Annotated in this window: 88 protein-coding genes, 2 tRNA genes, 3 rRNA genes and 9 pseudogenes (2 of these 102 cut by a window edge); 40 read left to right on the top strand and 62 right to left on the bottom strand. The window is 41.4% G+C overall.

The window, feature by feature from the left end; translation table 11 throughout:
• On the top strand, window positions 1-928 hold the 3' portion of the coding sequence (locus tag B0X70_RS00775) for a TauD/TfdA family dioxygenase (RefSeq protein WP_246593398.1). 383 nt of this gene lie to the left of the window's left edge; 928 of the gene's 1311 nt are visible here — the last part of the coding sequence; its start codon lies beyond the left edge, outside the window; the stop codon is at window positions 926-928.
• Between the two features lie 307 nt (window positions 929-1235).
• On the opposite strand, the gene B0X70_RS00770 is transcribed toward B0X70_RS00775, so the two are convergent.
• The 7 genes from B0X70_RS00770 to B0X70_RS00740 form a co-directional block, all read right to left on the bottom strand.
• The gene (locus tag B0X70_RS00770; RefSeq protein WP_217470660.1) at window positions 1236-3281 is read right to left on the bottom strand and encodes an RNA/DNA-binding domain-containing protein; all 2046 of its coding nucleotides are present in this window, start codon (window positions 3279-3281) and stop codon (window positions 1236-1238) included.
• 208 nt (window positions 3282-3489) lie between these two features.
• A complete protein-coding gene (locus B0X70_RS00765; RefSeq protein ID WP_105399259.1) occupies window positions 3490-4119 on the bottom strand; it encodes a bifunctional 4-hydroxy-2-oxoglutarate aldolase/2-dehydro-3-deoxy-phosphogluconate aldolase in 630 nt (209 codons plus the stop codon).
• A gap of 16 nt (window positions 4120-4135) precedes the next feature.
• The gene (locus B0X70_RS00760) at window positions 4136-5080 is read right to left on the bottom strand and encodes a sugar kinase (RefSeq protein ID WP_217470659.1); all 945 of its coding nucleotides are present in this window, start codon (window positions 5078-5080) and stop codon (window positions 4136-4138) included.
• On the bottom strand, window positions 5077-6501 hold the full coding sequence (gene uxaC / locus B0X70_RS00755; protein WP_217470658.1) for a glucuronate isomerase: 1425 nt from the start codon (window positions 6499-6501) through the stop codon (window positions 5077-5079). Before uxaC ends, B0X70_RS00760 begins: the two co-directional genes overlap by 4 nt.
• The gene (locus B0X70_RS00750; RefSeq protein WP_217470657.1) at window positions 6498-7979 is read right to left on the bottom strand and encodes a fructuronate reductase; all 1482 of its coding nucleotides are present in this window, start codon (window positions 7977-7979) and stop codon (window positions 6498-6500) included. Before B0X70_RS00750 ends, uxaC begins: the two co-directional genes overlap by 4 nt.
• A gap of 39 nt (window positions 7980-8018) precedes the next feature.
• A complete protein-coding gene (locus tag B0X70_RS00745) occupies window positions 8019-9320 on the bottom strand; it encodes a TRAP transporter large permease (RefSeq protein WP_217470656.1) in 1302 nt (433 codons plus the stop codon).
• Window positions 9321-9347: 27 nt separating this feature from the next.
• Window positions 9348-9854, bottom strand: a complete 507-nt coding sequence (locus tag B0X70_RS00740; RefSeq protein ID WP_217470655.1) for a TRAP transporter small permease — start codon at window positions 9852-9854, stop codon at window positions 9348-9350.
• A gap of 296 nt (window positions 9855-10150) precedes the next feature.
• Between B0X70_RS00740 and B0X70_RS00735 the strand changes: the two genes are divergently transcribed.
• From B0X70_RS00735 to uxuA, 3 genes are all read left to right on the top strand, one after another.
• The gene (locus B0X70_RS00735; protein WP_105396371.1) at window positions 10151-11131 is read left to right on the top strand and encodes a TRAP transporter substrate-binding protein; all 981 of its coding nucleotides are present in this window, start codon (window positions 10151-10153) and stop codon (window positions 11129-11131) included.
• Window positions 11132-11248: 117 nt separating this feature from the next.
• Window positions 11249-11992 (top strand): FCD domain-containing protein, encoded by a 744-nt coding sequence (locus tag B0X70_RS00730; protein WP_110086000.1) that lies wholly within the window; start codon window positions 11249-11251, stop codon window positions 11990-11992.
• A 36-nt stretch (window positions 11993-12028) separates the two neighbouring features.
• On the top strand, window positions 12029-13216 hold the full coding sequence (gene uxuA, locus B0X70_RS00725) for a mannonate dehydratase (protein WP_040153665.1): 1188 nt from the start codon (window positions 12029-12031) through the stop codon (window positions 13214-13216).
• A gap of 217 nt (window positions 13217-13433) precedes the next feature.
• Here uxuA and B0X70_RS00720 read toward each other — a convergent pair whose 3' ends face one another.
• The 10 genes from B0X70_RS00720 to B0X70_RS00675 form a co-directional block, all read right to left on the bottom strand.
• On the bottom strand, window positions 13434-13607 hold the full coding sequence (locus B0X70_RS00720; RefSeq protein WP_181147874.1) for a hypothetical protein: 174 nt from the start codon (window positions 13605-13607) through the stop codon (window positions 13434-13436).
• Window positions 13604-15103, bottom strand: coding sequence for an anti-phage dCTP deaminase (locus tag B0X70_RS00715; protein WP_217470654.1), 1500 nt, complete (start codon window positions 15101-15103; stop codon window positions 13604-13606). Before B0X70_RS00715 ends, B0X70_RS00720 begins: the two co-directional genes overlap by 4 nt.
• 483 nt (window positions 15104-15586) lie before the next feature.
• Window positions 15587-17176, bottom strand: a complete 1590-nt coding sequence (locus tag B0X70_RS00710; protein WP_217470653.1) for a serine hydrolase domain-containing protein — start codon at window positions 17174-17176, stop codon at window positions 15587-15589.
• Window positions 17177-17323: 147 nt separating this feature from the next.
• Window positions 17324-18949 carry a serine hydrolase domain-containing protein gene (locus B0X70_RS00705; protein WP_217470652.1) on the bottom strand — a complete coding sequence of 542 codons (1626 nt, stop codon included), beginning with the start codon at window positions 18947-18949 and terminating at the stop codon, window positions 17324-17326.
• Between the two features lie 144 nt (window positions 18950-19093).
• Window positions 19094-20689: a serine hydrolase domain-containing protein gene (locus B0X70_RS00700; protein ID WP_217470651.1), complete on the bottom strand. Its 1596-nt coding sequence runs from the start codon at window positions 20687-20689 to the stop codon at window positions 19094-19096.
• Window positions 20690-20995: 306 nt separating this feature from the next.
• On the bottom strand, window positions 20996-22591 hold the full coding sequence (locus B0X70_RS00695) for a serine hydrolase domain-containing protein (RefSeq protein WP_217470650.1): 1596 nt from the start codon (window positions 22589-22591) through the stop codon (window positions 20996-20998).
• A gap of 308 nt (window positions 22592-22899) precedes the next feature.
• Window positions 22900-24492, bottom strand: coding sequence for a serine hydrolase domain-containing protein (locus tag B0X70_RS00690; RefSeq protein WP_181147875.1), 1593 nt, complete (start codon window positions 24490-24492; stop codon window positions 22900-22902).
• A gap of 305 nt (window positions 24493-24797) precedes the next feature.
• Entirely contained in the window at window positions 24798-26387 is a 1590-nt protein-coding gene (locus B0X70_RS00685; protein WP_217470649.1) for a serine hydrolase domain-containing protein, read from the bottom strand.
• A 433-nt stretch (window positions 26388-26820) separates the two neighbouring features.
• On the bottom strand, window positions 26821-28413 hold the full coding sequence (locus B0X70_RS00680; RefSeq protein ID WP_217470648.1) for a serine hydrolase domain-containing protein: 1593 nt from the start codon (window positions 28411-28413) through the stop codon (window positions 26821-26823).
• A 365-nt stretch (window positions 28414-28778) separates the two neighbouring features.
• Entirely contained in the window at window positions 28779-30371 is a 1593-nt protein-coding gene (locus tag B0X70_RS00675) for a serine hydrolase domain-containing protein (RefSeq protein ID WP_217470647.1), read from the bottom strand.
• Between the two features lie 155 nt (window positions 30372-30526).
• Here B0X70_RS00675 and B0X70_RS00670 point away from each other — a divergent pair.
• Window positions 30527-31159 (top strand): annotated as a pseudogene (locus B0X70_RS00670) (transposase).
• A 153-nt stretch (window positions 31160-31312) separates the two neighbouring features.
• Here B0X70_RS00670 and B0X70_RS00665 read toward each other — a convergent pair.
• The 4 genes from B0X70_RS00665 to B0X70_RS00650 form a co-directional block, all read right to left on the bottom strand.
• On the bottom strand, window positions 31313-32905 hold the full coding sequence (locus B0X70_RS00665) for a serine hydrolase domain-containing protein (protein WP_217470646.1): 1593 nt from the start codon (window positions 32903-32905) through the stop codon (window positions 31313-31315).
• 557 nt (window positions 32906-33462) lie between these two features.
• Window positions 33463-34563, bottom strand: coding sequence for an amidinotransferase (locus B0X70_RS00660; RefSeq protein WP_036778981.1), 1101 nt, complete (start codon window positions 34561-34563; stop codon window positions 33463-33465).
• Window positions 34564-35286: 723 nt separating this feature from the next.
• Window positions 35287-35589 (bottom strand): hypothetical protein, encoded by a 303-nt coding sequence (locus tag B0X70_RS00655; protein WP_036812683.1) that lies wholly within the window; start codon window positions 35587-35589, stop codon window positions 35287-35289.
• A 794-nt stretch (window positions 35590-36383) separates the two neighbouring features.
• Window positions 36384-37337, bottom strand: coding sequence for a dienelactone hydrolase family protein (locus B0X70_RS00650; protein WP_036812680.1), 954 nt, complete (start codon window positions 37335-37337; stop codon window positions 36384-36386).
• A gap of 153 nt (window positions 37338-37490) precedes the next feature.
• Between B0X70_RS00650 and B0X70_RS00645 the strand changes: the two genes are divergently transcribed.
• A complete protein-coding gene (locus B0X70_RS00645; protein WP_040149971.1) occupies window positions 37491-38390 on the top strand; it encodes a DNA-3-methyladenine glycosylase family protein in 900 nt (299 codons plus the stop codon).
• A gap of 264 nt (window positions 38391-38654) precedes the next feature.
• Here B0X70_RS00645 and B0X70_RS00640 read toward each other — a convergent pair whose 3' ends face one another.
• From B0X70_RS00640 to B0X70_RS25550, 5 genes and pseudogenes are all read right to left on the bottom strand, one after another.
• Window positions 38655-39080 (bottom strand): hypothetical protein, encoded by a 426-nt coding sequence (locus B0X70_RS00640; RefSeq protein ID WP_040149968.1) that lies wholly within the window; start codon window positions 39078-39080, stop codon window positions 38655-38657.
• Entirely contained in the window at window positions 39077-39451 is a 375-nt protein-coding gene (locus B0X70_RS24920) for a hypothetical protein (protein WP_246593397.1), read from the bottom strand. Before B0X70_RS24920 ends, B0X70_RS00640 begins: the two co-directional genes overlap by 4 nt.
• Before the next feature lie 268 nt (window positions 39452-39719).
• On the bottom strand, window positions 39720-41039 hold the full coding sequence (locus B0X70_RS00635) for a DEAD/DEAH box helicase (protein WP_246593396.1): 1320 nt from the start codon (window positions 41037-41039) through the stop codon (window positions 39720-39722).
• A gap of 284 nt (window positions 41040-41323) precedes the next feature.
• Window positions 41324-41623: pseudogene (locus B0X70_RS00630) on the bottom strand (hydroxyacid dehydrogenase); the annotation flags it as partial.
• A 96-nt stretch (window positions 41624-41719) separates the two neighbouring features.
• A complete protein-coding gene (locus B0X70_RS25550) occupies window positions 41720-41854 on the bottom strand; it encodes a hypothetical protein (RefSeq protein ID WP_256448166.1) in 135 nt (44 codons plus the stop codon).
• Window positions 41855-42070: 216 nt separating this feature from the next.
• Between B0X70_RS25550 and B0X70_RS00625 the strand changes: the two genes are divergently transcribed.
• Both B0X70_RS00625 and B0X70_RS00620 read left to right on the top strand, forming a co-directional pair.
• Window positions 42071-42433, top strand: a complete 363-nt coding sequence (locus B0X70_RS00625; protein ID WP_217470645.1) for a hypothetical protein — start codon at window positions 42071-42073, stop codon at window positions 42431-42433.
• 423 nt (window positions 42434-42856) lie between these two features.
• Entirely contained in the window at window positions 42857-43876 is a 1020-nt protein-coding gene (locus tag B0X70_RS00620) for an IS110 family RNA-guided transposase (protein ID WP_110086014.1), read from the top strand.
• Window positions 43877-44219: 343 nt separating this feature from the next.
• Here B0X70_RS00620 and B0X70_RS00615 read toward each other — a convergent pair.
• Window positions 44220-44314: transfer RNA gene (locus tag B0X70_RS00615), tRNA-Sec, on the bottom strand.
• A 236-nt stretch (window positions 44315-44550) separates the two neighbouring features.
• Here B0X70_RS00615 and prlC point away from each other — a divergent pair.
• Both prlC and rsmJ read left to right on the top strand, forming a co-directional pair.
• Complete coding sequence (gene prlC / locus B0X70_RS00610) at window positions 44551-46593, top strand: oligopeptidase A (protein WP_040149962.1); 2043 nt, start codon at window positions 44551-44553, stop codon at window positions 46591-46593.
• A 6-nt stretch (window positions 46594-46599) separates the two neighbouring features.
• Window positions 46600-47343, top strand: coding sequence for a 16S rRNA (guanine(1516)-N(2))-methyltransferase RsmJ (gene rsmJ, locus B0X70_RS00605; protein WP_040149960.1), 744 nt, complete (start codon window positions 46600-46602; stop codon window positions 47341-47343).
• Between the two features lie 51 nt (window positions 47344-47394).
• Here rsmJ and gdhA read toward each other — a convergent pair whose 3' ends face one another.
• Both gdhA and uspA read right to left on the bottom strand, forming a co-directional pair.
• Window positions 47395-48738: an NADP-specific glutamate dehydrogenase gene (gene gdhA, locus B0X70_RS00600; RefSeq protein WP_036812629.1), complete on the bottom strand. Its 1344-nt coding sequence runs from the start codon at window positions 48736-48738 to the stop codon at window positions 47395-47397.
• Between the two features lie 261 nt (window positions 48739-48999).
• Window positions 49000-49431 (bottom strand): universal stress protein UspA, encoded by a 432-nt coding sequence (gene uspA / locus B0X70_RS00595; protein WP_036779007.1) that lies wholly within the window; start codon window positions 49429-49431, stop codon window positions 49000-49002.
• 460 nt (window positions 49432-49891) lie between these two features.
• On the opposite strand from uspA, the gene uspB reads away from it, so the two are divergent.
• Window positions 49892-50227, top strand: coding sequence for a universal stress protein UspB (gene uspB / locus B0X70_RS00590; RefSeq protein ID WP_036812627.1), 336 nt, complete (start codon window positions 49892-49894; stop codon window positions 50225-50227).
• A gap of 54 nt (window positions 50228-50281) precedes the next feature.
• On the opposite strand, the gene pitA is transcribed toward uspB, so the two are convergent.
• Window positions 50282-51772 (bottom strand): inorganic phosphate transporter PitA, encoded by a 1491-nt coding sequence (gene pitA, locus B0X70_RS00585; protein WP_036812625.1) that lies wholly within the window; start codon window positions 51770-51772, stop codon window positions 50282-50284.
• Window positions 51773-52041: 269 nt separating this feature from the next.
• Between pitA and B0X70_RS00580 the strand changes: the two genes are divergently transcribed.
• Both B0X70_RS00580 and B0X70_RS00575 read left to right on the top strand, forming a co-directional pair.
• Window positions 52042-53250, top strand: coding sequence for a BaiN/RdsA family NAD(P)/FAD-dependent oxidoreductase (locus B0X70_RS00580; RefSeq protein ID WP_217470644.1), 1209 nt, complete (start codon window positions 52042-52044; stop codon window positions 53248-53250).
• Window positions 53251-53322: 72 nt separating this feature from the next.
• Window positions 53323-53510 (top strand): annotated as a pseudogene (locus B0X70_RS00575) (NAD(P)/FAD-dependent oxidoreductase); the annotation flags it as partial.
• Window positions 53511-53721: 211 nt separating this feature from the next.
• On the opposite strand, the gene B0X70_RS00570 reads toward B0X70_RS00575, so the two are convergent.
• The 3 genes from B0X70_RS00570 to B0X70_RS00560 all read right to left on the bottom strand — a co-directional run bounded on the left by B0X70_RS00570 (window position 53722) and on the right by B0X70_RS00560 (window position 56456).
• A complete protein-coding gene (locus B0X70_RS00570; protein ID WP_217470643.1) occupies window positions 53722-54963 on the bottom strand; it encodes an ATP-binding protein in 1242 nt (413 codons plus the stop codon).
• Between the two features lie 525 nt (window positions 54964-55488).
• Window positions 55489-55959: a hypothetical protein gene (locus B0X70_RS00565; RefSeq protein ID WP_217470642.1), complete on the bottom strand. Its 471-nt coding sequence runs from the start codon at window positions 55957-55959 to the stop codon at window positions 55489-55491.
• Complete coding sequence (locus B0X70_RS00560; RefSeq protein WP_040149946.1) at window positions 55959-56456, bottom strand: hypothetical protein; 498 nt, start codon at window positions 56454-56456, stop codon at window positions 55959-55961. The genes B0X70_RS00565 and B0X70_RS00560 overlap by 1 nt, the downstream gene beginning before the upstream one ends.
• A 637-nt stretch (window positions 56457-57093) precedes the next feature.
• Between B0X70_RS00560 and B0X70_RS00555 the strand changes: the two genes are divergently transcribed.
• Both B0X70_RS00555 and B0X70_RS00550 read left to right on the top strand, forming a co-directional pair.
• Window positions 57094-57969 (top strand): alpha/beta fold hydrolase, encoded by an 876-nt coding sequence (locus tag B0X70_RS00555; RefSeq protein ID WP_217470641.1) that lies wholly within the window; start codon window positions 57094-57096, stop codon window positions 57967-57969.
• A 23-nt stretch (window positions 57970-57992) separates the two neighbouring features.
• Complete coding sequence (locus B0X70_RS00550) at window positions 57993-59507, top strand: flavin-containing monooxygenase (RefSeq protein WP_246593395.1); 1515 nt, start codon at window positions 57993-57995, stop codon at window positions 59505-59507.
• Between the two features lie 78 nt (window positions 59508-59585).
• On the opposite strand, the gene cynS is transcribed toward B0X70_RS00550, so the two are convergent.
• Window positions 59586-60056: a cyanase gene (cynS, locus tag B0X70_RS00545; protein ID WP_036812599.1), complete on the bottom strand. Its 471-nt coding sequence runs from the start codon at window positions 60054-60056 to the stop codon at window positions 59586-59588.
• A 27-nt stretch (window positions 60057-60083) separates the two neighbouring features.
• Window positions 60084-60743, bottom strand: a complete 660-nt coding sequence (locus B0X70_RS00540; protein WP_036812597.1) for a carbonic anhydrase — start codon at window positions 60741-60743, stop codon at window positions 60084-60086.
• A 213-nt stretch (window positions 60744-60956) separates the two neighbouring features.
• On the opposite strand from B0X70_RS00540, the gene B0X70_RS00535 reads away from it, so the two are divergent.
• From B0X70_RS00535 to B0X70_RS00525, 3 genes are read left to right on the top strand one after another with little or no spacing between them, the layout of a single operon-like run.
• Window positions 60957-61268: a type II toxin-antitoxin system HigB family toxin gene (locus tag B0X70_RS00535; RefSeq protein WP_217471636.1), complete on the top strand. Its 312-nt coding sequence runs from the start codon at window positions 60957-60959 to the stop codon at window positions 61266-61268.
• Window positions 61265-61684 (top strand): helix-turn-helix domain-containing protein, encoded by a 420-nt coding sequence (locus B0X70_RS00530; protein WP_217470640.1) that lies wholly within the window; start codon window positions 61265-61267, stop codon window positions 61682-61684. The genes B0X70_RS00535 and B0X70_RS00530 overlap by 4 nt, the downstream gene beginning before the upstream one ends.
• The gene (locus B0X70_RS00525; protein ID WP_246593394.1) at window positions 61681-62043 is read left to right on the top strand and encodes a LysR substrate-binding domain-containing protein; all 363 of its coding nucleotides are present in this window, start codon (window positions 61681-61683) and stop codon (window positions 62041-62043) included. Before B0X70_RS00530 ends, B0X70_RS00525 begins: the two co-directional genes overlap by 4 nt.
• A gap of 50 nt (window positions 62044-62093) precedes the next feature.
• Here B0X70_RS00525 and B0X70_RS00520 read toward each other — a convergent pair whose 3' ends face one another.
• The 9 genes and pseudogenes from B0X70_RS00520 to B0X70_RS00480 form a co-directional block, all read right to left on the bottom strand.
• Window positions 62094-63290 carry a DUF3322 domain-containing protein gene (locus B0X70_RS00520; RefSeq protein ID WP_217470639.1) on the bottom strand — a complete coding sequence of 399 codons (1197 nt, stop codon included), beginning with the start codon at window positions 63288-63290 and terminating at the stop codon, window positions 62094-62096.
• Window positions 63287-66685 carry an ATP-binding protein gene (locus tag B0X70_RS00515; RefSeq protein WP_246593393.1) on the bottom strand — a complete coding sequence of 1133 codons (3399 nt, stop codon included), beginning with the start codon at window positions 66683-66685 and terminating at the stop codon, window positions 63287-63289. Before B0X70_RS00515 ends, B0X70_RS00520 begins: the two co-directional genes overlap by 4 nt.
• A gap of 13 nt (window positions 66686-66698) precedes the next feature.
• Window positions 66699-67595 carry a DUF4194 domain-containing protein gene (locus tag B0X70_RS00510; protein WP_217470637.1) on the bottom strand — a complete coding sequence of 299 codons (897 nt, stop codon included), beginning with the start codon at window positions 67593-67595 and terminating at the stop codon, window positions 66699-66701.
• A gap of 45 nt (window positions 67596-67640) precedes the next feature.
• Entirely contained in the window at window positions 67641-69101 is a 1461-nt protein-coding gene (locus B0X70_RS00505; protein WP_046395567.1) for a DUF3375 domain-containing protein, read from the bottom strand.
• A 357-nt stretch (window positions 69102-69458) separates the two neighbouring features.
• Window positions 69459-72731: a pullulanase-type alpha-1,6-glucosidase gene (pulA, locus tag B0X70_RS00500; RefSeq protein ID WP_217470636.1), complete on the bottom strand. Its 3273-nt coding sequence runs from the start codon at window positions 72729-72731 to the stop codon at window positions 69459-69461.
• A 369-nt stretch (window positions 72732-73100) separates the two neighbouring features.
• Window positions 73101-73304: pseudogene (locus tag B0X70_RS25845) on the bottom strand (hypothetical protein); the annotation flags it as partial.
• Between the two features lie 407 nt (window positions 73305-73711).
• On the bottom strand, window positions 73712-74203 hold the full coding sequence (locus tag B0X70_RS00490) for a GlcG/HbpS family heme-binding protein (protein WP_217470634.1): 492 nt from the start codon (window positions 74201-74203) through the stop codon (window positions 73712-73714).
• A gap of 107 nt (window positions 74204-74310) precedes the next feature.
• Complete coding sequence (locus tag B0X70_RS00485; protein WP_217470633.1) at window positions 74311-74937, bottom strand: response regulator transcription factor; 627 nt, start codon at window positions 74935-74937, stop codon at window positions 74311-74313.
• The gene (locus B0X70_RS00480) at window positions 74937-76250 is read right to left on the bottom strand and encodes a sensor histidine kinase (RefSeq protein WP_246593392.1); all 1314 of its coding nucleotides are present in this window, start codon (window positions 76248-76250) and stop codon (window positions 74937-74939) included. The genes B0X70_RS00485 and B0X70_RS00480 overlap by 1 nt, the downstream gene beginning before the upstream one ends.
• Before the next feature lie 764 nt (window positions 76251-77014).
• Here B0X70_RS00480 and B0X70_RS00475 point away from each other — a divergent pair.
• Window positions 77015-77708 (top strand): annotated as a pseudogene (locus B0X70_RS00475) (pirin family protein).
• A gap of 47 nt (window positions 77709-77755) precedes the next feature.
• Here the strand turns inward: B0X70_RS00475 and pckA are convergent.
• The 4 genes from pckA to B0X70_RS00455 form a co-directional block, all read right to left on the bottom strand.
• A complete protein-coding gene (pckA, locus tag B0X70_RS00470; protein ID WP_217470631.1) occupies window positions 77756-79375 on the bottom strand; it encodes a phosphoenolpyruvate carboxykinase (ATP) in 1620 nt (539 codons plus the stop codon).
• Between the two features lie 219 nt (window positions 79376-79594).
• Complete coding sequence (hslO, locus tag B0X70_RS00465; protein WP_214040550.1) at window positions 79595-80467, bottom strand: Hsp33 family molecular chaperone HslO; 873 nt, start codon at window positions 80465-80467, stop codon at window positions 79595-79597.
• 22 nt (window positions 80468-80489) lie between these two features.
• Window positions 80490-80906 carry a ribosome-associated heat shock protein Hsp15 gene (gene hslR, locus B0X70_RS00460; RefSeq protein WP_036779429.1) on the bottom strand — a complete coding sequence of 139 codons (417 nt, stop codon included), beginning with the start codon at window positions 80904-80906 and terminating at the stop codon, window positions 80490-80492.
• 57 nt (window positions 80907-80963) lie between these two features.
• A complete protein-coding gene (locus B0X70_RS00455; protein WP_217470630.1) occupies window positions 80964-83078 on the bottom strand; it encodes an intracellular growth attenuator family protein in 2115 nt (704 codons plus the stop codon).
• Window positions 83079-83556: 478 nt separating this feature from the next.
• Between B0X70_RS00455 and nudE the strand changes: the two genes are divergently transcribed.
• Window positions 83557-84105 carry an ADP compounds hydrolase NudE gene (nudE, locus tag B0X70_RS00450; protein ID WP_046396756.1) on the top strand — a complete coding sequence of 183 codons (549 nt, stop codon included), beginning with the start codon at window positions 83557-83559 and terminating at the stop codon, window positions 84103-84105.
• Window positions 84106-84150: 45 nt separating this feature from the next.
• On the opposite strand, the gene mrcA is transcribed toward nudE, so the two are convergent.
• Window positions 84151-86679 carry a peptidoglycan glycosyltransferase/peptidoglycan DD-transpeptidase MrcA gene (mrcA, locus tag B0X70_RS00445; RefSeq protein ID WP_217470629.1) on the bottom strand — a complete coding sequence of 843 codons (2529 nt, stop codon included), beginning with the start codon at window positions 86677-86679 and terminating at the stop codon, window positions 84151-84153.
• 119 nt (window positions 86680-86798) lie between these two features.
• On the opposite strand from mrcA, the gene pilM reads away from it, so the two are divergent.
• The 11 genes from pilM to trpS all read left to right on the top strand — a co-directional run bounded on the left by pilM (window position 86799) and on the right by trpS (window position 96260).
• Window positions 86799-87629: a pilus assembly protein PilM gene (gene pilM, locus B0X70_RS00440; RefSeq protein ID WP_110086029.1), complete on the top strand. Its 831-nt coding sequence runs from the start codon at window positions 86799-86801 to the stop codon at window positions 87627-87629.
• On the top strand, window positions 87629-88183 hold the full coding sequence (locus B0X70_RS00435; protein ID WP_036812569.1) for a PilN domain-containing protein: 555 nt from the start codon (window positions 87629-87631) through the stop codon (window positions 88181-88183). Before pilM ends, B0X70_RS00435 begins: the two co-directional genes overlap by 1 nt.
• Window positions 88170-88715 (top strand): hypothetical protein, encoded by a 546-nt coding sequence (locus B0X70_RS00430; protein WP_036779441.1) that lies wholly within the window; start codon window positions 88170-88172, stop codon window positions 88713-88715. Before B0X70_RS00435 ends, B0X70_RS00430 begins: the two co-directional genes overlap by 14 nt.
• The gene (pilQ, locus tag B0X70_RS00425; protein ID WP_217470628.1) at window positions 88708-89742 is read left to right on the top strand and encodes a type IV pilus secretin PilQ; all 1035 of its coding nucleotides are present in this window, start codon (window positions 88708-88710) and stop codon (window positions 89740-89742) included. Before B0X70_RS00430 ends, pilQ begins: the two co-directional genes overlap by 8 nt.
• Window positions 89743-90111: 369 nt before the next feature.
• The gene (gene aroK, locus B0X70_RS00420; protein ID WP_036779445.1) at window positions 90112-90633 is read left to right on the top strand and encodes a shikimate kinase AroK; all 522 of its coding nucleotides are present in this window, start codon (window positions 90112-90114) and stop codon (window positions 90631-90633) included.
• A gap of 47 nt (window positions 90634-90680) precedes the next feature.
• The gene (gene aroB / locus B0X70_RS00415; RefSeq protein ID WP_214069284.1) at window positions 90681-91769 is read left to right on the top strand and encodes a 3-dehydroquinate synthase; all 1089 of its coding nucleotides are present in this window, start codon (window positions 90681-90683) and stop codon (window positions 91767-91769) included.
• 182 nt (window positions 91770-91951) lie between these two features.
• Window positions 91952-92887, top strand: coding sequence for an SPOR domain-containing protein (locus tag B0X70_RS00410; protein ID WP_217470627.1), 936 nt, complete (start codon window positions 91952-91954; stop codon window positions 92885-92887).
• 83 nt (window positions 92888-92970) lie between these two features.
• The gene (gene dam, locus B0X70_RS00405) at window positions 92971-93783 is read left to right on the top strand and encodes an adenine-specific DNA-methyltransferase (RefSeq protein WP_036779452.1); all 813 of its coding nucleotides are present in this window, start codon (window positions 92971-92973) and stop codon (window positions 93781-93783) included.
• 60 nt (window positions 93784-93843) lie between these two features.
• Complete coding sequence (gene rpe, locus B0X70_RS00400; protein ID WP_036779454.1) at window positions 93844-94524, top strand: ribulose-phosphate 3-epimerase; 681 nt, start codon at window positions 93844-93846, stop codon at window positions 94522-94524.
• On the top strand, window positions 94514-95218 hold the full coding sequence (locus B0X70_RS00395; protein ID WP_217470626.1) for a phosphoglycolate phosphatase: 705 nt from the start codon (window positions 94514-94516) through the stop codon (window positions 95216-95218). The genes rpe and B0X70_RS00395 overlap by 11 nt, the downstream gene beginning before the upstream one ends.
• A gap of 4 nt (window positions 95219-95222) precedes the next feature.
• On the top strand, window positions 95223-96260 hold the full coding sequence (gene trpS / locus B0X70_RS00390) for a tryptophan--tRNA ligase (RefSeq protein WP_214069282.1): 1038 nt from the start codon (window positions 95223-95225) through the stop codon (window positions 96258-96260).
• Window positions 96261-96523: 263 nt separating this feature from the next.
• On the opposite strand, the gene B0X70_RS00385 is transcribed toward trpS, so the two are convergent.
• A complete protein-coding gene (locus tag B0X70_RS00385) occupies window positions 96524-96715 on the bottom strand; it encodes a hypothetical protein (RefSeq protein WP_217470625.1) in 192 nt (63 codons plus the stop codon).
• Between the two features lie 244 nt (window positions 96716-96959).
• Between B0X70_RS00385 and B0X70_RS00380 the strand changes: the two are divergent.
• From B0X70_RS00380 to B0X70_RS00365, 4 genes and pseudogenes are all read left to right on the top strand, one after another.
• A pseudogene (locus B0X70_RS00380) lies at window positions 96960-97252 on the top strand (BufA1 family periplasmic bufferin-type metallophore).
• 27 nt (window positions 97253-97279) lie between these two features.
• Window positions 97280-98191, top strand: a complete 912-nt coding sequence (bufB, locus tag B0X70_RS00375; protein ID WP_217470624.1) for an MNIO family bufferin maturase — start codon at window positions 97280-97282, stop codon at window positions 98189-98191.
• A complete protein-coding gene (locus tag B0X70_RS00370; protein ID WP_217470623.1) occupies window positions 98172-98921 on the top strand; it encodes an HvfC/BufC N-terminal domain-containing protein in 750 nt (249 codons plus the stop codon). Before bufB ends, B0X70_RS00370 begins: the two co-directional genes overlap by 20 nt.
• 1 nt (window position 98922) lies before the next feature.
• Complete coding sequence (locus B0X70_RS00365) at window positions 98923-99405, top strand: DoxX family protein (RefSeq protein ID WP_110086038.1); 483 nt, start codon at window positions 98923-98925, stop codon at window positions 99403-99405.
• 10 nt (window positions 99406-99415) lie between these two features.
• On the opposite strand, the gene B0X70_RS00360 is transcribed toward B0X70_RS00365, so the two are convergent.
• The 5 genes and pseudogenes from B0X70_RS00360 to sodA all read right to left on the bottom strand — a co-directional run bounded on the left by B0X70_RS00360 (window position 99416) and on the right by sodA (window position 102422).
• Window positions 99416-99616 (bottom strand): anti-sigma factor family protein, encoded by a 201-nt coding sequence (locus tag B0X70_RS00360; protein ID WP_036779475.1) that lies wholly within the window; start codon window positions 99614-99616, stop codon window positions 99416-99418.
• Window positions 99609-100199, bottom strand: a complete 591-nt coding sequence (locus B0X70_RS00355) for an RNA polymerase factor sigma-70 (protein ID WP_036779478.1) — start codon at window positions 100197-100199, stop codon at window positions 99609-99611. Before B0X70_RS00355 ends, B0X70_RS00360 begins: the two co-directional genes overlap by 8 nt.
• A gap of 191 nt (window positions 100200-100390) precedes the next feature.
• A pseudogene (locus B0X70_RS25840) lies at window positions 100391-100575 on the bottom strand (hypothetical protein).
• Between the two features lie 430 nt (window positions 100576-101005).
• On the bottom strand, window positions 101006-101677 hold the full coding sequence (gene yiiM / locus B0X70_RS00350; RefSeq protein ID WP_217470622.1) for a 6-hydroxyaminopurine reductase: 672 nt from the start codon (window positions 101675-101677) through the stop codon (window positions 101006-101008).
• A gap of 118 nt (window positions 101678-101795) precedes the next feature.
• Complete coding sequence (gene sodA, locus B0X70_RS00345; protein WP_036812547.1) at window positions 101796-102422, bottom strand: superoxide dismutase [Mn]; 627 nt, start codon at window positions 102420-102422, stop codon at window positions 101796-101798.
• A gap of 373 nt (window positions 102423-102795) precedes the next feature.
• Here sodA and acs point away from each other — a divergent pair, with 373 nt between their 5' ends.
• The 4 genes from acs to B0X70_RS00325 all read left to right on the top strand — a co-directional run bounded on the left by acs (window position 102796) and on the right by B0X70_RS00325 (window position 108509).
• Window positions 102796-104751 carry an acetate--CoA ligase gene (acs, locus tag B0X70_RS00340; protein ID WP_036812545.1) on the top strand — a complete coding sequence of 652 codons (1956 nt, stop codon included), beginning with the start codon at window positions 102796-102798 and terminating at the stop codon, window positions 104749-104751.
• A gap of 63 nt (window positions 104752-104814) precedes the next feature.
• Window positions 104815-105126 carry a DUF485 domain-containing protein gene (locus B0X70_RS00335; RefSeq protein ID WP_110086039.1) on the top strand — a complete coding sequence of 104 codons (312 nt, stop codon included), beginning with the start codon at window positions 104815-104817 and terminating at the stop codon, window positions 105124-105126.
• Window positions 105123-106772 carry a cation/acetate symporter ActP gene (gene actP / locus B0X70_RS00330; RefSeq protein WP_036779492.1) on the top strand — a complete coding sequence of 550 codons (1650 nt, stop codon included), beginning with the start codon at window positions 105123-105125 and terminating at the stop codon, window positions 106770-106772. Before B0X70_RS00335 ends, actP begins: the two co-directional genes overlap by 4 nt.
• A 153-nt stretch (window positions 106773-106925) precedes the next feature.
• The gene (locus B0X70_RS00325; protein ID WP_036812543.1) at window positions 106926-108509 is read left to right on the top strand and encodes a phosphoethanolamine transferase family protein; all 1584 of its coding nucleotides are present in this window, start codon (window positions 106926-106928) and stop codon (window positions 108507-108509) included.
• Window positions 108510-108676: 167 nt separating this feature from the next.
• On the opposite strand, the pseudogene B0X70_RS26060 reads toward B0X70_RS00325, so the two are convergent.
• The 7 genes and pseudogenes from B0X70_RS26060 to B0X70_RS00300 form a co-directional block, all read right to left on the bottom strand.
• Window positions 108677-108961, bottom strand: a pseudogene (locus B0X70_RS26060) (transposase); the annotation flags it as partial.
• Window positions 108961-109164: pseudogene (locus B0X70_RS26055) on the bottom strand (IS630 family transposase); the annotation flags it as partial. The pseudogenes B0X70_RS26060 and B0X70_RS26055, both read right to left, overlap by 1 nt.
• Before the next feature lie 134 nt (window positions 109165-109298).
• Window positions 109299-109414 (bottom strand): 5S ribosomal RNA (gene rrf, locus B0X70_RS00315).
• Complete coding sequence (locus B0X70_RS25545) at window positions 109401-109523, bottom strand: hypothetical protein (protein WP_256448165.1); 123 nt, start codon at window positions 109521-109523, stop codon at window positions 109401-109403. The genes rrf and B0X70_RS25545 overlap by 14 nt, the downstream gene beginning before the upstream one ends.
• Before the next feature lie 35 nt (window positions 109524-109558).
• Window positions 109559-112466, bottom strand: a 23S ribosomal RNA gene (locus B0X70_RS00310).
• Between the two features lie 185 nt (window positions 112467-112651).
• Window positions 112652-112727 (bottom strand) — tRNA-Glu (locus B0X70_RS00305).
• A gap of 82 nt (window positions 112728-112809) precedes the next feature.
• Window positions 112810-114354, bottom strand: a 16S ribosomal RNA gene (locus tag B0X70_RS00300).
• Together the 16S, 23S and 5S rRNA genes with 1 tRNA gene alongside form the textbook arrangement of a ribosomal RNA operon.
• Before the next feature lie 464 nt (window positions 114355-114818).
• Between B0X70_RS00300 and B0X70_RS00295 the strand changes: the two genes are divergently transcribed.
• Window positions 114819-115343, top strand: the 5' portion of a protein-coding gene (locus B0X70_RS00295) for a FadR/GntR family transcriptional regulator (RefSeq protein ID WP_036814845.1). The gene runs 165 nt beyond the window's last position; 525 of the gene's 690 nt are visible here — the first part of the coding sequence; its start codon is at window positions 114819-114821; its stop codon lies off the right edge, out of view.

Below are 115343 nucleotides of genomic sequence, written 5' to 3'. Positions count from 1 at the left end.
AATATATAATAATCCATTACCAAATCCCTATGAAAATCTAAATTTATTTTTATCAGAAAGTTACAAGAGAATAACGTATTTAAATCAAGATATAATCCAGAAATTATATGAATTTAAACACTACTCTAATCAATATGGAGTGTTACTCTTAAAAGGAATTAATATAGGAAATCACCTACCATCAACACCATTAGACTCATTACATTATCCTGATAAAGGAAACTTCTTTGGAGAAATGTGGCTAGCAATGATTGCTGAATTTCTTGGCTACGCTGTAAGTTATACCCAAGAGAAGCAAGGCAATATTTTCCAGAACCTTGTTCCTCATCCTGAAAAAGAAATATTACTTTCCTCTGCTAGCTCCAAGAAAGAATTAGATTTTCACACAGAAATTGCTTTTCATCCACATATGTGTGATTATGTATTATTGTATTGCTTACGTCAGGATCATGATAAAACAGCCAAAACTTTTACAGCAAGTGCAAGAATGATAATCCCATACTTGTCACTGAATGAATATAAATTACTTTTTAACCCCCTTTTTATTACAGGAATAGATTATTCATATGGCAGTCCCAATGGAAAGAAAGGTAATGGCCTGATTACTCCTGTTTTTCATGGCAATCCGAACGACCCATATATGATATATGATCTAGATTTAATGCAAGGTATCAATTCTGAAGCTGAAACATTATTGGATAAACTAAAGAAATTGGCTAATAAAAATAAAGTCTGGGTTACTTTAGAAAAAGGGGATTTACTCATTATTAATAATAACCGATGTGTTCATGGACGTTCAGAATTTATTCCCCGTTATGATGGCAAAGATCGATGGCTATTGCGAATCTGTGTATTAAACAACATCATTCCCGCAAGTTCTGATATATTAGAACAATCAAGGACTATTAATACAAGGTTTATTGTTTGACAGAAACATTAAAATATGCAAATCAAACGACATGCAAAATCTATTTTATCTGCCACTCGATAATAATTGAGTGGTTAATGGAAGAATTGCATACAACCAAGGATGGATATTTTATAATTATTTCTTATGATATATATCTGATTTAATATTAATAATATAATAATAAAAATCATATAAACATATTTATATAGTAAATTGAATATACCAATCTATTTTTCTACCATAGGAAATATTTCCTTCTTAACCATATAAGAAAACACTCTTATTATATTTTTTTCATCCTTACCAAATCCCTGGTAATAAGGTATCAATCCTGCGATAGAGTCCTGACAGTATATCCTTGATTGGGATGACTTGGTGTTTGCGGAAATGCCATCATCAAGCATTGCTTATCAAGCAATGGTTTTATATGGCGTTGCCTGAGATTCTTTGCTGAACGATTTAATAGAATGCTTAACACATCAATACGGATATAGTGAGACTGGCAAAGTTTCATGATAATTAGTTGCATTTCTTCCGGCTCTAATCGTCGATTTTCATAAGCCGGTTTAGCAATTTCCTCCAATTTCTTTCTTAAATCCAGAGATATGTACTCTAAGCTATCAATAAACGGCAAGCTAAATGATAAAGGGGTAAGACGCCCTAACGTATCTCGATGGGTTTGAGTTCCTGAAACTATATGAGGCAAGCTCGGCTCCTTATGAGGTAAGCTAGATTCCATATGAGGCAAGCTCGGCTCCTTATGAGGTAAGCTAGATTCCATATGAGGCAAGCTCGGCTCCTTATGAGGTAAGTCCATGTTGTTAATATTATTCACTGCCCCAGTAGAGAAAAGCTCTTCTGGATCTGGTAACGACATACCCGGTAACGTGTAAGATTTATTACGTTTTTCACCTGATGAAACTAAAAATCCTTTATGTTCAAGGCGAGGAAAAGCCAAAGTAACTTCTCGGGAATGTAGCGTTGTTAGTTCACAAGCCCGCTGATGATTAATCCATCCTTCTACAGCCACTGTGGCTAAGATCATTCGATCAAGGTTTTCTAGTTGTTCAAATTTAGCCCCAAACTTAAGTTTCAATTGCATTAAGATGTTTTCAGGTATCAAACTAACAGTAGGTAACTCTAGTAAAGTTTGCTCTGGTATCTGGCGTTCGTGTAAATTAGGCCGACGCCAGTCAGCAGAAGACCAGCCACTATATATTTTGGGTAATCCTGACCCCGCCCTCTCCCCTAATCCAATTAGCAAAAACATTTGATGCATGATCCTGTTCCTGCAATCGCTGTCTCCACCTTTAATTGCAGATTCAACCGGCACTCTCATTAATCCTGGATTACGGAAACCAAACATATCCGGTCGCTTTACAACTAATATAGATACCCTTCCTGTAAAATCTGCATGCACTAATGTGTTGACCAATGCTTCACGTAACGCGATATGAACCAGAGTATCATCTTGACGCTGACCATGCTTGACTCCAAAAGGAATTTTAAGGTCAGTTATCAGTTTCCGGTAAACCTTGCGATAAAAATCAAACAAATTCCCAGACCATGTACCATCCGGATAGATACGATCAATCCAACGTAACTCAGTTTTAGCTTCTGGCCGCTCTTGATAATCCACGAAGTAATGTGGAGCTGCTTCCATAATGGCATCCCAGTTACCAAACATCAGAATCCCAGCAAGTGTTAGCCCCTCTTGTCCGGTTACTCGATCTTTACGCCATGCTCGTATTAAACGCAGAAATTCAGAGAGTTCATGTTCCAAATAAGGATGATTTGGTTTTGCGCTAGCAAGTAGCTGTCGGAAAGTCTTTAGGCTATCCATATTAAGGTCGGTTATATCGAAACCCGTTAAAATACGAGCATCACGCTCATCTTCAACCTGTTCTGCCAACCAACGTTTCACAGTTTCAGCATCACAAAGCTGATCACTCTCATTTCTTCTCTGATAAGTGCCTTTTAAGGGATCACCTTTTATAAACACGGGTTTTTGTTTACGCAGTGCAGCGGGAATGCGAACAGCGACAACATCTTTTCCCTGTAATTTTATGGATTGGACACTACTGTCGGTTAGCAAGTTAATACTAACCATAGATGGGTTATTGACAGTATTAAACAAATCAGATTTTATTTTTTCTATATTTTCAATACCAACTGGAGTGAATTTACCCTTTTTTTCTTTCACACCCAGAATAACCCAACCTCCACCGCTGTTTGCCATAGCGCTGTAACTTGGCCAAAAATCACGAGGTAATTCACCTTTACCATCCCTGCCATTGGCCAGTTTAAATTCAACTTCACTAGTCTCTACCAATGTCTGAAGATCAAGTAGCTTCTGCAACATTACACTCATCAAATGATTTCCTTACTGCTCGCTTGCTCTGTTTCTAACAGCTAAAGCTTACCAAATAATTAAATAACAGGTCATTAGAAGTTCAAATATCATCATTTAATTAAAGTTGAAAACTATTAAATACCAAAAAGAATTTTTACTAAATCCTTTCTTCCCTTTGGTATATTGTCGGAATAATATTTTATCCCAATACAAGAACAACTATTCCTTAAGTATTCACTAAATCCACCGCTTCACGCGTCAGACGACCAATTTCCTGCCAATTCCGGTCATCCACCAGCGCTTTACTCACCATCCATGAGCCACCACACGCCACAATACGCGGTACAGCAAGATAATCGCGGATATTGTTTGGTCCGATTCCCCCAGTCGGCATAATTTGCAATTCAGTATAAGGCGCTAATATCGCTTTAATCATTGGCAAACCGCCGGAAGGTTCCGCCGGAAAGAATTTCAACAGTTTTAATCCCAACTCCATCGCGCCTTCAATCGCGCTTGGATTATTCACACCTGGAATAATAGGAATATTCAATTGCTGACAAGCTTTGACTGTATTTGGATTAAAACCGGGAGAAACCATAAAATCAGCGCCCGCCTGCTTTGCAGCAACTACCTGTTCACGATTCAGAACAGTACCCGCGCCAATCAGCATATCCGGCAGAGTCTCTTTCAGTAGACGAATCGCTTCCGCCGCGGCCGCAGAACGGAAAGTAATTTCCGCTACCGGCAAGCCATTATCAGCTAATGCCTTACCTAACGGTATAATGTCTTCCGCACGCTCAACAGTAATTACAGGTACAATTTTCAATTGGCGTAACTGCTCAATCATCTGTTTCATCGATTTTCCCCCGCTGTTAAAAGAAACTGTCAGTCACTGCTTGAGTTGCACTAATTGGAATAATCGCCCCTTTATGCTGAATAACGGTACCAGCCAGACGATGCCCCATGATTGCCGCTTGTTGTATCGGGCAATCTGTCAGAAATCCTGCCAGAAACCCGGCATTAAAGGCGTCTCCCGCCGCTGTGGTATCGACCACGTTAACAACCGGTGCCGTTGGGATCAGCTCAATCGGAGTATCCTGTACCAAATGCTGATAATAACAACCGACAGCCCCCGCTTTAATCACGGCTTCTTTAACGCCTGCTTGTTTCAGGCGAGTCATGGTTGCTGTAACCGATTTATCGCCCCACAGCTTGCATTCATCGTCATCGGTCACCAGTGCCAGTGAGGTAAAGGAGAGTAATTTCTGATAACAAACTTGGGTTTGTGCCACACTTTCCCACAATGCCGGACGATAATTACTGTCGAAAACAATGGTTTTTCCTTGCGCAGCCAGTTCAGCCAACAAGTTCAGTAACTTTTCTCGATCATCGGCAGGCAAGATAGCCAGGCTGATACCACTGAGATAAATGACATCCATCTGCTGCAACGCTTGAATAACCGAAGAGAAATCAGGATGGCGCACCATATAACGGGCAGCGGAATCATTACGCCAGTACAGAAAGGTGCGTTCTCCCTGTTCATCAAGTTGAATCAAATACAATCCCGGCTGATGAGCCGGATCACGCAAAACCAGATGGGTATGAATACCTTCGTCTTGCCAACGTGTGATCATTCCTTCACTAAGCGAATCCATCCCTAACGCAGTCACAAAATGAACAGCAATCTTCTGTCGGCTTGCACGGGCTAAATAAACCGCACTATTCAGGACATCACCACCAAAAGCCTGATGCATGGTAGCGAAAGGGGCGCCGTTGAGTTCAATCATACATTCACCAAGGAATGCAATCTGCTTCATGGATTTTCCCCCGGCAAGGCAAAATAACGGCGGGCGTTATTAAAGCAAATATCCTCAACCATCTGCCCTAACATTGCTTTGTTGTTAGGAATTTCGCCCTTTTCTGCCCACTGACCTAACAAATTACACAGAATGCGACGAAAATATTCATGCCGTGTGTATGAAAGAAAGCTGCGAGAATCGGTCAACATCCCAACAAATTGACTTAGCAGCCCAAGTTGGGAAAGTTGTTCAAGCTGACGCAACATGCCATCTTTCTGATCATTGAACCACCAGCCCGAACCAAACTGAACTTTACCGGCGATACCGCCACCTTGAAAGTTACCGGCCATCGTAGCAATCACTTCGTTATCTCGTGGGTTCAGACAGTAAAGAATCGTTTTCGGCAACTCATCCGTCACATCCATGCTATCCAGCAGGCGAGATAACGGCCAAGCGATATTGTTATCCCCAATGGAATCAAAGCCGCTATCCGCGCCAATTAAGCGGAACATCCGGCTATTATTGTTGCGAATCGCGCCGATATGCATTTGCATCACCCAACCACGGGCGGCATATTGTCGGCCAAGCCATACCAGAATCGCCGTGGTGTACTGCGCAATTTCAAGATCAGAGAGAGTGCCCCCAGTCAACCGTTTTTGCAGGATGCTATCTAATACCGCCTCATTAGGAATCGGAGCATAGCGCAGATTTTCTATACCGTGATCAGCCGCCCGGCAGCCATGAGCAGCAAAATGCTCAAGGCGACGCTCCAACGCGTTCAGCACATCAGCAAAAGCCGTGATCGATACATCAGTTACAGCCTCAAGCTGTTTGATATAGTCAACGAAACCCACCAACTCAATTTTAAATACCCGATCAGGGCGCCAACTTGGTAATACTTCGATATCGAAACTCTCATCTGTCGCGATTTGGCGGTGATATTGCAGAGAATCTACCGGATCATCCGTGGTTCCTACCATACGTACATTCATTTGCTGCATAATGCCACGAGCTGAAAACGCCGACGTTGCCAGCTTTTCGTTGCATTGATGCCAGATTTCATCAGCGGTTTGCGGCTCGAACAATTTCCCGGTAATACCAAATGGACGACGTAATTCTAGATGTGTCCAGTGATAAAGCGGATTGCCTAAGGTCAACGGTACTGTTTTTGCCCATGCCTGATATTTTTCATAATCACGGGCTTGCTTACCTGTGATCAACGATTCATCAATACCCGCACAGCGCATAGCCCGCCATTTATAGTGATCACCCTCTAACCAAATCTGACCAAGGTTATCAAACTGGCGATTTTCAGCAATTTCACGCGGATTAAGATGACAATGATAATCATAAATCGGCATATCGGCGGCATGTTCATGATATAGCTGACGGGCAGTTTCATTGTTCAGCAGAAAATCATCACCCATAAAATTTTTCATATCTTTTTCCTGTCAGCTAAATCGAGTGCCTCCACAGCATGACGAGCGCCGCAATCCAATAATAGTTGGTAAGCTTCGGTGACGGCCCGGACAAAATGCGCATCAGCTAACAATGGATTACCAAAAATCGCCAACAATGCAGGCACCACATCAACAGACAACCCATATTGCTGGTAAATAGATTTAAATTGGTCAACCAACGGATCGCGCACATCAATCAATTTACCTTGTTCATCTTTACCGCTGATATAACGCATCCAGCCAGCGATACCCAATGCCAAGTGACGGTAATCACTGCTATTTGCCAGATGATAAGCCACAGAATCAAACATGCGTTGTGGCAGTTTCTGGCTACCATCCATTGCTATCTGCCAGGTTTGGTGCTTAAGGTTAGGGTTACTAAAACGCTCAATTAGCCAGTGAGCATATTGAAAAAGATCGGTTCCTGTCGGCATTGTCAGAGTTGGCGCCTGCTCTTTCAGCATCAGATCCAAAGCGGCTTGCCGGTAATCGGGGTTCGCCATTGCGTCCGCAATATGCGTATATCCTGCCAAATAGCCCAGATAAGCTAGAAATGAATGGCTACCGTTTAGCATGCGTAATTTCATGGTCTCAAAAGGCTCCACATCCTTAACGAATTGGGCGCCTGCCACATCCCAGTTTGGACGGCCACTGGCAAAGTTATCTTCAATCACCCACTGACGAAAAGGTTCACAGGTGACTGCGCAGGGATCATATACCCCCAACTGTTCAGCTATCTCTTCCAACGATTCTGGCGTAGCCGCAGGAACTATCCGGTCAACCATTGTGCATGGAAAAGTCACGTTCAGTTCAATCCATTGCGCTAGCTTTTCATCACGCAAACGGGCAAAACTCACCACCGCTTCACGGGCAACTTTGCCATTTTCTCTGACATTATCGCAGGACATCACCGTCAATGGCGGCAAGTTACGTTCATAACGTAGACGGAGCGCCTCGACAATATAACCAATAGCGGATGTTGGTTCGGTTGAGTTAGCCAAATCCTGTTGAATTAATACATTATTCACATCCAACTTGCCGCTGGCTGCATCGATGCAATACCCTTTTTCGGTAATCGTCAGAGAAATAATCGCCACTTGTGGCTGCGCTATGGCTTCCAGAATACCTTTATGACCCACAAACTCAGGATGCAAAGCATCAATCATAGAGCCAATAATTTTTAGCTCCGTTTTCTCCGCCCCTTTTTCCGCAATAGTACACAGGCAATTCTGCTCTTTAAGTTGCTGAATCAACCGATGACCGGAGAACAAACTAACTTCACAAATTCCCCAATCACTGCCCGTTTTTTCCAACATATGGTGAGTAAAAACCGCCTGATGTGCCCGGTGAAAAGCGCCACATCCCAGATGAACAATACGAGTAACCAATTTTTGGCGATCATAAGAAGGGAGAGGAACAACAGAATCAATTTTGCAATTAGCAATATTACGGAGCATAAAATAGTTCCTTTCTATTGACGCAGATTACTTAAATGCTTAGTAATTCAGTAACATCTGAGGCAGCCACAAGCTCAGTTGCGGTATAAAGGTCACCAACATCAACGCGATAACCAAAGCACAATACATGGGGACTAAAGGTTTCAATACCTTATTAATGCTGACATCACCGATAGAACAACCCACAAACAGCGCACTCCCTACCGGCGGCGTACAGATACCAATAGCCAGGTTGAAGGTCATAATGATACCGAAATGTACCGGATCAACCCCCATATTCTGCGCTACCGGCAGGAAAATCGGCGTAAAAATAAGAATCGCCGGAGTCATATCCATAAAAGTTCCGACCAGCAACAGAATGATATTAATGACCAGCAGAATAACCAGTGGATTCTCAGAAACCGCCATTAGCGCATCAGCGATCAAATAGGGCAGATCCGCATTCGCCATTGCCCAAGACATTCCCATCGATGCACCAATCAGCAACAAAACAATGGAGGTAGTCACCGCAGAATCGAGAATGATTTTTGGTAGTTTGGTGATACTGACTTCACGGTAAATCAATACTGCCAATACAAAGCTGTACAACACGGCAATCGCCGAGGCTTCTGTGGCGGTAAAAATACCGGCAATGATCCCTCCCATAATGACCACAACCAGCATCAGGGAAGGCAATGCGCGAACCAATGTAGTGAAAAACTCGTTCCATGTCGGCTTGGGTGATACCGGATAACCTCGGCGTTTGGCAATAATTGCCGCCACAATCATCAAAGATACGCCCATTAAAATGCCGGGAATATAGCCCGCCAAAAACAGTGCGGCAATTGATGTGCCGCCAGAAACCAGTGAGTAAACAATCAGAGTGTTACTTGGCGGGATCAACAAACCCGCAGGGCAGGAAGCAATGTTTACCGCAGCGGAGTATTCCGGCTCGTAACCCTCTTTTTTCTGCATTGGCGCCATCGTTCCACCGACCGCCGCAGCCGATGCCACCGCTGAGCCTGAAATCGCGCCGAAAAACATATTCGCCATAATATTGACGTGCACCAGAGAGCCGGGCAAACGGCCGCCCATAACTTTCGCCAAATCAATCAGGCGGGCAGCGATTCCCCCCTGATTCATAATATTTCCCGCCAGAATAAAGAATGGAATAGCCAGTAAAGAGAAATTATCAACACCTACTGCCATACGTTGAGCAACCACGGTAATCGCCGCCTCCATTGGCAACGTCATCATAATTGCCAGTAATGATGACAGACCAATCGCAAAGGATACCGGTACGCCCAGTGCCAACAACACAGCAAAACTACCGAACAACGCTAAAACCACTTGCCAATCCATAAGCTCATCCTCTTCCGCCTGGTGACTTTATTGATTTTCAGAAACAACCGTGTCTTTACCTGAAAAATTCTGAATAAGCTCAACAATATCTACCAGCACATAGCAAATCATCAGAACACCGCTAATTGGCAGACATAAATAGACATATCCCATCGGTAGCCCTAGCGCGGGCGTGATTTGTCCGGTTTTAAGGGTTGAGATCACCAATATCGATCCACCATATACCAGCACGATCGAAGCAAACAGCGCGATCGCGGCCTGGATCACCAAACTCACACTATTTTTGCCTATCCCCTTAAGTTTCATCGTTAACAGGTCGATAGCTAAATGGCGATGCTGACCTGTGGTATACGCCGCGCCAATCATGGCAACCCACATAAACAGATAACGAGCGAGCTCATCCGTTACCGTACTCGGCGTACCAAACACATAGCGGGAAACCACCTGCCATGTGACACAAAACACCAAAAAAACGGAAAGGCTGACGGTAAAAAATGCCAAACCTTTATTGAGGCAATACACAAGGTTTTTCACGGGGCTTTGTCCTTATTGGCCTCAATGTATGCCCTATTTGATTGACCAAATGGACAAACTGTCTGACCAAAATCAGTAAAGGAAGCTTTACGTTGCTTTGATTATAAGATCCAGGTCAAAAAAACATCCAGTGAGCGGGATCACAAACTGACTGGTTCACCCATTGTGCCGATTATTTTGTGATATTGGTCAACCAAATTGCTTTTACTTTTTGACGAAATCCGAAGTGATGCTTATGGTTTGACCGTCAGTTCAGTTGTGCCCGTAACCTATTTACAACAATTGGAGAACGAATAATGAGCAATGCTAAGCGTATTTTATCTACTGTAATCGGAGCGATATTTGCCTTAGGCGCGTCACAAGTTATGGCAGTAACAACATTAAAACTCAGCCATAACCACAACCGCGACCATGCAGTACACAAGGCAATGACTCAGTTTGCTGATGAAGTTCGCCAAAAAACGAATGGTGATGTTCGTATTCGGATCTATCCAGACGCACAATTGGGTAATCAACGGGAATCGATGGAACTGATGCAAAATGGCGCACTGGATTTAGTCAAATCCAATGCCGCAGAACTGGAAGCTTTCTCGCCCGCTTATTCTGCTTTTAACTTACCTTATCTGTTCCGCGATAAAGCCCATTACGAAAAAGTTAAAAACGGCGAAATTGGCAAAGAGATTCTGACATCCAGCAAAAATCGCGGCTTTATTGGCATAACCTACTATGAAGCCGGAGCACGTAGCTTCTACGCCAAAAAACCTATCCGCACGCCGGAGGATCTAAAAGGCATGAAAATTCGGGTTCAGCCTAGCCCAACTGCCATTTCAATGGTGAAAAACTTAGGCGGCAACCCAACACCATTAGCTTACGGCGAGCTGTATACTGCTCTACAACAGGGTGTCGTAGATGCCGCAGAAAATAATATTCCCTCTTTTAGCCTGAGCCGTCACAGTGAAGTTGCCAGATACTTCTCACTGGATAAACATACTATGGTGCCAGATGTCCTGGCTATTTCGACTAAATCGCTAAATAACCTGTCATCAGAACAACAAAAAATCCTCATAAATGCGGCAACCCACTCTTCGGAATATATGACGAAATTATGGGAAAAATCAGAAGAGAAAGAGCGCCAGAATGCAGAGAAAATTGGGGTCCAGTTCGTCGATGTGGATCAAAAATCGTTTGAAGAAGCGGTCAAACCGATGTACGACGACATTAAAAAAAGCGACCCAATGCTTTACCGTATGGTAGAGCGCATCCGCGCCGTCAGATAATCATCAGTGAAGGCCAAATGGCCTTCACCTCTAAGCGGCATTTTTGGTTGACCAATTCCCGTTTTTGACTATTATCTACACAATACTACCGATAATCATTACAACAATAGTGACATAATGAAGCATTTATTTGAGCCAAAACGTCCTTACCAAGAAGTCGGCATCGCATTAAGAGAGACGATTGCCAACCAGAAATATCGTATTGGGGATCGCCTACCGCCGGAGCGAGAACTTGCTGAATTATTAGGGGTTTCCAGAACGGTTGTGCGTGAAGCATTAATTATGCTCGAACTCGAAAACCTTATTGAAGTCCGCAAAGGTTCCGGGATCTATATTATTAACCGTTCTCACCTGCCAACTTCTTCTTCATGCTCAGTTAACGCAGCGGGACCTTTTGAACTATTACAAGCTCGCCAATTACTGGAAAGTAATATTGCCGAATTTGCCGCCATGCAAGTGACACCAAATAACATTGCTAATATGCGTCGAGCATTGCAAAAAGAATCCGAAGATTTGGCCTCCGGTGAAGATGAATCCGGTGACAGAGAGTTCCATCTGGCGATTGCGGAAGCCACCCATAACAGTATGTTAGTTGAACTGCTTAAGCAATCTTGGGCATGGCGGGAAAATAATCCTATGTGGCAGAAACTGCACACGCGAATTACCGATAAAGATTATCGTAAAGAGTGGCTGCATGACCATCAGATCATTTTATCCGCCATGATCAAGAAAGATCCGGCGGCAGCCAAACAAGCAATGTGGCAACATTTAGAGAATGTGAAATTACGTTTACTGGAATTGTCTGATGTTGACGATCCCTATTTCGACGGTTATCTCTTTAATTCATATCCCTGTAAATAAGTTTTTATTCTAGCGTTTGTATAAAGGTAGATAACAATGGAACAAACCTGGCGTTGGTTCGGCCCAAATGATCCTGTTTCTTTAGATGATATCCGTCAGGCTGGTGCAACCGGCATCGTTACCGCATTACACCATATGCCTAACGGATACGTTTGGAACAAAGACGAAATCTTGGCCCGTAAAGCCCTTATCGAAAATAAGGGGCTTATCTGGTCAGTTGTTGAAAGCGTGCCTGTCCATGAAGAGATTAAAACTCAGACCGGTCACTATCAACAATGGATTAATAACTACAAAACTTCACTGAAAAATTTAGCAGAATGTGGCATCGATACCGTTTGCTATAACTTTATGCCTGTATTGGATTGGACACGCACCGATCTGGAATACTCACTCCCTGATGGTTCCAAAGCCTTACGTTTTGATCAAATTGCCTTTGCCGCATTTGAAATCTATATTCTCAAGCGTCCAAATGCAGAAGCTGATTACACCGTCGAAGAACAAGCTCAGGCAAAAGTCTATTACGACAACATGTCTGCTGCTGATATTAGGAAACTCACCACTAATATTATTGCCGGTCTGCCGGGGGCCGAAGAGGGATATACGTTAGCAGAATTTCAGGCGCAATTAGATCGCTACAAAGATATTACCCGCGATAAGCTGCGTGAACATTTGGCTTATTTTCTACACCAGATTGTTCCTGTTTGTGAGGAATATAATTTACGTCTGGCAATTCACCCGGATGATCCGCCCCGCCCTATTCTGGGCTTACCACGTATCATTTCCACCATTGAAGATATTGAATGGCTGACCACCATTGAACCAAGCCCAGTTAACGGCATTACCATGTGCACCGGCTCCTACGGTGTTCGTGGTGATAATGATTTGGTTGAAATGATTAAATGTTATGGCAACCGAATCTATTTTACTCACCTGCGCTCCACCCAACGGGAAGAGAACAGCAAAACTTTCCATGAAGCCTCTCATTTAGCAGGTGATGTGGATATGTATAACGTAGTGATGGAAATCCTGCGTGAAGAATATCGCCGTAAACAAGCTGGAGATAACCGTTTGATACCTATGCGTCCTGATCACGGCCATCAAATAATTGATGACCTAAGAAAACAGACTAATCCCGGTTATTCCTGCATTGGCCGATTAAAAGGTTTGGCAGAAATTCGTGGTCTGGAATTAGGTTTAAGACGAGCGTTTTTTGAAAATAAATAATGAATTTAAGTTATTCACTATATTTACTAGTAACCCTAAAAAGGGTTACTTTATTTAGATGAAGCCACGTTAAAGCAATTGACTACAACTTTATATACAAGCTCAATTTAAGCTAAAATTTTAATTTATTATTTTAGTTGATTTATTAATATATAAATTGGAGGTGAAAACATAAAATTTTTATCGGGCTTTTTATTTTCCAATAAATAAGAATAGGTTATGCCAACTTATTTTCAGCCTCACCTGTCGTATAATCCTTAGGATTTAAACTACGAGATACCTGTAGTAGGTTACGGGGAGTTCTCAACCCTACCTTCTTCCAATCTGGCCATTGATCAACTACCTTACTCATTTCTGCTAAATAAGCCAAAAACTCTTCTTTCTCAGTCATTTTTTTAACCCCTTTATTAATCTATTTACGTTAGTTACCGATCTTGTCTCTCTTTCTATATAAGATAATGGTAGCATCTGCATCCTAAGTCTGCCATCTTTTCTATGCCATTTAACAGCTTTACCATTTTTATCTTTTCTTCTTACTTTATATCCTATCCCTAGATTTGTTGAGAACAAATTAAAGAAACAGCGAGGCCCAACCCCCACGAATGGCTCAAAAATCACTTTATTATCAGAAATCTCTTCTTCAGGTCTTGAAATAGAATCAGGATGAAAATCAAAAGCTTTGCTTTTAGGATAAGGTTCAATATAGACAACTCGTTTTATACCACTGGCAACGATATGTTTTGCACAATTATGGCAAGGGAATGTAGTACAATACAATATCCCATTATGAGTACTAATATTACTTCTTGCACATGCTAAGATTGCCTCCATTTCAGCATGCACAACTCTTCCATATTCGGTAATATCTTTTATTTTACTTTTTAGGAGATATTCCTTAAATACTTCCTTTTGTTCATCTACAATATCTTTAAGTACATCCTCAATAATTAACCTTTTCTGTTTCGCGTTTGAATCCTCACCTATCTTATAATCTCTACCATTTTCAGCATCTTCAATTACATCCCCTACATAATCAGGCCAATATAATCCTCCGCCGAATCGTGGTACATCATTAGCTCCAGTTGAAATTATATTCTTATCTTTCGTTAATACAGCACCAACCTGACGGGAAAGATCCCCTGATCGTAAAGAAGCAGAAAAAGCCATAAACATAGCGTATTCATCAAAGGTTGGTGTGACATATGGATTACCAAAAATAAGATCTAGTATTCTCCATATATTATTATCGGTCCTATTCTTATTTCCATCATAATTTATAAAGAAATCTGATAACTCATAAGTATCTCTGGTATGCTGTCCCCACTTATTCCCCTCATTGGAATCACGATCGATCAACTTTTTAGCCTTTACTTCATCAATACATTTATCAACAATAAGATTTCTTAATCTTTGTGATTCACCAGTATATACACCTATCAGAAAAAAACCATTTGCATAAATATCCCTTAATGCATTGACCTCATCCGGGTGTTTAAGAGAACTTATAATATATGCTTTCCTGACCGATGGTGTTGGTAAAGTGTTTTTCTTGCTTCTTCCTTTACTTATCTTTGCTGCCGCAGCTAATGCCAATATAGAATTATCCTTGCTAGTCTCTCGTAAATAATTACCTTCTGACATTAAACAACTTATCCTCTCATAATTATCCTTTGTTGAGGGAATATCTCTTAATACTGAAATGATTTCAGAAGATACTCTTATCTTCTGTACATCATACCTGAACGCATTAAGCTTCTGTGTTATAGAATCTTTAATTATTTCCAAATCTGTTCCTACAGCACCAACTAACCCAATAACGACCTCAGAATCAAAATCACAAGGCATCTGATTCTTTTCAGATAGATATGTTTTATTTATATTAATCATGTTAAATATTTCTTCCTATTATCGTTTTACTCTACTTAAAATAGCCGTTAATTACATTTATAAAAAATGGATAATAACATTCAAACAAATATAATTTCGTAGCTAAATATAGATTTTTTATTTGCTATGCCCTGTACATTACGATTTAAACTATTCTTCTAAAAACAAGTTAGGAAATATTAATTAACGCTACATAATTTACCCTTTTTCGTAAATTTACTTCTCTTATATTATAATAAAGACTAAATTGTATTTCTAATTAGAGGGAAGATGTATCCCTGACGTATCAAGGACGATGAGAATATAAACCAAAAACAATCGATGAAGCAATTAAAATATCAAAATCATGACGAACAGGCAGAACATAATAGAAATAGTTCTGCCTGAAAATAAATAGGTTAGATAGAAAATCTCTTTATGTTCTCAATCGAATCTCTTCATCCTATAAAAAACATTATTATTTTATAGTTACAGTTTTATCAATTAAACCAGAACAAACTCTATCTTCCAACAACGTGAATCATTGACATAAAGACGAGGTTTATTTGTGTCATGATTTAATTCGAAATCAATAATAAGTTGAGTACTGGTAGATAAATAACTATTCTCATAAGCCCATCGTAATACCTCTTTTTTTCCAGGCAAGACAACCGCATCAATATAAAGATCATGGCCGGATGCTTCAATATTGACAATTGATTCCGTTTCGTTATTATAATAGCGACCTGATAATCGATGAATATCAATATCACCTTTACCAGTCATCTTCTTCAAATAGAAAACATTGTCATTTTCATCAATCTGTTCCAGTGCGATAACACTGTTATTTTCAATGATCGGTCTGAACCGGATTTCTCCACCCTTCTCTTGGAATGTTCCATCGGCGTTAAAGATAATCGGATTACCTTTCTCGAATAAATTACCTAATAAATAGCAATCTTCCTTGGTAATAATATAGGGATAGGGATCAGCCCCCTTGAACATACCGGTAATATCAATATTACTGGTTCGGCAATGCTCTGGTTCAGTCATATCAGTGTTAAATAATACATTAAGACATTGATTAGTAAACTCAACACTATTAATACCTGTTGCAGCCGTAATCACAATACCTAATTTAGCATCAGGTAAAACACAAACATCAGCTTTAAAACCACCATAGGCGCCATCGTGCCGTATTATCTTTTGCCCTTCACGTTGGCTGATCATCAAACCGTAAGCATAATTGTTGCGATTGCCATTAGCTAAATTTGGCATACGAGATAAATGAGGCAACATATCCCGAACAATTGATGGTGAATAAAATGCTTTCATCCAGCGGCATAAATCACTCACTGTAGAACGCAGCCCCGCACTCCCTATAGTTGAATCGTTGTGATCATATCTTATCCATTGATTTGAATCTTCGTTATAGACATAACCTATCGCCCGATCAGAGATAATCTCAGTAACATCATCATAGAAAGAGGTATTATTCATCTTTAATGGAATAAAGATATTCTCTTTCGCATATTCTCTTAACGATTTACCCGAAACCACTTTAATGATTTCTGCCAACAAATTATAGCCCGTATTGCTATAGCTAAAATATTCCCCGGGCGTAAAATTAAGCTTTTGTTGCCGTTGAATCAGTTTTCTCAATAAATCTATACTGCGGTGGTCAAAATCTGAATTTTTACCGGCAAAGCCATAAGGAACATATTTATCCCGTAACCCACTGGTATGATGAATAAGATGCTCAATGGTAATATCAGAGAAATATGCCAGGAAATAATCCACATATTTCCCCACTTTATCCTTGACGTTGAGTTTTCCTTCTTTTTCCAACAAGGCTATACAAAAAGCCGTGAATTGTTTCGAAACACTCGCCATATAGAATTTCGTATTTGGAGTTATGGCAACAGCATGTTCAATGCTGGCTTGCCCGATATAGCGCTTATAAATGGTTTCATCTCCGTGGGTAACAGCAACTGCGAGAGCGCCACCTTTTTTCTTATTTTCAATATCAATTAAATTGTCTATTTTATTAAGAAGAGACTTAATATTATCTCTAGATATCGTCAATTTCATCATTAATTTCCTTATTTAAGGTTATATAAAAAGAACATATATACAATCTGATAATACGGTGTAACAGGGCAGAACACGAATATAAAAATTCTATCTAAGATAATTACAATCTAATATAATTCAATCCATCCTGCCAGAGAAAGACTACTCTCAATTCGTGTTCATAACCCTATCAATTAAATTAAACCGGACGAATTCTATCTTCCAACAATACCCATCATTGACATAAATACGAGGTTCATTCGTATCCGAATTCAATTCAAAATCAATAATAAGTTCAGTGCCAGGCAAGAAATAGCTATTTTCGTAAACCCACCTTAAAGCCTCTTTTTTTCCAGGTAAAATAACCGCATCAATATAAAGATCATCACCGGATGCTTCAATATTGATAATCGATTCTGTTTCGTGATTATAATATCGTCCTGACAATCGATGAATATCGATATCACCTTTATCAATCATCTTTTTCAAACAAAAAATATTGCCATTTTCATTAATCTGTTCCAATGCAATAATGCTATCATTTTCAATGATAGGTTTGAACCGGATTTGCCCACCTTCCTCTTGGAAGGTTCCATCAGCATTAAAAATAATCGGATTTCCTTTTTCGAATAAATTGCCTAATAAATAGCACTCTTCTTTGGTAATAATATAAGGAAAAGGATCTACTCCTTTGAAAATACCGGTAATATCAATATCACTGGTCCGGCAAGGCTGTTTGTCTGGTTCAGTCATACCGGCATTAAACAATGTATCAAGACCCTGCATGATAAACTTATAAGCATAAGCATTTGTTGCGGAGGTAATAGCGATACCTAATTTGGCATCAGGCAAAATACAAATTTCTGATTTGAAACCACCATAAGAACCACCGTGTCGTATTATCTTTTGCCCTTCACGTTGGCTAATAATCAAACCGTAGGCATAATTGTTACGATCACCATTGGTTAAATCTAGTGTACGGGATAATTTAGGCAATAGCTCCTGAACAATCGATGGCGAATAAAACGCTCTCATCCAACGACATAAATCATTTACCGTAGAATAAAGCCCTGAACCACCGACTACCGCATCGTTGAGATCATTTCTTCTCCACTGGTGCAACGCCTCATTATAAACATAGCCCATCGCTCGATCAGAGATAATCTCGGTTATGTCATCATAGAAAAAGGTATCTTTCATCTTTAATGGGGCGAAAACATTTTCTTGCGCATATTCTCTCAATGATTTACCTGAAACCACGCGAACTATTTCCGCCAGTAAATTATAACCCGTGTTGTTATAGAGATAATATTCCCCCGGCGTAAAATTGAGTGCACGTTGCCGTTGAGCCAGTTTTCTCACCAAATCAATATGACGGTGATCAAAGTCCGAGTTTTTACCTGCCAGATTATAAAGCCCAAATTGATCCCGTAACCCACTGGTATGATGAATAAGATGCTCAATAGTAATATCAGAGAAATGTTTCGGGAAATAATCCACATATTTTTCAACTTTATCCTTGACGTTAATCTTTCCTTCTTTCTCCAACAAGGCTATACAAAAAGCGGTGAATTGTTTCGAAACACTCGCCATATAGAATTTCGTATTTGGAGTTATGGCAACAGCATGTTCAATGCTGGCTTGCCCGATATAGCGCTTATAAATGGTTTCATCTCCGTGGGTAACAGCAACTGCGAGGGCACCGCCATTTTTCTTATTTTCAATATTAACCAATTCGTCTATTTTCTTGAGAAGAAACTTAATTTTATTTTTAGATATAGTAGATTCCATCATTAATTCCCTTATTTAAGGTTATATAAAAATAACATATATACAGTGTGATAAGGCAGAATAATAATATGGAAATTCTGCCTAATATAATTCAATCAATTCTACCAGAAAAACACTATTCTCAACTCGTGTTCACAACACTATCAATTAAACTGGGACGAATTCTATATTCCAGCAACGACCATTACTGAGATAAAGATAAGGTTCATTCGTGTCAGAGTTTAATTCAAAATCAATAATAATCTCTGTGCTAGGAGAAAAATAACTGTTCCCATAAACCCGATGTAAGACCTCTTTTCTTTCAGGAGAAATAATGGCATCGATATAAAGCTCATCTTCAGAAGCTGTAACAGTGAGCACAGATTCTGTTTCGTGGTTATAATAATATCCTAATAGTAGCTGAATATCGGCACCACCATCATCAATCATCTTATTTAGATAAAAAACATTGCCATTTTCATTAATCTGCTCCAATGCAATAATACTGTCATTTTCAATGATAGGTCTGAACCGAATTTTCCCATCCACCTCTTGGAATGTTCCATCAGAATTAAAGATAATCGGGTTGCCTTTCTCGAATAAATTACCTAATAAATAGCAATCTTCTTTGGTAATAATATAAGGATAAGGTTGTATTCCTTTGAATATACCCGTAATATCAATATCACCAATCCGACAAGGCTGTTTTTCTAGTTTAGTACCATTGGGATTAAACAATACGTCAAAACATTGTCGAACAAGCTTAGAGACATTAGTATTCATTGCAGAAGTAACAGCAATACCTAATTCAGCATCAGGCAAAATACAAACTTCTGATCTGAAGCCACCATAACCACCATCATGTCGTATTATCTTTTGCCCTTCACGTTGGCTGATCGCAAAACCGTAAGCATAATTGTTACGATTGCCATTAGTTAAATCTGGCGTACGAGATAATTGAGGCAATAGATCCTGAACAATCGATGGCGAATAAAACGCTCTCATCCAGCGACACAAATCATTCACTGTAGAATATAGCCCCGAACCTCCTACCGCCGCATCATTGAGATCTTCTCTTATCCATCGGTTCGAGTCCTCGTTATAGGAGTACCCCATTGCCCGGTCAAAAATAATCTCGGTAACATCATCATAGAAAAAGGTATCTTTCATCTTTAATGGGACGAAAACATTTTCTTCTGCATATTCTCTCAGCGACTGGCCTGAAACTACTCTGACTATTTCCGCCATTAAATTATAACCCGTGTTGCTATAGAGATAATATTCTCCAGGCGTAAAATTAAGCGCTTGTTGTCGTTGCGTCAGTTTTCTCACCAAATCAATATGACGGTGGTCAAAGGCTGAATTTTTACCTGCCAGGCTATAAAGTAAAAATTGATCACGTAATCCACTGGTATGGTGAATAAGATGTTCAATGGTAATATCAGAGAATTCTGCGGGGAAATAATCCAAATATTGTCCAACTTTATCCTTAACGCAAAGCTTTCCTTCTTTCTCCAACAAAGCAATGCAAAAAGCCGTGAATTGTTTTGAAACGCTCGCCAAATAGAATTTAGTATTAGGTTTCACAGCAACAGCATGTCCAATGTTAGCCTTTCCGATATGGCGCTGATAAATTGTTTTATTACCGTGAGTAACAGCAACAGCGAGTGCGCCTCCCTTTTTTTTATTTTCAATATTAACCAGTTCGTCTATTTTTTTGATAAAAGAGTTGATATTATTTGTAGATATCGTTGATTCCATCATGAATTTCCTTATTTAAGGTTATAAGACAGGAAATATATATTCAACCTAATAGCAATACATATATGGGCAGTACTATAAGACGTAAACAGGAAACATCCAAGTGATAATGACTATCATTTAATATATGAATGGCAATATAAAGTAACTACGGAAGCTGATGTTTTCAAAAAACAGACAGAACATAAATATAATAGTTCTGCCTGGAACAAAATGCATCTAATGGAAAATATCTTTAGGCCCTCAACAGCATTAATTACACCCTGTTATAACAATACCATTCTTCATTCTGATTTATCACTTTAAAAATTAAACTGCGACAAATTCTACCCTCCAGCAACCCCAGTCATTGATATAAAGGTGAAGCTTATTCATATCAGAATCCAATTCAAAATCGATAACAAATTCAGTACTCGGGGAGAAATAACTATTACCGCAAACCCGCCGTAAAACCTCTTTGTTTTCAGGGTAAGTAACCCCATCAATATAAATTTCATCTCCAGAAGCAGAAATAGTCACCATTGCTTCTATTTCATGACTATAATAATTCCCTGACAATCTCTTAATATCGATAATATCGTCATCATTCATCTTGTTAAAATAAAAAACATTGCCATTTTCATCAATCTGTTCCAATGAGATAACACTATTATTTTCAATGATAGGTCTGAATAGGGTTTTACTTCCCTGCTGTTGGAATGAACCATCAGAGTTAAAAGTAATCGGCTCGCCTTTTCCAAATAAACTACCCAATAAATAGCAATCCTCCTTGGTGATAATATAAGGATAAGGCGTTGCCCCTCGGAAAATTCCTGTGATATCGATATCACAGGTTAAACAATATGATTTTTCCGGTTCAATTATATTCGTGTTAAACAACACATCAAGACACTGTTCAATCCATTGAATGACATTAATATTTGTTGCAGAGGTAATAGCGATACCTAATTTAGCGTCAGGCAAAATACAAACATCAGATTTGAAACCAGCATAGGAACCATCATGCTGTATTATTTTTTTCCCTTCTCGTTGGCTGATAATCAAGCCGTAAGCATAATTATTGTGATTGCCATTAGTTAAATCTGGTGTACGAGATAATTGAGGCAACAGCTCCTGAACAATCGATGGTGAATAAAATGCTCTGATCCAACGACACAAATCATTCACCGTAGAATAAAGCCCTGTGCCACCTACTACGGAACCATTGAGATCATATCTTGCCCACCGGTTCGGTTCCTTATTATAAGTGTAACCCATCGCCCGATCAAAAATAATCTCTGTGACATCATCATAGAAAGCAGTATCTTTCATCTTTAACGGAGCGAAAATATTTTCTTCTGTATATTCTCTCAATGATTTACCTGAAACCACACTGACTATTTCAGCCAGCAAATAATAGCCAGTATTGCTATAAGCATAATATTCGCCAGGTGTAAAATTAAGTGCTCGTTGCCGCTGAGTCAGCTTTCTTATCAAATCAATATTATGGTAATCAAAACGCGAGTTTTTACCTGCCAGACGATAAAGTAAAGATTCATCACGTAATCCACTGGTATGATGAATAAGATGTTCAATAGTAATATCAGAGAATTCTACCGGGAAATAATCCAGATATTGCCCGACTTTATCCTTGACGCTGAGCTTTCCTTCTTTCTCTAATAAGGCTATGCAAAAAGCGGTGAATTGTTTTGAAACACTCGCTAAATAGAATTTAGTATTAGGTTTTGCAGCCACAGCATGTTCAATATTAGCCTTTCCGATATGGCGCTGATAAATCGTTTTATTACCGTGGGTCACAGCAATAGCAAGAGCGCCACCCTTTTTCTTATTTTCAATATCAACCAATTCATCTATTTTCTTGAGGAGCAACTTAACTTTATCTGTAGGTATAGTAGATTCCATCATGAACTTCCTTATTTTAAAATTATAAAACAGAACATATATACGATCTGATAGCAATATCATATACAAGTAATTACTGTAAGACGTAAATAGCAAATCATCCAAGTGATAATCATCATCATTTAATATATGAATGGCAATATAAAGTAACTACAGAAGCTGATATTTTCAAAAAACAGACAGAACATAAATATAATAGTTCTGCCTGGAATAAAATGCATCTAATGGAAAATATCTTTAGACCTTCAATAGCATTAATTACACCCTGTTATAACAATGCCATTCTTCATTCTGATTTATCACTTTGAAAATTAAACTGCAACGAATTCTATCCTCCAACAACGTGAAGTACTGGTATAGAGATGAGGTTTATTGGTATCAGGATCTAATTTAAAATCAATAATCAGTTCAGTACTGGGCGAGAAATAACTATTCCCATAAATTCGCCGTAAGACTTCCTTTTTACCAATATAAACAACTCCATCAATATAAATCCCATCGCCAGAAACGGAAACAGTCATCGTTGCTTCTGTTTCATGATTATAATAACGCCCTGACAATCGCTGAATATCGACACCACCCTCATCAATCATTTTTTTAAAATAAAAAACATTGCCATTTTCATCAATTTGTTCTAATGCAATAACACTATCATTTTCAATAATTGGCCTGAACCGGATTTTACCACCTTTCTCTTGGAATGTACCGTCAGAGTTAAAGGTAATCGGGTTGCCTTTTTCGAATAAATTACCCAACAAATAAGTCTCTTCCTTGGTAATAATATAAGGATAAGGCTCTGCCCCTCGGAAAATACCGGTAATATCGATATCACTAGTTAGGCAATACGGTTCTTCTGGCTTAATATCGATGTTAAACAAGATATCAATATGCTGCTCCACCCATGCAGAAACATCAACACCTGTTGCAGCGGTAATCGCGATACCTAATTTAGTATCCGGTAAAATACAAACATGAGATTTGAAACCAGTATAGGAACCACCGTGTTGTATTATCTTTTGCCCTTCTCGTTGGCTGATAATAAAACCGTAAGCATAATTATTACGATTACCATTAGTCAAATCTGGTGTACGGGATAATTGAGGCAGCAGATCCTGAACAATCGATGGTGAATAAAATGCTCTCATCCAACGACACAAATCATTTACCGTAGAATGAAGCCCTGAACCACCGACTACCACATCGTTGAGATCATCTCTTACCCACCGGTGCAACTCCTCGTTATAAGCGTAACCCATCGCTCGATCAGGAATAATCTCAGTTATGTCATCATAGAAAAAAGTATCTTTCATCTTTAATGGGGCAAAAACATTTTCTTCCGCATATTCTCTTAACGATTTACCTGAAACCACTCTAACTATTTCTGCCAGCAAATTATAGCCCGTATTACTATAGAGATAGTATTCGCCAGGCGTATAATTAAGCGCTTTTTGCCGTTGAGTGAGTTTTCTCACCAAATCAATATGACGGTGGTCAAAGTCTGAATTTTTACCTGCCAACTCATAAAGCCCAAATTCATCCCGTAACCCGCTGGTATGGTGAATAAGATGTTCAATGGTAATGTCAGAGAATTCGGCAGGGAAATAATCCAAATATTGTCCAACTTTATCCTTGACGCAAAGCTTCCCTGCTTTTTCCAACAATGCAATACAAAAAGCGGCGAATTGTTTTGAAACACTAGCTAAATAGAATTTAGTATTAGGTTTTACTGCAACAGCATGTTCAATGCTAACTTGTCCGATATGACGCTGATAAATGGTTTTATTGCCGAGGGTAACAGCAACGGCGAGGGCTCCACCCTTTTTTTTATTCTCAATATTAACCAGTTCGTCTATTTTCTTGAGAAACAACTTAATCTTATCTGTAGATATAGTAACTTCCATCATTAACTTCCTTATTTAAGGTTATAAAACAGAACATATATATTCAATCTAATAGCAATACATATGTGGGCAGTACTGTAAAACGTAAATAGGAAACATCCAAGTGATAATGATTATCATTTAATATATGGTGGGCAATATAAAGTGACTACCGGAGATGATGTTTAAAAAAACAGACAGAACATAAATATAATAGTTCTGCCTGGAGTAAAATGCATCTAATAGAAAATATCTTTAGTCCCTCAATAGCATTAATTCCATTCTGCTATAACCATGTCGTTCTTCATTCTAATTTATCACTTTATAAATTAAACTGTGATAAATTCTATCTTCCAACAACGTGAATTGCTGACATAGAGATGAGGTTTATTGGTATTAGGATCTAATTCAAAATCAATAATCAGTTCAGTGCTGGGAGAAAAATAACTATTCCCGTAAATCCGACGTAAGACTTCCTTTTTACCAGGATAGACAACTCCATCAATATAAATCCCATTGCCAGAAGCGGAAACAATCATCGTTGCTTCTGTTTCACCGTTATAATAACGTCCTGATAATTGCTGAATATCGACACCACCTTCATCAACCCTCTTTTCAAGATAAAAAACATTGCCATTTTCATTAATCTGTTCCAATGCAATAACACGGTCATTTTTAATGATAGGTCTGAATCGGATTTTACCCCCTTCCTCTTGGAATGTACCGTCAGAGTTAAAAGTAATCGGATTGCCTTTTTCGAATACATTACCCAATAAATAGCAATCCTCCTTGGTAATAATATAAGGATAAGGTTCTTCCCCTCGGAAAATACCGGTGATATCGATATCACTGGTTAAGCAATGCGGTTTTTCCAGTTCAATATGGGTGTTAAACAATATATCAATATTCTGCTCCACCCATGCAGAAACATTAACACCTGTTGCAGCGGTAATTGCGATACCTAATTTAGCATCCGGTAAAATATAAATGTGAGACCTGAAGCCAGCATAAGCACCACCATGTTGTATTATCTTTTGTCCTTCGCGTTGACTGATAATCAGACCGTAAGCATAATTATTGCGATTACCATTGGTTAAATCTGGTGTACGGGATAATTGAGGCAACAGATCCTGAACAATCGATGGTGAATAAAATGCTCTAATCCAACGACACAAGTCATTCACGGTGGAGTGAACCCCGCCGCCACCCACAGCAGAATTGTTGATATCATCTCTTACCCACTGGTGCAGCTTCTCGTTATAAACACAACCCATAGCTCGATCAGAAATAATCTCGGTTATGTCATCATAGAAAAAGGTATCTTTCATCTTTAATGGGACGAAAATATTTTCTTCCGCATATTTCCTCAACGATTTACCTGAAATTACTCTGACTATTTCCGCCAGTAAACTATAGCCCGTGTTGCTATAGAGATAATACTCCCCAGACATGAAATTAAGTGCCTGTTGCCGTTGGACCAGTTTTCTCACCAAATTAATATGGCGGTGATCAAAGTCTGAATTTTTACCTGCCAGGTGATAAAGTAAAAATTCATCCCGTAACCCACTGGTATGGTGAATAAGATGTTCAATGGTAATGTCAGAGAATTCTGCGGGGAAATAATCCAAATATTGTCCGACTTTATCCTTGACGCTGAGCTTTCCTTCTTTCTCCAATAAAGCTATGCAAAAAGCGGTGAATTGTTTTGAAACACTTGCTAAATAGAATTTAGTATTAGGTTTTATCGCTACAGCATGTTCAATGCTAGCTTGCCCGATATGACGCTGATAAATGGTTTTATTACCGTGGGTAACAGCAATGGCAAGAGCGCCACCTCTTTTTTTATTTTCAACATTAACTAATTCGTCTATTTTCTTGAGAAACAACTTAATCTTATCTATAGATATAGTGAACTCCATTATTAATTTCCTCATTTCATTTAAGGGTATAAAACAGAACATATATATTCAATCTAATAGCAATACATATGCGGGCAGTACTGTAAAATGTAAACAGGAAACATCCAAGCGATAATGATTATCATTTAATATATGAAGGACAATATAAAGTAACTACCGAAGCTGATATTTACAGAAAACAGACAGAACATAAATATAATAGTTCTGTCTGGAACAAAGTGCATCTAATAGAAAATATCTTTAATCTCTCAACAGTATTAATGCTATCCTGCTAGTGAAACTCTATTCTAAATTTATACCCGTCATCTTTCAAGTTGCCTCTTTGTTGGCTGCACTCACTCACCCCGGTAACATAGTTATCTATGCTCCCGGGGATTCGTTCCCTTGACGTCGCGATCCATCTTGAAATCCATAGGGTATATTAACTAGCCAATTAAACTGCAACAAATTCCAGATTCAAACAACGTGAATTACCAATATAAATACGATATTTATTTGTTTCAGGATCAAATTCAAAATCAATAACAGATTCAGTACTGGATGAGAAATAACTATTGCCATAAATATGTCGCAAAGCCTCTTTTTTTACAGGATGGATAATCCCATCAATATAAAGATCATCCCCAGATGATATAATATTAATTATTGCCTCTGTTTCGTGACTATAATAGCGCCCTGATAATAACTTAATATCGACACTACTTTCATTGTTCATCTTTTTCAAATAAAAAACATTACTATTTTCATCAATATGCTCCAGTGCGATAACACTGTCATTTTCGATGACGGGTCTGAACTGAATTTTACTTCCTTGCTCCTGGAACGTACCGTCAGAGTTAAAAATAATCGGGTTACCTTTTTCGAATAAATCACCTAAAAAATAAACATCTTCTTTGGTAATAATATAAGGATAAGGCTCTATCCCTCGGAAAATACCGGTGATATCAATATCACTGGTTAGGCAATATGGTTTTTCCGGTTCAATATGGGTGTTAAACAAGATATCCATATACTTATCCGTCCATTGATCAACATCAGCATCAGTTGCAGAAGTCATCGCCATACCTAATTTAGCATCCGGTAAAATACAAATATTCGCTCGGAAGCCAGCAAAGGTACCATTATGTTGTATTATCCTTTGCCCTTCACGTTGTTCGATAATCAAACCGTAAGCATAATTGTTACGATTGCCATTGGTTAAATCTGGTGTACGGGATAATTGAGGCAGTAGATCCTGAACAATCGATGGCGAATAAAACGCTCTAGCCCAACGACATAAATCATTCACAGTGGAGTGAACCGCTGCACTACCCATCACAGAATTGTTGATATCGCTTCTTATCCACTGTTGCGAATTCTCATTATAAGTGTAACCCATCGCCCGATTAGAGATAATCTCGGTTATATCATCACAGATAATGGTATCTTTCATCTTTAATGGAACGAAAATATTTTCTTCTGCATATTCTCTTAACGACTTACCTGAAACCACATTGATAATTTCCCCCAATAAATAATAGCCCGTATTGCTATAAATATAATATTCCCCAGCAGGGGCGTTAAATGTCTGTTGTCGTTGGACCAGTTTTTCCATCAAATCAGCATTGCAGTAGTCAAAACTTGAGTTTTTACCTACCAAACTATAAAGTAAAAATACATCCCGTAATCCGCTGGTGTGATGAATAAGATGCTCAATAGTAATATCAGCGAAATGTTCGGGTAAATAATCCAAATACTGTCTGATTTTATCCTTAACGTTGAGTTTTCCTTCTTTCTCCAGCAAAGCTATGCAAAAAGCCGTGAATTGTTTTGAAGTACTCGCCAAATAGAATTTAGTATTAGGCTGTATAGCAACAGCATGTTCAATGCTAGCTTGCCCGATATGACGCTGATAAATTATCTTATCATCGTGGATAATAGCGACTGCGAGAGCTCCACCTTTTTTTTCATTTTCAATATTAACCAGCTCATCTATTTTATTGATAAACAACTGAATATTATCTTTAGATATCATCGATTCCATCATTAATTTCCCTATTTAAGGTTACAAAACAGAACATATATATACAACTTGATATCAGTACATATATGGGCAGTACTGTAAGACGTAAACAAGAAATATCCAAGTAATAATGACTATCATTTAATGTGTGAATAACAATATAAAGTAACTGCGGACGAAAATTAAAATTATCTAAATTTTATAAACATTATTTTCTTTCAGAAATCATTTTGGATCTAATATTTACAAAAACAGGCAGAACATAAATATAACCGTTCTGCCTAGAATGAAGTGTATCTAATAGAAAATATCTCCAGACTCTCACAATAGCATCAATCCTATCTTGCTAGCGAAATACTGTTCTAAATTTGTATTTACTAACCTGTCCATTAAACTGCAATGAATTCCAAATTCAAGCAACGCGAATTACTGACATAGAGGCAATATTTATTTTCATCAGGATAAAACTTAAAATCAACAATAAGCTTAGTTTCTGTGGACAAATAACTATTCCCATAAATATGCCGCAAAGCCTCTTCTTTTATAGGATGGATAATCCCATCAATATAAATATCTTTACCAGATGTTATAACATTAATTATCGCCTCTGTTTCGTGACTATAATAGCGCCCTGACAATAGCTTAATATCGATACTACCTTCATCGTTCACTCTTTTAAAATAAAAGATATTACCATTTTCATCAATCTGTTTCAGTGCGATAACATTGTCATTTTCAATGATAGGCCTGAACCGAGCTTTACCTCCTTGCTCTTGGAATGTACCATCAGCGTTAAAGATAATCGGATTGCCTTTCTCAAATACATTACCTAATAAATAGCAGTCTTCCTTGGTAATAATATAAGGATAAGACTCTATTCCCCGGAAAATACCGGTGATATCAATATCACTGGTTAGGTAATGCGGCTTTTCTGGCTCAACATAGGAGTTAAGCAATATATTAATATACCGATCTATCCATTTAGCAACATCAACACCTATTGCAGCGGTAATCACGATACCTAATTTAGCATCCGGTAAAATACAAATACTCGCTCTGAAGCCAGCATAAGTACCACCGTGTTGTATTATCGTTTGCCCTGCACGTCGGTTAATAATCAAACCATAAGCATAATTGTTACGATTACCATTAGTTAAATCTGGTGTACGGGATAATTGAGGCAACAGATCTTGAACAATCGATGGTGAATAAAATGCTCTCATCCAACGACACAAATCATTCACGGTGGAGTGAACCCCTGCACTACCCACCACGGAATTGTTGATATCGCTTCTTATCCACCGTTTTGAATCCTTATTATAAGCGTAACCCATCGCCCTGTCAGAGATAATCTCGGTTACATCATCGCAGATAAAGGTATTTTTCATCTTTAATGGGGCGAAAACATTTTCTTCTACATATTTTTTCAACGACTGGCCTGAAACCACGCTGACGATTTCCCCCAGCAAATAATAGCCCGTGTTGCTATAAAGATAATATTCCCCAGACGGGACGTTAAGTGCCTGTTGTCGTTGAATCAGCTTTCTCTCTAAGTCAGCATGGCAGTAGTCAAAATCTGAGTTTTTACCTGCCAGACCATAAAGTAAAAATATATCCCGTAACCCGCTGGTGTGGTGAATAAGGTGTTCAATAGTAATATCAGAGAAATGCGCGGGTAAATAATCCAAATATTGTCTGACTTTATCCTTGACGTTAATCTTTCCTTCTTTCTCCAGCAAAGCTATACAGAAAGCCGTGAATTGTTTTGAAACACTCGCTAAATAGAATTTAGTTTTAGGTTTTACAACCACAGCATGTTCAATGCTAGCTTTTCCGATATGACGCTGATAAATGATTTTATTGCCGTGGATAACCGCAACGGCGAGAGCACCCCCCTTTTTTTTATTCTCAATATTAACTAATTCGTCTATTTTCTTGATAAAGAGTTTAATATTATCTGCGGATATTGTCAGTTTCATCATCAATCTCCTAATAAATAAACTTTCAAAATAGTAGATCGTTGGAAGGGAACTCAGTCTGATTTTTGCGATCTGATTAATTGCGAAAAATCTCAAACCTCAACACGGACTGAGTGATGCCTATCATAGTACCCATACCTTAAAATGAATGCCAGAAAATGAGAAAACTTATCCATAAAACCCGTGATAAGAACTATTCCCGTCGATTGACGACATTATTGATGCTCAATGAGGGATTGACGGTAACTTATATCGCCAAAACTCTTCATGCCGCACGTTCTTCCATCAATCGTTGGGTTGAGTGGTTTACATTATATGGACTCGAAGGGCTCAAAAGTTTACCGGCTAGCCGACCTGCTGTCTGGGATCTCCCCTCTCTCTGCTTTGCTCAGATGGGTATTGTCTGGCGCAGAGCGGCACAACAATAAAACAACCCGATCCTGAATATGATGAGAAAATGGCAAAGATCACGGAAACCAAAGCGAATATTTCAGAAAAACATCCCGTTCTCTATAAAGATGAGGTAGATATTGATTCAAACCCGAAAATCGGCGCGGACTAATAGGACTGGCCGGCACGACACCCCAAAATTACCCTGCTGTTTTCACCCGTCTATTCACCGTGGCTAAATAAAATAGAACGGTTATGGCAATCGCTCCATGAGACAATAACGCGAAATCATTGTTGTCAATTTTATGTGGCAGTTGCTTAATTATGTTAATGCCTTTTTGGCATCGTTTTCATCACAGCCAAAGCCAGGAAGACAAAAAATGAGTGTAGCACTATTATAAGACCTTATTTATAAAAAACAGACAGAACATAAATATAATAGTTCTGTCTGGAACAAAGTGCATCTAATAGAAAATATCTTTAGGCCCTCAATAACATTAGTTCTATCCTGCTAATGAAATGCTGTTCTAAATTTATATTTACTAATCTGACAATTAAACTGCAACGAATTCTACATTCAAGCAACGCGCATTACCGACATAGAGACGAGGTTTATTGGTATCAGGATCAAATTTAAAATCAACAACAAACTCAGCACTGGGTGAGAAATAACTATTCCCATAAATATGTCGCAAAGCCTCTTTTTTTACAGGATGGATAATCCCATCAATATAAATGTCATCACCAGACGATATAATATTAATTATCGCCTCTGTTTCATGGCTATAATAGCGCCCTGACAATAGTTTAATATCGACGCTACTTTCATTGTTCATCTTCTTCAAATAAAAAATGTTACCAACTTCATCAATATGTTCCAGTGCGATAACACTGTCATTTTCAACGACGGGCCTGAACTGGATTCTACTTCCTTGTTCTTGGAATGTACCGTCAGAGTTAAAAATAATCGGGTTACCTTTTGTAAATAAATTACCTAATAAATAAACATCTTCTTTGGTAATAATATAAGGATAAGGCTCTAACCCTCGGAAAATACCGGTGATATCAATATCACTGGTTAGGCAATGTGGTTTTTCTGGCTCAACATCAGTATTAAGCAATATATCAATATACTGATCCGTCCATTTACCAACATCAACATCGCGTGCATCAGTCATCGCGATACCTAATTTAGCGTTTGGTAAAATACAAATACTAGCTCTGAAACCAGCATAGGTGCCACTATGTTGTATTATCGTTTGCCCTGCACGTTGGTCGATAATCAAACCGTAACCATAATTGTTACGATTGCCATTAGTTAAATCTGGTGTACGGGATAATTGAGGCAGTAGCTCCTGAACAATCGATGGCGAATAAAACGCTTTAGCCCAACGACATAAATCATTCACTGTGGAGTGAACCGCTGCACTACCCATCACAGAATTGTTAATATCACTTCTTATCCACTGTTGCGAATTTTCATTATAAGTGTAACCCATCGCCCGATTAGAGATAATCTCGGTTATATCATCACAGATAATAGTATCTTTCATCTCTAATGGAGCGAAAACATTTTCTTCTGCATATTCTTTTAACGACTTTCCTGAAACTACGCTGACGATTTCCCCTAGTAAATAATAGCCCGTGTTGCTATAAATATTATATTCCCCAATGGGGGCGTTAAGTGTCTGTTGTCGTTGGATCAGTTTTTTCACTAAATCTGCATGGCAGTAGTCAAAACTTGAGTTTTTACCTGCCAGACTATAAAGTAAAAATACATCCCGTAATCCGCTGCTGTGATGAATAAGATGCTCAATGGTAATATCAGAGAAATGTGCGGGTAAATAATCCAAATATTGTCTGACTTTATCCTTGACGCAAAGCTTTCCTTCTTTTTCTAGCAAGGCGATGCAAAAAGCCGTGAATTGTTTTGAAGCACTCGCTAAATAGAATTTAGTATTAGTCTGTATAGCAACAGCATGTTCAATGCTAGCTTGCCCGATATGACGCTGATAAATTATCTTATCATCGTGGATAATAGCGACTGCGAGAGCCCCACCTTTTTTTTCATTTTCAACATTAACCAATTCATCTATTTTATTGATAAACAACTGAATATTATCTTTAGATATCGTTGATTTCATCATGAATTTCCTTATATAAAATTATAAAACAAGACATATATATGCAGTCTGATAGCAATATATATGGGCAGTACTGTAAGACGTAAATAACCAACATCCAAGTAATAACTATTATCATTTAATATATAAAGAGAAACAGAAAGTGACTACGGTCACTCATCAGAATAGATGAATTCATGCTGGCAGCGATTCACTACCAGCAATTATTTCAGAACTCATACTTAAATCCAGAATTAAATAACCTGTTACTATTCATAATTATAGAAAGGATAGGAAGGAGGGGGGAGAAATACAAGCAAAACGCATGCACACACTGCGATTAATCTTAACTGTGTGCATGCGGGTATTTATCTCTAACATTTACATCAGTCGTATATAAATGTAGAGGCATATTTAGCTATGGCCAAATATTGGGGAAACTTTCAATATCACAATCACTTTTACAATAGTGAAATCATTCCAATACACAACCAGTGTAACAGTGGCTATCATATGCAAGATACTTAATGCAAACATTACTGCATCCCAAAGGGAATATCTTCAGATAGCCATCTTTACTCCTAGTCAAGATAAGATTGTAAAGTTCCGCGCCGTCTTACATCCACGGTTGCACAATGGAAAGAACCACCGAAGGTATTAAAATTCCTGAAATTACATGGAATAGGCGTAAAGCCCCAACGTTTCATGGCAGCAATCATTGGCTCATCCTGTTTTTCAACAATCACTCGCTGCTCATCCAACATCAGAATATTCATGTTGATCCATTTACTGGTGGTATATAGAGGATGATCATCAGGAATAACTGGGTCAGGTGCATGTAATACGTCCCAGTTCCTAAACAATTCAGGAATTTTTAACACCTTTTTGGGGTTAATCAACAGTTTTCCTGGCGCCATAGGAACAAAGGTAGCATCAATGTGCATAGGGCTATCATCGTTAAATTCAAAAACATGAATACGATATTCATCACCTATATGACGACGAAGCCATTCAATACCAAATTCATTTGTGACATGGCTCTTTTGAGCAATGATATCTCGCCCACATCGGATAAAATCCGCAGCATCAAAAGTCGGTTCAAATTCAGTTATCGCAAGGGGAACACGCTCCTCGCTATTAGGCTGATGCCATTCGAAATTATATTGTTCCTCGATCAGCTGTGGTTTTGGCCCGGCGCTCCATTTCGCACCTTTCTTAAAGTAATCTTTAAGTAAAGTCTTATATGCCGCCGTCTCAAAATAACGGGAACGCCATGCTAGCGGGCATTCAATAATATCATTTCCAATAACTAACAGCACATCGCGAGGCATTGCACAATAAAACCCTGTACTACTCCAGCCTGGCGCGCCAAATACCTGAGATTGGTCTTGCGGATCTGGACGACGTACTGTCACACCTTCACCTTCAAGAATATGGACAAATTCTTCTAACTCTCTAGATGCTGCATCAATTTGTTCTTGCGGAAATGCCCGACCTGCATACCGATAAAAATTAGTAATTTGATTCGGTGGCAATATCGGCTCTATCGCCATATGCCAGCCGGGAAATCTGGCGCCATCAACTACACCGACAATAACCTCCTCAAGTGGGTCCCATTCATTAAAAGAACAAACTGGGGAAGTATTCTTACTATTACAATCTGTTACATTTGAATCAAGCATGTCGTCTCCTGATATTTTAATATTATGTCGCTTTAAAACTATAACAATTGTATTAATCGCGACCCTATTTCCATCAATATAAACCTCTTAGAAAAAATTCAATTTCAATATATCATCATACATAATATTGTGAATTTACATATCTTCTCGCTTAAAAAATCCAACAACAAATCATAATATTGGCTATTTAAAACAGTAAAAAACTGTTAAAAAATTTATTTTTCCGTTATAAAACGTTCAACCAAGGTAATAATATAAAAAACAACTTTATAGTTTCACTGTAATTTTATAACTCTAAAATAAGAATATAAATTTGTCTGCGAGCAATAATATATGGACATTTAAATTTGTAAAGGAATTAAATTTAAGGATTGTAAAATAGAGTTAATGTGATTGTTTGCTATATAATTATTACCGTTAAAACATTACCTAAAATAAACCACATTTATTTATAAGATATAGACTCTTTAATTTCAAAATAATTTATTTAAATAGTAACAGGAAGAACGTAAATATTTACGTTCTTCCTAATTTTAGGTGCATTTGGTAGAAAACACATTTATGTTTTTAATAAAACCAGTCCCATGCTATAAAGAAACACTACATTTAATTTCAATTAGCAATCATGCTGTATTTGGCAACTGATTATATCACTCAAACTAAATCCGGTTATTCTACAGAATATTTTTTCAAACACTCATTTAGAAATTTAACAAATAATTCTTAAATTTCAACACCTACTATATATTTTATATTAGTAAGTTTACTTTTTGCGACCTTCACTTTCACATCTAATTTTTCATGAAGAACACGTAAAAGAGAAAGATAGAGCAGCACAATCTTCTCTTTATCTTTATCATCAACTAGTAATAGATGAAAATCATCAACTACGCCTAAAATATTCAGACTAACAATAACTGAGCTGGGTGACAGAATATCAATATTGACTTTCTCTACTTTACCCACTCTAAGCTCATCATCGACAATCAGCTCTTCATTTAACAAAATATCTTTCTTAATTATCATAACATAAACTCCAAATTTTAATCTAACCAATTGATAAATAACTTATATCACTCAAGAATATGTACAATAAGCCATTCATCTTGCCTATATGAAATTGTAACCATTTTCACTAGAAAATAAGGTGTTTATCAGGAATTTATCCAGCATTTAGATAACATATACAGCATTTTTGATGCCATATTGACGCTTTATCTAATACATATAACTATAGATGCCATTAATGTATTGTCAATAAAATAAAAAAATAAATTTAATTAATTTAAAATCAATATTTTATTACCCAGTAAAAAATAGAAAAGATATTACATCCTGTAATGAACAGGATATTTCAGTAATTTTTCCAATCTAATATAATGACAGCGATAAATGATAATGGGAAATAAACAGCTACTTCCCTTCTATACTACAAAAGGTAAAACCGAGAAAATTACCCAAGAAACGAAGAATAATTCATAACGTTTTAGTACTATATTTTTTGGAAATAACAAGCGGTATATTAATCAAGTGATGATTTATAGTAAACATTATAATTTCACCCCATCTTTCCATTATAATAACAAGAATATAAAATAAATCTCAGGAAATTATATTATTATTAAATTTATTATAAACCATTAATCACCAATTCTTTATTTACATATATTTTTATTGCCAAATGAGATATGAAATTAACAACAGTTACTATGCGAAAATAATCCTAGAAAAAACGTGGTGTCAATTTTGACTATACCACGTTTTATTTCCAAATTTAATATCACTTCCCAATATATAAAAACCAACGAATTAATACCATTTTAGATAACAGACTTTTCTCCATAATCCCTAGATAACCAATTCTTTATATCTTCAACAATAGGAGTAATCTGCAAAACACCTTCACTATTCCTGAATCCATGATTTAAACCTGGGTATTGATAAAAGGTAATATTATCTTTCTTTAATTGTTCTTTCATTTTTATCGCTGAACTAGAGCTGACTGAATTATCATTTAGCGTTTGAATAATCAAGATAGGACTCTTAGTCTGATTTAACACTTTATATTGATCAATACCAAGAGAAACCCTCCACCAATTAGCACCGTGATTACTCATTTCTATATGACTCATATTCTTCCCGGTAGCTATTTCTTGCTGAAAATCCCTAAACCCTTTAATTGCCTCATTGAGATATTCTGGTGACACCTCACTCCTTATACTATGAATAACATCATCAGCGAAATGCCGACCTCCACCATTCAGTGACACAGTTCTATCAATATAATTGACTTGTGACGTAATTAAATTGGCAACCACTGCCCCTTCACTTCCACCCAAGACAATGATCTTCTTATATTTATTCTGATGTTTTAGATAACCAATGATCTGAATATAATCCTTAACTCGCTGCTCTGGTGTATCCGAACTCATATAAGCCTTAGGACAATCTGAGCGTTCAACAGCATTAGACCAAGGGAGTGATGCATTAATGCCATATTTTTCCACAGTCAGAACATCACTATCGGGATAAATATCACTAAACGTGTCATTCACAAACTTATTATTGGCGATACTATTACAATCAGAACCCTGTATCAGCACTAATAGATTATTACCTCCTCTTTGCTTAAGATAGTAAGTTATTTCACTACCATCATGACGGAAAAACTGTTTATGCGTATTTGTATTTGAGTAAGCGAAATCTATACAACATGAAAAAAGCAGAACAGATGTCAGAATTTTCTGTCGTAAATTAAAACGATATGCTTTCATTAACCTCTCCTTTAACTAACATATACAAAGACCACAGATTGACGATATTATCCCTGTCAGAAAAATTTTAAAAATTTGAAAACAGATTTCAGAGTTTTTTATCCAGAATGCTAACTATGATCACTAAAATACCCATACCTTGGGAGAGAAGAAATGAAAACCACTTTATCCACCAAAATCGCATTACCCGATAATTATCATATCCACGATTTTTTCGCTTTTCATCAAAGGGATAAACAAAATATCGCCGAAATTGTGGAACAGAATAAAGTTCGAAAAGGGACGATGTGGGATGACAAACCTGCGGAATTAACCATAGCTATTAATGCAAAAACCGCACATATACAACTTAAAGTTGATGGTGATACAACAGGCCCTGATGAGCGCTTATCTGCTTTAGCATCTCATATGCTAGGGCTTCTACAGCCGGTTCATCTATTTGAATGTTTATATAAAGGACACCCGATTATCGGTTCACTTATTGCCAGACAATCAGGTCTAAGAATTTATCAATCGGCCACACCGTTTGAAGCATTAAGTTGGGCGGTTATCGGTCAGCAGATCAGCGTCAGTGCAGCCATCTCTATTCGCAGGAGATTTATTCAGGCAATGGGAGTTCAGCATTCCTCCGGGCTATGGTGCTTTCCAACCGCCAGACAAATACTCAACCATTCAGAAGATGAATTACGCCAATGCGGATTTTCTGTCAGTAAAGCCAAAGCATTACTCCGCTTAAGCCAATTAATTGAATCTGGTGAATTAACATTGGCAATCTCTAATGATGAGCAAGATATTCAGCAATTAACAGATAATCTACTCGCTATAAAAGGCATTGGTATGTGGACAATTAATTATTCCCTGTTACGGGGATTTAACTACTTAAATGGTTCATTACATGGCGATGTCGCAGTAAGACGTAATATGCAAAGACTGTTTAATCAAAATGAAAAAGTTTCCGCAGAACAGGCAGAAAAATGGTTGGCAGACTTCACTCCCTGGAAAGCCCTATTAGCCGCACATTTATGGCGACAAGAATCAAGTGCAGGGTATTGATGTTATTGTTAATTCTCGTTTATTTTGCTGGTATGGTGTATCGCTGCTATCAAATGATTAACCATGAAAACAATTTTTTTCATGAATATAAATTCCATGATAAGACTTAAAAAATTTCCAATAAATCAAATTGTTATGAATATATCCTCATTTCCTCTTCTTTAGATGATTTATTAAAATGAATGAATTTCTAATACCCTAAAATATACACGGACAGTCCTATCGATAAAAAAGGAGGTGTTCCCTCCTTAATCAGTGCACACCTTAGCAAACAAGTTTTAGCTTAGGGTAAACAATACTCTGAAACTCTGCCGGAATTTTTTCTTTAATATCTGATAATATTTTTTTGTCTGCCCCGATAGCTTCTAAAAGCTCATTAATAATAGATTCTAATTTCTCCGTTCTATCCCACTGGACTTTATAAGCTCCCGAATTTATCTTTTGTTCTATTCTCTGTAACTGTTTATTTTCTTTATATATATATTTCATTCTAATAATATTCACCTCGTTATCTACATTTTCTTTATAGGTGATAATCATATGAATATCATTAGATTTCTTAATTGTTTCAATGCTATCGTATTCACTCTCAAAAATAGCAGTTATGAGCTCATCAGGCTGAACACCTTTCACTAAGCAAAAGGCTACCATTCTTTCTATAATCTCGTTTACTTTTAATGAGTCGATCATCGTATCATCCTCTTAACTTCTTCAAGTATTCCCGCTAATGCCTCTATTGATTTTAGCAATGTTTTATTATCCCGATCCTTAACCACCCCATATATCCTGGATAATTTGCTATTAATAAAACGAACGACAATACCATCATTAACATCTGTTGTCTTTAGATTAGAAATATAGCGATTAAAAACATGATAAAGCTCAGAGCCTTTTTCATCAATACCGTTTTCAATCAAAAGATTAGCAACCTCATCCTGTATTCTCGTACTCAAGATTTGTCGCATCATTTTTCTTGCTTGCGCAGGCCGCTTCTCTATCAACTCAGGGTCTATTAATTTAGCAGCTTTACGAATTTCTTTCTCTACGAGAAAATCTTTCAAATTTTCACGCACATCTAATGGTAGATCTACTCCCGATTGAATAATTTTATTTATATTTTCGGATACTGACGCATTTATCTCCGCTCTCTTTCTTTCAAATAATTCATTAAAATCTATATCATCAAGATATGAATCTTTATTACTAATAAAAGCTCCCTCACTATTTACACTAAATAAGATTTCAAAATAGTGCTACATCTTATACCACTCATAATTCTATGTATAACAATGGGTTGAAGAAGGCTATGTGTAGCATAATTACGAAACGTTATTTAGCTAATGAATTTTCTCTCTCAATATATTCTCTATCACTAAATGTATATTCCCGGATACTTCCTCTTTTAGCTCTATCAACTTCCTTTTGAAATACATTCCACATTGTGTTGAGTCCAATTTCTTCATGAAATATTACCAATCCATTATTATCAATTTCAAAAGCTGTTATTTCATCATCAGGTATTGCACGCAATATTCTACCAATCACTTGTGCAAATGCATTAATACTTCTATATGGCCTAAATATAGCCAGAATACTTAAGTATTTATGATCATAACCTTCCATCAGCATGTTAACTGAAATTACGACATCACATTGATGATTTTCAATGTTTCTAAAAGATCTACGTAATTCATCTAAGGACATTTCACTATGAACAATAATAGAATTTAATCCCTTTTCTTTATACCAATGATATAAATCTTCTGCGTGAGAAATACTACAACCTACAGCTAATATTTTATGGGGAACTTTACTAGATAATTTTTTTAACTCATTTAATTTTAATATGCTATACTCAATAACATCTTTTGAGCATTCCTCCGACAGAGCGATACTTTTCTCTATCCACTCTTTATCTTTAAATGCCAATACCTCTTCCTTTGATAATTTGACCTCCTCATTTTCTTTTATAGAAAAATACAATTCATGTGCATTAACTGTCTCTTTTCTTAACCACTTCACATAATTATTTTTCATAACCTCTGAAAGAGGAGTTTCATGTATTTTTTCTCCAGGAATTTCTTGATTATCACCTCGATATGGTGTTCCTGTAACATGAAGTATCTTAGCCTCGTGGAAATATCCCAAAACTTCACGCCAACTTTGGGCAGGAGCATGGTGAGCCTCATCAATAATAATAAAATCAAAAAAATCCTGTGGAACTCTACTTATTAGACTTGTCTCACGCTTACTTGATACTCGATGTATATTAGAGTAAACAATATGACTAGCAAATAAATGCTCATCACTGATATCTTGAAGATATTCATTCACCACAGGAATATCTTTACTATTAAATATAACATCACAATTCACCCAGAAATTGTCCTCTAACACCTCTTGAGTTTTTCGTATACTATCTTTAGTAACAAGCCCAGGAGTTATAATAAGAACTCTTTTATTTGATACTCCATATGGCGCAATAGAAATTAAACCACTTTTACCTGTACCTGTCGGTAGTACTACTAATGCTTCTTTATTATTTGGTTGATTAAAATATTCTCTAATTTTGATGTATGCCTCAATCTGAGGCGTTCTTAATTTCTTATTTCCCTCTATATTAACTGCTGTATCAAAAAAATAAGACATACATATTCCTCTTACTCTAACAATTATATAATCACTATTAAACCTATATTCATGCAAAATAGTCTATGTAGTATGGACAAAATCTTGACTAATAGCACGAAATTTATAATGTGGCCGCTCAATAAATTAATTTTAATTTTTTATAATTACTTCATTTACGCTATCTATTTCAATGAAAAAGCAATAAATTATTCACAGTATATAATCCTATGAATAATTTATTTATCTAATAAGATGAAGCTGTAATTATAATGGTATTATATCTTTATATTTCCCCTCTCTAAAACCAAAAAGACCTCTGAGAGGTTGTAATGCAGTATATTACGATTAACTTGTCGATTACCCTCTTGTCGAACTTGTAAGAAAGACTTACAAGTTGAATTTTGTACAAGTTCACCCTCATCATAGATAACCTTAACATGCTGTGTGATCGCCTGAGGCGTCACCTGATAAAGATTGGCTATCTCCGCTTGTGATAACCACAGCGTATCGGATTCAAAACGGCATTCGACATGTGCCTGACCATCGTCACTTCGGAACAAAATAAATTCGCCCTGTGGTGCTTCAGGAAGATTATCACTCATCAATTGCCTCCGCTCTATTGACCGTTATCTCAAGTAGGTGAAAAACCAATGGTACTAATATACCTGGAAGAATAAATGTTAAAATACTCAAACCAATTAGTTGCCTGCTACCGACATCTTCGCCAGTTCCGGATTCATGGGATCAAAAATTGCCAGCGGCAATTCAACCTTCCGCCCATTCTGATCTTTTACTGCTTTGACTAACTTAAATTCAGCAATATCAGCACACATAATTTCTTAATGATGAAATGGTCGCTCGGGTTGCCTCAATGCCCAAACAGAGCAAGTCACGACTTGACAGAAGCTGTTGCCGCATAGGTGCCCCGCACTTTTTTATGCTCGCCAGTAACATTATTGTTGAAAGTTAAATTCACTCAAATTATATTTAGTGAAGGTTATTAATATTGTTCCATATAGTCATGTGGTCATATAGTAAATGGAGCATTTATGAAAAAAACATCCTTATTTTTAACAAGTTCATTATTAGCTATTTCTTTCCTTTCAATCACACCAATAGCCTCAGCAGAAACCACCTCCCTAAAAAATCAATTCAATTTAGAAAATCAAAATTCAACAAATTTAGATTTTGATTTGAAATTATATAGTTCAAATGGAGGACCTGGTGGTAACGGCGGTAATGGCGGAAGTGGAGCAGGATCTCATGGTGGTAATGGCGGCAATGGCGGCAACGGTGGAAGTGGGCCAAATAGTGGCGATGGAGGAAAAGGTGGCTCAGGAGGGAAAGGAGGCTCAGGAGGGAAAGGAGGCCCTAATGGTGGTCAAAATGGCAAAAATGGAAGGGATGGCTAGAGTTCCTGACACTATTTACCATTTTGTGCTGCGACACAAAGCTGTTCCTATAATTTTTTCAGTCAATAGGTCGTAATAAGAGCGAAGAAACCTGCTGCCTCACCAACAGTTCCCAGCCCGACTGTGCATTAAGAGTGATTTTAATGTACAAAACGCCGGGAAAATAGATAAGCATCAAAACGTATAGCCGGTGCGCCTCCAGAACCCCGGAACAACTACAGGCATTAAAAAGCTTCGGCGTTCGGCTGATTGCAAAAAGTGAAACCAAAATGTCTTAGGAGAATGTAATGAACGCATCCCAACCACTTAGCCTTTGGCATTGTGCTGGAATTGAGAGATGAGATGTGGATCCTCACAGATTTCCGGCCTTATAGTGCCTAAAAGCGGGAGACTATTGCTCCCTGATGACTGGAGGATCCACCCATGAAATTTACTCCTTTTGGCGTCGATATTGCAAAACATTTGATGCAAATTCATTTTGTCGATGAATACACCGGTGAACTTATTGATAAGCAACTGAGGAGGCCGGATTTTTTAACGTTCTTCAGTAACCGCGAACCTTGTCTGATTGGCATGGAAGCCTGTGGCGGTGCGCATTATTGGGCTCGGGAGCTGAGGAAGCTGGGGCATGACGTGCGTTTGCTTCAGGCTAAATTTGTTAAAGCGTTCCGGATGGGAAATAAAAATGATGTTCAGGATGCCCGGGCCATTTGGCTGGCGGTTCAGCAACCCGGTAAATCGATCGCGATTAAAAATGAAGAGCAACAGGCCATTCTGTCATTACACCGAATGCGCCACCAATTAGTCAAATTCAGAACCGCACAAATCAATGCGCTGCATGGTTTGCTACTGGAATTTGGTGAAACCATGCATAAAGGCAGGGCTTCTCTGGATAAGGCCATGCCTGAGGTACTTGAGCGACTCAGAAAAAAACTGGCCCCGTTCCTGCTTGCTCTGCTTGAAGCGCAATATCATCGTTTGACCGAAATCGACGAACAAATTGAACAAATGGAAAACCAACTAACGGCGTGGGCAAAGCAGAATGCCGATTGTCAGCGGATTATGAAAATTCCCGGTGTCGGTGTCCTGATTGCGACCGCCGCCATCGCGACGATGGGCGATCCCAGCGCATTTCGGTCGGGCAGGGAATTTTCGGCCTATCTGGGCCTGGTACCGAAACAAACGGGAACAGGAGGCCGGGTCAAATTACTGGGCATCAGTAAACGGGGAGATACCTACCTGAGAACCCTGTTTATTCACGGTGCAAGAGTGGCCACCTTACTGACGAAAACCCCGCTGCCGTGGGTGACGGAGCTGAAAAAACGCCGTCCGGTCTGTGTGGCGATTGTGGGGATGGCCAATAAGCTGGCTCGCACCGTTTGGGCATTGGTCGCCCATCAGCAGGAATACCAAAAAGATTACGTTAGTGTCAGACCTTACTGAAGTGTTTCACTGATCAACTTTCACTTTTAACGACAAGGATGAATGCAGAAAGATTGCTAAAGCAATGATAATGATGACAAAGGCAGGTAAGACCGTGACTTGCTAAACCTGATTTATGCTCTGAGCTTAAAGCTCGTTAGGAGAGTGAGGAGCCAGTCAGCGGATTACATCGAGGCCCGCAGCTCTGGCTGCAATAAGGCCGGATATAGAGCTGCAACCTACCGTCGATGCCAGAGTAATTTTTGTCTTGCAAACGGGATGCGTTCATATAGAGCATAAAATTTATGGTCACTCTCGTTTTTACCATACTAATTTTGATGACTTTTTCTGGGGCTGGTGCGGATGGCGGAAGATCACAGGAGTCGAACCTGCCAGAGACCGCTGGCGGCCCCATCTGGATTTGAAGTCCAGCCGCCCCACCGGGGACGATGATCTTCCATATAAATACAAAGAATTATGAAAAGGAGCTAATCATAACGCATATTATCTGGCTTCTAAATCCGTTTGCTGAAATCATTCTCAATTTCCTAAAAAGCATTAAATTTTGTTGTTCATAAACTCAACATTCGCGTTGAGTTTGTCGAATTTTACCTACATCTTATTAGCCGATACCCATTACGATACAAGGTTGCTCCTCTCAGCAATGTATCCAACACATAAAAAGGACGCTTTATATGACTAATCCGTTACTCGTTCCATCAGGTTTACCAAAATTTTCTTCTATTAAACCAGAACATGTTGTTCCCGCTGTAAAAGAAGTCATTGCCAATTATCGCCAAACTATCGAAAAAATATTGGCCGAGAATACCGTTTTTACCTGGGATAATCTGTGTCAGCCATTGGCCGAAGCAAGTGATAAGCAATCCCGTGCATGGTCACCAGTCAATCATCTGAATTCGGTTAAAAACAGCCCAGAATTACGCGCCGTCTATGAAGAAAGTTTGCCATTACTGTCCGAATTCAGTACCTGGTTAGGTCAACACAAGGGACTATATCAAGCCTATACGTCATTACGTGAAAGCGCTGAGTTTGAGAAGCTCTCTGTGCCTCAACGCAAAGTTGTCGAAAATGCACTGCGTGATTTTAAACTATCAGGTATTGGTCTGCCTGAAGAGAAGCAGAAACGCTATGGCGAGATTAGTGCTCGTTTGTCAGATTTAAGTTCGCAATTCAACAATAATGTGCTTGATGCAACTATGGGCTGGACCAAATTAATTACTGACGTGAAAGATCTGGCTGGTCTGCCTGAAAGCGCGCTTGCCGCCGCTAAAGCACAAGCAGAAGCCAAAGGACAAAAAGGCTGGCTACTGACTTTAGAAGCACCAAGTTATCAGCCGGTTATCACCTATGCAGATAACCGTGAACTGCGTCGAGAAATTTACCACGCCTACAATACCCGCGCATCCGATCAGGGGCCAAATGCAGGTAAATGGGATAACAGCGAAGTGATCGCCGAAATCCTCGCGCTACGTCACGAACAAGCTCTGTTGCTTGGTTTCAAAAATTATGCAGAACAATCCCTTGCAACCAAGATGGCAAAAACCCCGAAGGAAGTATTGGATTTTCTGAATGATTTGACAAAACGCGCTCATCCACAGGGCGAAGAGGAAGTAGATGAATTAAAAGGTTTTGCTAAATGGCATCATTGCGCCCACAAGCTGGAAGCTTGGGATATGACTTATTATGGCGAAAAACAAAAACAGTACGAGTTCTCTATCAATGATGAGCAATTACGTCCTTATTTCCCTGAACAAAAGGCTGTTGAAGGGTTATTCGAAGTTGTTCGCCGTATCTATGGCATTACGGCTAAAGAGCGCCATGATGTAGAAACCTGGCATCAGGATGTCCGTTTCTTTGATCTGTACGATGACACCAATGAGCTGCGCGGTAGCTTCTATATGGATCTGTACGCACGCGAAAATAAACGTGGCGGCGCTTGGATGGATGAGTGTATCAGCAGCATGCGCCGTTCCAACGGCGAACTGCAAAAGCCTGTCGCTTATCTGAACTGCAACTTCAACAAACCTGTTGGCAATAAACCAGCGCTATTCACTCACAATGAAGTCAATACGCTGTTCCACGAGTTTGGTCACTGTCTACACCTAATGCTGACTAAGATTGAAACTGCCGGTGTCTCCGGTACCAATGGTGTACCGTGGGATGCGGTTGAAATGCCAAGCCAATTCATGGAAAACTGGTGCTGGGAGCCAGAAGCACTGGCATTCATCTCTGGTCACTATGAGACTAAAGAACCTCTGCCGCAATCCATGTTGGATAATCTGTTAGCAGCCAAAAACTATCAGGCTGCCATGAGGATCTTACGTCAACTTGAGTTTGGTCAGTTCGATTTCCGTCTGCATGTTAACTACGATCCAAAGAAAGGCGCTCAAACCATGAAGACCTTAAAAGAAGTGAAGAAATTGGTCTCCGTAGTGCCTTCACCTGAATGGGGCCGTTTCCCACATTCATTCACCCACATCTTCTCCGGTGGTTATGCCGCTGGCTACTACAGTTATCTGTGGGCTGATGTGTTGGCAGCCGATGCTTACTCTCGTTTCGAGGAAGAAGGCATTTTTAACCGCGAAACCGGGCAATCTTTCCTTGATAACATTTTGTCCCGTGGCGGTTCAGAAGAACCAATGGAGTTGTTCAAACGCTTCCGTGGCCGTGAACCAAAACTGGATGCAATGCTGCGCAAGGCCGGTATTAAAGGGTAATTTAAGGTGGGAATCTGTTTAATCTGTGAACAAGGCGCTGATAACAGCGCCTTATCTCAACTGGCAGAGCGCTGGGGGCTGATGCATGACGAAAGCGCGATTATGGCGTTGGTCTTTACCCCTCAACGTCTTGAACTTCGTAAACGGGATGAGCCAAAGCTAGGCGGCATCTATGTCGATTTTGTATCAGGTACAATGGCACATCGCCGTCGCTTTGGCGGCGGACGCGGCGAAGCCGTTGCTAAGGCCATAGGAATCAAAAAAGATTATCTACCAACAGTCGTAGATGCTACCGCCGGCCTGGGGCGCGATGCCTTTGTGCTGGCATCATTGGGTTGTCATGTAAGAATGCTGGAACGCCATCCAGTGGTCGCGGCATTACTGGATGATGGGCTGCAACGTGGTTATCAGGATGAAGAAATTGGCGGCTGGTTGCAAGAGCGCATGACGCTGCTCCATGCCTCCAGCATTACAGCGCTGGCCGATATTACGCCACAGCCCGATGTCGTTTATCTTGATCCTATGTATCCACATAAGCAGAAAAGCGCACTGGTGAAAAAAGAGATGCGAGTGTTCCAATCTCTGGTTGGCGCTGATGAAGATGCTGATAGTTTGCTAGCCCCTGCACGCGCTTTGGCAAAACGCCGCGTCGTGGTAAAGCGGCCAGATTATGCAGAACCCTTAGCTGGAGTCGCTGCATCAGCAGCTATCACCACGAAAAATCACCGTTTTGATATTTATCCTCGTTGAAAAAAATCAGCCGTTATTGCGGCTGATATCTTTTAGTTTAAAGAATGTAGTTTAAAGAATGCCTTGAGCAAGCATAGCGTCGGCAACTTTCACAAATCCGGCAATGTTCGCCCCCTGAACATAATTGGTCTGTTTGCCCTCGCCACCATACTCAACACAGGCGTGGTGAATATCCAACATGATGTGGTGCAAGCGCGCATCCACTTTTTCAGCCTTCCAGCCTAAACGGGCCGCATTTTGTGCCATTTCCAGACCAGATGTCGCCACGCCACCAGCATTGGCCGCTTTACCGGGTGCGAATAACACACCTGCTTCAATAAAGGCTTCCGTCGCTGAAATAGTTGCTGGCATATTCGCCCCTTCAGCAACCGCTTTGACGCCATTCTTGATAAGGACCTTAGCCGCATCCAAGTCCAGTTCATTCTGAGTGGCGCATGGCAAAGCGATATCAACCGGCACAGACCAAGGTTGTAACCCTTTCAAGAAAGTCAGACCCCGCTCTCTGGCGTATTCTTCCACACGGCCATAGCGTTGGTTTTTTATCTCTTCAAGATGAGCCAGCTTCTCCGGCGTAAACCCTTCCTCATCAACTAAAGTACCGCCGGAATCAGAAGCGGTTACCACTTTCGCTCCCAATGCCATGCATTTTTCAATCGTATATTGCGCCACATTACCTGCACCGGAAACCGATACGCGCATACCGTCAAAACCCATGCCATGACGTTTCAACATGGCATTGACGAAATAGACCAGACCATAACCGGTTGCTTCCGGGCGAATCAAGCTACCGCCAAAAGAGAGACCTTTGCCAGTAAATACACAAGCCGTGTTGTTAGAAAGCTTTTTCATCATCCCTGACATAAAAGCCACTTCACGGCCACCCACACCAATGTCACCTGCGGGAACATCAGTATCCGGCCCCAAATGGCGGTACAATTCTGTCATTAATGCCTGACAAAAACGCATGACTTCGCCCTGACTCTTTCCTTTAGGATCAAAATCTGAACCACCTTTACCACCACCCATTGGTAAAGTTGTTAGTGCATTTTTCAAGGTTTGTTCAAAGCCCAAGAATTTCAGAATAGAGAGGTTTACCGATGGATGAAAACGCATACCGCCTTTGTATGGACCAATGGCGGAGTTGAATTGCACTCGCCATGCCCGGTTTACCTGCACTTTACCCTGATCATCTACCCAGCAAACCCGAAACTGGATAACCCTTTCTGGCTCCACCATACGTTCCAGTAGGCTATGTTCACGGTATTTCGGGTTTTGTTCAAGAAACGGCCAAAGAGAGGTGAATACTTCCCGAACAGCCTGGAGATATTCTGGTTGATATTCATCCCTGCGTTGAATCGATCCAAGAAATGAAGACAAAGATAGTAAACAGCTCATTTAGTTATTCCTTATTTCTACTTCGGTTGTGATGGATTCTCAGTCATTTTCTAATCATTATTTTTGTTGAAAATGTGAGATAAGTTGTGTTTGCCCTTTGAATATATCATTGTTCTATATTCATCTTTCAAGAAGTTTTTTCGCAGAAAGGTAAAAAAAATTTCTTGATTGCACCGAGCATAAGCCAAACACCCCCCCATTTCACCAAAAAAAACGCCTGCATAAGCAGGCGATTTTATCGAATAACTTTTCAATCTATTGTCATTCATCATCACGCAGAGGAACAATCAGCATATCAACATGAACCGTGTTAATTAACTGACGAGCAGAAGACATCAATTTGCTCCAGAAATCCTGATGATGACCACAAACAACCATATCTATGTCATATTTCTTGATTGCATCAACCAGTACTTGCCCCAGATCACCGCTACCGCTCAGGGTCTCCTGAATGTCATAGTCTGAATCTGCGGAGAGCGCTTTCAGCGCACTGCGGGTCTCGTCAGTAATACGTTGCTGCATATCACCGAGATTAACATCAATCAAACCGGTGTAGAGATCGGAATAGTTAACATCAACATGGATCAGGGAAACTTTGGCATTGTCCGGTTTAGCCATAGAAACAGCTTTTCTCACCAAAACCTGACTTTCCGGGGATAAATCAACCGCAACAAGAATATGTTTGTAAGCCATAAGCGAACTCCTTCCATAATGCCGAGTTAGTGAGTTGGCAGGGCAAATTGCCACTATCCTGTGTTTATTACTAATTAGGATGTTCTTCAAGTCCTGTTTCGATCACAGCTCATCGGTTTAGCGACTGGACAAAGAACATCCACCAAACAACATATACCACAATTGCTCTTCCTGCCACTTGATGGATAGCAAAATCCTACTCTGAATTTACGGCCTTTCTTGATACCCAATATATTTACGTGAATAGCTAATCAATCTCTCTGAGGTTTCATGGTTGGATAGAACTAACTAGATGAGTGTTTATGACGTTTTTCTACTAGTTCTGTCCCAACTCATGCAGAACAGGTTTTTTGTACTATCTGGCTATCTTTCCTACAATAAATATAAAGGTGTCGCCACCTGCAATTTTGATTTTTTCTTTTTTGTGACAGCTTTGGCTAACCATTCTAAGGAGGGGATTATGTTCAGTACAATCGCACTGTTTTGGGCGCTGTGTCTTGTCTGCATTATCAATATGATGCGCTACTTCTCTTCACTACGAGCATTGCTGTCCATTCTTCGTCAATCTGACCCCTTGCTTTATCAATCAGTAGACGGTAACGGCTTTTTCACTACTCATGGGCAACTTAATAAGCAAATACGACTAGTGAACTATATCAATTCACAACGTTACCTTGATCATCATGATCCAGAAGTTGTTCTTCGTTGTGAAAGGTTGAGAAGACAATTTATTTTGACCAGCGCACTGAGTGGATTAGTTGTTATTTGCCTGATCTCTATGTTGATTTGGTATTAAATAAAAAGGCGGTATAGTTGACCCATACCGCCCTCAAATTATCCATTAAAACAATTAAATCAGTTTCAAAGCGAACCAGTAAAGCGTACCGGACAACCCGATTGAAACCGGCAGCGTCAGTATCCAAGCCAGCATGATATTCTGGATAGTTTTACCCTGAACCCCACCGCCATCGACCAACATCGTTCCAGCCACCGCAGAAGAAAGCACCTGCGTAGTAGAGACCGGCATGCCGGTATAACTCGCAACACCAATTGAAACAGCAGCAGTCATCTGAGCTGAAACACCTTGCGCGTAGGTCATACCTTTTTTGCCAATCTTCTCACCAATAGTGACTGCAACACGTTTCCAGCCAACCATCGTTCCCAAAGACAGAGCCAGTGCTACCGCAATGATAATCCAGACAGGCGCATACTCAACGGTGTGTAATAAGTCTTTCCGCAATTTATTCAGGAAACGGGCGTCTTCAGCACGAGTTTCCGGCAGTTTAGCCAGAGACTCCGCCGTATCAGCAATACACATCAACATACGGCGCATATTGTTACGCTGTTCAGCATTCAGCTCACTGTAGCTCTGAATGCCCTTCAATAGACTTTCTGTCTGATCAAGAACAACGACAGCACGCGTAATATCACAATGGAATCGCCCTTCCGGTTCATCTTCCGCAACAGCGACCGATGGCGTCAGCTCAATTGCATGGGATAACGCTGAGCCATGCTGCCGATAATATTGTTGCAAGTGAGTAATAGCGTCGTAGGTACGGGCGATGTCATAACCATTGGCATTCATGTTTACAACAAATCCCGCTGGCGCTACACCAATTAGCACCAGCATAATCAAACCGATACCTTTCTGACCATCATTCGCCCCATGAGAGAAGCTTACGCCTACCGCAGACAAAATCAGCGCTGTACGTGTCCAGAAAGGGGGCTTACGCTTACCATCCTTCTTTTCACGTTCAGCGGGAGTCAGATGAATACGTTTACGTTTCTTGGTGCTACTCCAGTAACGACGCAGCAGAAACACGACAGCCCCTGCGATGATCAATCCGATTAAAGGAGAGAGGATCAACGACAGGAAAATCTGTATCATCTTCGGCACATTCAACGCATCAACCACAGAAGAACCGGTTACGATGGCATTGGTTAAACCGATACCAATGATGGAACCAATCAGGGTATGGGAACTGGATGCAGGTAAACCGAAATACCAGGTCCCAAGGTTCCAGACAATCGCAGCCAGCAACATGGAAAACACCATAGCAAGGCCATGAGCAGAACTGACATTGAGAAGAAGATCGGTCGGAAGCAAATGCACAATCGCGTAAGCGACACTTAATCCACCAAGAAGAACACCAAAGAAGTTAAATACCCCAGCCATAACGACGGCGAACTGTGCTCGCATAGCACGGGTATAAATAACTGTTGCTACCGCATTCGCGGTATCATGAAAGCCATTAATGGCTTCATAAAACAGCACAAATAGTAGTGCCAGTACTAACATTAGGCTGGTGTGAAAATCCAGGCCAGTAAAAAGATGTAGCATAAACGTTAAGCCAGTTAGTTGGACATGAACGCGGCGCATTATCAGTGACAAATGCTAGCGGGGGAAGTGAAATATGAACTTTTTTTGATTTCATGACAACTAGGTAACAATAAGAAATAGGAATACTCTTTATATATCATAAAATTACATATCTTCTAAAAAATTGACAATTTTAAGTTATAAGGGACTTTTCCCCCATAAACTTATCAAAAATGCAACATATTAGGGGTAATTCCCCACTAAATTATTTAGTCATAAAGAGAAAAACAGTGGAAAGATTTGATGCGGTTATTATTGGCGCCGGTGCAGCAGGTTTGTTCTGCGCAGCTCAGGCTGGGCAGCTCGGTTTACGGATACTCGTTCTGGACAATGACAAAAAAGCCGGGCGTAAAATTTTGATGTCCGGTGGTGGACGTTGCAACTTCACGAATCTGTACACAGAACCATCAGCTTATCTTTCTGCTAACCCCCATTTTTGCAAGTCTGCTCTGGCTCGTTACACACAATGGGATTTTATCGAACTGGTTCAACGTCATGGCATTGCTTACCATGAAAAAACACTGGGGCAACTTTTCTGTGATGACTCTGCCCAACAGATCGTTGATATGTTGCTGAAAGAGTGTGAAGCCGGTCAGGTTACTATTCGTCTGCGCAGCGAAGTTAGCCAGGTAGAAAAAAATGAGCAGGGTTTCGTTATCATCGTTAACGGAAAGGAAGTAAATGCACGCTCACTTGTCATTGCTTCCGGTGGGTTATCTATGCCTGGCCTTGGAGCAACTCCTTTTGGTTATCGAATTGCAGAACAGTTCGGTTTGAAAGTCTTGCCAACCCGCGCCGCTCTTGTGCCTTTTACTCTGCACAAACCACTACTGGAGCAACTTCATATGCTCTCTGGCGTGTCTGTTCCCGCCATTGTTACCGCCGAAAACGGTACTCTGTTCAAAGAAAATATTCTGTTTACCCACCGAGGACTTTCTGGTCCAGCAATCTTACAAATTTCCAATTACTGGCAACCGGGGGAGTTTGTAAGCATTAACTTACTTCCTGATAGTGATCTGGAAACCTTTCTAGAGCAAGAACGGAACTCTCACCCAAATCAAAGCGTAAAAAATACTTTGGCAAAATTATTACCGAAGCGGCTGACAGAGTGCCTGCAAACGCTCGGTCAGATCCCAGATATTGCTCTTAAACAACTAACTCCAAATCAGCAAAAACAGTTGGCGGCTAACCTCCAATCATGGCGGGTACAACCTAACGGTACGGAAGGCTATCGCACCGCCGAAGTGACAATGGGAGGTGTTGATACTCACCAGCTTTCATCTAAAACGATGGAGGCTAATCAGGTAAAAGGTCTCTACTTTATTGGTGAGGTAGTAGACGTCACCGGCTGGCTTGGTGGCTATAACTTCCAGTGGGCATGGAGTTCCGCCTGGGCATGTGCTCAGGCGTTACGTAAAAATATTAAAAAAATTATATAATTAACTATGTGATTCTAGGTAAGCCCGGTCTTTCCAATAAGACAGTTGGCGGCAAACCTCCAATCATGATGGGTACAGCCCAACGGAACGGAGGGCTATCTCACCGCCAAAGTGACGATGGGAGGTATTGATACTCACCAGCTTTCATCCAAAACGATGGAAACTAACCAGGTAAAAGGACTCTATTTATTGGTGAAGTGGTAGACGTCACCGGCTGGCTTGGTGGCTATAACTTCCTGTGGGCATGGAGTTCCGCTTAGGCATGTACTCAAACATTGTTTAAAATTATTAAAAACATTGTACAATTAATCATATGACGTATAATTTATTAAGGGTAGTTGCTCTGATATTATGAGTTAACAACACCAATAACAGGCAATAAATCTCTGTATTCCCCCTGAGTAAGAAATGTCGGCTTTTTGCGACAGCCTCTGAATGTAGGGAACCACGTCCTTTAGGACGTGGTGGATATCAATGTCCCCAAAGCGCATTCATTGGTACCGCAAATGTGTTCGGTATGTGGCTAATTGGGAGGCAATTATTACCGGTGTACAGTAAGATGCCACCCTGCCAATCCCTATCAGCCAGTGAAGCTAATCTTGCCAACCCCATACCGTCTTTCGGCTGTATGCTGGCCGCTTTTTTAACTTCAATCCCCCAGATTCTTCGACCATCTTCAATAACCAGATCAACCTCAACCTGATCTTTATCACGATAGTGGGAGAAGTACAGTTCATGTTCACTCCAACCCGCTTGGCAAATCAATTGTTGCACCACAAAGCTTTCAAGTACTGCACCAAAATCATTACTAAGGTTATGCCAATCGTCGACTCTCAGATTATTTAAAGCACAAGCCAGACCCGAATCCACCACATGAACTTTAGGGGCTTTTATTAAACGCTTGGCTTGGTTTTTATGCCAGGCCGGTAAGCGCCTCACTAAGAACAAGCGCTCTAGAATGGTGATGTATTTATCCACGGTTTCTCGCTGAAGACCCAGATCTTTCGCCAATCCACTGATATTCAATAAGTTACCAGTACGCAGTGCAAGAGTCTTGATAAGTCGCAGTAATTCATCTTCATCTCGAATCGCTGCAATGTCTTTTACATCACGTTGAATAATGGCGTTGAGGTACTGCTTATGCCACTGACGTGCTCGCGCCTCACTACGCGTATTCGGCTCTGGATAACCGCCTTGTACTACAGCTTCGACTACACCTTCAATGAGGATTTGTTCCCCTTTGATTGAAGGAGAGATTTTGTTCGTGATCAGTTGTTCGAGTAGCGATGTTGGACTATGCTGCTTTTCTTGTTCAGAAAGTGGCTGTAAATAGATCACCTCGACACGACCTGCCAATGATTCCTGTACTCCAGGCAGTAACAGCAAATTAGCTGAACCAGTTAGTATGAACCGTCCCGGTTGACGATGAATGTCTATAGTTGCTTTTAAGGCAGGTAAGATCTCCGGCACACGCTGTACTTCATCCAGTGTGACACGTTCTGGCAAGCTTTGTACAAATCCGGTGGGATCGGCTTTAGCTGTGTTAAGCAAAGTACTGTCATCGAAAGTTAGGTAAGCCCGCCCAGGCTCTAGAGATTTCGCCAACGTTGTTTTGCCGACTTGGCGAGGACCAAGCAGACACACCACTGATGTATCAGCCAATGCTGCCTTGAGCTGTGGTGCTATGTATCTTGGGTGTAGTGTGTTATTCAAGGTTGTTCTTTTATGTTCAATGTAGAGAATGAAGCTTAAATTGCTCCGTCTATTTGTTGGCTATGCTATCGTCCAAATGCTGGTTTGTACAGCGTCTATTTGCTGGTTATCACATCGTCCAAATGCTGGTTTAGATAGCGTCTATTTGTTGGTTTCCTTTCCGTCTATTTGTCGATTTCTGACGTTCTTACACGTCAATCAAAACTTTTCCCTTGGGTTTAAAGGCCCGACTGTAACGAAAAACTAGGGTAATTGGAGGAATAAATCTAACAATATCAGACAGTAGAAGAATCGATGCCAGAGGAGTTAAAAAGTCTACTGTAAAGCTGTATTGGTGGGGAAGCCCCAATTTTGTATTCGCAAAACTGGGGCCGAATATCTTTCGCTTTATGTCTGTGAACTGAGCACCATGACAAGATGGGAGAAGAACCGTCTACTAGCTACGCCTTGGAAGCCAATTCACAAGTAATAAATTGTCAACATAATAATAGCGGTTTAGCTGCCAAGAATTTCAGATCTTATCACCTAAACCGCCTTTCCCATTTTTATCGAAAATGCATTTATGATTGAGATAACGATTGCACATAAACTGGGTAGCAGTTGCATAATAAAACCCAGAATAGTTCCGTTGTTTGCGGTCGGGTGATGATGAGCTTCGCCTCCCATAGCAATTTGCATAAAAACGGAGTTTGTCAGGTAAGCATAAACTAAACCGCAAATCCCTGTAACCAGTAGAAAGCTGATGAGCGTTGCAGTCACCGCCCCCACCCTCTGAGGTAATCTTCCCCTGATTGAATTGATGGCAAGCACGGTCAGGCAACCCGGAGCAAAACCCCATCCTAATATATACCAAATAGCCATTAACCCTTTCAGCGCAGTATTGTGCGCCATTTCCAGAATATCAGCGCGCCACAATATAAGATTCAGGCATGCAGCCAGCACAGCCAGAAACACGGAAATGGCAAAGCTATTGGGCAAACTCGACTTTTTATTCACTAAAACACCTTAAGATAAGCAAGGAATCTTGCACCTTGCACAGAGTTAAGCAGGAAGCTGCCCAGAATGCCTGCAATCAGTGCAGCAGTGTATCCTTTAATAAGGAACAACAACGGCATGTCTATTGAACCCCAATAATTCAGCCCAACGTTATGGTCCAATCCCCAGCAAAGCGTCTGGCAAACACTAAACAGCAAAGTGCTACTCACTGCGGTCATGATATAAGCTCCGGTACTTCCGGGAGTCAAACGAGATGAAACTAAGTAAGTCAATCCCCCAACGGCAGCTCCCATACCAATACCGCATAAACCAAGCGCCCATACGAGACGCCATACCAAGGGGCCATTATCGGGAAACAAAATAAGCCCCATTAAAAGAAATCCAGCCTCTGCGATAAAGCCCAGAGCAATAAATAGCTTAATTGTGCGTATGGCACGTTTTTCACCTTCTGCTATCGCATATTGTTGATGTTGTTCATTCACGATTCGAGTAGACATTTTTCATCTCCTGAACAGGTGTGTTAAATATCCGATGATGTCATTCAATTTTATCTCTCTAGAGCAGACTACACACGCTGATGAATTGTATAAACCAAGTCAGGCGTTATAGCAGAATGCTGTCAGAGCGAAAAATACTTTATAAAATATTTAGGAAAATGATTTCTGGTGTATTACTGATAACTCTTAACTATATAAATTATCAATCAATAACATCCAAGAAATAGATAAATAAAATTATTTAACAATGCAATCACATAAAAAAAGTGATGTAATCACTATGGTATGAGGATGAAAATCTGTCAATGTGAAATAAGAAATCAATAATACAACCCCAAACATATTGATTATAATGCATTGATATTTATAGCATTACCTCCAGAAATATTCATAGCTTAATTAATAGATTTCAACTTATTTTTTCTGCCTGCAATATCGCAAAAATACAATAAATAAGACCTAATATTAGGATTTATAATAATAGAAATATTCAATCACGACACTATTTTAGTTTTATAATTTGACAATAACTCTATACTTAGTTATTAATTTAACTAAGCAACCAACAAGATAATTGTTTAATTATCTATATTTGGTCTCCTTATAACCTATATCTATCAGGAGATATTTAATTACCATGAATAAATCCGAGCAAAAATTTAATATCAACGAAAGTGTCATCAACGTAGATGGAAAAGAGGTAAAGTTCTTCACATCCCAACCTCTCGATCCAATTAAGAATAACGCCAATAGAAATCCTATCGTCTTGGTACATGGCACTGGCGGCAGCACAGAGATACATTTCGGTTATCTCTTTCAACTGCTTGCCACGGAAAATAGAGTTATATCCCTGGATTTTTCTCAACCAGTAAAAGCAAACGAAACGCTTACCCTCGAACATCTTGAAAAGCAGGTCGAAGCCGTTATTGAAGCAGCAGCGTTGGGAGAGACTGTCACATTGATAGGTTACTCTTTGGGAGCTGTCGTTACTGCTTCTGTTGCCGCTAAACATCCTGACCTGGTTGGTAATTTGGTTCTGATCGCAGGATGGATGAAAACAGATTTACAGTTAGAACGATTTTTATCTGTCTGGCATCAGTTATATGAGATCCAATCACCTGCTATTGCAGACTTTGTGATGTTTTGCGCTTTCAGCGGCGCCAGTCATGTGAATATGTACCCAGATCAGCTTGCAATCAGCTTCGAAAATGCCATACCAGGGGAATTTGAAGCGTTACAAATGGGCCTTAATGGCCGGGTTGATATCACTCAAATTGTTCCTACGATAAAAGCCACGACGCTGATTATTGGCTGTACGCATGATCAAATGACGCCCATCCGCCACAGCAAAGCTCTGTTTGGTGCAATTCAGGATGCACGCTTTACAGAGATAGAGTGTGGACATGCGGTCATCTATGAGCGTCCTGCGCAGTTGATGCAGGTTATTGACCAATTCTGCGCGAACCCTTCGTTTTATCCTGCCGGAACCATAATCCCTTCAGACCTGCCATAATTCCGTTGATCCTCTGGAGAACTATGATGAATAAGAGTACACCAGATACAGATATATCACAGGTCACAGATACAGAGATTATTATTATCGGCGCCGGCTTTGCCGGCCTTGGTATGGGAGCTCAGCTTAAGCGGCGAGCTCAGCAAAATTTTCTTATTCTCGAACGTGCAGATGATGTAGGAGGCACCTGGCGCGATAACACTTATCCCGGCGTAGCCTGCGACATACCCTCACATCTTTACTCTTACTCATTTCGCCCTAATCCTGACTGGTCTCATGTTTTTTCACCCGGTCATGAGATATATGCCTATCTTCAAGCCACAGCCAAGGATGAAGGATTATTGCCTCATATTCGTTTTGGCGCCAACGTTGAAAAAGCCTACTGGGACAACCAAAAAGAGCGCTGGATAGTTATCACCGCCAAGGGGGTTTTCAGTGGGCAATTCTTGATAGCAGGCACGGGGCATTTAACAGATGAAAATCTGCCACAAATCGAAGGTCTGAGCAGCTTTACCGGGGAAATTTTTCATTCAGCCCGCTGGAAACACCATATCTCTCTGCAAGGTAAGCGAGTCGGCATCATCGGATCAGGTGCTTCAGCAACTCAGCTAGTTCCTGAAGTGGCTAAAAGTGTCTCTGAACTCGTTATTTTCCAGCGAAATGCATCCTATATCATTCCACGTCCTGACCGAAGTTATTCTGATATTGAAAAACAGACTTTCCGACGCGATCCAAAGTCTATTCGTGCAGTTCGTTCAGATATATTCTGGCACTTTGAATCGCTGTATCCAGCTCGCCGTTCTATTCCGCAATATGTTGCAGTATTAAAACAGATAGCCTTAGATCACCTTAAACAACAAATTCCCGATCCAGAGTTACGCGCAAAACTCACTCCGAGTTATGAACCTGGTTGCAAAAGGATTTTGATTGCAAACAACTATTATCCCGCTCTTCTTCAGGATAACGTTAAACTCGAAGCATCAGCCTTGCAGCGCATAGATGGACAAAATGTAGTCTCAGTAGCCGGCAACAGTTATCCGCTTGACGCGCTGATCTTTTGTACTGGTTTTCAAACCACCCAACCACCTTATACTCGCTTGGTTCATGGCCGTGATGGTCTCAGCCTCGCTGATCACTGGTCCCAAGGCATGGAAGCTTTTGCGTCAACCACAGTGACTGGTTTTCCAAACCTGTTTATTATCAACGGGCCAAATGCGACGCTTACTCATAACTCAATCATTTACATGATTGAATCTCAAATAGAGTACATTCTTGGCGCGATTGAATACAGCAGGAAAAATAACAATTACATACTTGAGGTTTCTCCCGAAGCTCAAGATCGTTATTTAGCTGAATTACAAAAGCAGATTAATGGTACGGTATGGGTTGGAGATAATTGTACAAGCTGGTACCGTGATTCCCGCAATAAGCGCCTAACATTAGTATGGCCTGATTTTGCTCATTCATTCAGGAAGCTAAATGGCAATTTTGATCCCACTCCCTATACATTTTATACAAAAACCGAAGTGGCTAGTTAATAAACTTTAATTTGAAACGGCAGGAGGTTTGTCTCTCAAATTCAAACCTCTTGCCGATGCCAACAAATTACAATGATTTTAGAACGGCTTAGTCGGCAAATACTTTCCATCTAGCGTAATTACAGCGCGTGAACCGCCATTAGGGTCATCGACCTTTTTGATATCAAGTTTAAAGTCAATCGCACTGATAATGCCATCACCAAACTTCTCGTGGACAAGCGCCTTAAGCGTTGAACCGTAAACTTGCACCATTTCATAGAATCGGTAAATGGTCGGATCTGTCGGCACACCTCCGGGGATACTACCGCGTACAGGGATAGTTTGCAGCAGAAGGAAGGCATCTTCGTCAAGTTCAAGTCGGTCAACCACAATCCTTGCAGCATCGGCGGGCAAAGGATGTTGGCCAAGCAGTGCAGCAGTGACGAATGCGAGACTCAGACCGGTTCCTTGCGCAATATCCTCAAATGTCAAATTTTTGTGTGTTTTGGCGTCGATGATAACATCGGTCAGGGCCTGACGGGGAGTTTGGGAGTATTGAGATTGTGTCATAATGATTCCTTTGGATTAATAAGCTATTTAAATGCCGTGGTGAAACACGGATTGCGTTGCAGAAACATGCGGATAGTCCGCAAGCGAAACAAATTGGCCGACCAAGCCGTCTAGAGCATCGATCGAGCCAGACTCTATGTCGTAAATCCAGCCGTGTAGATTCAAGTGTCCCTGTTTCAGCCCGAGCGCTACGGACGGGTGGGTCTTGATATTAGCAATTTGAGCGATTACGTTTTCACGCGCCATCGAATCAATTCGAACAGGCTCACTAACGTGCGCACGTGCCTGATTAATCGCTTTCGCAGAATCTGCATGGCGCAACCAACTTGTAATCGCGGGCAGGTGATCCATACATTTACAGGTTGCAATTGTGGTCATGGCGCCACAATCTGAATGTCCGCAGATCACAATGTCGGTGACCCCAAGCACAGCGACCGCATACTCAACGGTAGCGGAAACACCGCCAGATTCTGCGCCGTATGACGGAACGATGTTACCCGCATTGCGTATCACGAACAGATCACCTGGCTCACGTTGGGTCAGAAGCTCAGGAACCATGCGGCTATCGGAGCACGCAATAAACAAAGTACGTGGATTCTGGCTGGTGGCAAGCCGCTTGAAAAGCTCGCAGCGTTTTGGGAATACCTCGCGCTGGAATTGTAAAAAGCCTTCAATAATATCCTGCATGTCTTCACTCCATCGTGATCGATAAGAAAGCGGATGGATAAAGAATGAACGAGTTTATCTATAGCGTCAAAGATCGGATTACTATCATCTCTATAGTATTTTCCAATAGTTGATTGTAGTTCTGCGGCGACGTCTTTGTTTTTGTTGTTTACATTTTGTAAACGGAAAATGATGACGCTATAGTGTTTACATGATGTAAACTGAGTGAGTGACATGCACGTTATTTCCAAAGATCCATTTGAGAAAGCTGCTCGCGATTTCCCAAATGATGCAGATGCAATTATTGCAACGTATAAGCAGTTAAAAGAAAAAGATTTTGAGAACCCTGTGGAATTACGAAGTCAGTTCCCCAGTCTTGATAATTTCAAGTACAGAGACAAATGGTGGGTAATAGACATAGGTGGGCAAAACTTACGAATGATCGCCTATATAAATTTCGTTAATAAACTCCTATATATCAATCATATAGCCACTCATGCAGAATATAACAAATTAACTAAGCAGTATCGGGAGACGAAAGAATGATTGCAGAACCTACCAAAGCACTTGAAGCCACAAAGGTACTGGTAGCCGCTGTTCCCTTCTTAGGGAGCTGCACTTCCGAGGATGCCTATAATGACGCGCTGGCAATGGTGGATTACCTCATTGAGCACGATGATGAAAATCCACTGATTGACTTTCTAGCCACTAAAATCGCTGAGTATGAAAACAACAATGAACGCTTTGCTGCATTTAATAAAGCAGTGGATGACATACCAACCGGTGTAGCAGCGCTGCGTGTGTTGATGGATCAATACAGGCTCTCTTACTCAGACCTGAAAGAAGAAATTGGCTCCAAATCACTTGTCAGCCAGATTCTATCTGGTAAGCGCTCATTAACGATTGCGCATATTAAAGCGCTTTCCAAGCGCTTCAACGTAAAGCCGGATCTATTTCTGTGACTACTCCCCGCCCTGTCGAGGGTTTACGGCGGATTTTGCTAAGTAAAGACTTTGCAACGCGGAGCCATATTGATTTGTACTTCCAGAAACAAGGAATCACACCGCGTATTGCAATTGAGGTCAACTCCATCAGTGCAATCGTAGAAATTGTCCGTCGAGGACGACTCGCAACTTTGTTACCTGATGTCATAGCCCACGAGCAGGCCGGACTCTATTCCATCGCAATTCAACCTACGTTACCACAGCGTAATGCGGTGCTATTGTGGCGCAGCGGTGCATATCGAAGCGCTGCAAGCCAAGCATTCGCCAATATAATCACGCACCGTTTCGGTGTACACCAAGAAAGTGATGATTTTTGATAATATGGAAAAAATATCGTGTCTGGCAGCTACTGTAGTTAGGTATATAGTCACGACAGCCAATTCATAAGCTTGTTTCTAATGTAATCAGATGAAAGACGCTCCTGCTCTAAACGTGAAGATTGGAAACGACCAGAAATGAGATCATTAAACAACTTTGTTTCATCCTCATTTAGCGATGAAGGATTGGATTCTACTGGATTTGATTCAGGGACCATTCTATCTTCATGAGCTTTAACGGTTTCAACATCCATCATCAGAGGCTCAATATCTACAAACTTGTTTCTGGCATCACTGAGAATAAACAACCCCCAAGTATCAATATCTCCCCAATATCCTACACGTTTACTTCTCAACCATGCCGCATCCATCCAAGCAATGTTTTTCCCGCCGCCAATCACCGCTATCGTGTCAGGCATTTCGGGTAATGCCAAACCAGACTGTAGATTTTCTACTACTAGAATATTCGATGCCGGTAGTTCATGTTTTCTAAGTAATTCGTCGGGTATTTGTAGTATCGGCATTCCCCCAAGCGCCGCAGTCGCGGCATGGCAAAGCGGCCTGATAGTTAACCAACCTTTGGGATTTATTGCACACCCCAACCAAGCGATAAGGCCCCCTGACGCCGAAACAGCCCCCTTGTGAATGATATCAGCTAACTCTTCGATCAGGATTTGGTGGTTCTCAAGAAACTTAGTATCAATCCCAATGAGCGGCAGTGCTCTTAAATATTGTCCTTCACCTAAGCCTTGTTTTAATTGTGGCAGCAATTTTGCTAATAATTCCGCATCTCTCAACGAGAGTTTTTCCACAATATCTATACATTTAACCAATGCAGGATAGAGATCTTTATCAATCCGCAAAAATGGCTTCATATTTCTTTCCCATACCTTACTTCGGGAAAGGGCATCATTCCCTAAAAATTGAATCAAATGTCGCATCGATTCAATGACAACAAAAGTTGGAATGCGCTGTTCAGATAGTTCCCTGAAATTCTTAGAAGACCACTCCACAACATCTTGATAGGGAAATGATCTCCACTCATCAATAAACCGTTGAAAATGAGCAATATCTAATATGGCAGAATTCCCTTTAGGTGGTTTTAAGCCAACGCGAATAGGGAATGCCTTGTTGCCCAGTAGCCGGGCTTTTAGTGAGGAAAGGTTATCCCACTCACGCTGTCTAATGATGCTCTTAACTTGCGCTGGCAATAACCCCCAACGCACCTCATACTGCCCTTTTTTCATGTCAGTTTCTCAAGCTCGATCCCCAGATTAGCAGCCTCATCAGGCAACTTTTTCTTCTTCTCTTCGCCCATTCTCCGGTCAATCTCTTCCCAAGTCACTTCACATAAACGGCTGTCATGGTTTTCCTGGTCTCTTTCCGCAATGAGTAGTGAACGAGCCGATTCTCTTGCCAGATTCAAGTTTTTATAAGGCGTGATCAAATTAACGTGAATGTGAAGCTCTCTAAATACTCGGAGCACCCGCCGACTTACCGTTTCAGCCGTATTTGAGAATGCTTCGTCCAAGAAAACAGTACAGTAAACCGGTCGATCATAACCATCTGGCGTCAAAACATAGGCCAAACTTGCCGCTACAATAGTCGCCGCAAATGACTCTTTCTCTCCACCTGACTTTCCACTGGATGATTCCAATACATCACGAATCTCACCGGTATTACTATCCAACTCTTCGGCGTAAAATGACATCTGATAACGAGGATCAAGCAGCCTTAAACTTTCTAATGTATTTGAGGAGCCTGGCGCACTTGCTTTCCCAAGTATTTCAACTACTTTAGCCAATTGACGGAACCGCGCTTCATGGTCATCACTGGTTACCTGACTAAGCACCTTACGCAAATGCTGTTCAAACTCATTAACATGCGGGAATTTCTCTCTCTTTGAACCTAGCTTTAAGTGTGTCCCTGATCGAAACTCGGTACGCTTGAGGACCCGGTTAATGATATCAATCCGCTCAAGGATATCTTCCCGTTCAGATTCAAGCTTAGTTTTAATCCGCGCTAGCGACTGCGTTGCATGCTTATTCAAACGTTCAATAAACTGTTCCACAAGGTTGGGAAGCCCTTCTTCTTCCAGTTGTTGTAAATGATTAAGATAGTCAGGCAGGCTGCCAATATTACTTTGCCAGTCAACCGTGAAGACTTGCCATTTATCGTTAGACCTGAATGAAACCATAATGCTGATGGCGGACCTTTCCGCTCTGTCTTTACTGTTTCGACTAATATCTAACAAACGCTCCAAATCTTCTTCAACCTTCGACACTAATTCAGACATCTGGCTTAAATCGTTTGTACTAAGCACTCCAACCCGAAGAGCAAGTAATTGTCTGGCTGAATCAGGTAATCCTTTTGATGCTTTTGCCTGCGCTTTGCTCCACTCCTCTTTTGCATTTTTCAGCGTATTTTTAACGCCGCCAGAATCAGAGTTGAGCTGATTTAATACCGATTGGATTTGAGCCAACTGCTCCTTCGCCGACTCCCAACGCTCCCTGGCCTTATCAAGATCGCCACCTGACTGCTCCAATACCTTAAGGTCAGCCTGCAAATCCGAAAGCTTTTCATGCCAATAAGGAGCATTGATATCATCCCAACAGTAACTTTGGATCTTCTCCCAGAGTATTTTACGATCAGAAACAGTATTCAAATCTTGGCGGGCCTGACTCACCTTTTTCTCGGTTTCCGCCAATTGCAGAGTTAACTCTTTTTTATCGTTATTAAGAATGGCTAAACGTGATTTGTTTGAAAAACCCAAGCACCAGCGTCTTCTGTCATCTATTCGGTGTTGATCTTTTTTCTCAAAGCGCCCCTTATCCATGTGCATTAACCCCTGTTGTGTCATCGAAAACGGGGTCTTATCCAATTCTTCCGTATTCAAGACACATTGCAGGTCAAATCGCTGCAAATAATGCTTGAGCCACTCTTGATAAGGGTGAGTACGCCATACCAGTTTCTTTAAATAACCATTAGGCTTAAACTCCGCCGAATGACCCCGGTTAATCGCAGAATCATTCACAACTTGAACACGGACATGTAAACCTGTATGCCGGACGTTTAACCAGCGAGTCACCATCGAATAACAATGATGTGGCACAGCAAGCGTTGTTCGTAACCCGCCTAACGCCCTCTCTATCGCGCCTTGCCAGATTTTTTCACTATCTTCGACGTCGATAAGCTCACCAATAAATACGCATTGGTCTTTACTTAATTCTAAGGAATTAACCAGTTCATCCCGCAGTTGCTGATATTTCACATCAATATTGGAATCCGGCCTTGCCTCGATTTCTCGAATTTCCTGAGAGATATCATGGATATTGGCTTGTAGCTCACTGAATTTAGCACTGATGGTGGCAAACTTGTCCTGATACTCTTCTTCGTCTCGTTGAATACTGGCAAGTCTGGCTGATGCCGCGGATTGATTTTTAAGAAATACCGCCTCCTCCAATACAGAAGGCAGAGACAGCTCATTAACATGAGTTTGATATTGCGATGAATTCCTAACCACCCGATTCAACTGAGTTTGGGTATGACCAATTTCCTTTCGAAGCGACTCTATTTTATCCCCACCAAACTGAAGGTATTCCTCATGCCTTCTCTCAACCAACTTATCCGCATCTGTTTTCTGCCCTTCCGCTTGCTTAATTTCGAGGAGTAGTGCTTCGAGTTCAGACTCAATATCGGCAATTTTTTCGCTCCACAGTTGCGCGAAGACTTCCCCAAAGTAAACCGGAAGACTATTTTTTTCGGCCGTTAATTCTTCAAATTCTCTCGTCGTTTTTTCGATAATTGAGCTAAGTTCAGGTAACTTAGACAAGTGCATTTTTTGCGCTCTTGCATCCACTAATTGACTATGAATTGCCACCAAATCAGCAAACTCTTCCACGACCTTTTTAGCATCATCTTTAACTGTGCTCGGCTCAAGTACCAACTCACGAATCAACCCAGTTAAATCATCAATTTTTTTTAGACCTAACGCCCGCGACAACAATGCAGGCGCATTCTTATTGTCCATATACAAAAGCTTTCGGTACAACTCCTGATAATCAGAAAAATTATCATCACAGCACGTAATCGCCGAGTCATCACGAAGCCATTGCTTGAATGCCCGGGCATTACCATCGCCAAAAGCATTGAGCATTTCCTTAAGCGTCAGGTCTCTTTTGGCAACAACATAAACTCGCGTCACATCCGCCAGTACATTCGTCGATTTCGTAATCCAAAAAAGTGCCGCAAGCGTGATTTTTGAACCATCATCACCCTGATATAAAGCTCTAAGCCCGGTCACTACACCAAACTCACGCTTACTTCTGACTCTCGTCCCCGCTCCGTCATGGGCAGATCCAAAACTTCCCCGCATATAGGAAAGTAAAGTCCGGTCAGAACGATCACCCTGAGCCGCGGCCACATTAAAAGTTGCCTTTCCGGCAGGAAGCAGCAGAGCCATAAGGCCATCAATAAACGTCGATTTCCCGGCGCCATTATCTCCAGTGACCAGCGTTCCCATAGGATCGATCAACGCGGTATGCAAGCCATTAAATGACCCCCAGTTATAAACTGAGAGTTCAGCTAATCTGATTTGACCAACGTGAAATAATGAATTAGCCGAAAGAGTTTGATCAGTCATTTTCATCTCCTGTCTATTCCTCTTCATCTTGATAATCAACAGCGTCGCCGCCATTTTTATTTAGCTCAATACCCTTCTCTCTCGCCATTTTCAGGTATTCATTAAGCATGCTTTCAAGAAATTCAGCGCTGACTACATAGCGGATCACCGGCGTAATCTCGAAGCGATCTTCGCTTCCCCGGACCGAACTCAATATTTTTTTCGTCACCATTTTATCAAGAGCGCCCTTGAGTTTTCTCCGGTCAGATTTAGTACTGTTTGTCAGCGGTAAAAACGGCGTCAGATGGGATTCTATACGTTCAATATCAATGATAATCCTTTGTTCTCCCGATGTTTCCCGGTCTTGATAGTGTTTACGCAGCACTAACAGCAACAATGTATCGTATAAAGAGAGCGTCCTTCGGCTAATCAGAGAGACAACCTCGTCATCATCTATACCCAATGATTCAGTATCTTCCTCATTTTGAAAGCCCGCGATAAAAGCAACACCTGCTTTTTCATCCAAGACTAACTTCAAATAAACTTCTGATAGATGTTTGCGTACAGCACATTGGTATCGACAAAGTAATTCAAATAATTTAGCTTTCTGCGAAGACAAAATAACGCCCTGACGCAACAAGCTAACCAGCACCCGGCGTGCATCAGGCGGCATATCACTGTTTGAGTTCTCAGCCTGCTCACTGACTAATACATCATCAACGTCACAGGATGGGCTTTGATTAACAACCGAAAGAGCAACATCAGATTCAACACTGGCTGTATCTGTAAGCGGGTTATACTCTGATTGCGTATGGTGTTTTATCAACTGATCGAAGAACCCTGTTTTCTGTTCTTCTTGAGGATCAGAATTAGACTTCCCAAGGGTAGCGAGGATGCCATTATCTTTATTCAACTTTTTACCTTTGTGCATTTCAACCCTCACTATATAAATCTACAGCCACTTTCTCTTCACCATTTAAAGAACTAATTCATCCAAACTGTCAGGAAACAGGTCGGCACTCAACAGAAAAGTAGGTATAGACGCCCGCAAGCGAACTCCCCGTTTATCGCTGATTTCAATTGATTCTTTTCCTTCCAATAATGCAGCCCCGACAGATTTCGCCACCCGCAAATAGGCAACTAACTCCTCCAACCCTGAATTAAGTGGGTGATAATTTGCAACAGATGCAATCGTCATTGGGCCAAACTCTTTTAACGTTGCTAATGTTCTCTCAGCGATTAATCGAATTTGAACAACATCAAGACAATCCAGCATCTGCATACTCGGTTCTCGAGAGTTGATCTGTTCTTCAGCACCTGAAGTATCTAGTTTTTCATCAGGTGATTTAAGGAGCATGCTTTCAGGAGAGCTAATACTTGCCGCGCCAACGGGCAGTGACAGAGTTGTCGCCGTTTGCAAGTCATAACCTGAGTTCCTCAATTCAACGGCGAGTCGTTCCAATTGACCAAGCAATCTATCAACAGCACGATTTTCTTGCGCAGTGCCACTCTCTATATAAGCACGCAAACTCTCTTCCGTTCTTCGCCTGATTTGAAAAACTCTGTCACTCTCGCGGCTCAGTTCCCTCATGAGCTGATTTAAGAACTGTCGTTGCTGGGTAGTCAAATGTTCTGCTGCGGGACGATTTAAAATGCTTCGAAGTTGATCCCGCAGTTCCATTGTTCTATTTTGATCGCATAACAAATCAAAGAAACTTTCAAACGCACTACCCGCATCCGTTTTCGCCAATAGCGCTTCTTTTTCTAAAACAGAGAGAAGAACATCCCCTCTGGTGGAATCTCCTTCAATAATTTGAATGCGAATTTCCTGATCCAGTTGACGAATTTCATCTTCAACACGACGAAAATCACCCGTTAAAACAGAGGCCAACTGGTAGATCTCACGAATTCTCTCCCGCTGCTCAAGCTCGGTCAGTTCAAGCACCACGCCAGCTCTCAGAGCATCAATCTCTCTTTGGATTTCAGCTTTTCTATATTCCAAAAGCGTGACACGTTCATCGACATTCGGACTAATCGCTACTGCAAAGTCCCTGACGGCTTCCTGAACAATTCTAAGGTGAGATGCGGTGGTTCCTGTACTGCGTTCATCAAGCCCCTGACTAAAACGGAGTGCAACTTCACTGGCATCCGTTTTGGTTAACATGTCGTCCATCTCACGCAGCCAGCCTTCCCGAATCCATTTATTAAGATACGTACCCGCTCCCGTTTCAGTTTCCCAAAGACCAAGTTCACGACAGCGTACCAGTTCTGCATCAAGTGACACCCGGGCACGACTAAAAGGGACTTCACTCTCCTCGGAAAACAACTCCCCCAGAAACGCCAAAATTAAAGGAGAATTATCAGCTCTTAACAGTTTCCAGGCGGCACTTTCCTGAAATAGACGGCGATACTTTGCCTGTAACCCTTGGAAATTCAACTCGCCTCCCTCTGTGTGGTAACAAGTAAAAAGCTACCACCAAGAATTTTGTATAATTTACAATCGAATAAAACTATATCATCACATTTTTTTATTATGTCAATACAATTTACTGACTTATATAACTATCAAGTACTGTGACCAATGGAAGAATTAAGCTTATAGGGCCACCCATTTTGTGAAGAAAACAGCAAGAGGATGATGGAAAACAAAAACTGCCAGCGCAGGCAGATAATAAGGAGATAAACAATGCCTCAATTATCATCAGCAAGAAAAGCGGTAAGAGTACCTTTTCAAGGTAAAAATGGGCGGTCTGGACAAACCGCCCCGATGTAAACAATGGAAAATTCCTGCGCGTTACTTCCTGCGGACAGGCAAACCAATACCGCGAACACCATCCTGCGGTAGAACCAGCACCGCTACTGACCAAGCCGGCAGCGTGACCGAACCATCTTTTGCTATTCTGATACCCGCCGCCAACGAAGCTCTACCTAGCTCGCTCTGAATATCATTCAACTTCAACTCTCTGACGTTAAGATCTCTTACTGTGGCAGGATGTGGAGCCGCATTAATCATCACCACCAAGCCGTCAAATCGCGAATCACGGTCATCACCAGTAGTATTACCGTCATCTATGGTCATCACCAGCAACCCAAGCTGCTGATACGGCCCAACGTTACGGAAATCAACACGTTGTTTAACCGATGCGCCATCACCAAGAGCCATCAATGGTGAAAATTGACGCAAACGCAACAATTCCTGATAAAAAGCCGTCATCTGTAATAATTCAGTCCGGCCCGGTTTATCTACCATATTTTTCACTTTTTCAATCAATGCATAATTTTCGCCATCAACACGCTGATCCGGCATACCAACATCATAGTTATTATCCTGGTAGGTGTAGCTAACACGATTAAACCAATCGCCGGAATTATAGGAATCGCGGGTAAAAGATTTTGAACGCAGTAGCTCCGATCCATGTTGAGCAAAAGCCAGCCCCTGCCCAAGGAATGTCGTGGCGAGAGATATTGCCTGCATACGAACTCGTGTCGCCAAATCTGCCTCACGCGCCGCTTTGTAGCTGATTATGTCCCACAACGTTTGGTTATCATGCTTAGAGACATAATTAATCACCTCAATTGGATCAGCGGCATAACCGGCTATAGCGCCTTTGTAGTTAATGTCTCTACCCGTTTTCACTGCCCCATCTTTATCGATCATCACAAAATCAGCCAAATTACCCGCCATACCGAGACGTACCAAATCCGCCAGATGACGCGCCTCATTAGCATCGAACCACGCCATTTCGTTAAGTAACGTTCCAGCGCCGTTGCCTACCCCCTGATTAATGCGAATGCTATCAGCGGAATCAAACGGCCCGCCACCCTGTACCGCATCTCGTAGCCGATCAGAGAAAGTACCCACCCCTGTGCCTTTAAGATTAATCTGTGAAGCAATCTCGAAGCGGTCCTCCTGCCCTGAGTTCCAACCTTCACCAAAAAAATAGACCGATGGGTTAATCGCGCGTACTTTTGCCAGCGCCGATAAAATCTGAGCCTTCGGATGATAGCCCATTAAGTCAAATCGAAATGCGTCGATCTTATAGTCCTTAACCCAAGTCACCAGCGAGTCTTCAATGAGTTTAGCGAACATGCGGTGCTCTGGCGCTGTATCGTGACAACAAGTGTTGGATTCAACATTACCACTGATTTCATTCAGGCGATGATAATACCAAGGGACTATCTTATCCAACACGGAAGATCTGTCTGTTGGACCCGCCGCATTGGTGTGGTTGTACGCTACATCCATGACTACATTCATCCCCAATTGTTGCTTGATGGCCTGAATCATGGCGCGAAACTCTTTTATACGTACCGAACCTTCCGCATCAGTGGCATAAGAGCCTTCCGGTACCGAGTAATGAAACGGATCATAGCCCCAGTTGTAGGAGTCGGTTTCTGCAATCATTGCATTTAACTCTTGTACCTGCGGGTTATTGGCACTGTCACCACGCTGTAACTCCTGCAATACTTCACCCACAGTCTGTGAAATATTGCAATAATCAGCGAAACGGCTGCTCCTCACCTTTGGGTTGACTTGGTACAAACGACTGAATGGATGGTTGAGATCGGCTACTTGGTTGCTAAATTCATTAATGGAAGCCACATCGAATACCGGCAATAGCTCCATATGAGTCACCCCTGCCTGACTCAATGCTTTAAGGTGTTTGAACATATCGCTATTGTCAGCAGTGAGAGCCAGATACTTACCGCGCCAGGTTTCTGGCACTGTGCTATCTGCAACGGAGAGATCACGGACATGAGCTTCATATATGGTCATACGCGCAATATCCGCTGGTGTATTTTGCGAATGCGGCATAAGAACGCTATCCCAGTCTTGTGGTTTTAGCGCTTCGTCATCCAAGTTGATGACTTGGCTGTATTCCGAATTGGTGGACAAACTATGGGAATAAGGATCGGTAACCTCGTAGTGCTCTACATTACGGGAATATGGATGGTATACCGTTAAAGCATAGCGGTAGTAAGCACCAACCAGCTCTTGATCACCTTGCCATGACCAGGAGCCACTAGCAGGATCACGGTTCATGGCATGATTGGCGATGACCTGTTTATCTGCATCGTAGATAACCAACCCAACATGTTGAGCAGTAGGCGCCCACAAGCGGAAAGTAACACCGGTATCGTTAATCAGCGCTCCATACTCTAGTGTGTCAGCAGTGTTAGCGAAGCGATCATCCAACACACCAGCCGTTTGTACTTGAGTAGCCGATAACAGCAAACCCGCTTTATTGGTAGCTAATGCCACCAAATCACCGGTAAGTAACGCATCGACATCCGTATCCGCAGGCAAACGGAATGCGGTTAATTTCCTCAAGTGCGGAAATCTATCAGCCGTTTTCTGGCTCAAGGTGGCCGGTGTCAATGTCAGATAGCTATCGATGAAATTTCCTTCATCATTAGCTTCTACTTTGCCATCCCGGTTGTAATATAAGCGGACGTAAGGTTTATTCGCTCCGCCCGACCACAACAAAGTCCGGTTGTCGACCCAGTGTGCCGAAGCCTGAGAAACGCCAAACACGGAATTAAAGGCTGCCGCACGACTGCTATAGATTTGCCGACTGCCGGGTATCACAGAGACGGTACGGTTCTTGAAATCAGAGAAGGAGATTTTTAGGTCACTGTCGATCAATTTATTGTTGTTACCATCACGCACGATAAAATTGATACAGCCCGCATTCTTGTTTAACGGCACCACCCAGTAAGGGCCATAATTATCGCTGCCAGTGGGAGTTGCACTGGTGTCGTCCCAGCTTAATGAAGGGGAAGCCAAGGCATCACAATTTTTATCGTTCCACAAGTAGAGGGTGTTAGTACTGTAATCACGGTTTGTTGTTGGGCTTTGACTTAATTTAGCAATGTCCACCAAGTGGATCACTGCCTGAAAATTGCCGGCAACAGCAGCTTCACTGGGTACTTTATTAGGAATATGCGCCATCGGTTCCTCCGGGGATTCGGGTAAAGAACTATTGTTATCACAGCTTGCCAGTAGTAAAACAAATGTACTGCTTAATAGGGCCAGGTAAGCCCTTTTCCAGAAGGGAACTACCATAATCAGACCTTTTTAATAGAAATAAATCGTCGCCGATATTATTGTTAATAAAATAGGAATGAAATATTAAATAATGTCTCAGATGAGTCAGCATCCTCCTGGTTTTGATACTAAGAGGGAGGAGGAGTTAGGAGGAGGTACCTTTTCGTGATATTGCGCACAATAATAATGTAATAATCTTTTATTACATAAGCCTGGTGTGAGCTTATTTATATTATTCCATCAGATACAAATTAAAATGATGTCAAATACAGTCATTGTCATTTTTATATATTTTCACAAACTTTATTGTTTCTGCAAAAAAGCATTTTTGGTGATGCAGGATTATTAAGTCATTTCTTTCCTCCTAATCCTGCGTTTTTTCTTGCATTAGATATAAGTGTAACTTGTTAAAGGACCTGCACCTGTGTAAAAACGTAAAGCTTGATCATTGCGACCAAAACAATAGCCTAAAATAAGATTATAATCGGGATAATTAATAAATTCTTTCATATCCTGATATGTAGAATTTCTAATATCTTTAATATGCACTTGTTTACTGACATTATAACTACCTTTTCTATCATCTCTGTCTTCATTAAAAAACTATATTTCATGTAAGTCTGTTCTTCCACGTCAATTTATATTCTCACTCCAATTAAAACCAAACTCACCTAATTGAATACCCCCCCCAAATAGCCTATTCACTTTAATTTTTAATGTCATTATAAAACAAACAATAGAGTCAATTATATACACTTTAACTAAGAATATATTTAAATAAATCTGAGGATAAAGTTAACATATTAACTATAAACAAAATCAATAAGAGACAATAACTTAATTCTTAGTTATTGTCTCTATGCAAGAGTACGATTATGAAAGATACTAAACCTAAATTCCACATTCCTAAAATCAATACAAAGAATATTGTCATCATGAGTAGAAATGGAGATTTAATTCATTATCGTTACCCCGGTACATTTTATAAATCGTTATGATTAAGATAAATCTGATGAAATTTTCTGAATTGCATCAAGAGCACATTGTTGGTCTAAAGAACCACTCGGTGCGCCACCAATACCAATTGCACCAATCACTTCATCACCAGATTTAACCGGAACACCACCACCAAGTAATAGGAAGCCTGGAATATCCCCTAAATATTGAGCACCAAGATTTGATTGCGCCGTTTTCATTACGTCCTCTGACGTTCTCTGGGTAGATAACGCAGTATAAGCTTTCATTTTGCTCGCCTCAACGGTATGCAACCCGGCTTTATCCATACGCTGAACCGCTTTCAAAACTCCACTTTTGTCAATAACAGAAACCGCTACGTTATAATTATTCGATTTACAGGACAGAATTGCCTCAGAAGCTAATTTATTTGCTACCTCAAGGGTAATATTACGTTCAGTAATTAGTGATGAAGCAAAAGCCGTTTGAGCGAATAAACCTGCTGCCAGTACAGTATAGAAAAGAGAATGTTTCATAGATAAACCTCATTAAGTTTAAGTTGATGAATTATCCTGTTCTAACTTAGTGAGGTTTATCGGCTATAGCTATTCGGCCAATTACTTATTCGACTCAGTAGAAATACTTAGTCATGAGATAATGACTTAAATAACTCATACTCTTTGACTAACTGCGGTAAAGAATGTATGTCCAACTTATGAAATATATTGGCACGATGAACCTCAATAGTACGTGGTGATAACGATAACTGTTGAGCAATTTGTTTACTGGTTTTACCTTCTAAAATAATTTTCATCACTTCCCTTTCACGTTCAGACAACTGGCTGAATTTCATTTTTAATTGTTCATATATCTGACGTTGCTTAAATACTTTCTGATGAAATAATAATGCACTTGAAACTGTTTCAATTAATAAATCTGCATCAATAGGTTTGGTTAAAAACTCGAAAGCGCCATGCTTAAAAGCACGACGACAAATATCAATATTTCCGTGTCCGGTCATGATAATGACCGGTAATGTACTATTGAGTTTCAATAGATCCGCCTGCAATGCCAATCCAGGTTTTCCCGGCATACGAATATCCAATAAAATACATCCCTGAAGCGCTGTAATATTCTTGCTACCAATTTCATCAAGAAATTCTTGCGCACCAGGAAATGAAATTACCTGCCAATTCATTGTTTCTAATAACATAGATAATGAGTCACGGATCGCTTCGTCATCATCAATGAGATAAATCACTGCCGCCATTATTTCTCCTTACCTTTATTAGTTGGTAGCCAAATAATAAAACGCGCTCCTCCCGTTTCACAATTTTCAGCATTGATATCACCACCAAGTTTATGAATTAATGTTTCCGTTAACGTCATTCCCAATCCCATACCTTGTTGGCGTGTTGTGAAGAATGGAATAAACACGTTCTTTAAAGCTTCATCACTTAATCCAGGACCACCATCTGTTATGGTGATTCTTATCATTTCATTAATATAAGCGATATCGATGCAGATCCAATTTTGATATTCTGACTGACCTTGCTCTTGCTGTGCCTGAATAGCATTGCTGATTAAATTATGGAATATTTGCTCAATCCATAACGGCTCGGCAGATATCATTGGCAGCTCATCATAAATATGCTTTATTATCCTGATCTTACCAGTCTTAATTTCATTTCCGAGCAATATCTCAACTCGACCTAATATCGCTTGAATATTTACAGGTTGAAAAATAATACTACCGGCCGTCAGTTTTTGACGATATTGCGTCAATAAATTTGCGATGCGTTGAGTCTGCAAAATGGATGAATCCAATATCGGCGTCACTTTATCATATTGCTGCTTTTTCATTAACCGCAATGCGGTTTGATTATAACTCATAATCGCAGTCAAAGGCTGATTTAACTCATGAACAACACCCGTTGCCACTTCATCCATTGTATTTAAGCGGGTAAATTCAAAGAAACGTGCTCGTAAATCAGAAATTTTCCTCAATCTTTTATTCTTCTGAATTAAAAAGATAAAACAGATAATCACTGCCCATAAAAAACTAAGACAAGCAATATAGCCCCACGGAAGTTTAGACCATTGTTGGTCGTTACCCACTTTAAGCACAAAAGGCTGAAAACGATTGGTTAACTTTTTCTCCCAGTTCCAAAAATAGTGCTCTTTCTCCAGCCCATAGGTAATCAATGGGCGACTATTCCAATCCAGTTGTACCATCCGAAATTGTGATAATAATGATAGATCTTTCATCAGAATATTGAGATCTATCAATAACCGGATACTATCACGTTTACTATTAAGCCAATATCTTCCTTCTCCCTCTTCACTGATTATAGGGAATATTAATACATTCATTGGCATCTCTTGCAATCCGACAATTTGCGGAAAGTTTTCCTGTAACTGATCTAATTCGATATTAGTATCCGCTAGCGATACAATAACGTCATGTTGTGCCAACTTTTCACTCAGCTCTCGATAAAGAATATTAAATGAAACTGTTTGTTGTTGATAATTCTGATTTAGTGAATGATTAATCATTCCCCAAACAGTCAAACCTGTTAACATAATCCACGCCAAAAAATGCCACATATAATTACCTGAAAAGATATCTTTCATGACGTTTAAAATACAGTCAGAATATATAAAGGAAACAGCTTATTAGAGTAAACAAATTCAGAATGGGTAAATTTTAGAGAAAATTTGGCGTTGAGCTGCACATTAAAATTCATTACAGCATAATTATTTCATCAATACATTTTGCAAAATAAATAGCTGGCTACGGTAAATTAAATTCCAACGCTATATTAGTTTTATTCAACTTTTCTAAGCACTTTTCAGCCCTGAATAAAATAATTTTAACAAATAAACCTTGGATAAGGGTTTACGGTAACTTCTGTTAAGACTCTTAATAAAATGTCAAATTTACTGAATAATTTAGGATGATCACTTAACAAATCGACTCGGTGAAATCGTTTGCTTTCCCTTAAAAATCACACTTAACTCTATATAAATAGCAATATTTATCAAATAGTTAGAATAAAACTTCACCATTATTCTATCTTTGACCAGAAAAAACGCTTTACAATCGATAGTGATAATTATTATCATTCGTATCGCTTTCAGATGAACCGTCTTCAGGGTACAGATGAAAGCACGACATTGCTCACATTGCTTCCAGTGTTTACTTTAGCCAGCCGGGTGCTGGCTTTTTTTTATTAATTAATCCAATTGCCAATCATTCAAAATATTTGAAAATTTAATTCAGCTTTTTAAGCTTTAATGCTAGCTCTTCTCAATTAGATTGTAAAAACTATTGAGGAGATTTGAATATGATCCATTTACGTAAAGCATCAGAGCGACCATGCCGATCATGGCTGGTTAACGAGCTGGCATACCTTCTCATTTGCCAACTACTACGACGCCAATTTTATGAGTTTCTCAGCTCTGAGAGTGATTAATGAAGATTCCATCCAAGCAGGTCAAGGTTTTGGTACCCATCCGCATAAGGATATGGAAATACTGACCTATGTTCTTTCCAGCACCGTTGAACATCAGGATAGTATAGGAAATAAAGAACGGGTACCTGCCGGTGAATTCCAAATTATGAGCGCAGGTACCGGTATTCGTCATTCAGAATACAACCCGGACAGAGAGCGCCAATTGCATCTATATCAAATCTGGATTAGCCCAGATAAAACAGGCTTAACACCACGTTATGAACAGCGCCGTTTTGATGATGTACAAGGTCGCCAATTGGTGCTCTCGCCTGATGCCCGGGATGGTTCACTGAAAGTATTTCAGGATATGACTTTATGGCGTTGGGTACTTAAGGATCACGAAACCGCCGAATATGTTGCAGAAAAAGGTCGTTATATTTGGATACAAGTCATTCGTGGCGAAGTGACGGTTAATGGTATCAAAGCCACCACCAGCGATGGTCTGGCTATCCGGGATGAAATCAATCTTCAACTTAACAGCAGCAACGATAGCGAAATATTGTTGTTTGACCTTCCTCCGGCATAAATATCAAATAAGCCTCACCCTAACGGATGAGGCTAAAAAATTCACAATTACAGTTTAGGGCCCGCTTTCACTAAAGCTTCCCCCGCCGAGGTATCGGTATATTTATCAAAGTTGTCGACAAAACGATGAGCCAAATCTTTCGCCTTCTCTTCCCATTGAGATTTATCTGCATAAGTCTTACGTGGATCAAGAATATCGGTATCAACACCCGGTAATGCTGTCGGAACCGCCAGATCAAAAATAGGTAATGTAATGGTATCAGCTTCCTCAATATCACCATTTAGGATGGCATCAATGATCCCGCGGGTATCCTTAATCGAGATCCGTTTACCCGTACCATTCCAGCCCGTATTCACCAGATAAGCCTTAGCGCCTGCCGCCTGCATACGTTTTACCAATACTTCCGCGTATTGGGTTGGATGCAAAGTCAGGAATGCAGCACCAAAACATGCAGAGAATGTGGGTGTCGGTTCAGTCACACCACGTTCGGTACCTGCCAATTTTGCCGTAAAACCAGATAGGAAGTGATATTGAGTCTGTTCAGGTGTCAAGCGGGATACTGGAGGCAACACACCAAATGCGTCCGCAGTCAGGAAAATGACCTTAGTTGCATGGCCCGCTTTGGAAACCGGCTTAACAATGTTTTCAATATGGTGGATAGGATAAGAAACACGAGTGTTTTCCGTTTTTGAACCATCATTGAAATCAACCGTGCCATCTGTCAGTACAGTAACATTTTCCAGCAACGCATCACGTTTAATCGCATGATAGATATCGGGTTCCGCCTCTTTAGACAGATTGATGGTTTTCGCGTAACAACCCCCTTCAAAGTTGAACACACCGTCATCATCCCAACCGTGCTCATCATCACCAATCAGCTTACGTTTTGGATCAGTAGAAAGTGTGGTTTTACCTGTACCGGACAAGCCGAAGAAGACCGCAACATCCCCTTTTTCACCCACGTTGGCAGAACAGTGCATCGAAGCAATACCTTTCAGTGGCAACAGGTAGTTCATTATAGAGAACATCCCTTTCTTCATTTCGCCGCCGTACCAGGTACCGCCAATAAGCTGCATACGCTCTGTCAGGTTGAACGCAACAAAGTTTTCAGAGTTCAAACCCTGCTCTTGCCATTGCGGGTTGGTGCATTTTGCACCGTTCATTACAATAAAATCTGGTTTGAACTCAGCCAACTCTTCATCTGATGGACGGATAAACATATTTTTAACAAAGTGGGCCTGCCACGCAACTTCTGTAATAAAGCGGACTTTCAATCGTGTATCTGCATTAGCACCACAGAAAGCATCAACCACAAACAAACGTTTGCCTGAAAGCTGTTTAGTTACCAAGCTTTTCAGATGTGTCCATGTTTCCTGCTGTAATGGCTTGTTATCATTTTTACCTTTTCCCTGGTCGGCCCACCATACGGTGTCACAGGTGACATCATCACGAACAATGTACTTATCCTTGGGTGAACGACCCGTGAAGATCCCCGTATCGACAGCCACAGCCCCCAGGTTGGTCAGAGTGCCACTCTCGCAGCCTTTGAGTGAAGGTTTGGTTTCTTCTGAAAATAACAACTCATAGCTTGGATTATAAATAATTTCGTTAACATCATGAATTCCGTAGCCCGCGAGTTCCTGCGGGGTAATGCCTTTAACACTCATGTCATTGCTCCTGGTGGGTAGTCACGCTTTTTCTGTGAGCAATAATAAATAGTTATGATTAATTAACAGCGATAGTTATCAAAAAATTGAAAACCCACTATTTTTTTAAGTTTGATCTTGGGCCAAAGGCACGAAAATAGTTCTGAGTATTATGATGAATTTGATAGAAAGGCGCGAAATCGCGCCTTAAAAGGTGAAAAAATTTGTTTAGATCGAATATCAATGGAATCGGTTCTTTTTTTCCGTCCTGATTGCAGCAAGATCATCAGCATCAAAAATATAGTGCGTGCCGCAATACTCACACGCCATATCAATGTTGCCATCTTTCTGCAAAATATGATTAACATCCTCATCGGAAAGTGTGACTAATGTGTCAGCACAACGTTGGCGAGAACAAGTACAACGGAATTCGACCGCTTGCGGTTCATATAATATGACATCTTCCTCATGATAAAGACGGTGCAAGATTTCCTTAACTTCCAATGAAAATAACTCTTCACCTTTAATGGTTGCAGTAAGTTGCACCAGATGATCAAAAGCTTCTGCACTCCCCTGTTCCGCAGCTGGCAGAATCTGTAACAACATACCACCAGCAGCAATCCTTCCATCCTGAATGCCAGTACGGATAAATAAACGAGTCGGTAGCTGTTCAGACTGTCTGAAATAATCATCAAGGCAATCCGCCAGTGTTTCACCTTCCAGCGCAACCACACCTTGATAACGCTCACCATGAGTTGGCGTAATGGTAATAACCATATAGCCTGTACCAACCATCTGTTTCAAACTGCTATTTTCAGGCACTAATCCATCAATACGAGCGACACCTCGCATTTGTTGCTGATGATTACCATTAATCACTGCCAATTTGACCGGACCATCCCCCTGAATTTGAACCGTAATATCGCCATCAAATTTCAGGGTTGCCGTTAATAGACTGGTTGCTACCAACAGTTCTCCCAATAATTGCTGTACCGGCTGCGGGTAATCATGATTTTCCAAAATATGCTGGTAAGTTTCACTGGCTAAAACCAGCTCACCACGTACAGAATAATTCTCAAATAAAAAGCGGTGCAATTGGTCTTGTTTAAACATAACTATCTCTCATTCAAGCAGGTTATTCCTGCCCACTTAATTTGGTGTTCTTAAACTTAATCAGCGTGCGTCTTTCTTTTTTATCCGGTCGGCGATCAGGATGAGGCATAGTTAATGCATTCATTTTTCGAGCAATTGCCATTTTTTCCCGGTTAGCAATACTCGCTTCCGTCTCCTGGTAAAGTTGCTGCGCCTCCGGCGCACTACGTCGATGATTGCTCAACGCAAGAACTTCAACTATACGTTCATCATTACCTTGACGCAGTTTAATTTCAGCCCCTGGTTCAACCAATTTACTTGGTTTACTTCTTTGACCATTATAGTGAACTTTACCACCGTCTATCATTTCTCGTGCAATAGCCCGTGTTTTATAAAAACGGGCCGCCCACAGCCATTTATCCAGACGGACAGCTTGATCGGAGTCTGAATTACCCTTCATTTTTCCTCTTACCACCAGCTTTGGCAAATAAAGCAAAGCCTAACATACCATTGTCAATTATCGCCAACGCGTAGGCGGAAAAAGTGTATTAAAACAGTTATCGTAATATTGACTGATTTTGTTTAGACGTTGTTTATTCTGCCGATTTTTCTTAACAACCAGCACAAAGTTAATGATTAAGGTCGTAAAAAGAGTCAAGAATAAAACAGTAGTACCAATACAACGAGCAAGCGTCATGGAATCCAGTTCATTATGCAACACAATCCGGCGAGTTCCATGACTGTCTACAGACAATTCCGTGATAATTCCTGTTGTCTCAAAGGGTGTTTGCAATACCATATCCGATAACCGCTGTAATTCACGCCATTGTTCCAACGCACTATGGTCATAAGAGATGATAGCCGGCGTTATATATTCAACCAGTTGTTTGCCTTCATCACTGATAAGCAGAACACCGCCAGGAGAAGGACTATTAAGCAGCATTGCGACTTTATCTATTTCCCGGTAGATAAATGATGATGTAGTTGCATCAACCAATTTTCCCAAAGCTTCAGCGCCAGCCGGACGCAATAAAACATGAGTGCCATCTAATTTGCCACTTTCTGCATTCTTTAACAAAGTTAGCCAATCATTAGCACTACCCAAGTTAACCAAAGCATTTTTTAATCGTAAACAGTCGGTTTCTTTTTCACATAATTCTTTAGTTTTCAATATAATATCAGGGAAATTATCCAATAATATCATGCCAGATTTGAAAGTCTCCTGAACAAGGTCTGGATTTATTACATCGTCATTTTCCTGTAAACGTAATTGCTTATTAACAGTTGCAATCAGTTTAGCGGCATTTTCTATAATTTCTGATTCTGGTATTGGCAGTGGATTAACTCTATTCCAATATATCCCCGAACAATCGAATGGAGAAAAATAGGTGTCTCCTTTACCATTCATATTGTTTGGCGGCATATAACACATACCAACCCCTTTTGCTTTCAGGATATCCCCAACTCGCAATTCCATCCTTTCCATCATACTAGCGTCAGTGACGACTTTTGTGCTGCTGCCACGCAACCAGGCAAAACTGAGTTTCATCGGTACACTAACAGGCTGATAAAAATAGAGTAGTAACATAATCAGCAAACTGCTAACGATCATCATGAGATTTTTCCCATAACGACGGTAAGGGTAATTTTTTTCTTCCTCATGCAAAGAGAGATAATGCCCTTGCCTGACTACCTGGCCGTTAGTGTAAATATCAATATTGGTTTTTTGATCAAGATAGTGAGCAACATAAGGCTCCCAATGAGGAGGATAAATCAAATCAATTCCACCAAGTGAAATATTACTCATTTGCCCTTGTTCAAATTCGCCAAATAATCCCCATCGTTTTGGTATACCGGTAAAACAGTGAATATCCTGGCGCCTGCATATTGAGAGTGGACAAAATAGCGGCAAAAAACTGACAACGACTAAGCTGCCTGCAATCAACATCAGCCACGGCAAAAGCAGTGTTGGTGAAAGTAATGCAAGAAACCAAATGAAAAATCCAAAACACAAAAATCCCCCCTCCCAAATCCCCGATGAGTGATTTAACCGGTACTCTTCTAATGTCTCTTTACGGATATTTTGTAATTTTACGCTGGTTTCACCATTTTTCTGGATCGATGCCTGTTGATGAGATGCCTCTGAAATTACCGGAGCAGAAGGAAAATCCTGTTGAAAATCTTTCAGAAAGTGACCATTAATCGAAATAACCAGTGGTATTGTCGCAGTGTGAACAACATCAATAATATTCTGTTGTTTAATAAAAGGCTCAAGGAAAAACGGTAAATGAACTTCTGCCATATCAATATAATAACGCCAGCTATGTAGTTCATCCGAGGCAACAGAAAACCGGGTAATGGAATGACAGATAGTATAAACCATATCATTTTTACCCATCAGAATTGGCCAACTTGTTTTATTAATACGGTCTGTTACAACTGGCGGCAACACTCGACTCAAATAACATTCAATAGCCTGACACTCATCAGCATTAAGTTTACGATAGGTTGGTGTAGCAACAGAAGGCAGATAACAGGCATTATCATGTAGCTTCCATTTGAAAATCAGAAAGGAAGCCATGACAATCAAGCTAATTATCAAGATAGCCAATATAACGACTGTTACGCTCATTTTATCCCCATACCCATGACAATCTTGCTATTGTTGTTTGCAAATTAGCAACTACACGTTAAGTTCTGAATTAGGTTATTTCTATCTGTTTTTTTAATTTATTTTACAATGAGTTATATATAATCACACACTAAACTATCTACAGCATAGATCTATTTCCAAAGAGGATAAAGATAACAGTAACAACAATAACCAGCGATAATCACTATACCCTATGGATTTCAAGGTGCATCGCGACGGCAAGGGAGCGAATCCCCGGGAGCATAGGGAACTATGTGACCGGGGTGAGTGAGCGCAGCCAACAAAGAGACAACTTGAAAGATAACGGGTATATCATTTATCAAAATAATCGGCCATATTTAGTCAACTTATGGAGTGTACCTAATTTCATCATAAAATCTAAGGTTAATGAAATAATTCATGATGTAATAATGCACAGACACTCAACTCAACCAATACTAAACCATCAGGGGCAATTATGAATGACCTGAAAAACCCTAAAATCCTAAACATAGAGGACATTGCTCATTCACGTTTATTTCATATTCAGTCAGTTGATCTCGAATTCAGTAACGGTGTAAAACGCGTTTATGAACGAATGCGTCCGGTCAATCGGGAAGCTGTTCTGATAATCCCGGTCATTGGGGATGAATTGTTGCTTATTCGTGAGTATGCAGTCGGCATTGAGCAGTACGAATTGGGCTTTCCTAAAGGCGCGATCGACCCTGGGGAAAATATCTTCGAAGCCGCTAACCGTGAATTAAAAGAAGAAGTCAGCTTTGGTGCCAGAAAAATAGAACAATTAGCCAAACTTACTATGGCTCCAGCCTATTTTTCTCACAAAATGAATATTGTTATTGCTGAAAATCTCTATCCAGAAAGACTGGAAGGGGATGAACCTGAACCACTACCACAAATACGCTGGCCAATAGCAGATATGATGTCATTACTGGATCACGCTGATTTCAACGAAGCGCGTAATGTCTGCGCCCTATTTCTGGCACAAAAATATTTAAAACACCGTTGAAGTTCACAGGCACAACAGCGCTCCCGTTGTGCCTGTGTCTTATCCTCAGAATAATTCTTGGCTTTCACCATTCTCAATTAAAGTTGTGCCAACTTCTTGCACCGCACTCTCTGTAGGTTGAGTTCCGTCAATGAAGTATTCACTACGGGTATCCCCGCCTCCGCCAGCAAGTTTACCTGTCTTACGATCTATCACGACAGAAACAACCCCCGGAGGAGGTGTGACTTCTTTTTCAGGAACCCCCTCCAGTGCGATTTTCATAAAGTCATCCCAAATTGGCTGCGCACTCTTAGCGCCCGCTTCACCGCCACCGGCCGCGGTACGACCAAGGCTTCTGCGGTGGTCATCAAAACCAATCCAAACCGTGGTGACAATATCTGGCCCATAACCTGAGAACCAAGCATCTTTTGAACTGTTAGTTGTTCCAGTTTTGCCGCCGATATCACGACGTTTCAGATCGCGTGAGGCGCGCCACCCCGTACCTGACCAACCCGGCTCGCCAAAAATATTGCTATTCAAAGCATCATGGATCAAAAATGCCAACTGAGTACTGATAACATGAGGAGCATATTTTGGCGCATCTTCATGGCTATCAATTACCGGCGCTCTTTCCAATTCAGGTAACGGCAATATCTCTTGTTGTCTGACATGAGATTGAGCAACATTCTCAATTGAGTTTTCAGAAAGTTCGATTGAACGTACCGTATCCCCATAAATTACTGGAATATCACACTGCGGACATGCAATTTTAGGCTTAGCCTCAAATAGAATATCGCCATCGTCGTTTTCAATCTTAGTAATAAAGTAAGGATCAACTAGATAGCCGCCATTGGACATGACCGAATAGCCACGTACCATTTGCATTGGTGTGAATGATGGCGATCCCAAAGCCAGAGATTCTGTACGTACTATATTTTGTGCCGGGAAACCAAACCGTTGGAGGTAATCAGCAGCATAATCGACTCCCATTGCTCGCATTGCCCGAACCATCACGACATTCTTCGATTGCCCTAATCCCTGACGCAAACGGATTGGCCCAACATAAGTCGGTGGTGAGTTTTTCGGACGCCAGTCAGTACCGGCTCCAGCATCCCAACGACTAATGGGTAAGTCATTCAGCAATGAAGCCAATGTCAGCCCTTTATCCATCGCTGCGGTATAGAGAAATGGTTTGATATTGGAACCAATCTGACGTAACGACTGAGTGACACGGTTAAATTTACTCAAGTTGAAATCAAACCCACCGACTAGCGCCTTCACAGCACCATCATTTGGATCAATAGAGACCAAAGCCGCATTAACTTCCGGCACTTGTGCCAACCACCAAATATCCTTTACTTTCCGAACCCAAACCTGTTCACCAACCTGAACTACTTCATTCACACTACGAGGAACCGCCCCCTGTGCACTATCAGATCTGAACTTTCTGGCCCAACGGACACCCGCCATTGGCAATTCCGCACTACTGCCATCAGGCAACATCACTATCGCCTGATCACTACCCGCTCTGGTCACCACAGCCGGCATTAACGACCCATAATTTGCCAAGGTCTTAAGCTTCTTGACAATCTGTTCCCGATCCCAAGCAGGTTCGCCCACTTTCCACAAGATTTCCTGCGCTCCACGGTAGCCATGACGCACATCATAATCAATGAGGTTATTACGAACCGCATCCACGGCAGCCAACTGAAGTTTACGCGTAATCGTGGTGTAAACTTTATAACCGTCGGTGTAAGCATTCTCACCATAACGCTCAATCATCTCCTGACGCACCATCTCGGACAAATAGGGCGCGGAGAAAGCAATCTGGGGCGCATGGTAATTAGCGACCAACTTTTCACTTCTGGCTTGATTATATTGCTGCTGAGTAATATAGCCCTCATTGAGCATACGGCTCAGAACCACATTCCGGCGGTTAATCGCCCGACTGTACGAATAAAGCGGGTTAAATGTAGAAGGCGCCTTTGGCAAACCGGCAATCATGGCTATTTCACTCAATGTCAACTCTTTGACACTCTTACCAAAATAGACTTGAGCCGCCGCCCCGACACCATAAGCCCGGTAACCAAGGTAAATTTTATTGAGATAGAGTTCGAGGATCTCATCCTTATTCAGCAATTGCTCAATCCTGATGGCCAGAAAAACTTCCTTGATTTTACGCATCAACGTCTTCTCAGGAGTGAGAAAGAAATTTCTCGCCAGTTGCTGAGTAATGGTGCTTGCCCCTTGTGATGCATGGCCTGAACTCATTGCGACAGATGCTGCCCGGATGATCCCCACAGGGTCAACCCCATGATGCTCATAAAAACGGCTGTCCTCCGTTGCAATGAACGCCTTCACCATAATGGGTGGAATTTCGGACAGCTCAAGAGGCATACGGCGTTTTTCACCATATTGGGCAATAAGCTCGCCATCCGCACTGAACACCTGCATTGGTGTCTGTAATCGAACATCCTTTAATGTCGCCACATCAGGTAACTGAGGCTCGATATATTTGTACATACCAAAAATCGAGGCCGTTCCCAGAAAAATGCAACTCACGACAAAGACTAAAAAATACTTTACGAACTTCACCTGAAATTTCCCATGCCACGTTAGTCGGGTGGTTTATAAACAATCGGCGCGTAGTATAAAGGTTACACAGCACCTTGAATATGGTCTTTTATTAAAATTACTGATATGGAGATCGATAGATGTATTCACCAAAATGGTATGTCGGATTAGACATCCAAAATGGCGCCCTCCGCGCCGTCGCAGCTATAAAACGCCGAGATGGCTGGCAGCTTCGCCACTGCTGGCAATATCTTTTATCTGATGCGGTTATGCCAGAAGGTCGTTTACAACGGCCAGAAATATTATGTGATATTTTAAATCAATGGCGCCAAGAATTACCTAAAAAAATCAGTTTCAGACTCGCCCTGCCTGTACAACAAACATTGCAGAAGAGTCTGATTTTACCTCCAGATATCAACCTTAAAGAGCCGGAACAAAGCTGGTTTATCAACGCCAGCGCCGAGAAACAATTTCCCTTTAACACCCGAGAACTGGCGCTGGATTACCGTATCATTGAACAAAACGCCTACATCAGCGCCGCCCGCCAGAAAGATCTCAACCTCTGGCTACAATGTCTTGCACAAGCAGGAATATTTCCAGATGCCATTGATATTGCTCCCTGTGCCCTACGCTATATAGCGCAATATGCCGGCGTTCCCGCTGATAGTTGGTTGCTACACAGGCAACAATCCGGCTGGTTATGGGTATCTCCTGCCAATGCCCCCTTCGCTTATGATTTGGTATCAGCAAATACGGCTGCTTCTCCACAACAGATTATCCGTCAATTATCTGCCTCATCTATGGCTGAACAACCGGTTTACTACAGTAGCTACCAACAAGAAGACCTACCTGAAGGAACTTACTCTTGGGATATGTTGACAGCATTTCGTCACTATCAACCACCACTGCCAATTCAATTGATGGAATATGTAATAGCCGGTGGTTTAGCACTCAGACCGGATGATAAGTAATGATGTATCAGGTTAATTTTCTACCTTGGCGCCAAACCCGGCTAAGACATCGTTATCGTTGGTGGGTGATTTTTCTCTTATTGCAACTGATGTTGTGGCTGACAGTGCTCGTCTGGATGTTACTAAAACAACAGGAAACGATTAATCAGCATCAAAGGCAATTACAACAACTCAGCCAGCAGCAATTACATTTGCAACAACAGATAACTCAGACAGAGGAAGCGATCAATCTTCACAACAAACTGACCTATAAATTAAAACAGCAACAAACGTGGCTGAAACAGAACCAACAACATTGGCAATTATTTAATGAATTACCTGAATTATTACCGGAAGGAAGTTGGTTAACTGCTTTCGATGATCAGGCAGGTCAATTAAAACTGGTTGCTAATAGTCTGGATTATTCCAGTATGACGTCTCTGCTGGATAATCTTGAAAACAACAGGCAATTATCTGAAATTCAACTAAAAAAGATGACCACCACCGAACAACAAATCAGACAATTTACTATTGACGCTAACTGGCAGACGGAGATAGCCAATGATAAAAAGTGACTACCTATGGTGGTTTGCCAAACCAACCTGGCTGCTCTTTATCTGGCAGCAAACTCTCATTATGTCATTTCTGATTCTGTTTTATCTTTTCTTCTGGCAAGAAAGAGCTGAACAGAGAAGTAGTCTGACAGAAAAAATAGCAGTTCAACAAATCAATACCAAAGCAACCAATGAACGACTAAATCAGCTACCGCTATTGGAAGATATACAACAACATATCAACCAAATAGAAAATGAACTCAGTAAGCCGCGACAAAATGCGGTAAAAATTACCGCAATAAAACAACTGCAACAGCCATTGATAAATTCTGGCGCACAAGTTCTTGAGTGGCAACGTAAAAAAGAAGGGGAAAAAACGCTCTGGCAAATCACAATTTATTTGAACTACGAACAGATGCTGAATTTTCTTGAAGCGTTACAAACGTTACATCCACCGCTGTTGATTAAACAGCTTTCCATTTCGCCATCAGGTGAATTCCTAAACGTCAAAATCACCCTGTCAGAAACCTCACATGAGGAGTTTTATGACTAAGCAATTTATTCTGTTGATCCTTTTTCTGCCCACTATTGTTGTTGCAGAAATAAGAAATCCTTTTGCTCCCCCTATGATAGAGGCAGAAGAGCAATCGGTTGAGTTATTTGATCAATCAGTCAATGAGACCGAAATTCAGTCCCTCTCAACCGTATTACACTATGCAGACGCAGAAAGAATTGCTCTGAATCTCAAGCAAAATAGACCCGCACTGATAACAAAAGAGGGTAAAGTTGATTTTGATCCTGAAACTAATAGTCTGATTTTACAGGATACCCCCATCGCCATCGCACAGATAAAAAATTGGCTGAAAGAGATAGATACACCACAACAGCAAGTGCAAATTACGGCACATATCGTGACCAGCAGCAGGGAAGCACTACATGAACTCGGCATTTACTGGGGCATGCCGATAGGGGAGCCGATTAATGCAACAACGGGTATAAACCGCCTCAATATTAACCAAGCAGCCAACGATAACATGCATCGATTTGCGTTCAATATTGCCCGCATTCACACCAGTTTACTGGAAATGGAACTCAGTGCCTTAGAGCAAGAAAACCAACTAGATATTATCGCTAGTCCAAGATTAACCGCCTCACATCAACAACTAGCCAGCATCAAGCAAGGCTCTGATATTCCCTACGTCAGCCAAGAAAAAGAGAAAAGTACCGTGCAATTTAAAGAAGCCGTACTAGGAATGGAAGTTACCCCCCATATACTGAGAAAAAATAAAATCAGACTCTCTCTGAAAATCAGCCAAAACATGCCAGGGATCTCAATAAGTCAAGGAGGAGGTGAGAATTTAACCATCGACAAACAGGAAATAATAACTCAAGTTACTGTAAAGAATGGTGAGACACTTATTCTCGGTGGAATTTTTCAACAGAAAAAAGGCGAGCAAACCCAAAAGGTACCTTATCTATCAGACATTCCATTGTTCGGTTCACTATTTAACCAAAAGGGCCATAAACACAGCCGACGAGAGTTAGTCATATTTATTACGCCTCAACTGATGGACATTTGATCAAAAATAAAAATATAACCATTATATCAGTGAGTTGGACATAAAAAACTTAACTATTCTGTATGATGATACGCAGATTTTTCCAACTAATCTTGTTTATAGATTTGACGCTGAGTCCGATTTAGCATACAAGAGTTAGCTAATTGAGTGGTCGGGTTTAACATCACAATAATCAGCCAATGAAACCAGAGCTTTCGTTACAAAAAGCTCATCATTGATTTATATAGTTGCAAAACTGGCTGATGTACTGAGATAATTTTGTTATCTGATCTCACATTACCGCTCATGAGGTTTCAGTTTAGGTCCCGCTGCTGATTTGATTAGCGGGGCGGGTTATCATTAACGAATAGTCTTAGTAATACCAAAAACATGGCAGAGAAACGTAATATCTTTCTGGTTGGGCCTATGGGTGCCGGCAAAAGCACTATTGGTCGTCAGTTAGCTCAGCAACTCAATATGGAGTTTTATGACTCCGATCAAGAAATTGAGCGACGTACCGGAGCTGACGTGGGCTGGGTATTCGACGTGGAAGGCGAAGAAGGCTTCCGCGAGCGCGAAGAAAAAGTGATTAACGAACTCACTGAAAAACAAGGCATTGTACTGGCGACTGGCGGAGGTTCTGTGAAATCCAGAGAAACCCGTAATCGTCTGTCTGCCCGTGGTGTCGTGGTCTACTTGGAAACCACCATTGAAAAACAGTTAGCACGCACCCAGCGCGATAAAAAACGCCCCTTACTTCAAGTCGATGCACCAGCACGTGAAGTTTTAGAAAATTTAGCAAGCGAACGTAACCCTCTATATGAGGAAATTGCTGATGTCACTATCCGTACCGATGAACAGAGCGCTAAAGTTGTCGCTAACCAAATCATTGAGTTACTGGAAAAAAACTGATTCAAGCAAGTCTGTACAGCGATAAATAATTAAGGCGAAGGCTGCTTATGGAAAAGATCACTGTCACTTTAGGGGAACGTAGTTACCCAATTACCATTGCAAAAGGGTTATTTGACGATCCTTCTGCTTTTGCACCACTAAAAGCAGGCCAGCAGGTTATGCTGGTAACGAATCAAACCCTAGCTCCGCTGTATTTGGCAAAAGTAAAAGCCGCCTTGCAGCAAGCCGGGATTCGGGTAGATGAAGTGATTCTCCCTGATGGTGAACAGTACAAATCTCTTTCCGTATTAAATGACGTATTTTCTGCTTTGCTGGAAAATAACCACAGCCGGGACACAACACTTATCGCTCTCGGTGGCGGCGTAATCGGTGATTTAACTGGTTTTGCCGCTGCCTGTTATCAACGTGGCGTCCGTTTTATTCAAATGCCTACCACCCTTCTTGCTCAAGTTGATTCCTCTGTCGGAGGAAAAACCGCAGTAAACCATCCTCTCGGCAAGAATATGATAGGCGCATTCTATCAACCCGCCTCTGTAATGGTCGATCTCAACTGCCTGCAAACGCTTCCAGCCCGCGAACTCTCTTCCGGTCTGGCTGAGGTCATTAAGTACGGTATCATTCTCGACAGCGCATTTTTTAGCTGGCTTGAAGATAATATGGGTAAACTCCTGGCTCTCGATACCCAAGCAATGGCTTACTGCATCCGTCGTTGCTGCGAATTGAAAGCTGAAGTTGTCGCAGCAGATGAGAAAGAATTGAGTGGCTTGCGTGCCCTGTTGAACCTTGGTCACACCTTTGGTCACGCCATCGAAACAGAAATGGGATATGGTGTCTGGTTACATGGAGAAGCAGTTGCCGCAGGAATGGTCATGGCAGCGAGAACAGCTCAACTTGCTGATAACTTCTCCGAACAGGATACTCAACGCATTATCCGATTGTTGGAGCGGGCAAATCTGCCTGTACACGGGCCACAAAACATGCCGCCAGAAGCCTATCTCCCACATATGATGCGAGATAAGAAAGTTATAGCAGGTAAATTACGGCTGGTTCTTCCAACAAAAATAGGTAAAGCTGATCTCCGCTCAGATATTGAACACAATTGTGTTATTGACGCTATTCGTCAGTGCTTACCATGAAAATGTGTAAATTTTAAGTAAGTTGTATGCTTATGGCATTAAACTAAATGTTTTTTTGCATACATCTGATTGTTGTGTCATAAAATAACAATTCTATCAGACAAATTTCTATCTTAGTTAAGTCAGCCGGCCGGACTGGCTTCAATTGCAATTGGCAGTATTGGCTCTGTTTGGAGGGCTATATGGACGAATTCAAATCAGAAAATGAACAAAGAGCGGCTCAAAGAGTAGACAGTGAGTTTAGGCCAGATACCTCAGATCGCCGTCCTTCACGCTCGCGTCAGCCATTAAACAAACCTAAATTTGCGATTTCACGTCAGCAAATGATGCTCGGCATTGGTATTTTAGTGCTGGTACTGCTGATTATTGCTATCAGTTCTGCTTTAAAAGCCCCAACTGAGCATGAAAAACAGCAATCGCCAAATGTTGCCGAGAAGAATATTGATTTATCCGGCTCATCGTCCAACAACGATAACAATCAACCCATAACATCAGAGAGTAACACCACAAATACAATTAACAGGCCACAGGAAATCCATGTTCCTCCTGTTAGTGGTGCTGCAACTCAACCTCATCAACCTCAAACCAACAATGGCGAAACCCAAAATCAGCGCATTGAATTACCAGGAAATATTCCTGATGCACTGACTCAACAACAAAGTAATATAAATCATGCAGTGCAAAATCTGAATCAAGCCCAACAACAGACAGTAACACCGCCGCCAGTGATACAGCAGAAATCGGAAAATATCCGTCCACTGAAATCAGAAACACTGGCTAAATCAAAACCATCGACAAATCATGCTAGCAGTAAAAACCATGAGGTCAGCGGCACCAGTAATGATTTATCGAAAACCCCGGCAAACCACTACACTTTACAATTAAGTAGTGCCAGCCGCTCAGATACACTGACCGCTTTTGCTAAAAAGTATAATCTTACTCATTACAAAGTTTATGAAACTAAACGTAATGGAAAAGTTTGGTTTGTTTTAATTCATGGTGATTACCGTTCCGTTTCTGAAGCTAAACGGGCTGTTTCATCTCTACCGGCCGAGATTCAGGCGAAAAAACCTTGGGTCAGAACGATGCAGCAAGTGCAACAAGACCTAAGAAAATAAAACAATATTTATTAGGCGCTGATATGCTGTCCTAAACAGAGTACAATCTGCGGCTCTGGAACGATTGAGTACTTATTGACAGCATGAAAAAAAAACGCGCTTTCTTAAAATGGGCCGGTGGAAAATACCCGTTGGTAGATGACATCAAACGTCATCTGCCAGCCGGTAGTTGTCTGATAGAGCCATTTGTTGGCGCAGGTTCTGTCTTTTTGAACACAGACTACGATTCTTATATCCTCGCTGATATCAACAGTGACCTGATTAACCTGTACAACACAGTAAAACTCAGGGCTAATGAGTTTATCGTCCACACACGCCCTCTGTTTACCCAAGAATACAATACAGCCGAACACTTTTATCAGTTACGGGAGCAATTTAACCAAAGCACTGACCCGTTCTATCGCAGCGTGTTATTCCTTTATCTCAATCGCCATTGTTACAACGGCCTCTGTCGTTATAATTCTCATGGTAAATTTAACGTACCTTTTGGCCGTTATAAAAAGCCCTACTTTCCTGAAGAAGAACTACACTGGTTTGCTGAAAAAGCCAAAAATGCGACTTTTATCTGTGAGCACTACCAACACACGTTGAACGAAGCACATAAAGGCTCGGTTATCTATTGCGACCCACCTTATGCGCCTTTGTCAGCAACAGCGAACTTTACGGCGTATCACACTAATAGTTTTAACATTGCAGATCAGGAAAATCTGGCAAATATTGCATTTAAGTTATCATCAGAACGTGCAATTCCTGTTTTAATATCCAACCACGATACGCCAATGACACGAAAATGGTACTATCAAGCTTCACTTCATATTGTCAAAGCACGTCGTACTATCAGCAGGAATATCCTTGCCCGCAGTAAGGTAGACGAACTTTTGGCATTATATCGCTGATTTATCCACTCCCCTTTTGCCTGGCAATTAAGGGATGATAGAAACGATTTGGAGAAGATAATGAAAGATTTTCTGATTGCCCCATCCATTTTATCTGCAAATTTTGCGCGACTGGGTGAAGATACCGCTAAGGTGCTGGCAGCCGGGGCAGATGTTGTTCACTTTGATGTTATGGACAACCATTATGTCCCTAACCTGACTATCGGGCCTATGGTCTGCCAGGCTCTGCGGGATTATGGCATCACTGCGCCAATCGATGTCCATTTGATGGTAAAACCGGTTGACCGCATCATCCCTGATTTTGCCAAAGCAGGGGCGACTTACATTACCTTCCACCCAGAAACCAGTGAACATATTGACCGCAGTTTACAACTCATCAAAGAACATGGTTGTAAAGCTGGCTTGGTATTCAATCCTGCAACTCCATTGAGTTATCTTGATTATGTCTTGGATAAACTGGATATCATTCTATTGATGTCGGTAAATCCCGGTTTCGGTGGCCAATCTTTCATCCCTGGAACACTAGAGAAATTGCGTCAGGTTCGTAAAATCATTGATGAAAGCGGTTATGATATCCGTCTTGAGGTAGACGGTGGTATTAAAGCTAGCAATATTGCCGCGGCAGCAACCGCGGGGGCAGATATGTTTGTTGCTGGCTCAGCCATTTTCAGTCAACCAGATTACAAAACTGTTATTGATAATATGCGTAGTGAATTGTCAAAGGTATCTCATGGCAAGTAAGGTATTAACAGGTATTCGTGCTATCGCTTTTGATCTGGATGGCACACTGGTAGACAGTGCCGGTGGTTTGGCTGATGCATTGGATCAAGCGCTGCTAGCCAAAGATCTCCCTGCTGCGGGAAAAGAGCGGGTTGCTGCCTGGGTAGGTAACGGCGCAGATATTATGGTCGAACGGGCGTTGACATGGGCCAGCGTCAAATTGACTGCGCAACTGCATAAAGAAACCCGTGAGTTGTTTGACCGTTTCTATGAAACAACTGTAACAACAGGCAGTCAGTTATTCCCGGAAGTCAAAGTTACATTGGCTGAACTGGCAAAACACAATTTGCCAATGGGTATCATCACCAATAAACCAACACCTTTCATTGCTCCTCTACTAGCTTCTTTAGGCATTAGTGAGTATTTTTCATTAGTGTTAGGTGGTGATGATGTTAAAGAGAAAAAGCCACATCCGGCACCTATTTATTTAACAATGGGCACATTCGGACTGCGTAAGGAAGAACTGCTCTTTGTCGGTGATTCCCGTAATGATATTTTGGCGGCACAAGCGGCTGGCTGCCCTTGTGTTGGTTTAACTTATGGATATAACTACGGTGAATCTATTGCATTAAGCAACCCAGATTGCATACTAACGGATTTTTCGGATCTGCTATCCACAATTGGACTCCCATCTTTGAAACTTCAGGAAGCATAATAAAATGAATGAACCCACTGTATCTGAAACACTAAACTCCCAAAAACCTATTGTATTCAGCGGCGCACAACCTTCCGGTGAATTAACCATCGGTAACTACATGGGAGCGTTACGCCAGTGGGTTAAAATGCAAGATGATTATGACTGCATCTATTGCATTGTTGACCAACATGCAATCACGGTCCGCCAGGACCCAAAAGAGTTGAGAAAACGCACTCTGGATACACTAGCGCTCTACCTAGCTTGTGGCATCGACCCGGAGAAAAGTACTATTTTTGTCCAATCTCATGTCCCACAACACGCCCAATTAAGCTGGGTTCTGAACTGCTATACCTATTTCGGTGAACTCAGCCGTATGACCCAGTTTAAAGACAAATCAGCTCGTCATGCCGAAAATATCAATGCAGGCTTGTTTGACTATCCAGTACTGATGGCTGCGGATATCTTGGTATACCAAACAAACCAAGTTCCAGTAGGTATCGATCAGAAACAGCATCTTGAATTGAGCCGTGATATCGCTCAACGATTTAATGCCATCTATGGCGATATCTTCGCTATACCAGAACCGTTTATCCCAACCGGTGGCGCCCGTGTTATGGCTCTTCAAGACCCAGAAAAGAAAATGTCCAAGTCAGATGATAATCGCAACAACGTTATCGCTTTGTTGGAAGATCCAAAATCAGCCGCTAAAAAGATAAAACGCGCCGTCACAGATTCAGAAGAGCCTCCCCGTGTTCGCTACGATCTGGAACAAAAGCCGGGGGTTTCCAACTTATTAGATATCCTCGCGGGTGTTACTGGCAAAACTATTCCTGAACTAGAAGCAGAATTTGAAGGCCAAATGTATGGTCATTTAAAAAGTGCTGTTGCTGATGCCGTTTCCGGTATGTTGACTGAGTTACAAGAGCGTTTCCATCATTTCCGTAACGATGAAGTCCTTCTGAATAAAATCATGGCGGAAGGTGCAGCGAAGGCAAAAGCCCGCGCTCAGACTACGCTAGATAAAGTGTATGAAGCTGTTGGCTTTATTGCCCATCCTTAAATCGATAAAATGTGCACGTTCACTACGTGCACATTTCAAGCCACAGAAAAACCTATTTAAAAAACGAGGAGTGTTTTTGCATCATCAATGGTGAAAAGTCTGATAGTTTAATCTGACAGAAAAGCAATACGATTAAACAGATTAAAAACAGCGTAAAGCAAGCTTAAACTGACCTATTTAAGGTATTCCGATTTTTCATATTCGATTATTTAACTGGTTTATCAAAAAGTTTATTCCGCGGTTGAAAATATTATTAAAACGGTTCATTTTCCATTAATAGTTTTATGATGGGCATATTTTAAACCATTATTAAAGGCCGTTGTTTTACCTTCTAGTTTTAATCGGTATAAGGTTTTGACCGTTGTTTTTACCACTTTTAACACCTGCTTTTTATTAGGTTTAATCGGAAGTTTTTTGGCATCTTGATACAGATGTACTATGACGACCACAACCACCCCGCTTTCACGCCTACTACGATGAACATATAGAAAACATCCTAAAATAAGCCTGTTTCTTGTACAGACCGATATCTGATTCACAAAAATAAGTCATTAAAAATCAGTCAACTATAAAAAAATCATTTTTTTTCTCATATTCACTGTAAGAAATTAATGTGTGGTGCGACTAATGGAGTGAAGCAAATGCTTGTTTCAGCAAAGCAGTAATTCACCTTCTACACAAATATAAAAGGAACGTTCTATGACTAAACAAACGACAAAAGCATTACTGGCTCTGGCCTTAGGTAGCGCGCTGATTACGGTAGGCACTTCAGCAATGGCGGATTCCGGCAGCAAAATGGAGAAATGCTATGGCGTTTCTCTGAAAGGGAAAAACGACTGTAAAGCAGGTGCAGGCACCACCTGTGCTGGTACCTCAAAAAGGATTATCAAGGTAACGCCTGGAAAATGGTACCCGCGGGCTCCTGCGTAAAAATGAAGTCTCCGACCTCCCCGACCGGCTTTGGTCAACTGGACGCATTTAAAGAAGTGTAATTCCGGTATCAGGCAGGAGCTCATACGATGACAATTTCTTTACCCTCACACAGCGTCTCTCGTGATGCTCCTGACCGCCTCATGCTAAATAGGCTTCCGGCCAGAGCAGGGATCGGATTAAAGCCGGAACATTTTCACGCTATTCTGCGCGATAAACCCGACATTGGTTTTTTTGAAATTCACGCGGAAAATTATCTGGTTGCGGGTGGTCCGTTTCATCAGGCACTGACCGCCATTCGCCAGGATTATCCGCTTTCTATTCATGGAGTGGGCCTGTCCATCGGAGGAGAAAATCCTCTGAATCAGACCCATTTACAACGTGTTGCTGCGCTGGTTGAACGCTACCAACCTGCCATTTTTTCTGAACACCTTGCCTGGTCGACGCACAACGATCTATTTCTCAATGATCTGCTGCCGCTGCCCTATACCGACGTTACGTTGACCCGGGTCTGCGAACACATCGATCAAGTACAGAATGCGCTGCGTCGCCCCATTCTGCTGGAAAACCCGTCCACCTATGTCGAGTTCAGTGCCTCAACCATGAGCGAGACTGACTTTATCTCCGAGGTGATACGCCGCACCGGATGCGGACTACTACTGGACGTGAACAATCTCTATATCAGTGGCGTCAACCATAATCGCTGCCCACAGAAGATGCTATTCGAGCTACCGCTTCACCGTGTCGGTGAGATTCATCTGGCGGGCTATACGGAAAGCCGCGATGGAGCAAACGACCGGCTGCTGATTGATTCACACGACAGTCATGTGACCGGGCCTGTCTGGGATCTCTATAACAAGACCCTGCGTGAAACGGGGCCGATCGCCACCCTGCTCGAATGGGACAGCAATATTCCACCATTAGATGTGTTGCTGAACGAAGCCAGCCATGCCCAGCGTTACATTACGGAGAGCACGAAAAATGCAACAACAACTGTATAAAGCCCTCCTTAACCCCGACCTCATGGTGCCAGAAGGGCTGACAGCTTGGAACGGTAGCGATCCAGCGGTACGTTTTGCGGTTTATCGTAATAATGTCATAACGTCGCTGATCGACGCACTGGCCGAAAACTGCCCCGTCCTTCTAGCCCAACTCGGAGAGGACTTTTTCCGCGCGATGGCGGCGGAGTTTATACGTCAACAACCGCCTTCTTCTCCTGTTTTGGCAGGCTATGGCGCTAAATTGCCGGACTGGATTGCGACGTTTCAGCCGTTGGCAGACTGGCCTTGGCTGAGTGATCTCACCCGGCTGGAAATGTTGTTTATTGAATCGCTGCACGCGGCAGACCCTACCGAACAGACAACAGAAGCAGCTCCCGTTGACGATCCCGCACAGTTGCGGATGGTGCTCCATCCTTCGGTACGGCTTTTCAGTTCAGATTATGCTGTCTTCAGCCTGTGGGCCTTACACCAACAAAGTGAAAACGAGATGGCGCTGGACCCATTCCAGCCGGAACATATGCTACTGTGCCGCGTTGCCGACGACGTGCGAATAATGTTGCTCAGCCGTGCGGAAATGCAATTTGTTGCTATGCTCCAGTCCGGTCAGTGTCTTACCGAAGCCCTGGAGATTGCCGCCAGGGAGGATGCAACTTTTGAGCCTCAGCCGGTTTTACAACGCATGCAGCACTACGAACTGATCCTTTCTCTATATAGCAACACGGAGCGCTAAGATGGCATTACTCAAAACATTAGTGTTAAAAGGGCAACACATTGCGCAGGAAAGTGTTATCCCCCTTCTGGCGCGCATTAGCCTTGCCGCAACATTCTGGCTGTCGGGCCAAAGCAAAGTGGTGGGATTAAACATAGATATTCTGGAAACACGCACACCCTGGCAATTAGGTATCCCGCGCGTTACCGACAGCTCCGTGTCGCTCTTTACCAACGAGTACAAGCTTCCTCTGCTACCACCCGATGTTGCTGCCGTCATGGCCGCAACCGCAGAACACTTGTTTCCGCTGCTGCTGATTGTCGGATTAGCGACACGCTTCTCCGCGCTAGCATTAATGGTGATGACACTGGTGATTCAGATATTTGTTTATCCGGATGCCTGGCCTGTTCACGCTACCTGGCTGACAGCTCAGTTGTATCTGGTGACGTATGGCGGTGGGAGGTTTTCGCTTGATCGCCTGATTTACCGCCATCGTACCACCTGATTCCCCTTCCCTACGTTACTTTATTTTGATTCTCGTTTTCGCCACGAGTGAATGCGGAAGTGATAGTGCGCAGGTCGGCAAGCTGTTGTCTGACGTTTCGGCACCCGCCGCATATTCGCAAATGCAGCATTAGCTGAACATGTTGGGAAAGCACGATTTTTTCATCCAGCGCCTGAGACATCAGGCGCGTAGCTTGATAACAACTAAGCATATTTACCCTCCTGGGAAAACCAACGTTGTGACAAACATTCGCGTAAACGCATACGCGCACGCCAGAGCATCACATTCAGGTTGCTGACAGAAAGCGCCATTTCCTGACAGATCTCCTGAGTTTCAAGGCCAATAAATTCGCGCATCATAAATGCCCGGGCGTTTTGCGTTGGCAACTGCGTCAAACAAAGCTCGAAAACCGTCCAGAACTGCTCCTGCTCGACCGCTTCATCCGGTAAATGCCAGCGCTGTGGATGCTCATTTCTCGGCCAGTGACCAGATTCATCAAACAGCGCTTCGAAATTTTGCTCATCAACATCATCAGTCAATTGCACGTTGCTGTGCCGATAACGCATACGCAAGGCATCCGAGATTTTGTTGCGCAGGATCGTAAACACCCAACTCTTCCAAGCGGCTCGTCCGGCAAAAGAAGCGGCATTCTTCATCGCCCCTTCCAACGCCTCTTGGACAACATCTTCCGCCTGATGAAAATCATTCAACTGCAAGCTGGCAAACTGCAACATCTGTTTATGCAGCATGGAAAAAAACTGCGGATCCCGCAGCAGATTACTGATATCGGACATCGTGGTTTCTATCTCAACAGGATTGTTCGGGATAACCGGGTATTACGAAACACTATTTTGGTGGAATCGCTTAAATTCACCCACATGACCTAGGGGCTGTTTGGAAAACGGGGTAATTCTAAATTAAATCTGTTTTTTGTACAGCAGAGAAAAAGCCTTTTACCCAGATACGCCTGTTTTTTTGCTCAACCTCAGTGAATCCATTTACGCACAGTATCATAGGCTTTCTCATCCTCACGTTTACCAACAACAATAACCTATATCACGATTTCTTCATCAATCACTTGATAAATCAACCGAAAACCAGATGTGCGTAACTTTATTTTAAAAAACCTGCCAGATTACCGTTTAAACGAGCAATTTTTGCAAATCTAATGGTTTTTCCATTTTCATTAAACTGATACTTAAGTTTTCTCGTTTTTCCTCTATTTGATTTATTTTAAGTTTAAAACCAAAAAGGATAATAGATATGCTAATAGTATTAAAATCAAAACCAATTTATTTAATGGTTTTAATACTGTTAAATGTTTTTATTCTTTTTTCGCTGTAATCTGGTTAATCTAAAAGACTATCGGCTTTTCTTAACTACTATTTTATCATTTTCAGATAACGCATTTAAATAAGAGAGTTTTATATAACCATTTGTTTTTAAATGGTATAGAAAAGATAATCCATATGATTTAACCTGATAAATCGGACTTAGAAAAGTCAATAAAAAACACTAAATCGCAAGGTTAATAAAGGAATAAAAACAACGTTAAAAACCAGCAATCTAAAATATGCACGTTCATCACGTGCACATTTTATTATTTTCCGAATAACCTACGGTTAAAATCCTCAATCTTTCCAAACATCACCCGCTTTTGCATAGTCAGGCTCCAACTAGCAGATAAGCCAGCGGCACTCATCAGCCGACGATATTGCTCCTCGTCAAATGGCATATTAAAAGCAATAGCTATCGCTTCCTTAATTAAAACATCACTATTACGGGAAACAAGAACAAGAGGCTCATCTGGGCTGACATTTCCTGTGGAAATAATTCTATAAAGCCAGCCACAACGGCCACTCTCCTGCATAATGGCAGAAAAATTGCTGATACCAGAATGACAGTTAAGTTTGTAACAAGGCGAACGAGGCTGAGTTACCTGAATCATTGCCCCACCCCAACTGAAAATGTCACCAATACAAACATTTTCTTCAGTCAACCCCGTTGTGGAAATATTTTCACCAAACGCTGGAGCAATAAAAAAATCTTCTTGATCAGGAAATTGATGTTTCCAGAAATCATAGTGTTCACGAGGATAATGACAAAGTGCACGATCAGGTCCACCGTGGAAATGGGTTTCAGCCTGCTCATCACCTTCCAATCCTAGAGAAGTCAGACTTAGACTACCATCAACCATTCGTTTATTAATTGCGCTAGCAGAAAGTTTTCCTGATATTTCAATTTTACCTGTATATACCTGCGGACAATACATAATGCACTTTCCTTATTGAAATCAGTCTGACATCACCATCATAAACCAACATTCAACCAATAAAAATGCCGGCAGTCATATCAGCCGGCATAGCAGAAAAGAGAAATTATTCAGCTAGTTATTTCACTTTTTCCTGATAACGTGTTGCTGCTTCATCCCAGTTAACAACGTTCCAGAACGCTTTAATATAGTCAGGACGACGGTTTTGGTACTGTAAGTAATAAGCATGTTCCCAAACATCCAGACCAATAATCGGATAACCAGATGCACCAGAAATAGCTTCGCCCATTAATGGGCTATCCTGGTTAGCAGTCGATACAACCGCCAGCTTGCCATCATCTTTCAGTACTAGCCACGCCCAGCCAGAACCAAAACGGGTAGCCGCTGCCTGCTCAAATTTCTCTTTAAAAGAATCTATGCTACCGAAATCACGTTCAATAGCTTCTTTTAATGGGCCTTGCAGAGTTGTACCTAATTTCAGACCTTTCCAAAACAAGCTATGGTTAGCGTGTCCACCAGCATTGTTACGTACAAAAGTACGCTTATCAGCAGGTATTTTATCTAATTGCTGAATCAGATCATCAATATCCAGTCCCGCTAGCTCTGGGAAAGCTTCCAAGGCACTATTGGTATTATTGACGTAAGTCTGATGATGCTTGGTATGGTGAATTTCCATCGTCTGCTTATCAAAATGAGGTTCCAGAGCTTCATAAGAATAAGGAAGAGAAGGTAATGAATAGCTCATATCATGTACTCCAGTCATATAAGAATGGTTCAAAGTCCACACCTTGTGAACAACGTGATCATTATAGTTAATTAAATATTATTGGAAATGTTTATCAATACCATACTCTCATTATGGTTTTGTTATATGACTGTGTTTCAGCAACTTATCAGTCAATTTATCTATATTTAACATTATTATTGGATTAGGATTTTGAATTACTATTTTTGGTTAGCAATTAAACCTAAATAAACCCGCCACACTAAATGACGATTACGTGAAAAATATTCTTTTTATTGCGTGATCTTCCGCGCAAAAAAAAAACAAAAATTCTCTTTACACTTTAGTTAACTTTGATTTGACATAATATTAACATTCGTAAGGAGAATATTATATGACCAAAATAATGAAGCACCCTATTCCTGCCTCCATCGCAGAACATGCCCTGATGAATAAACAACAATATCAACAAGATTATCAATTATCGTTGCAAGATCCCGAAAGGTTCTGGGGTGAGAAAGGCAAAATTATTGACTGGATTAAGCCCTACACCAAGGTAAAAAATACCTCTTTTGATCCTGGACATATCAATATCCGCTGGTTTGAAGATGGGACACTAAACTTAAGCGCAAATTGTCTCGATCGTCATCTAAAAGAACGTGGCGATCAAACCGCTATTATCTGGGAAGGTGATGATCCAACAGAATCCAAAGCAATAACCTATCGTGAACTACACCATGATGTATGTCAGTTTGCCAATGTATTAAAAAATCTGGGTATTAAAAAAGGCGATGTTGTTGCTATTTACATGCCGATGGTGCCAGAAGCAGCGGTTGCCATGTTGGCATGTGCCCGCATTGGTGCTATTCACTCTGTTATTTTCGCGGGTTTTTCTCCTGACGCCGTATCCGGGCGCATCATCGATTCAAACACAAAATTGGTCATTACCGCCGATGAAGGATTGAGAGCCGGACGCACCATTCCCCTGAAAAAGAATGTTGATGATGCATTAAATAATGCAGCCGTTGTCAGTGTATCCAATGTGATCGTTTTTAAACGTACTGGAAATATTAGTCACTGGCAATCTGGCCGTGACCTTTGGTGGCATGAATTGGTAGCAGACGCTAGTGCTGATTGCCCAGTCGAAGAGATGAATGCAGAAGACCCGCTATTTATTCTCTATACCTCAGGCTCTACCGGTAAACCTAAAGGTGTATTGCACACCACTGGAGGTTACCTTGTATATGCATCTCTGACATTTAAATATGTATTCGACTATCAGCCGGGGGAAGTCTATTGGTGCACAGCAGATGTGGGATGGGTTACCGGGCATAGCTACCTGCTCTACGGTCCCCTTTCCTGCGGCGCTATCACTCTAATGTTTGAAGGCGTACCAAACTATCCTGCGGTTAACCGTCTGAGTCAGGTTATTGATAAACATCAGGTCAATATCCTGTACACAGCGCCTACAGCGATTCGAGCCCTGATGGCTGAAGGCGACAAAGCTATTGAAGAAACAAAACGTACTTCTCTGCGTATTATGGGATCAGTTGGCGAACCGATTAATCCGGAAGCTTGGGAATGGTATTACCAGAAAATTGGTAACAGCAATTGCCCGATTGTCGATACCTGGTGGCAAACAGAAACTGGTGGCTTCATGATCACACCACTGCCGGGCGCAACCGAACTAAAAGCAGGTTCCGCAACGCTACCTTTCTTCGGTGTTCAGCCCGCGTTGGTTGATAATCTTGGTGAGCTACTAGAAGGTGTTTGTGAAGGAAACCTGGTTATTACTGATTCCTGGCCAGGACAAGCACGCTCACTATTTGGTGATCATGATCGCTTCGAACAAACCTATTTTTCCACCTTTAAGGGGATGTATTTCAGTGGCGATGGAGCACGCCGTGATGAAGATGGCTACTATTGGATAACTGGCCGTGTTGATGACGTGTTGAATATTTCCGGCCACCGTTTAGGTACTGCTGAAATTGAATCTGCTTTGGTCTCTCATCCTAAAATTGCAGAAGCTGCTGTCGTAGGTACCCCGCATAACATTAAAGGGCAAGCAATTTACGCTTATGTCACCTTAAATCACGGTGAAGAACCCTCTCCAGAACTCTATACAGAAGTCCGTAATTGGGTACGTAAAGAAATCGGCCCGATTGCTACACCAGATATCCTACACTGGACAGACTCCTTACCAAAAACCCGCTCAGGAAAAATTATGCGCCGTATTCTGCGCAAAATAGCCTCCGGCGATACCAGCAATCTAGGAGACATTTCAACACTAGCAGATCCAGGCGTAGTAGAAAAATTGTTGGAAGAAAAACAAACAATGAGAATTTCGTAACAGATCATGCCGCCGTAAGGCGGCTGTAATCAAAATATAATAAATATAAGAGGATATATTCCGATGAATGACGATATTTACCAAGGGATCGAAAATAACCCTCGTTTTAAAGAATTGGTTGAAAAGCGAGGACGTTTTGCATGGTTGCTATCAATAATCACATTAATTCTGTATGTCAGTTTTATTTTTCTCATTGCATTTTCACCCGAATGGCTAGGTACTCCCCTTTATAATGATTCCAGTATTACCCGTGGAATACCGGTTGGTATTGGTTTAATTATTATTTCATTCATCTTAACCGGCTTATATGTCATCAGAGCCAATAGCGAGTTTGATCACCTTACCTCACAAATTCTCAGTGAGGTAAAGAAATGAAAAAGTTCCTGCTATTAGCAATAATGCTATTTCCTCATCTCACCTGGGCTAATGCAATCTCTGAAACCGGAGAAAGGCAACCTGTCAACGTTCAAGCTATTATCATGTTTGTCCTGTTTGTTGGTTTTACACTCTATATCACTTACTGGGCCTCAAAAAAAACACGCTCCCGTAGTGATTACTACACGGCGGGTGGACGTATTACAGGTTTTCAAAATGGAATGGCAATTGCGGGAGATTTTATGTCCGCAGCATCATTCCTTGGTATTTCCGCTTTAGTCTATACCTCTGGTTATGATGGACTAATTTACTCTATCGGCTTCCTGATTGGCTGGCCTATTATCCTATTTCTGATTGCCGAAAGATTAAGAAACCTTGGACGCTATACTTTTGCCGATGTCGCTTCTTACCGGTTACAGCAACGTCCAATCCGTACGTTATCTGCAATTGGTTCGCTGTTTGTTGTCGCTCTTTATCTTATCGCTCAAATGGTTGGGGCAGGTAAACTTATCGAATTGCTTTTTGGACTCAATTACCATGTAGCGGTCGTATTGGTTGGTATCCTGATGGTACTTTATGTTCTATTTGGCGGTATGCTAGCAACGACTTGGGTACAAATTATCAAAGCTATCCTATTACTAGCTGGCGCCACCTTTATGGCGCTTATGGTCATGAAAACAGTAAACTTCAATTTCAATACGTTATTCAAAGAAGCTGTTGCTGTTCACTCAAAAGGTGAAGCTATCATGAGTCCAGGAGGGTTGGTATCTGACCCAATATCCGCACTTTCTCTCGGTCTGGCATTGATGTTTGGTACTGCTGGTTTACCTCATATTATTATGCGTTTCTTTACTGTAAGTGATGCGAAAGAAGCACGAAAAAGTGTTTTCTATGCTACTGGCTTTATTGGCTATTTTTACATTCTGACTTTTATTATCGGCTTCGGTGCTATTTTACTGGTTAGTCCAAACCCTTCCTTTAAAGATGCTACCGGCGCGCTCATTGGTGGGACTAACATGGCAGCCGTTCACCTCGCTAATGCAGTTGGAGGCAACTTGTTCCTGGGGTTCATCTCTGCTGTCGCCTTTGCCACAATTCTAGCCGTTGTTGCGGGGCTAACGCTGGCTGGCGCATCAGCGGTATCACATGACCTATATGCAAACGCCATTAAACGCGGTAAAACCAATGAACGAGATGAACTGAGAGTATCAAAAATAACAGTTGTGATACTTGGGTTTATCGCAATCGGATTAGGTATTTTATTTGAAAACCAGAATATAGCCTTCATGGTTGGATTGGCATTTTCTATTGCTGCAAGCTGTAACTTCCCAATTATTCTTTTATCTATGTACTGGCGTAAACTCACTACCCGTGGTGCCTTAGCTGGGGGTTGGCTAGGATTAATTACAGCGGTGGTTTTGATGATTCTCGGCCCAACAATCTGGGTCAGCATTCTCGGTCACGAGAGACCAATCTATCCTTATGAATATCCAGCATTATTTTCAATGATTATCGCTTTTATTGGCTCATGGCTATTTTCTATCACCGATAATTCACAACAAGGTATGCAGGAAAGAGAACAATTTAGAATCCAGTTTATTCGATCACAAACAGGACTCGGTATCGCACAAGGAAAAACACATTAGTTACGTTTTTATGTCCAACCTCTCCTTCGGGAGAGGTATTTTCATTAGAAGTCACCTGAATTCAGAGCTATTTCACAAGTTAACCTCTTGTTTTAATCACAGGTTAATGATTAACTCTTTTATTTCAATTTATTAATTAAACTATTAATCTGTATGCGAAATAAATCTCCGATTATTATTATTTTGATTCTCTCTTTACTACCGATAATTTTCACTAGCGATTTAGCCGGTGAGTATAAGTTAAAAATAATATTACTGAGTTTCTTGCTAGCAAGTGTTAACGCATTCTTTTATTGTTATAAATATCTTAAACCATTGGTTTTACTTATTTCTCTATTGTGGTCGCTTAATATATCCACATCTTTTTTCTTCTTTAATGAACACCAGATAAGCTTTTCTTCAACTATTGCCAATACTTTTATTAATACAAATAGCAACGAAGCTGTAGGTATGTTGTCCTACAATAAATACTATGTGCTTTTCTTTATTTTCATGTTGTTAATATATTTTTTGTCTATTAGATGGCTATCCAAAAATATAGACAAAAAATTACTCAAATCCAGTTTATGGGCTTTTATTTTTGTCTGCCTATTAGTGCCTGTTGACTACTATATCTCAGGAAAGAAATATTCAGATGATATTATTCTATCAGAACACTTTCTAATGGGAACACCATTCTATAACTCATCAGCAATGGTAAAAGCAATATATGAAAATCAACAAATTAAAAATATTTCTTCTGTTAATGTGAATTTTAATTACATAAAAGAAGATAAAGATATTGATATTTACATATTGCTGATAGGAGAATCAGTAAGAAGAGATCATATGTCTCTGTACGGTTATAACAAAACCACAACACCGACATTAGACACAATGCAGAGAAATATGTTGATATTCAATCAAGCTATTTCCCCAGCTCCAGTTACTATATTATCCTTACCTATTTCGCTTTCTAATATTACTCTATATCAGCTCAGAAATAAGGTTCATTATGCCGACAATATTATATCTTTAGCTAAAGATGCAGGTTTTAGGACAACTTGGATAAGTAATCAAGGAAGATCAGGTAAAAGCAATAGCCTGATTACAGTTATTGCTAATATGGCTGAAAGCCAAAAATGGAATGAATATATTGGATACGATGAAGAGTTACTACCCTATCTAGATGATGCACTAAAACAGAAAGGTAAAAAATTTATTATTATGCATATCTACGGCAGTCATGAGCCATCCTGTAACCGATTTCCCGAAAATAAACTGATATCTTTCTCATCGAACGAAGATGATAATTGCTATGACAGCTCAATAATTTATACTGATCATCTAATAGAGAAAATCATTAATAAAATCAAAGATTATAAAGCATCTATTCTCTATTTTTCAGATCATGGATTACAACGCTTAGATAAAAACGGTGACATTCGTTATCACCACGGAGTTAGTCATCCTCGAAAAGAGGCTTATAATATCCCCTTATTTATTTGGTATAACGATAATGTTGATCAAAAATATCGTCATACTGGTGTAATAAATACCCCTTTCTCAACTTCAGATAATTATTACCTTATCAGTGATTGGCTAGGTATTTATCATAAATTTCCAGAATACTGCCGTTCACCATTAAGCAATTGTTTCAAATCACAGAAAGAGCTAATGGTGATAGATGGTAATAAAAACCTGATGAAATATAGCGAACTTTCTGATGAGAAAGATATCAAAGCTTTAGGTAAATGATTTGGATTCCAATATCCAAGTATCATATACAATACATGGCTGACTTGAATGAAAATAGGTTTACGTTTTCTTATGTCCATAAATAATGTATTTATGGTTGATATCATGGCTAAGTTAACCATAAGAATGCACATAGAAGTAGTAACCAAGCAACAATATATACCCGCTTAACTTGAAGATGCAGGATTCAAAACCTGGAAGTTGTCATTAATACGGCACGACAGGTTCCCGGCAAGTTCCGGTAATATTTCCGTAAAAAAGCGATGTATTGCCTGCCTGAACAAGGTCGTCGAGGCGAAATAATGGTTATTTCTGACTTGTTCATTCATCACCTTCCATAGCCTTTCTATCGGGTTCAGATTCGGGCTGTATGGCGGTAAGTAATGAAGGTCGATATTCATCACATAAGCCCAGTTTTTCACCAGCTCACTCCGGTGGTAACCGGCTCCGTTTCGGGCTTCAGTTTGCGGTGATTAAGGTAATCGCTGATATGACGATTAACGGTCGTTTCATTAAGACGCAGGGCCTGAGCAACCATTACTGAACTCCAGGCTAGCAGGATCGCTTTGATGCGATCACACTCTCTCTTATCACGGCAGGTGTGATGGAGGTGTTCAAGTTCGGCTTTTTGTTCATCGGTAATGAAGATTTTCATGACTGATACCATGACCTCATTTGGGGTAAAATCAAGCAGTTTCAATGAGCATGGGTATATAAGCAAACAAAGTGAGATATGCCTCAATACGCAAAAACCCCCAGCTTACGCTGAGGGTTTCCACTGTATTTAAAGCCTGGCAGTGTCCTACTCTCACATGGGGAGACCCCACACTACCATCGGCGCTACGGCGTTTCACTGCTGAGTTCGGCATGGGGTCAGGTGGGACCGCCGCGCTATCGCCGCCAGGCATATTCCGTTTTATTCCAACCCTTGTCTGACTCTAAGTCACCACAACCATTGGAACCAATCTCTGAACAAGCTGAAATCTCTCTCTTCCGGCCGCTGTCTTCTGACATCGGCCTGCTGGACGCCAAAACCCCTTCGGCGTTGTAAGGTTAAGCCGCTCGGTTCATTAGTACTGGTCAGCTCAACGCATCGCTGCGCTTACACACCCAGCCTATCCACGTCTTCGTCTTAAACGTTCCTTCCGTGACTAAAGTCAAGGGAAGACTCATCTCAAGGCAAGTTTCCCGCTTAGATGCTTTCAGCGGTTATCTCTCCCGCACTTAGCTACCGGGCGATGCCATTGGCATGACAACCCGTACACCAGCGGTGCGTCCACTCCGGTCCTCTCGTACTAGGAGCAGCCCCTTTCAATCTTCCTGCGCCCACGGCAGATAGGGACCGAACTGTCTCACGACGTTCTAAACCCAGCTCGCGTACCACTTTAAATGGCGAACAGCCATACCCTTGGGACCTACTTCAGCCCCAGGATGTGATGAGCCGACATCGAGGTGCCAAACACCGCCGTCGATATGAACTCTTGGGCGGTATCAGCCTGTTATCCCCGGAGTACCTTTTATCCGTTGAGCGATGGCCCTTCCATTCAGAACCACCGGATCACTAAGACCTACTTTCGTACCTGCTCGAGCCGTCACTCTCGCAGTTAAGCTGGCTTATGCCTTTGCACTAACCTCACGATGTCCGACCGTGATTAGCCAACCTTCGTGCTCCTCCGTTACGCTTTGGGAGGAGACCGCCCCAGTCAAACTACCCGCCAGACACTGTCCTCAGCCCGGATAACGGGCTTAAGTGAGAACATCGAACATTCAAGGGTGGTATTTCAAGGATGGCTCCATGCAGACTGGCGTCCGCACTTCCAGGCCTCCCACCTATCCTACACATCAAGGCTCCATGTTCAGTGTCAAGCTATAGTAAAGGTTCACGGGGTCTTTCCGTCTTGCCGCGGGGACACTGCATCTTCACAGCGAGTTCAATTTCACTGAGTCTCGGGTGGAGACAGCCTGGCCATCATTACGCCATTCGTGCAGGTCGGAACTTACCCGACAAGGAATTTCGCTACCTTAGGACCGTTATAGTTACGGCCGCCGTTTACTGGGGCTTCGATCAAGAGCCTCGCCTTGCGGCTAACCCCATCAATTAACCTTCCAGCACCGGGCAGGCGTCACACCGTATACGTCCACTTACGTGTTTGCACAGTGCTGTGTTTTTAATAAACAGTTGCAGCCAGCTGGTCTCTGCGACTGGCTTCGGCTCCGGAGGCAAACTCCTTCACCTGCCGCCAGCGTGCCTTCTCCCGAAGTTACGGCACCATTTTGCCTAGTTCCTTCACCCGAGTTCTCTCAAGCGCCTGAGTATTCTCTACCTGACCACCTGTGTCGGTTTGGGGTACGATTCAATGTCACCTGATGCTTAGAGGCTTTTCCTGGAAGCCGGGCATCAACCACTTCACTGCCGTAGCAGCTCGTCATCACGCCTCAGTGTTACAGAAGAGCGGATTTGCCTGCTCCTCCCACCTACACGCTTAAACCGGGACGACCGTCGCCCGGATGGCCTAGCCTTCTCCGTCCCCCCTTCGCAGTCACATTCAGTACAGGAATATTAACCTGTTTCCCATCAGCTACGCCGTTCGGCCTCGCCTTAGGGGTCGACTCACCCTGCCCCGATTAACGTTGGACAGGAACCCTTGGTCTTCCGGCGAGCGGGTTTTTCACCCGCTTTATCGTTACTTATGTCAGCATTCGCACTTCTGATACCTCCAGCGGGCCTCACAGCGCCACCTTCAACGGCTTACAGAACGCTCCCCTACCCAATAACACCTGAATGTCATTGCCGCAGCTTCGGCGCATGGTTTAGCCCCGTTACATCTTCCGCGCAGGCCGACTCGACCAGTGAGCTATTACGCTTTCTTTCAATGATGGCTGCTTCTAAGCCAACATCCTGGCTGTCTGGGCCTTCCCACATCGTTTCCCACTTAACCATGACTTCGGGACCTTAGCTGGCGGTCTGGGTTGTTTCCCTCTTCACGACGGACGTTAGCACCCGCCGTGTGTCTCCCGTGATAACATTCTTCGGTATTCGCAGTTTGCATCGGGTTGGTAAGCCGGGATGGCCCCCTAGCCGAAACAGTGCTCTACCCCCGAAGATGACTTCACGAGGCGCTACCTAAATAGCTTTCGGGGAGAACCAGCTATCTCCCGGTTTGATTGGCCTTTCACCCCCAGCCACAGGTCATCCGCTAATTTTTCAACATTAGTCGGTTCGGTCCTCCAGTTAGTGTTACCCAACCTTCAACCTGCCCATGGCTAGCTCACCGGGTTTCGGGTCTATACCCTGCAACTTATTCGCCCAGTTAAGACTCGGTTTCCCTGCGGCTCCCCTATACGGTTAACCTTGCTACAGAATATAAGTCGCTGACCCATTATACAAAAGGTACGCAGTCACCCTGACGAATCAAGGCTTCCACTGCTTGTACGTACACGGTTTCAGGTTCTCTTTCACTCCCCTCGCCGGGGTTCTTTTCGCCTTTCCCTCACGGTACTGGTTCACTATCGGTCAGTCAGGAGTATTTAGCCTTGGAGGATGGTCCCCCCCTCTTCAGACAGGATTTCTCGTGTCCCGCCTTACTCGTCGAACTCACAGCCATGCCACCTTCGAGTACGGGGCTGTCACCCTCTCTCGCCGGCCTTTCCAGACCGTTCCTCTGATGGCATCGCTGATGCTGGTTCTGGGCTGCTCCCCGTTCGCTCGCCGCTACTGGGGGAATCTCGGTTGATTTCTTTTCCTCGGGGTACTGAGATGTTTCAGTTCCCCCGGTTCGCCTCATTAACCTATGGATTCAGTTAATGATAGTGCAACGCATTGCACTGGGTTTCCCCATTCGGACATCGCCGGTTATGGCGCTTCATATCAGCTTACCGACGCTTTTCGCAGATTAGCACGTCCTTCATCGCCTCTGACTGCCTAGGCATCCACCGTGTACGCTTATTCGCTTAACCTCACAACCCGAAAAGGTCTCGGATTGCTCAGCTTGAGAGACGCCTCAATAATACCTCGATGATATTATTGGGCATTCCAATTTTTCAGCTTGTTCCAGATTGTTAAAGAGCTTATATCGCTAAACAGATTCCTAAAATCCGCTTAAAGATACATCGACAACGCCTTTCACCCGTTATCCTGCAAGTGGCGTCCCCTAGGGGATTCGAACCCCTGTTACCGCCGTGAAAGGGCGGTGTCCTAGGCCTCTAGACGAAGGGGACCCGATGGTCGGCTTCGCAGACTCCCTTGCTCTCGACTTTCATCAGACAATCTGTGTGAGCACTGCACTTAACCTATCTCAGGTAAGGAGGTGATCCAACCGCAGGTTCCCCTACGGTTACCTTGTTACGACTTCACCCCAGTCATGAGCCACAAAGTGGTCAGCGCCCTCCTCGCGGTTAAGCTACCGACTTCTTTTGCAACCCACTCCCATGGTGTGACGGGCGGTGTGTACAAGGCCCGGGAACGTATTCACCGTAGCATGCTGATCTACGATTACTAGCGATTCCGACTTCATGGAGTCGAGTTGCAGACTCCAATCCGGACTACGACAGACTTTGTGTGTTCCGCTTGCTCTCGCGAGGTCGCTTCACTTTGTATCCGCCATTGTAGCACGTGTGTAGCCCTACTCGTAAGGGCCATGATGACTTGACGTCATCCCCACCTTCCTCCGGTTTATCACCGGCAGTCTCCTTTGAGTTCCCACCTCGACGTGCTGGCAACAAAGGATAAGGGTTGCGCTCGTTGCGGGACTTAACCCAACATTTCACAACACGAGCTGACGACAGCCATGCAGCACCTGTCTCTCAGTTCCCGAAGGCACTTCGCTGTCTCCAGCAAATTCTGAGGATGTCAAGAGTAGGTAAGGTTCTTCGCGTTGCATCGAATTAAACCACATGCTCCACCGCTTGTGCGGGCCCCCGTCAATTCATTTGAGTTTTAACCTTGCGGCCGTACTCCCCAGGCGGTCGATTTAACGCGTTAGCTTCGGAAGCCACAGCTCAGGGCCACAACCTCCAAATCGACATCGTTTACAGCGTGGACTACCAGGGTATCTAATCCTGTTTGCTCCCCACGCTTTCGCACCTGAGCGTCAGTCTTCGTCCAGGGGGCCGCCTTCGCCACCGGTATTCCTCCACATCTCTACGCATTTCACCGCTACACATGGAATTCTACCCCCCTCTACGAGACTCCAGTCAACCAGTCTTAGATGCCGTTCCCAGGTTGAGCCCGGGGATTTCACATCTAACTTAATTGACCGCCTGCGTGCGCTTTACGCCCAGTCATTCCGATTAACGCTCGCACCCTCCGTATTACCGCGGCTGCTGGCACGGAGTTAGCCGGTGCTTCTTCTGCGGGTAACGTCAAAATCCAACTCTGTTCAAGTTACATCCTTCTTCCCCGCTGAAAGTACTTTACAACCCGAAGGCCTTCTTCATACACGCGGCATGGCTGCATCAGGCTTGCGCCCATTGTGCAATATTCCCCACTGCTGCCTCCCGTAGGAGTCTGGGCCGTGTCTCAGTCCCAGTGTGGCTGGTCATCCTCTCAGACCAGCTAGGGATCGTCGCCTAGGTAGGCCATTACCCTACCTACCAGCTAATCCCATCTGGGTTCATCCGACGGCGTGAGGCCCTTTCAGGTCCCCCACTTTGGTCTCGCGACATTATGCGGTATTAGCCACCGTTTCCAGTGGTTATCCCCCGCCCTCGGGCAGATCCCCAGACATTACTCACCCGTCCGCCGCTCGTCAGCAAAAGCGCGAGCGCTTTCCTGTTACCGCCCGACTTGCATGTGTTAGGCCTGCCGCCAGCGTTCAATCTGAGCCATGATCAAACTCTTCAATTCAAAGCTTGATGCTCAAAGAATTCTGACTAATTAGTTCGTAATGAATTAACTGTTGTTCACTCTTCAAGACTTTAAAACGTATTTTTTTGTGATACGGTCTTGTGAGTGCCCACACAGATTGTCTGATTAATTGTTAAAGAGCAGGCTGAATCAAAAAATCACATTCTCGTTCAGCCGGGCTGCGTATACTACGCTGTTCGCCCGCAGAGTCAAGCGCTTATTTGCTTTCTCTCTGCCTGACCTCACAATGTTTATCAGCGTTGTGTCGGTCAGTGGTGGCGCATTATAGGGAGTTCTTTGACGCTGGCAAGTATTTATTGAAAAAAAACTGCCATTCGCAGATTTTTTCAACAAAACCTGCATTTTTGCGTTTTTTTTATACAAGATTGATGGCGTCGACAATAATTATTCCCAAACTAAGGTACTATTAAGTAGACAAATACGGGAAAGGGTTCAAATCCACTATGCAATTTAAAGAACAAAGAAAAGCTTCCCAGAAAAACCTTTCTTATCTTTTAGCTGAAAAAATCGGACAACAGATTTTATCTGGTGAATATAAAGCTGAAACTATCCTTCCTGGTGAAATAGAACTCGCTGAACAATTTAACGTCAGCAGAACCTCTGTTCGTGAAGCAATAAAAATACTTGCAGCCAAAGGTATGCTATTACCTCGCCCACGTATTGGTACTCGAATCATGCCAACGATTCATTGGAATTTCCTTGATCAGGATTTATTAAAGTGGTGGATGAGTCGTGACAACCTTAACCAAGTGGTTGAACATTTCCATATAGTAAGATTAGCAATAGAGCCACAAGCTTGCTTTCTTGCTGCACAAAATGCCACACAAAAACAAAGGAAGCAGCTCTTACAGGTAATAGATGAAATGTATCTACTAAAAGAAAATTTTAACCGGGAAAAATGGATAGAGATTGATTACCAGTTTCACTATACCATTTACAAATCTTGTGGAAATCCATTCTTATGCTCT

The organism is Photorhabdus akhurstii (genome assembly GCF_019090985.1).
In the GTDB taxonomy this organism is placed as follows: Bacteria; Pseudomonadota; Gammaproteobacteria; order Enterobacterales; family Enterobacteriaceae; genus Photorhabdus; species Photorhabdus akhurstii.
This window is presented reverse-complemented; position numbering and strand designations above follow the sequence as displayed.

What these genes read in the sequence shown, in the direction of transcription:
- B0X70_RS00515 (WP_246593393.1), bottom strand. Translation starts at nt 66,685, where the DNA reads ATGACTGATCAAACTCTTTCGGCTAATTCATTATTTCACGTTGGTCAA.
- uxuA (WP_040153665.1), top strand. Translation starts at nt 12,029, where the DNA reads ATGGAACAAACCTGGCGTTGGTTCGGCCCAAATGATCCTGTTTCTTTA.
- pulA (WP_217470636.1), bottom strand. Translation starts at nt 72,731, where the DNA reads ATGGTAGTTCCCTTCTGGAAAAGGGCTTACCTGGCCCTATTAAGCAGT.
- B0X70_RS00490 (WP_217470634.1), bottom strand. Translation starts at nt 74,203, where the DNA reads ATGAAACATTCTCTTTTCTATACTGTACTGGCAGCAGGTTTATTCGCT.
- B0X70_RS00765 (WP_105399259.1), bottom strand. Translation starts at nt 4,119, where the DNA reads ATGAAACAGATGATTGAGCAGTTACGCCAATTGAAAATTGTACCTGTA.
- B0X70_RS00410 (WP_217470627.1), top strand. Translation starts at nt 91,952, where the DNA reads ATGGACGAATTCAAATCAGAAAATGAACAAAGAGCGGCTCAAAGAGTA.
- B0X70_RS00325 (WP_036812543.1), top strand. Translation starts at nt 106,926, where the DNA reads ATGCGAAATAAATCTCCGATTATTATTATTTTGATTCTCTCTTTACTA.
- B0X70_RS00750 (WP_217470657.1), bottom strand. Translation starts at nt 7,979, where the DNA reads ATGCTCCGTAATATTGCTAATTGCAAAATTGATTCTGTTGTTCCTCTC.
- B0X70_RS00555 (WP_217470641.1), top strand. Translation starts at nt 57,094, where the DNA reads ATGAATAAATCCGAGCAAAAATTTAATATCAACGAAAGTGTCATCAAC.
- gdhA (WP_036812629.1), bottom strand. Translation starts at nt 48,738, where the DNA reads ATGAGCTGTTTACTATCTTTGTCTTCATTTCTTGGATCGATTCAACGC.
- cynS (WP_036812599.1), bottom strand. Translation starts at nt 60,056, where the DNA reads ATGACACAATCTCAATACTCCCAAACTCCCCGTCAGGCCCTGACCGAT.
- B0X70_RS00370 (WP_217470623.1), top strand. Translation starts at nt 98,172, where the DNA reads ATGCAACAACAACTGTATAAAGCCCTCCTTAACCCCGACCTCATGGTG.
- B0X70_RS00640 (WP_040149968.1), bottom strand. Translation starts at nt 39,080, where the DNA reads ATGATCGACTCATTAAAAGTAAACGAGATTATAGAAAGAATGGTAGCC.
- sodA (WP_036812547.1), bottom strand. Translation starts at nt 102,422, where the DNA reads ATGAGCTATTCATTACCTTCTCTTCCTTATTCTTATGAAGCTCTGGAA.
- yiiM (WP_217470622.1), bottom strand. Translation starts at nt 101,677, where the DNA reads ATGTATTGTCCGCAGGTATATACAGGTAAAATTGAAATATCAGGAAAA.
- B0X70_RS00745 (WP_217470656.1), bottom strand. Translation starts at nt 9,320, where the DNA reads ATGGATTGGCAAGTGGTTTTAGCGTTGTTCGGTAGTTTTGCTGTGTTG.
- B0X70_RS25545 (WP_256448165.1), bottom strand. Translation starts at nt 109,523, where the DNA reads ATGTCAGAAGACAGCGGCCGGAAGAGAGAGATTTCAGCTTGTTCAGAG.
- B0X70_RS00660 (WP_036778981.1), bottom strand. Translation starts at nt 34,563, where the DNA reads ATGCTTGATTCAAATGTAACAGATTGTAATAGTAAGAATACTTCCCCA.
- uxaC (WP_217470658.1), bottom strand. Translation starts at nt 6,501, where the DNA reads ATGAAAAATTTTATGGGTGATGATTTTCTGCTGAACAATGAAACTGCC.
- B0X70_RS00365 (WP_110086038.1), top strand. Translation starts at nt 98,923, where the DNA reads ATGGCATTACTCAAAACATTAGTGTTAAAAGGGCAACACATTGCGCAG.
- B0X70_RS00730 (WP_110086000.1), top strand. Translation starts at nt 11,249, where the DNA reads ATGAAGCATTTATTTGAGCCAAAACGTCCTTACCAAGAAGTCGGCATC.
- B0X70_RS00690 (WP_181147875.1), bottom strand. Translation starts at nt 24,492, where the DNA reads ATGATGGAAGTTACTATATCTACAGATAAGATTAAGTTGTTTCTCAAG.
- B0X70_RS00335 (WP_110086039.1), top strand. Translation starts at nt 104,815, where the DNA reads ATGAATGACGATATTTACCAAGGGATCGAAAATAACCCTCGTTTTAAA.
- B0X70_RS00480 (WP_246593392.1), bottom strand. Translation starts at nt 76,250, where the DNA reads ATGTTAACAGGTTTGACTGTTTGGGGAATGATTAATCATTCACTAAAT.
- B0X70_RS00685 (WP_217470649.1), bottom strand. Translation starts at nt 26,387, where the DNA reads ATGGAGTTCACTATATCTATAGATAAGATTAAGTTGTTTCTCAAGAAA.
- B0X70_RS00720 (WP_181147874.1), bottom strand. Translation starts at nt 13,607, where the DNA reads ATGACTGAGAAAGAAGAGTTTTTGGCTTATTTAGCAGAAATGAGTAAG.
- B0X70_RS00395 (WP_217470626.1), top strand. Translation starts at nt 94,514, where the DNA reads ATGGCAAGTAAGGTATTAACAGGTATTCGTGCTATCGCTTTTGATCTG.
- B0X70_RS00645 (WP_040149971.1), top strand. Translation starts at nt 37,491, where the DNA reads ATGAAAACCACTTTATCCACCAAAATCGCATTACCCGATAATTATCAT.
- B0X70_RS00485 (WP_217470633.1), bottom strand. Translation starts at nt 74,937, where the DNA reads ATGGCGGCAGTGATTTATCTCATTGATGATGACGAAGCGATCCGTGAC.
- pilM (WP_110086029.1), top strand. Translation starts at nt 86,799, where the DNA reads ATGTATTCACCAAAATGGTATGTCGGATTAGACATCCAAAATGGCGCC.
- trpS (WP_214069282.1), top strand. Translation starts at nt 95,223, where the DNA reads ATGAATGAACCCACTGTATCTGAAACACTAAACTCCCAAAAACCTATT.
- B0X70_RS00635 (WP_246593396.1), bottom strand. Translation starts at nt 41,039, where the DNA reads ATGTCTTATTTTTTTGATACAGCAGTTAATATAGAGGGAAATAAGAAA.
- rpe (WP_036779454.1), top strand. Translation starts at nt 93,844, where the DNA reads ATGAAAGATTTTCTGATTGCCCCATCCATTTTATCTGCAAATTTTGCG.
- B0X70_RS00550 (WP_246593395.1), top strand. Translation starts at nt 57,993, where the DNA reads ATGATGAATAAGAGTACACCAGATACAGATATATCACAGGTCACAGAT.
- uspA (WP_036779007.1), bottom strand. Translation starts at nt 49,431, where the DNA reads ATGGCTTACAAACATATTCTTGTTGCGGTTGATTTATCCCCGGAAAGT.
- B0X70_RS00560 (WP_040149946.1), bottom strand. Translation starts at nt 56,456, where the DNA reads ATGTCTACTCGAATCGTGAATGAACAACATCAACAATATGCGATAGCA.
- B0X70_RS00625 (WP_217470645.1), top strand. Translation starts at nt 42,071, where the DNA reads ATGAAAAAAACATCCTTATTTTTAACAAGTTCATTATTAGCTATTTCT.
- B0X70_RS00735 (WP_105396371.1), top strand. Translation starts at nt 10,151, where the DNA reads ATGAGCAATGCTAAGCGTATTTTATCTACTGTAATCGGAGCGATATTT.
- B0X70_RS00535 (WP_217471636.1), top strand. Translation starts at nt 60,957, where the DNA reads ATGCACGTTATTTCCAAAGATCCATTTGAGAAAGCTGCTCGCGATTTC.
- B0X70_RS00665 (WP_217470646.1), bottom strand. Translation starts at nt 32,905, where the DNA reads ATGATGAAATCAACGATATCTAAAGATAATATTCAGTTGTTTATCAAT.
- B0X70_RS00455 (WP_217470630.1), bottom strand. Translation starts at nt 83,078, where the DNA reads ATGAGCGTAACAGTCGTTATATTGGCTATCTTGATAATTAGCTTGATT.
- B0X70_RS00355 (WP_036779478.1), bottom strand. Translation starts at nt 100,199, where the DNA reads ATGTCCGATATCAGTAATCTGCTGCGGGATCCGCAGTTTTTTTCCATG.
- pilQ (WP_217470628.1), top strand. Translation starts at nt 88,708, where the DNA reads ATGACTAAGCAATTTATTCTGTTGATCCTTTTTCTGCCCACTATTGTT.
- B0X70_RS00675 (WP_217470647.1), bottom strand. Translation starts at nt 30,371, where the DNA reads ATGATGAAACTGACAATATCCGCAGATAATATTAAACTCTTTATCAAG.
- B0X70_RS00770 (WP_217470660.1), bottom strand. Translation starts at nt 3,281, where the DNA reads ATGAGTGTAATGTTGCAGAAGCTACTTGATCTTCAGACATTGGTAGAG.
- B0X70_RS00650 (WP_036812680.1), bottom strand. Translation starts at nt 37,337, where the DNA reads ATGAAAGCATATCGTTTTAATTTACGACAGAAAATTCTGACATCTGTT.
- hslR (WP_036779429.1), bottom strand. Translation starts at nt 80,906, where the DNA reads ATGAAGGGTAATTCAGACTCCGATCAAGCTGTCCGTCTGGATAAATGG.
- nudE (WP_046396756.1), top strand. Translation starts at nt 83,557, where the DNA reads ATGAATGACCTGAAAAACCCTAAAATCCTAAACATAGAGGACATTGCT.
- aroB (WP_214069284.1), top strand. Translation starts at nt 90,681, where the DNA reads ATGGAAAAGATCACTGTCACTTTAGGGGAACGTAGTTACCCAATTACC.
- B0X70_RS00695 (WP_217470650.1), bottom strand. Translation starts at nt 22,591, where the DNA reads ATGATGGAATCTACTATACCTACAGATAAAGTTAAGTTGCTCCTCAAG.
- dam (WP_036779452.1), top strand. Translation starts at nt 92,971, where the DNA reads ATGAAAAAAAAACGCGCTTTCTTAAAATGGGCCGGTGGAAAATACCCG.
- B0X70_RS00430 (WP_036779441.1), top strand. Translation starts at nt 88,170, where the DNA reads ATGATAAAAAGTGACTACCTATGGTGGTTTGCCAAACCAACCTGGCTG.
- pckA (WP_217470631.1), bottom strand. Translation starts at nt 79,375, where the DNA reads ATGAGTGTTAAAGGCATTACCCCGCAGGAACTCGCGGGCTACGGAATT.
- pitA (WP_036812625.1), bottom strand. Translation starts at nt 51,772, where the DNA reads ATGCTACATCTTTTTACTGGCCTGGATTTTCACACCAGCCTAATGTTA.
- B0X70_RS00620 (WP_110086014.1), top strand. Translation starts at nt 42,857, where the DNA reads ATGAAATTTACTCCTTTTGGCGTCGATATTGCAAAACATTTGATGCAA.
- hslO (WP_214040550.1), bottom strand. Translation starts at nt 80,467, where the DNA reads ATGTTTAAACAAGACCAATTGCACCGCTTTTTATTTGAGAATTATTCT.
- B0X70_RS00655 (WP_036812683.1), bottom strand. Translation starts at nt 35,589, where the DNA reads ATGATAATTAAGAAAGATATTTTGTTAAATGAAGAGCTGATTGTCGAT.
- acs (WP_036812545.1), top strand. Translation starts at nt 102,796, where the DNA reads ATGACCAAAATAATGAAGCACCCTATTCCTGCCTCCATCGCAGAACAT.
- aroK (WP_036779445.1), top strand. Translation starts at nt 90,112, where the DNA reads ATGGCAGAGAAACGTAATATCTTTCTGGTTGGGCCTATGGGTGCCGGC.
- B0X70_RS00705 (WP_217470652.1), bottom strand. Translation starts at nt 18,949, where the DNA reads ATGATGGAATCTACTATATCTAAAAATAAAATTAAGTTTCTTCTCAAG.
- B0X70_RS00520 (WP_217470639.1), bottom strand. Translation starts at nt 63,290, where the DNA reads ATGAAAAAAGGGCAGTATGAGGTGCGTTGGGGGTTATTGCCAGCGCAA.
- uspB (WP_036812627.1), top strand. Translation starts at nt 49,892, where the DNA reads ATGTTCAGTACAATCGCACTGTTTTGGGCGCTGTGTCTTGTCTGCATT.
- prlC (WP_040149962.1), top strand. Translation starts at nt 44,551, where the DNA reads ATGACTAATCCGTTACTCGTTCCATCAGGTTTACCAAAATTTTCTTCT.
- B0X70_RS25550 (WP_256448166.1), bottom strand. Translation starts at nt 41,854, where the DNA reads ATGTGTGCTGATATTGCTGAATTTAAGTTAGTCAAAGCAGTAAAAGAT.
- B0X70_RS00530 (WP_217470640.1), top strand. Translation starts at nt 61,265, where the DNA reads ATGATTGCAGAACCTACCAAAGCACTTGAAGCCACAAAGGTACTGGTA.
- B0X70_RS00540 (WP_036812597.1), bottom strand. Translation starts at nt 60,743, where the DNA reads ATGCAGGATATTATTGAAGGCTTTTTACAATTCCAGCGCGAGGTATTC.
- B0X70_RS00435 (WP_036812569.1), top strand. Translation starts at nt 87,629, where the DNA reads ATGATGTATCAGGTTAATTTTCTACCTTGGCGCCAAACCCGGCTAAGA.
- B0X70_RS00510 (WP_217470637.1), bottom strand. Translation starts at nt 67,595, where the DNA reads ATGCACAAAGGTAAAAAGTTGAATAAAGATAATGGCATCCTCGCTACC.
- B0X70_RS00715 (WP_217470654.1), bottom strand. Translation starts at nt 15,103, where the DNA reads ATGATTAATATAAATAAAACATATCTATCTGAAAAGAATCAGATGCCT.
- B0X70_RS00360 (WP_036779475.1), bottom strand. Translation starts at nt 99,616, where the DNA reads ATGCTTAGTTGTTATCAAGCTACGCGCCTGATGTCTCAGGCGCTGGAT.
- actP (WP_036779492.1), top strand. Translation starts at nt 105,123, where the DNA reads ATGAAAAAGTTCCTGCTATTAGCAATAATGCTATTTCCTCATCTCACC.
- B0X70_RS00680 (WP_217470648.1), bottom strand. Translation starts at nt 28,413, where the DNA reads ATGATGGAATCGATGATATCTAAAGATAATATTCAGTTGTTTATCAAT.
- bufB (WP_217470624.1), top strand. Translation starts at nt 97,280, where the DNA reads ATGACAATTTCTTTACCCTCACACAGCGTCTCTCGTGATGCTCCTGAC.
- B0X70_RS00760 (WP_217470659.1), bottom strand. Translation starts at nt 5,080, where the DNA reads ATGAAGCAGATTGCATTCCTTGGTGAATGTATGATTGAACTCAACGGC.
- B0X70_RS00700 (WP_217470651.1), bottom strand. Translation starts at nt 20,689, where the DNA reads ATGATGGAATCAACGATATCTACAAATAATATCAACTCTTTTATCAAA.
- B0X70_RS00710 (WP_217470653.1), bottom strand. Translation starts at nt 17,176, where the DNA reads ATGATGAAATTGACGATATCTAGAGATAATATTAAGTCTCTTCTTAAT.